Source organism: Synechococcus sp. KORDI-100 (assembly GCF_000737535.1).
Lineage (GTDB): Bacteria > Cyanobacteriota > Cyanobacteriia > PCC-6307 > Cyanobiaceae > Parasynechococcus.
The window spans coordinates 2,353,668-2,464,891 of the sequence record NZ_CP006269.1 but is presented as its reverse complement, the minus strand read 5'-3'; the positions used below and the strand labels follow the sequence as shown (position 1 = coordinate 2,464,891).

The window sequence follows — 111,224 nt, the reverse complement described above, 5'->3', positions numbered from 1 at the left end:
GGTCGGCGGACAGGCGCTGTGCCAAAGGGGTTCCGCACTCAAGACGTTCGCATTGAACCGCATCACCAGGGATCGTCGAGGCTGTCATCGAGGCTGTTGTCACGACTGTTGTTGAGGCCGTCGTTCAGGCTGTCGCTGCTGTTCTTCCGGACCTCGCGACGCGGTTCATCCCGCTGGCGTTGCATTGGCTCAACATCAAGGGGCTCGCCGGGTTGCTGGGCCGGACGACGGGAAGCAGGCACAACGCGTCCTGGTGGTGGCTCAGGCTCGTAGCGCTCCTCGTCGCGGGACCCGAAGCGATCAACGGGCTCGTTGCGAGGGCGGTAGCGATCGGCGGGTTCTTCGCGGGGGCGGTAGCGATCCTCCGGTTCGTCGAGATACAGCCTGCGTGAGGCCATCTCCTGACGGCGATCCTCAAGTTCGACGTACTCCAGCTCTTCATCCGCTTCGAAGCGTTCGCTTTCGGATGCTTTCAGCCGCCGTTGATCCTGCTCAACGGGCTGACCGGCGCCGAGCTGGTTCTCCACCGGCACCAGGTTGACGCGGTAGCGCTCCCGCTCCTGTTCCTCCCAGCTGGGGCCGCCGACACCCAGTTTTTCCAGCACGCCGCTGCTGAGTTGCTTGAGCTTGTCCTCAGCGCCCTCATAAACAATGATCCGATCCGGCCCGCTGCTGACAATTTCCTCAACGGGCATCTCCCAGGTGCTGAGAACGCCTTCACCTAGCAGCGGAACCCCCAGTGCTCCCATCACCAGAGTGGTGAGTTCGCCCGTTTCGATATCGAAGGCGAAGCCCAGCACCCTGCCCAGCTGACGACCGGACTCGGTGATCACCTGGCTGTTGATCACCCGGCTGTAGCGATCCGGATTGAATCCTTCGCTGAGGGAATCGGCGGAATCCACAAGAATCACATCGCCGACCTGGCGGATGCGATCCAGCGGCATCCAGCGGGGCAGACCGGGCAAGAAACGGGTCAGAGGGTTGTCCCGCAACCCGACGGCCACCACCTCGCGGCGGTCGATGTCCACGATCACTTCCCCCACCACGCCGAGGCGACGTCCTGAATCACGGGTGATCACCTGGGTACCCATCAACTCAGAGCGCAACCACAGGCGGTCGCTTGGTACGCCGACCAGGGCGTCGTTCGCAGAAGGGGTCTGACTCATCTGGCCATTTTGGCGCAAGCCTTCTCAGTCGCCAGCTCAGGCGGCATCCGGAAGACCGACCACCTGGGTGTGAGCGCCGCGGGCCTGGGTGACGCCGATGGTGCGCTGCGAGGCGGCGATCATGGGTCGTCGATGGCTGACCACCATGAATTGGGCCTGGTCGGCCTGGCGAGCGATCAGTGCTGCCAGTCGTTCCACATTCACCCCGTCCAGAAAGCTGTCCACTTCATCGAGGGCGTAGAAGGGGGATGGGCGGAAGCGCTGAAGAGCAAACAGGAAGCTGAGGGCTGTGAGGGATTTTTCCCCACCGGACATGGCCGCCAGCCGGCGCACCGCCTTGCCTTTGGGATGGGCCACCAGAGTCAGCCCGCCTTCGAGGGGATCCTCCGGATTTTCGAGTTGAAGGTGTCCGTCCCCATCGGAGAGGGAGGCGAAGATCTCGCGGAAATGGCCATCCACAGCCGTGAAGGCCTCCATGAAGGCCTCCTGTCGAAGGGTGGCGACGGTTTCAATGCGCAGCAGCAGTTCCTCCCGCTCCTTGTTGAGCACGCCCAGTCGTTCGTTGAGTTCCGCGAGGCGTTGCTCGAGCGCCTCAAGTTCCTCGAGGGCCAGCATGTTCACCGGTTCGAGGGCTTCCATCCGCTGCTGGATCGCCTGGAGATCAGCCTGGAGGACCTCGAGCCCCGCCAGCCGCATCGCTTCGGGAATCTCGGGGCGCGGATCAGGGAGGGCCTGCTCCATCTCCTGCAGGCGCAAGCTGCCACTGCGCTGCTGTTCGATCAGGCCCTCCCGTTCCTCCTTGAGACGCTCGAGGTTCCATTCGGCTTGCTGCAAGGCCTGGCGCTGACGGGACACCTCGGCTTCTGCTGCATCCCTGGCGCGGCGCTGTTCGCCGAATCGTTCCTGCAACTGTTTCTGATCGGTTTCGAGTCGGCTGCGCTGGTCCTGCAGCTCCTGTTGTTGCTGGCGCCAGGCTCCATGCGCTGTCGAGAGGGCCTGCACGGCGTCCTGAAGTCGCTGTTCTTCAGCGGCAAGCGCCTGCTGCTGATCGTGCAGCCGTTCCAGCGCCAGTTGTCGTTCGCGCCGGGCATTGAGCAGATCATCACGACGCTGTCGTGCCCGCTCAAGGTTGGCGTCGGCGGCTTCAAGGTCCTGCTGCAACTGTTGCCAGACCCCGGCGTCGTCGTTTCCGGTGCCATTGAGCTCTGCCTGGTTCAGCCGCGCGAGTTCCTCGAGCAGCGGCTCCAGTTGCGTGGCGATGGTCTGGAGGCGTCGTTGCTGTTCTGTCTGATCCGCCTGCAGGCGATTGAGCCGTTCCGAACGCTGCCGATGACGTTCGACGATGGGGCCGTGATTGCGCTGGGCGGCGTTGCGTTCGGCGACCAGCGCGGCCTGGCGTTGTTCCAACGTCCGCACCGAGGGCTTCTGCTGCTCGATGGCCTGGCTCAGCTTCGCTTCCTCACGGCGGCAGGCCACCATCGTTTCGCCCAGTTCCAGCAGCCGGCGCCGCAACGGTTCTGCTTCATCGCTGTCGCCGCTGCTGCCGAAGCTTAGGCCGCTGCTGCGATTGGAGAAGCTGCCCCCGGTCATGGCACCGCTCTTCTCCAGCAGCTCACCATCAAGGGTGACGGCGCGGGAGCGGCCGAGGCGCTGACGGGCCGCTGAGAGGTCCTGGAACACCAGCGTGTCTCCGAAGACGTAGGCGAACACCACGTCGTAGATCGGTTCGTAGCGCACCAGCTCCACGGCGCGACCGATCAGCCCCTGACCATGGTCGGCGTTCGGGCTGGTGCCACGGGCCATGGCTGCATGTCCGCCCCCTGATGCCCGGATCTTGTTGAGGGGCAGGAACGTGAGACGCCCGGCACGGCGGCTTTTGAGCAGTTCAATCGCCCGTGCGGCGATGCGGTCATCGTCGACGACCACCTGTCCGAGGCGCGCACCGGCTGCGACCTCGAGGGCCAGGCGGTGGCGTTCCTCCACCTCGCCAAGCTGCGCCACAGGACCATGAATGCCGTCGAGGCCCGCTTCCAGCAGCAGGCGCAGGGCACCGGTCCCGCGGCTTTCCTGGAGAGCGTCGCGGCGACTGTCCAGGCGGGCGATCTCGCGCTCCAGGCGGGTCTGTTCCTGTTCCAACCGGGCCCTCGTGCGCTGCTGAACCGCCAGCGACTCAGCTGTTTGCTGCAGGGACTGTTTGCCTTCGCTGAGGCTTTGCAGAACGGTTTGCCACTCGCTGTCGAGGGCGTCGAGTCGCTGCTTGACCGCCTCTTCTTCGCTGCCGTCCTGGAGCTGTTCGCGGCTGAGTTCGTCGAGTCGCTCTGCATCCTGCCGCAGGCGTTCCTGCAGTTGCTGCTGTTCCTGCTGAAGGGGGTCGACGCTGGCCTGAAGGTCCTGCCGCCGTTCGCTGCGTCGCTTCTGTTCGTCCAACCAGGCCCCCGATCTGCCAGCAACATCCGCCAGCCGCCGCCTCGAAACCTCAACAGCTGATTCAGCTCCCCGGCAATCGGTCTCAGCGCTGGCCAGAGCGGCCTCATTCGGATCCTGTTCAAGTTCGCGGCTGTGCTGTTGCCACTGCTGCCGGCGCCTGCCGAGGTCGTGGCGGAGGCCCTGCAGACGTTGGCCTTCCTCCTGGTGAAGCCCGGCCTGCCGCTCCAGTTCCCTGCCGCGGGTGTCGAGTCCGGCCAGTTCCGCCTGCACAGCCAGCAGCTGGTCCTCACCCAACGCCTTCACCTGCTCCTGCAGGGCCTGAAAGTGGGTGTCGGCTTTGCTGAGGCTCAGCTTGGCTTCAGCGATGGCCGCGGTGTCCCGTTGCTCCTGGGCTTCGATCGTCTGCTGGCGCTGGCCAAGATCCTTGAGAGCCTGCTGAGCGGCTTCAAACGCCAGCACCATCTCCTGGCGCTTACCAAGCTGCAGTTGCTCTCTCAGATCCTGGTACTGCCTGGCCTTGGCGCAGTCCCGCTCCAGCCGTTGACGGCTGCTCAGCAATTCCTGCTCGATCAGCCGACAGCGATCCTGCCGCTCCTGCACGTCGTCGAGCTTGCGACGGGTCTGTTCGATACGGGTGTCGAACAGCGCGACGCCGGCGAGTTCATCAATTAGGCCGCGGCGATCGCGGTTGCTCATCGAGACGATGCGGGTGACATCGCCCTGCATCACGACGTTGCTGCCCTCAGGGTCAATCCTCAGCCGCCGCAGCTGGGTCTGCAGTTGCTGCAGATTGCATGGGATCCCATCGGCGCTGTAACTGGAGCTGTAGGACCCTCCCGGCATCACGCGAAGCCGGCGGCTCACCGTCCATTCCCGCTGATCTGCGCGAATCCAGGGACCATCTTCTGGGGCTTCGAGCCCCTCATCGGCGGCATCAGGCGTCCAGTCGTTGAGATCAAACCGCACACTCACGGTGGTCTCTGCCGACTTGCCGGCTTTGAGAACACCGCTGTTCACCAGATCCGGCAGACGGTCTGCCCGCATTCCGCGGCTGGTCGCCAGCCCCAGGCAGAACAGCACACCATCGAGAATGTTGCTCTTGCCTGAGCCATTGGGCCCAGTCACCACCGTGAATCCCTCCTCAAGAGGGATCGTCATCGCCCCGCCAAAGGACTTGAAGTGCGTCAGCCCGACCTGATTGATGTGAACCAACAGGAACGGACGCTGAAGGCGGACCGAAAGTAGCGGAGCTGTTCAAAAGCTCAAGTCCGCAACAAACAGCAGTTCCCGTTGCTGATCAGGAGACGTCCCTGCAGATCCCCTTCAACCAGGTGAATCTCCACTGGGTGGGACGAATCCTCCGGAAGTTTCCCTTCGTAACAGCCCGCCATCACCCGTTCCGCCCAGCCGCGATTGCCGGACACCGCAGCGCTGCGCGGTTCCAGCCACGCCAGGCGATGGGCAGGCAGGGCATTCGCGTTCTGGCTGCTGCCATCATCTTTTGGGATCTCTCCAAGGCGCCAGGTGCGGCAGCTCTCTCCGTCTTCGAGCAGCAGGTCGTAGTGACAGCCGCTGGGATCGTTGGGTGCACCGGTGTGCCGCAGCAGGCTGTAGCGGGGCATGGTCAGCGCCTCAGCATCCAGCTGATCCTGCGGCTCTCCCAGGCCACCAGCCAGCGTTGGTGACGACGCAGCTCCCTTTGAGGTTCCGGCGATTCTTCGGGGAACACGGTTGCCCAATCCGCAGCTCCCCAAACCTCCTGGGCAAATGCGTCATTGCTGGCTCGGTAATGGGCGCGGATCTCGCGATAGAGCTCAGGTGTGAGTCCGCTGAAGCGTTGTTTCGGCCATCCGTAAAGGTTCGCCGTTGCCTTGAGCAGCCGGAAGGCCTGTCTGCGGTGCAATGGTTCGTTCACGGCCTGCCCTTTGGTCGCGAGACGGCGTTGCACGGCCAGAGCTGTCTCGATGGCCAGGCGTCCTGGCTGTTCATTGATCCTGGGCAGATCAATCCAGTCCGTTGCTGGGCCAGCACCGATTACGGCCAACAACTGCTCAAAGGGATCAAGCGCTCTGGAGCCGCCGTAAGGGATGAAGTGTGCTGATGTCGTCCCGTTGCGACGGATCCAGCCGAACAACCTCTGGGGATCGCATTCACCACGTTCCTGGGTGTGCCCCATGATTCGACGGGCGTAGGTGTCAAAACGGCAGTCCAGTCCAAATTTCTTGACGTGCTGGGTGTATTGGGAATTGAGGTAGCTGGGTTGATCGCGCAGGAAAGCGATCAAGGTCACCCTGCAGCCTTGCTTGTTAAAAGCGTCGATCAACCAGTCGCCGAGGCAGCCATCGGAATCGGATGGTTGGCGTGTCAGCAGGTGGGAGAGCACCTCACTCGACACAAGCAAGGTGTTGTTGTTATCGCGAGCCCGATCAAGCTTCGTCTGCCAGGGCCTGAAATCCCTTTTTTTAACGGCTGGTTTGAGTTGATTGTCGCTGTCGATGTCGAAGCTGATCCGGTGCTGATGCAACATCCGGCCGTTGGCCTCCAGCCGGTTCTGGATGGCTGTTGAGCCTGTTTTGTGCATGCCGATGTGCAACACAACCCGGGTCATCGCCCCCCAACCCCTCATCTGGCTTGACCGATTCTCGCAAGCCTTGCCGCAGAAAGGGCACAGGCTGCTGATTCACCGTTTTTGTCGGCAAGGGTGATGGTGAGTTTTCCGATTTTTTGTCATTAAAAATTTGTCTCTGTCCAGGGGGAATTGAAATTTGTTGTTCTTGAATGTTTTGATCGTTTCGTCAAAGATGTTTTTAATTGCTGTATTGAATCTGTGCCGTCAGTCCCTTCGGATTGGATAATTACCTGAAGATGTCCTTGATTTTTATGGCCATCGCAAGAAGGATTTCTTTTTTAAAGGTTAGGCCAGATGGCATGTGTCAATTGTCTGATTAAGGTTTGAAAGTGACTTGATTTCATCAGGCTGTTCATGGCCTCGTCTTCACCTCAGTCCAACGGAAGTTCCGATCACGTCTTCCGCGAACGGTTCGAATCTCTGCTGCCCACCATCCAGAAGCGCTGGCCGGAATTGGCACGCCACACCCTCGAAGCAACACGGGGAAGCATGGATGAGGTCGTTCGCTTGATCGAGGACAAAACAGGTCTGACCAGTCAGGGGGTCCGCGAACAGCTGGAGGAGTTGATGCAGAGCGCTGGCGCTCGCGGTCAGCACCTTGCTGACAGCCTGGAGCCGTTGGAGGAGCAATTGGAGCAACTGCTTGATGAGCTCAACAGCACCCTGCGGCCCAGGATCGAGAAGCCGGTGCGGCAGCGGCCGCTGTTGTCCGTTGGCGTGGCCCTTGGTGTTGGTGTCCTGCTTGGCATGGTGCTGAGTGGTGGTCGACGGTCCTGATGAGCAGCTCGGAACAACCACGCGGCCTCGGGGCAGCGGCACGGATCTCGGCTCTGGCGGCCTCCGTGATGGATCTCCACGTCCGGATTGCACTTCAGGAGGTTGATCGTGAAAAGCGACGCCTGATCAGTGGCGGCTTGTTTCTTGCGATCGGTGGCACATCGATGCTGCTGGCTTTGTTGATGGCGGAAGTGGCCTTGGTGCTTTGGATTCAGGTGACCTGGAACCTGACGCTTCAGTTGGCGTTGCTGGTGCTCGCTGCCGTCAATTTGGTTCTGGCTGGCATCAGCCTGCGACTGGGCGGTCAGGTCCTGAAAGGTCCGTTCCTGCCTCAGACTCTTGAGGGCATCAACAGGACGTTACGGGCGGTGATGGGTCGGTGAACGGCCCGTTGATCTCGTGCTCTCAAATGACGTCTGGGGGCTGTTGTCTTGCTCTCTGCCGGATCACTGAGTGAACCGTTCAGTGTTAATCGATCTGGGCTGTATGAACACAACGACAGATGATTGATCTGATCAAGCCATCATTGGCCTGGAAAACTTCCTCTGTGAAACCTGCCAAAAGATTTGGAATACTTGACCAGATCTGGCTTCACGAACCTCCGGAACGCCGCCTGACAACCCGCGGAGTCTTGCGGTCTGCGTCGTCTTCAGTCGCCTTGGCCTCTGGATTCGGTTCGTCTTTCACCGGCTCATCGTCGGGCTCGTTGGCATCGATCAAGCCCAGGACCATGGCGGCTTCAATCTGATCGTGAAGATCTCCAATCGTGATCAATGCCTTGAGGACCAGTTGGGCTCGTGCGCTTTTGGGCAAACCGGGGCGCAGCTTCTTGGTGGTGTTCCAAAGCTCAAGGGCAGCTTCCTTTAAAACTTCCTTCTCTGTGGACATGGCGCCTCTCTTGTTGACTGGTCAAAGCATGGACAGGGAGATGAACCTGTCCGAAAGCATGGCTTGCGACCATCCTCCAGCTGAGCACAGCGATGTTGTGCAGCGCAACCAATCCCTCATTGCCGCTTGTCTTGAAAGGGGTGAGCCGATCTGAAAGAGTCTTGTTGTCCTGTTGATCAGTGGATCGAGTAATGCAGCCAACGGCAGTCGATCCCGCCGTTGTTGATTGGAATTCGCCGCTCTGCTTTGAGGCGTAATGCCCGTGTGAGGCTGGCATTGCCGCTGAGCAGCCAGAGTTGCCAGCCTGAGGCCTGTTGTTTGGCGAAGTCACCGAGGCAGGCGTAGAGGTTGTCGAGGTCGTCGTCGGAGCCAATCCGCTCTCCATAGGGAGGGTTGCAGACCAGGACGCCCTGGCCTGATGGAAGTTCTTGTTGGTTGAAGTGGCCGGTGACGATGCTGATCACCCCTTTGAGGCCTGCGGCGGCGACGTTGGTCCGTGCCTGATCCGCGATGGCGGGATCCTGTTCAAAACCGATCAGGGGCGGGAGGTTCACATCGCGCCGCCGTCGTTGCCTGGCGCGGGCTTGCTCCTGCTGCCAGAGCTTGGGCTCGAAATCGACCCAGCCTTCCAAGGCAAAGCTGCGGTTGAGTCCCGGTGCCTGTTGAAGGGCGATCGCGGCTGCTTCGATCAACAGTGTGGCGGAACCGCAGCAAGGATCGACCAACGGAACCGATCCATCCCAGCCCGTGAGCCGGATCAGACCAGCCGCCAGGTTTTCCTTCATGGGTGCACGTCCCATCGCGGCTCGGTATCCCCGGCGATGCAGGCTGCTGCCGCTGCCATCAAAGCTGAGCAGCGCCTCCCCTCGACTCAGATGCAGGTGCAGCGCCAGATCGGGATCCTCCAGATCGATGGAGGATCGCTTTCCCCATCGATCACGCTGCTGGTCCACCAGGGCATTCTTCACCTGCAGAGCAGAGAAATGGCTGTGGTTCAGCCCGGGAGCTGAGCCGGTCACATCAACGCGGAACGTTTGAGAAGGGTGCAGCCATTGCTCCCAGTCCAGTGCGTTCTGGATTCCGTCGTACAGCTCATCTCGGCTGCGGCAATCGAAGCGAGCCATCTGCCGCAGCAATCGAAAGGGCAAACGTGCTTGCAGGTGCAGTCTGTAGAAGCAGGACCGATCAGCTCGAAAAGCCGCTGCTCGTTGGCGTGGTTGGACATCGTGAGCTCCAAGGGCTGTCAACTCCTGGCAGCCCTCCTGTTCCAATCCCTGGGGGAGCACGGCGATGGCAGGAAATCGGTTCTCACGACCCAATGGGGCAGTGCTCCGGATCACGACTGCTGCCAGAATGGCAAGGTTCGGTACCCCGGACTAGGTGATCCACACCAGTGTTTCGGACAGCGGTTCGATTCCGCTCAGCTCCATTTCCCCCACTTCGGGGCTGCAATGGTTTCGACGGGGCATGAGGAGGGTGACTGAAGCCTGCTCGGTAAGAGCAAACCCGTAACTGCGAACAACATCGTTCGTTTCTCCCGTCAAGCAGCCCCTGTTGCTGCCTGACCCATTAAGGGAGATGGGGTGAAGTCAGCCTTATCACCCAAATGACTCATGGGGCCTGGAAGGGCCCTTTTTAGTTGTCAGAGACTTGCTTTTCGGGCCCTGGCGCAGCGGCTTGAAGTTGATTGCACGCAAATTTGCACGCAAGTGACTTGTGGATGGTGAGGGGCATTCGGTAAGCCTGGGACTGGTCTGCTGCCCGAAGGCAGCCTCAATCCCCAGAAAGCCAGGGTGTTGTTGTTGTTGGCATCAATTGCAGGCTGGGATGCTGTGGGGTTGGCAGCATTGATGTTTCAACGCCAGCTCGCCCACTGATGCCAGCAGCCTCGCCTGGGATCTATCAAGCCCTGGGCTTGTATCTGGAGTCCACGTTGGTCTTGCCGGAGTTGATGTCCGTTGATTCAGTTGCCATCACAGGCAGTGAACCGTTGGTAGAGATCGTTGAGGCTGATCACCAGCAGTGGCCAACTCTTGAGGCCAGCCCTCACAGCACGCCAACGCTGCAATTAGCGCCGCAGGAATGGCGTCTGGAACTTGAAGGCATTGGCTGGTTTCGTGCCACTGGTGCTGAGCGGTTGGAATGGGAACGTTGGGACGACAGCGTCAGCGATCGCGATATCCGCACGTTTGTTGTCACCAGTGGGCTTGGAGCCTTAGCCATCCAGCGCGGTGCATTGGTTTTGCATGGAACAGCGCTGGAGCGCGATGGTGAGGCCATCCTTTTGTTGGGCCATCCAGCGGCTGGAAAGTCCACCCTGGCCTGGTGTTTGCTGCAAGACGGTTGGCGTTTACTCAGCAGTGAGTTGGTTGTCGTGAGCCCTGATGGGCTGGTTCTGCCAGGAATGCATCAACTCAAGCTCTGGCATGACGCCGCTGTGGCTTTGGAGCTGAATTGGGCGCAGCTACCACCTGTAAGGAAGGGTCTAAAGCGCTATGCATTGCTAGCTGAGGATTTAACTTGCGTGCCACAAGCAACACCATTGCGGCTGATTTATGGGTTAAACCGCGTCAAAGAGGATTCGGGTCAGGAGGATGGCGCTGAAGTAGAAGATGCAAAGGAGAAAATGTCTCTCAAGGCTTCACACAATTTCTCGCAAACCACTTCCTTAATGCGCCTGCGCAATAACGCCTTTCAGGCCAGGGTGTATCGAGGCATGGATGCAGAAGCAAAGCTGTTTATGCAAGCAGCGGCATTAGCTCGAACGGTGCCGGTGCATGCCTTGATCGTTCCCGATGGAGTCAAAGCAATGGCGGAAAGCCTGAAGAAGGTGGACCTCATGCAACCCGAATCGATGCAACAACGCATAGAGAATAAAGAAGAGGCCGCGAGCAATGACTGATGACCACAGCTACTGGTATCTGGCATCTTATCCTAAATCAGGCAACACCTGGTGCCGGGTATTTATCACTGAGTTATTGCGACTGGCCGGAGATGATCCTGGAGAAGACCTCAACCTCAATCAAGACATTGAAACGGGGGCAATTGCCTCATCCAGATTATGGTTGGATGACCAATTGGGGATTAATAGTTGTGATCTGAGTTTTAGTGAGCTTGACCCTTTGCGCGGCCGTGCTGGTGCCAGTGCATGGCTTTTTGCAGAAGGAGAGCGCTTCCATAAAGTGCATGATGCTTTCCAATCACCTGATTCCCGTGGCCGCCCGGTAGTGAGCACTGCCGGTTGCTGCGGTGTTGTTTATCTCCTCCGCCACCCAGAAGATGTGGCGGTATCCCTCAGTCACTTCTTCTCATGGCCGTTGGAGCGTTGTGTGGATCACCTGCTCGATCCCAACGCAGCGTTGGTGCCAGGGGAGCGCTTTGGCGGCCATCAGGTGCGGCAACACATGGGGCGCTGGGATCAGCATGTGCGCTCCTGGGCTAATCAAACTCAGCTACCAGTCTTGATCATGCGCTATGAAGATATGTTGGCAAACGGATTGGAAACATTTACAAAAGCGGCAAGCTTCTTGGGGCTTCCTACTGACTCAAAACTCATTCAACAGGCTTTAGACAACACCTCCATCGATCGACTGAAAAAGCTGGAAGAGGATGTGGATGGATTTGCTGAAAAACCTGCCGGTTGTGAGCGGTTCTTTCGCTCAGGGCGCACAGGTGAGGGTTCAGAAAAGCTGACGATTGAGCAGCGACAACGACTCGCTAACGGATTGTATGGAGTGATGAAACGCTTTCAGTATGAGGGACCAGAACTTGACTGAACCGCGCATCGAATTCGTGTTTGGACAGGTGAATGAACAGCTCGGAAGTGAATTGAATTCTTTCTGGATCGAGCAAGGGAAGTCCTTCCAAGACGAATTGAGATTGTTCAGGAATGCATCAAGTCATTCCCATGCACTAGAGCATGTCGATGCACCAAAAAAGCTCATATCGCGTCAGCCAGCCGCTATTTCACGTGATCAATCAGGCGCGATTAATGGCATTGTATTTGTCGTGTTACGCGAGCTAGAAGTGTCGCTAAATCTCGGAACCCATACCTACTTTCAACGCATGTACATAATCCCAGAATCCAGGAATCCACGTCTGGCAAATCAGCTTTTTAGAGCATTTCTTCAAGGGTTTGATCGTGCAGCAGAGCAGCGTGATCATCGAGCAAAAGTATTATTGGCTGAAAACATTAATCCTGGCCTGCAAAAAGCATCGATGCGGCGTTATTTTTCTCGTCTTGGCTTTCAGATGCTCGGAGGTAACCAGCTGGGCGGTGAGGTGTGGTGCAAAAAACTCGAAACGCGCTTTTGTTTTTAATGATCTAGTTGTTGATTGTAGAAACTACTTTCTTCTCTACGGCAGCTTCCAGCCAAGCTTCCACAGAGGACTGGCAAGCGCCTGGATCAACATCGTATTCCTCTTGTAGATGAGAGCAGATTTCAGCTAGTGATGGCTGAGTTTTGAGTGTATTCCAAATGGCTGAGCCTGTCTCGTTGAGAACAAGATAGTCGCAGGTGTCGCTTTGAAACAAAGCCACTTCGCCATCGAGTTCTGTGCAGACAGCTTGATGGTGCTGCTTGAAGCGACTGGCTCTATTTAACATCTAGATGTTTAAACGCATCATGGGATCTAATCAATCATGGCATAGATCAATGCTGAGGACATGGCACGTCAACCGCGCTATCTGCCAGCAGGCCACTCCTTTCACATCACGCTCAGGTGCAATAGCCGTCAGTTTTTGATTGCCAAAGGATTGAGGCGGGATGTGCTGCTAGCAGTGCTCGCCAAGGCACAAGCCAAGGTGCCCCATAGGTTATATGCCGTGTGCTTGATGGCAAATCACCTGCATTTGCTTCTACGTCCTGATGATGCAGGTGAATTGCCAAAGCTGATGCATTGGATTGGCTGGTATTCAGCGATGGCTTTGAATCGCCTTTCTGGTCGTTGCGGGCACTTCTGGGAGGCTCGGTATTTCGCCACTGCGATTTCGCCTAAAGACCACAGGCGCGTGCTGAATACGTTGCGCTACATCCACGCCAATCCAAAGGCAGCAGGAATCAGGAAAGGGTTTTATGACCCCTATTCCAATTCCGGGCATTACGGAAGGTTGGAATGTGATGGCATCAGTGAGTGGCACCCAAGCTTTCTGAAATTGGCATCAAACTTGAAGGGATGCTCCAGGCGATATGAGCGGTTTTGCCAGAAGTATTGCCATTACGCCAAGCGAGGAGCTAAGTGCCATTGGGGCTCAAGGATGCTGAAGCGATTGGTTCAGAGCAGTAGTAGCAGCAGAAATAAGAGAAATCGAATATCACCAGGTCAGCAGAAATTACCTTTTGCATTTGATGTTCGGCTCAATCAAATCCCAGAGGAGTGGCATCAAGTTGCGGTGAGATTTAGACGAGCGAATGGCATCCGTGATGGTGATTCACGTCAATTGCTGTGGTGATTCAAAGAAAATATGAACGTATCCTTAGAAGCAGTAAATAAAGACAGTGAGCTTGTATTGCCTGATTTTTTATATGAATTATTGAATACTGAACTCACTATGAAAGCTCCTTTAGAACTTTGATCGTGCCAGGTATTGAAGGGCGATATGGGCTGCTATTAGAGCGAATAAAGAAATAAAAATCTCCTGCAATTGGATGGGCTTGAGGGGTTAGGCTTCTTCAGTTGCGATGACACTACTCACCAACGGACATAGCGAGGGACCACGGACACATTTGTAGCTGCCAACAGTAGGTGCCATCGAATGGATTACGCAATTTATCGTGCACCCGCACATCCCTGTTCTTGGGTGATGCAGTGAGGGCATTAATTGTTGGGTTTTCCCACTTTTTCTTCTTGACTGCTGTTGTGCTTGGGCCGCCAAAACGAACGCTGAGATCAGCAGAAACGCGGGTTTCATAGGCCTCGTCGTAGGAGATGTTGATGCCAGTTGTTAACCCTTGGCTGATGTCATAAGCGAGTCGTCCGCGCACACCTGAACCATCGACGTCTTCTTGATCACGGTGCTGGTAGTAGTAACCAGCGGAGGCATGAAGTTGGGGGGTAATGAAATAGCCAACATCGAGGCCATAGGTGTTCAGCGCACCAGCGTCATAAAAGCTGTTGAGTTTCTGCTCCACATCCCCGAAGGGGATCAGCCCGTAGCCATTGAAGGTCCAGCTGTTGGAGACCGCTTCAGCGTTAACGGCGATCTGGTTGAAAAAGATCGTTTGTTTATCAAAAACTGGGATGTTGGTATCGGCGTTGCCCGATGCAATGGTGCGGCTGTCGTAGCCAGCATTCAGTCCGTACAACCAGCTGCGGTCGTCATTGAGCCAGCGGTACCCCAGGCGTGTGGAGCTGGAGAAGCCACCATCTACATCGGTGTTGAAGATGCTGCTGTAACCCTCACGATCAGCAAAGTTGACGTTGACGAGCGCATCAAGGAACCAAACGCTGTTATCGCCAACGGATAGCGGCAGGAACCCACCGATACCGGCTTGGTTGGGGGTGCCTGCGCCTTGCAGAGCCCCTTGAAAGCCGATGGTGGGTTTGACGACGTCTTTAAGGCTGATGCTCATCACGCCACCAAGATCTTCTGCGGTGTCTGCGTCTTGAGCAGCAACAGGTAAGAGAGGAGTGTTGGCGAGCGCAAGTGCAGCAGCACCACCGAGGGAGAGGGACAAGCTGATGGAGCGCTGCATTGAGAAGGATCTATCGAGCGCAAAATGCCACACTTTGATGGCTAAGGAGAGCTGCGGTAGGCAGTTTCAGCTTTGCTGTTATTCAGTAGGCAATAAAAAAACCCGCCATTGCTGACGGAGTTAAATGAAAAATAGTGCCAGGTATTGAAGGCTGATTTGTGGGATTAGTCAGACGATTGAAGCAATAAAAAGCCCCTGTCAATGCAGGGGCTTTGCAGAGTTAGCCTCGAGCGAGGAGCAAAACAGTTAGCGCCTAGACCCATTAAATTATTTAGTGCATTTACGAACCCATCACCATAAAGGAGCACCAAACATCGTGGCGTCGTGCACCCGCACATCCCTGTTCTTGGGTGATGCAGTGAGGGCATTAATTGTTGGGTTTTCCCACTTTTTCTTCTTGACTGCTGTTGTGCTTGGGCCGCCAAAACGAACGCTGAGATCAGCAGAAACGCGGGTTTCATAGGCCTCGTCGTAGGAGATGTTGATGCCAGTTGTTAACCCTTGGCTGATGTCATAAGCGAGTCGTCCGCGCACACCTGAACCATCGACGTCTTCTTGATCACGGTGCTGGTAGTAGTAACCAGCGGAGGCATGAAGTTGGGGGGTAATGAAATAGCCAACATCGAGGCCATAGGTGTTCAGCGCACCAGCGTCATAAAAGCTGTTGAGTTTCTGCTCCACATCACCGAAGGGGATCAGCCCGTAGCCATTGAAGGTCCAGCTGTTGGAGACCGCTTCAGCGTTAACGGCGATCTGGTTGAAAAAGATCGTTTGTTTATCAAAAACTGGGATGTTGGTATCGGCGTTGCCCGATGCAATGGTGCGGCTGTCGTAGCCAGCATTCAGTCCGTACAACCAGCTGCGGTCGTCATTGAGCCAGCGGTACCCCAGGCGTGTGGAGCTGGAGAAGCCACCATCTACATCGGTGTTGATGATGCTGCTGTAACCCTCACGATCAGCAAAGTTGACGTTGACGAGCGCATCAAGGAACCAAACGCTGTTATCGCCAACGGATAGCGGCAGGAACCCACCGATACCGGCTTGGTTGGGGGTGCCTGCGCCTTGCAGAGCCCCTTGAAAGCCGATGGTGGGTTTGACGACGTCTTTAAGGCTGATGCTCATCACGCCACCAAGGTCTTCTGCGGTGTCTGCGTCTTGAGCAGCAGCAGGCCAGACGGGAGTGGTGGAGAATGCCAGTGCAGCGGCACTACCCAGGGAGAACCTCAAGCTGATGGAGCGATGCATTTAACAACCATCATTCCTCAGATGTTGCCGTCGATGTGTGGGTCGTCAGGCAGGGTTGGTTCGCATCTTCAAGCGTCCAACCCACTTGCTTCTGCCTGAGGTTGCAGCCCACCACCGTGGTAGATGCGTGTGTGTGTCGCGAGTTATTGGTCAGGCGTGACTGCCTGAGTGTTCCCCTCGCTGCATCACTTGGGGCATGACGCAATTTCTGAATCAGCCCCGAAACTCATCCAAGAGCTGAGCCACGCCAAGAGCCGTCGCCTCGATATTCATGGCACCCTCCAAGGCTTTACAGGCGGTGGCCATAACTGCAGGAAGCTCACGCCCTTGAAGGACAGTTCTGGCTTCCATGTGATGCCTCACGCTGCGCTCGACCATCGCTAGTAGCTCTTCAGCACGATCTCCAACGGTGCGAGCTCGTACGAGCTGCTCTTGTCGGAAGGTCTCAAGCTGATGTTGGTAGCGCTCAAGGTCCTCCTTCGTTCGAGCTTCTGATGCCTGCTGGAGGATCCCCGAGTCGTAGTCAGCCAGCCGCTCGACCCAGTTCCACTGTTCTGCTCGTCGGCGAAGGGTCGATTCGGAACATCCGACAACATCTGCTGTCTGACTGAACTGGCGACTGGGACCAAAGTCGCGATGGAGCAGGAGCTGCTCGAAGGCATCTGCAGGCTCACCAGGGAGTTGTGGGAAGGAATTCATCGACTTGTGCGCTTTCCAACAGGCTTCCAACGGGCTTCAACAAGCCCCAATGTGTTGCAGGCCAGAAGCGCAAACACAGCGAAAGTGCTTCCGAGCCTTGTCCGTAGCCAATAACTCCAGAGTTCCAGTAGGAAAAGCCGGAGTTATTCGCTACCGATCCCCTGGTAACACCCATCGGTAAAGCTGCTGCTGCGCTCCCCTGGGCCCCACTCTCTTTGCATCGCTCACACCACCCAGGCTGCGCACCACAGTCCCGATCGTCCGCGCCGGTTTGGCACCTGTGCCTTTTAGGTCGACCTGTAGCCAGGTCGCATTACGCAGCATCCGGGCCGCCTCAGAAGTTTGCAGGGCCTCCGCAACAGACTTGACCAGCGCGTCGTCTCCCGCACGATGCTCTCCATCACACAACCGCCCCAGCCCAGCACTGAGCAGCAGCTCCTGCACCTCGCTCAGGTTTGCGGACACCAGGTCAGCTCCGGCACTTCCGACTTTCGTCTGGTTACAAACCGCCAGGGCTTCCGCCAGAACCTGCGCCACCTCGCGCTTGGCTCCAGCGGCCTGCAGCCGCAAGCTGCGCACCAACAGCTCACGCCACGGATCCAGCTCCCGGTAACTCAACGCCTCGGTGCGTTTCTCGCGCTGACCCCCAGCACCCTTCAGCCGAGGTAGCGGCTCAATAGCTGCCAGCTCTTCTGTGGCCCAGCCATCCACAGCTGCGTAGTGCAGCGCGTAGTCCCGGAACAGGGCCAGCTCTTCGATCTGGCGCTGGGCTGCCAACACGTAGACCCGTTCCAGCAGCTCGATCTCCCAGCCATCTGCAACGGCTAGATCAGCCGCTTGCTCACGCGCTTGGCGCAGTTCCTGGCGGATCGCCTCGACCTCCCGCCCCAACAGCGGCAACGACCGGTCCCATGCCGTTTTGGGCACGTAAGCCACGCAGGTGGTCGCGGTCCTCTCGCGCCGACCCGCCTGGCCGCCACAGATGTTCGGCGGCAGTGTTCGCCCGCCCGCAACAAACACCGTCTCGGCAAATGCCCCAATCCAGCTCACCCCGGACTGCGCCACCGGCGTGCAGATCACCACGTCCCAGTTCTCCACCTCACCCCGCAGTACACGGCGAGCTGCTTCGCTGTCTTTGCTGTCGGCATCGATGACAAGCACGCGTATGGCCGGCACCGCTTCCAGCAGCGCATCACGCAGCCCCCTGGCTGAAAGCCCGCGCAAACCTTGACCGTCCTTGCCTTTGGCCCCTGTAACAACAAGCAGGGGTTTGTCTTTTTCGGAGCGGGCCTTGGCCTGGCCCAGCAGGCAATCCCGCCATCGGTTCTGCTTTGAGGTCCAGCGCATCAAGCGCGTTGGCGCTGTAGGTGGGCACCCCAGCACCCGCTCAGCGTCCCCTCGGCCAACACCGCGCAACAACTCCTGCTCCGGCGCACCAGCCTGTGCGTCCATGGCCAGCACCACAGCGGCGTGATTCATGGAGCGCACCAGGGCAACCCCAGCCCGCCAACGCTCCGCTGGGGTCTCCCAAATCGTCCCCGGACCACTCGCTGGGAGCAGCAAGTCGGTGATCATCTGCCGCACCTCATCCAGGATCAGCACGATGGTCATCACTCCTTGTCCGGTGAGTACCGGCGGCCGGCCGGTGTCGCCGTAGGACCAGAACTCTCCCCACACATCAGGCCCGCCATTGCGCTTGGACGGGTTTCCCAGCGACTTCAGACAACAGACATAGCGATTGGGCTGGGTTCCCGGATGGGAGAAGGGATCGCCTCCGCCTGTTTTATGCCCCGAGACGTTGACGGCTCCCAGTTGTGGGGCCAATTGACTGTTGATCATTCGCCTCGGCGAGATCGCCACCACCGAGAACTTGCATCTGGCACCCACCCAGGCCTCCGCCAGACGATCCACATACGCGCAGGCCCCTTGGGTTTTGCCCGTGCCCGTCCGGCAGACCACCATTGCTCCACCCATCGTCCAGAGGGCTTCGCTGATTGCCGCAGGGGTCGGCTCCACCAGCTCGGTTGGCTCCAGAACACCCTGAAGCTGCAGTGTTGGCCGCTTCCAACCGAACTCCCGCTCTGCCCAAGCCGCCAGCCACGCCAGGTGATCCGCAGCCCCCTCAGGATCCGGCTCGAACGTTCCGCACCACTGCCGCAGGCCATCCAGTGACGACCGCCCCTCCTTGTCCAGATGACCGGCTCGGTGCAGGACCTCCGCTGCGGTCTCCGCTCCCAACGCCCTGCTGAAGGCACTCACCAATGTCAGCACTATTCGATAGGTCCCGGCTCCAGGTACTCGAACCGGCACCACACCGGCGAGGTCCACCAGAGCACCAATGCGCGCATCACCGCTGAGGCCCAGGAACTGCCTGCCCTCGCAACTGCGGACGAGCGCCTGTTGGGTCACGCTTCGCGGCACAGCTGTTCGCTTTGCCCATTCCTCGACTTCCGGCCAGGTCAGACCAAGTGTCTCCAACGCCACCGGGCCCGTGCCCCACTGGATCACTTTCGCCACCTTTCCGCTCTTGCGGTGCACCGCTCCTGGCAGCCGCATCACCTGGGTCGGTCGATGGCAGGCCACATCGAGTGCTCCTTCTGGCAGATCAAGCCCGGCCTCTTGTGCTGCCTCCTTGATCCGCGCGTGCCAGCGCTTCGAGGTCTCGCTGTATTGGTCAACCGGGATCGCTGTCGCTGAAGCGATCCAGGCGTGCAGAGACTTCCCGCCGGTATCCAGAAGCGTGAACTGGATGCCGTAGCGCTCTTCCACCGCCGCATAGACCTGCCGCTGCAGCGCGTGGCTATCCGGCAGGTCGATCTCGGCACGTAAGCCGTAGACGTGGGTGATCTGCGACTTCGTCGAGCCGCCTAACCCGGCGATAAACCCCAGTTGGCGCCCTTTCTCCAGCTCAATGAGCAACCTCTCCTCCACCTCCTGAGAGAGCGCCTCATCCCATATCACCGGTAGGGCGCCGCCGCCATCAGCGTCTGGACGCCATCTCAGGTGCCTGCTGCCATCACCTCCATAGAAGGTCACCACCACTGAGCAACCCTCTTGCAAACCAGCGGCTTGCTGGAGGAAGTACGGAACGGTCTCAAGCGCATCCCTCATGATTTCCATCTCTCAGCGCAGGGTGGGATGTGCTGCCCGCGAGAAGGTCTCAACCTTCACCGCAGGGGTTCGATGGAACTCGGTGAAGGCCTTCTCAGCTAACTCGCGGTTCCACTGCATTGGACCGCGTCCGGTGACTCCGGTCTGTCGATAGTGAATCCCTTGATGCCAGGGACTGTTCTTCAGCTTGCGCAGTGCACGAACAGTTTGTGGGTGAATACCCAACCATTCACTGAATGGAATCGTTCCGATCCATGGGGAACGACTTTCTTTGTTGATCATTGCTACGGGCGTATAGAACCCGTCAGTTCTTTCTTGATTTAATACGAGGCTTTTTCTTCCTCGCTAAACACTTGACCTTGCTGATTTGCCAGCAGTCAAGCGTCACTCTGTTATGGCAGTCAGGTCGTAGACGAGCGCCTGAGCGTTACCGACCACAGGGCAAATCTTGTGGGTTCTTCAATCTACCTGGGCTTGTTTGTTTGCTCCTTATCGCCCCAGAGCGTCGCGGAAGGCATTTCGGGTGAGCTGATCAGTGGACTGTCTGTAGCTGCGCAGGTTGGTGGCTTCTGTGTTGCCGAATGCCCTTGAGACCACGCCATCGGGGATGCCTAGAGCTTTTGCACGCGTGTTCCAGCTGTTGCGGAAGGAGTAGGGAACCACCTTCAGATCCATTTCTTCTGCATAGTCACGACGTAGCTCATTCCAGTAAGGCACTTTCTTGAGGTACTGCTCGATGTAGTGGGCAGTCACGATGCGGCGCCCTCCATCGCGGGTCTGCGGCCAGGCCATCGTCTTCCACTTTTCGGTGATATTCAGATCGACTCTGGAACCATCGCTTGCCGTCAGTGGAATCTCCTCAAGCCATCGTGGTCTTGTTTTTGATGCACCGCCCGATTTCCTGTACGTCGAGTACATCTGGGGCCGTCCATCTCCGTTGGTGCGGACTTCGATCATCTGCAATTCAAAGGGTCTGAGACCGAAGGACACCAGCGTGCTGATGACATTCCGCCAGCCTTCATCCCACCGCTTTTCGGTGGCGACGAGAAGCTTGAGAATTTCCTCGTCTGCCAGAGCTGCCGTTTCTTGTTTTTGAGGCTTCTCGCCTCTGATCGGCTTGGCGTCGTATTCATCGATCAGCCATGACTGCGGAGCGCGGAATCGGTTGTCTCGGACCGCGAACTCCATGAATCCCTTGAGGGTTGAGACGCACATGGCACGGCTTGAGTAGTGATCTGCCCACTGCTGGGCCGTTTTGCGCAACAGGGCTGCTCCATCGCTTGGCCGCTGTTTGCTGAGGATTTCCAGTGCTGCATCAATAAAGCGCTCGTAGTTGTCGGCCCATGTCTTGAGCCTGATCTTGTTGCCGCTCTGCATCAGCCGGATCCGATACGCCTCCTTGATCTCTTGCCAGCTGACTGCGTGCTCGTGACCCACGCGGTTACTGGTGGGCTTGACCCTCTCCAGTACAGCCTTCAGAGAAAGCTTCTCTCCCTCTGATTTGACGTAGAGAGCATCAAGCCACTTCGTGATCTCTCGTTCGTCGCCTTCGCACCAGCTCAGTTCCTTCGGCAGCATCACTGATTGCTTCAGTTCGCCAGGCCGGCGCAGCTCAATCAGCACCCTTCCGCGGTTGCCCCGTGCGCTCCAGCCTTGTCGCCCGTTACTCGCCGCATTCTTGATCCGTTGCTCCCAGAGAGGCATGTCTCCAAGGCGACGTCTGGGCATTTTTCACGCAAATCTGCACGCAAATATCATCACCCGGATTCGTCGAGTTTCAACAGGGCTAACCCTGACTCACTGCTATGACTGGGTTGTGCTTGAGATCTCGCCGGGCGAGGCTTATTGGTCACTTCTATCACCCAAATGACTCATGGGGGCTGGAAGGCCCCCTCAACCATTCCGGGACGGGCGATCTCGCAAACCTGAAATTGAGCTTCCTGCAAATCAGGACAAATTTCAGGACAAGTTCATGGGTACTTTGGCCGCGGCGGAACGGTCTGAGATCAGTGTTTTGGATTACGCGATTCAGCGACTGGATCAAAAGGATTTCCGTACTCGATTGAGGTCAGCCCTTGATGCGATGGACCTGGATTCACGTAGCTTCAAAGCTCTCAAGCGTGTCCTTTTTCAGCGGGGGCTTCTCTGATGCCGAAGAGGGTCGAGGTCCTTGATCGAGTTCAAGTCGCGCACTCCAAGCTCTTGGAGGGCTTCAGCTGTACTGCCGTCGTGGCGTACCTGGAGGAGACCAAGGGGGTGAGCCGCAGAACAGCACAACGAACTGTTCAAGAGGCTTATGCCCTGATCAGGGAGGACATCGACAAGGCGAACGTCCAACGCAGTGACCTTGTTGCTTAGCCAATCCATCTACTGATGGAGAGTGCGCGTCTTGGCTTGGCGCAGAACAACCCTGGTGCGGGTGTCGGTGCTGTTGCCCAATTCGACAAGCTCTGTGGTCTGTCACTCGCTCGCTGATAAGCCTTTAGTTCCTGTTGGGGATAGGGCGACAGGAAGATCTACCTGAACGGGTGATGGAAGCTGAGGCGATAACGGCGATGGTGAATGTACCGAGAGGACGACTCTCATAATTTCTATATTCATTACGCCAGGGATGTGACACTAGAGCTGCTACTGAAGCCGGTACAAAAAAAGATCCTGGCGAAGAGGAATTTAGAACTTGGCTAATTGAACAAAATCTAGGAATTGAAAATACTACTCGTTTGTCAGCTCCTTAGGCACAAGGGGAGCCAGGCGTGAATGGGCACCAAGTCAATTATCTGAAGACGAAAATGTACCCAACTAGAATGAAACGCATACTGCTGATCAAGGATCAGATTCTCAGGCAACACATACTCCTATGCAAGTAAATCCTGTTGTACCTGAAACTCAACCTTCAGTTCAACAGTCCACTAACTCAGTAGTCGAGCAACCTGCGCTAGATACTGCTGTCAATGAAACAGTCAATAACCAAACAACAAATATAACTACGATCAACAACTCTTCATCCACCGACAACAGTCAGAACTTTATTGGTACAAGCTCTACAGTTGCTATAACAAACGACAACAGCATCAACTCAACGTCAATCGTAGAAGGCAACAACATCAGTACAATAGACAAGTCAGTTCAAACCAACAATGTCGTTGACTTAAGCACCAACGCATTCAAACCTTTTCGATGAATAAATACCTTGCCGATATTGATGACATCATTTCAGGAGTATCGAAGAATTCCGACACCTTAATTGGCTCTTGAAAAGATGACATCATTGGTTTTGGAGCTGGTGTGGATCATCTAAGGGGTGATACAGGAGAGGACAAGTTTGTATTTAACGAGCCAGATCGCTTTGGCAAGAAAGGGGCAGATAGGATCATTGACTTTGATCCCATTGAGGATCGTCTACTGATTGGCAAGCGAGCACTGCGGGGATTGGATAAAAATCCTATATTCGCATCAGCTTTCAGCAAAAAAGATCTAAGGATGCTGCAGCGTGAAGACATGGAACTCGTCTACTTTGAACCCAAGGGTCAGCTGTATTACAACCAGAACGAAGGTGGTAAGGGCTTTGGCAAGAAAGGTGATCTGTTTGCAATCATTGAAGGTGCACCAGAGATCACTCAGGACAGCGTTGGATTGCTTGCTTAATACAATCAACGTCGGGAAGCCTGATGTCATAGCAGAGCGGCTAAAAGTTATACAAAACCCGCAAGTGAAAGACAGGGCAGTTTGATTGTGCTGATCGATCCCCCGACAAAACCTCACACACAATCCCCGTCAGTAATGGCGAAGGATTGACTGGTCAACGCAATAAAACAAGCAGCCAATACAGAATAAGCGGTGCAAAGCTGCTATAGAAAGGCTGTCGCCGTGCACTTCGAAGGATGCATTGCATCACCACATCCCCCAAAACAGGCGAAGTCCAAATGGAGACATTAACTCCAGCGCCGTTAAGGAAAGAGATGCCTTCAGTATGGTTTCAAATTAAACAAAAAGTTTGGTCAATGCCCTTAAAAGTATGGTTTCCGATTAGCAATTCAATATGACAACACCACTCGATATCCCAGCCATCCTGCTTGTCCTAGCAACCTTATTTGGAACGCTTAATTATTGGTTTGTAAAGCTTCCGCATACCATTGGGTTGATGCTTGTTGCACTAGTCGCCAGCCTGTCTGTCGTTGCACTTGATCTGATCTTTCCATCGCTGGGGATGAGCACATTAGTGTATGAATTTCTGGAAAATATTGATTTCAATGTAACACTGATGCAGGGCATGTTGTCGTTTCTTCTGTTTGCGGGTTCACTTCACGTTGATTTAGACCAATTGCGCAAGAACAAATGGACCATCTTGGCGTTTGCCAGCATTGGCGTCGTTCTATCTTCAGTCGTGATTGGAGGTGGTTTCTGGCTGTTGTCAGAAGTAATAGGTTTGTCTTTGCCGTTTTTGATCTGTTTGCTGCTGGGAGTCATGGTCTCCCCAACAGATCCAGTGGCCGTGCTGGGCGTCTTAAAGACGTTGAAGGTTCCAGCGCCTTTGAAAGCAAAAATCGCCGGCGAAAGTCTCTTTAATGATGGGGTCGCAGTGGTCCTTTTTTCGGTTCTGGCGTCATTGGCCTTTGGGAATACCGGCGGGGAAGGCACTGAAGCTGGCTTTCAGCTCACCTCGGCAATATGGCTACTAACCAAAGAAGCCGCGGGTGGGATTGTGCTTGGCTTGATCTCAGGCTTATCCGCTTTCTGGTTGCTCCGACAGATTGATGATTATGTTCTTGAAGTTTTGATCACACTTGCTCTCGTAACGGGTGCTTACTCGATTGCATTGCACCTGCATCTTTCAGGACCCATTGCCATGGTGATCGCAGGTCTGCTGATCGGCAATCAAGGGACATCCCTGGCCATGTCAGAGTCAACACGCTTGCATGTCGAAACCTTCTGGGAGTTGATCGACGAAATCCTCAACTCCATACTGTTTCTGCTGATTGGCCTAAAAATAATTTTCTTAGTGCAGCATTCCTCCTATGAAATCAGCTATCCAGTGTTGATCAGTTTGTTTATTGCCATTACTCTGCTTTCAATCATTGCTCGATATCTGGCCATTGCATTGCCTGTGAAGATCAGGTCACTCATGTCGGAGGTGAATCCGGGGACAGTACCAATTCTCACCTGGGCTGGAATCAGGGGAGGAGTGTCGGTTGCTCTTGCCCTATCACTTCCGAATAGTCCAGAGAGCGCAGTGCTCCTATTTATCACCTATTTGGTTGTGCTATTCTCGATCACAGTTCAGGGATTAACAATAGAAAACGTCATCAAATACTATTATCCGTAATCAAATATTGGCTGTCGAAACGCATACTATAAATATTGCATGTTAGAAATATAAAAACACTGATTCCCGGCCATAGAAATTGCGAACAGATTACAAAGAGTCCAATAAACGGCAAATTATCAGAGGGTTGTCACCTTGCCACGTATTGACAGCTATTAATCTATTGAGTGCCTGATACGCAGCGCACATCACTGTCACCCCGTTAGCAATGGCGGGGTTTCTTATTGCAGCGGAGTCAGCAAGCTTCGGGCAATCAAAGCTGCATCACCGCTTGGAATGAGAAAGACCGGCAGTGCCCCCACCACCGGCAGTGAGGTTGGATCCGTTGATGTCATGACCACGCCAGCGGGCATTGGTAAGCAGTTGATCCTCCACCTTGTCACGGCATTGATTTCGTCGTCGGTCTGCTGCCATCAGCAGATTGGCGGTACAGGTGGCAAGCCTCCACCGTCAGTGCGAGCATGATAATTTCAATCAAATTTTTCTTAGTCATGGAGCTCATAGCCGCACTTATTGTTTTTAGTTGTTCAGGATTTGGAACGCAGACAGATGTCTACAATCACGGCAAGAGAGAAACTACTGCAAGTGAAATAGCTAATAAGCGCATCACTGTTGAGAAGATCACAGACTCGGTGTTTATTGATGGGAATGCGTATGAAGCTGTTATTGGGAATGGAGACGTAAGAGTGGACTTCGAGGAAGATCATGGTGTGACGAGGGACTTCGATCTGTACATCCGCCTGGCCGATGGTTATTTTGAATGGAATGACTCTCTGCCTCTTTGGAACGACCCAAACAAAAGGAGAAGGTTGAACAATGTGACTGGAAAATGCAAAGTTGAAGAAGTTAATTAAAAAGAGCTAGACGTCGATCTTTCACCTCATCGATGTAACCGTCCTTGTCAGCAGATGGCATCGGGATTTCGCGGTTCCGGATTTGGCGACAGATGTCCTCGATGACCTGGAGCGACCGATTGCTGAACAGTGGCTGGACGCTGGTGACAATGCCGCTAATGTGTAACGATCGACATGTTGTCTAATGAAAATAAGGCCACTTTTAGTTGCATTAGCGAGTATTGTGTCAATCGTTACTTCTGCCTCGCCTGCTTGGAGTCAGGAATGGACCTGCGTTAATGAATCAAATAACAACTTCACGACTGTTTGGCGAGTAAAGTCACAGCCTAAAGTATCTGTGTATCACGTTTCATCGTACATTCCCGCCAACGGGAGAACTTTCAATGTCAATAAAAAATTAATAATAATAGGCAAGCAGAAAGAATTTATCTATGCGTACAAAGATTCGACAAATACGATGAACTTTTATGTATTTAACACGGCTAGAAAAACTTATACGCAAAGTGGGCATGAATTAGAAACCGAGCGAACCCCTTACGCACAATTTTTCGTTTGCAAATAAGGCAGGGTTGAACCGCCATCGTCTCAGAGGTATCGATGGGGTTGTGGCGAAGCATTCGCCGCCTCGTCTGCGGGATTTGGTAGACCTGTGGTCGCCAGTGAAACGTCCGCAGGACCACCCACTCCGCATGAGTCGTTGGGACGTCGGGCTTGAATTGAACCATCTTGTGCTGATCGGCATTCACCAGCCAACCCTCACACCCGGTACTCACAGGTTGATCGTCGTGATCGGCACGGTATAGAGGAATCGGTGAAATTGCCTTCCTCAACAACCTGCCCCGCATCGCCGACCTCCTAGCGGATGAGGTCAGCACCTGCCTTGTGCAGCAACGCGTCACCTTCAAGCAGCTTCAGCACGAGGAGCCGGACGTTGCGATCGACATCATCTTGGCCCTCCACCGCGACCTGGCACGCAAGGTGGATCGCGCCAATCAACAGCTCAGCCTTCTAAAGCAGCGATGAGCTTGGGCGGGCCAATGTCCAGGACTAACCCCATGACAGTTTCACCGTTAACGAAACCACTGCCTGGGGAGCCCCAGCAGCTTCCTCCAACCGGGCAGTTCCTGGATCACCACTTTCGGCTGCCAGATGAACAAGGCGGATTCCGAGCGGATAGAGGGGTTTTTTAGTACCTAAGCAGAGCGAGGAACAGTTCAGATAGTCGCATCTGAAGCATGACCCTTGAATTGCGAATCACGCTGTTCCTGAGGAATATTCGAGCAGTTTCTCAAGCGGCAAGAGGCCCGTCGTCATTTGGGATCTGTTGACAGCTAAAGAGTTGGTATTTGTTTGGTGCTGAGTGACCGGTTGGTATTTGCGAGTATCGGTGTTGAATGAATTGGCTCGGGTCACGATTGCCGCTTGATGCGGAGTGTCAACCCAACCAGTGTCAGAAGTCACTCGCGGAATAGAGCCTGAATGTCCGGTCATTATTGATTGAAAGCTTATAAGCGACTTATAACGAAACTGGACGGCCTCAGCAAGCCTTCACAGTAAACCACAGAGGTGTTGTTCACATAAACACTACTCAAACTGGACCCTCCTTCAAAGGCGTATCCCTTCATACATTTTTATTTTCCATGGGATGCGGGAGCCTCTAGTCCTCGGTAATCGACTAAAAAGCACACATGTACAAAGCAAATTGAACGGTCCTTTAGAGTTTGAAAACAGTTAAAGACCAATTCAAAAAGACTTGATCTCCTATGAAACTCCCCTTCGTACTCGGTGCACTAATCCTTTCAGTAGCTCAGGTCATGGTTTCAGCAGAACCTGTAGAAGTACTGGTGAATGAGGAGGAACATCATGAATATTGTTGGTCGAACAGAAACTGTGCCATGCGAATTATCGGTATGAATTCATTAAGTTGGGGATTCGGTTCGAATTTGAGCAATACTGCAAAGCATAATCTCAAGGCTGGTTGACGACAGAAGGAATATTTGAAGGAGCTGAAGATCTGTACAGGCATAACAAACCGAAAGACAAATGGGAAGCACCAAAGCTCACCAAAGAATATGAAAAGAAAATTGTTCATCTTGCGCAGCGCGATGAAAACGAGACTATCCAGATTGATTGGGTAAGGTTGACCAATTTCGATTTAGTGTGAAACGTCCATATCTCATTTGGCCGTCTTTCACTCCTCCTCTCAGGAGCCCAACCCTCTTAGTTCCTCCAGCAGCACTCGATTGAGTCGGTCACCACACCCAACGACCAGTTGGGGATAGATGGTTCCTTGTTGGTACGGGATATAAGCCGCAGCACAGACTTCTTTCGTTGCTGCTTCCCACCTCTCAAGCATCTCTGGTGAGAGTTTCTTCTCTAGCGCTGCCTTGGACTCTTGCAAACTCTCCGAGGCGCACCATCGCATCTCTATGGTGTTGTTTCCCGGGCACTTGATCTCTGGTTGCTCTGCATTCGCAGGCGTCAAGGGTGAAAGGAGTAGTGAAAGGAGGAATGCTCTCATTGCTCATTCAGTACAACGAACAGGGCATTATTTGGACAGAAGGAAAATTACGTCAACCACAAGAATGGGTAATACTCATGGCAGTCGCGTCTGAACCATGCCCCTCGAAACCCGGATCGCGCTGTTCCTGCTGAATTAACTCGTCTCAGCACTCATAGTCAATGACCCTGACAGCCTCAAGCGATGGCTATGTGGCGGGGTGCAGGACCTTGGAAAGCCAGCAGTGGAAGAATGGCTTGTTAACTGGCGTGCCCCATTTCTGACTGAAGACGAGAAGGAGAGGCTGATTGCTCGGCACCTGGGGGTGAGCCTCTGAACCCTTGACTTTGCAGTGCTTCTTATCTGTTGTGACCAACCTCACAGCCAGGGCTGACGCAGGTCATCAAGTGGACCTGTGATTCCGGAGATGGTGTGTGCATCGGAGGGGGATACCCTCGCCTTCATCCACATCAAAAATGAAAACCCGTACAACACGCGATTGGACTAATCGCATTAATTCTCTGTCCAAGAAAGAAACTCAAATTCTTCAAACTGCCGATGCCGTTGACTCTGAAGACAAACAAATGGATATGAATGTAGATCTACTACGGAATGTTGACACAACTGAGGTTGAACACATCGCTCTACTTGATAAGAGCTTGCTACAGGGAATCAGTGAAGGCAAAGACATGCTTGATTCCGCGAGAGAACTTGCAGGCTCTTTTGGCTTAACACGCGACAGCCGGCGAATGAATAATCTTATGCCAAAAACTGGGGGAAGCAGATCTCAGAAAACACTGGAATCTATGTTTGAAGTGAATGTCGATAATGGATTAGAAGAAAAAGCTCGTCAAGGTCAATCTGGCTCTAGATCGAACGCGGCCGAAGAAATCTTCAGCACTTTTAACGGCGTTAATACGGTCAGAGAAACCTATGAAAATGCACAAAAAGCTTTGAACGGTGATACTGACGCTATGGTGGATCTCACTGTAGATATGGTGCAGGCAGCCACCCCTTGGTTCATCGATCCAATCATCGAAGCAATTGGCGGGGCCATCAAAGGTGAAGATAATTGGCTGACTGATATCGTTGACTGGTTTGGTGATACAACCGGTTTATATCATGAAAACCCCGATGACATTACAGGCGGCGGAGGCCGTGACGATTTGCTTTTGAGTGGTGACCATCTTCTGAAGAGAAAGATTCTTCAAGGCCTTAATCCGCGCATCAACCCAAGCGAGGATGATGACAATAACTACGGAATTGTTTTTGTTGAAGATCCTACAGCATTTCTTTCAGGATCATACTTTGGGCGAAGTACTGGAAAATTCATTGAAGATAGTGGTGCAATAATTGCCACTGGGCAGTTTATCGACAAAATTTTTTCCAGCCATGGTGGTACGAGCACTGGAGACTCTGAAAATATCTAACCAACTACCGGGGAGCCTGATCATTGAGAAAAAGATCTCCTCTCAATTGAAAGCCATACAAGACCCATCGTTGGGAAAGGCAGGGCAGGATCTGTGGTTCCTGATGTAACCTCCTGCAGACCAAGTCAAACCAATAACCCCGTTTGCGATGGCGGGGTTTTCATTGTCCTGATCGGCGGCGCATATCTCTTGGGTTGCAGAGTCTCTGAGATTGCCGTTGTCCGTTGAAAAGCATTGAGTAGAAAGACATCGAGGCTCTTGATGACAGAGGCCAGATTCACCGCTTCGGCAAAGGATCGAGGCGACGCACTGTCCGCGTATCGGCAGCAACGCTCGACCTATTTCATGAGCTTGGCCGCGGTGATGCGGACGATTTCGTCTTCCCTAGTCCCCGCTGTGAAGGACACCTCACGCACCATGCAATGGGAGATGTTTGTCGAAAATGCGGACGAGCCGCCGGCTTCCACGTTCACCCGCACCAACTGAGGCACAGCCATGACACACAGGCGAGACGACGAGGAGTGGATGTATTCGCGCGCAAGACCACCCACTGCCATGCATCTGGCGCGACGACTGGTGATGACGTCGCTAGCAACCCTCGGGACAGTGCTTCTCATCGGCTTGGCTGATCAAGGGTCTCCTGCTGCCGGTGCGGCTGCACTGGGTCATGAACCCTTTGACCAAGATCACATCAGCGGCGCCTGTGTCGACAGAGCACGGATTCGGCTGGCCGGTTCACGAATTGGCTGCAATTGACACGCCAACGAGCAAACCAGCCTGGTTAGACCAGATCAATTGGTGGTCATCTCATGCGGATTCACACCGCAAACGCTCAACCAATCGGTTGTCTCATTTTTGACGGAAAGCACAAGCCGTTTCACGCTTTGGCTTGTCCATTGCAACGACCAGCGTCCTCTGGGAAAAGCAAGAAAGACTGAGTAAGGGGACCTGTGTTCGCTGCTGGTGTAGTTCGGCCCGGTGAGATGTCGCCTTTGTTTTGAGCGCCCCAGAAGTTAGTTGTGAACTGCGATCTGGTGGCCAGCGTCCATGCTGCCAGTGTGCTTTCTACCAAAGTCATAAGTCGTTACGAGAGATTTTCGGGATTCATCAAATGACCAAATGATCCGTTGCGGATCGCTTTGCTTCGACCCATATTTGTCTTACGCGGATATGGGGAGTTCTTCCACACGCGACGGCTTCGGGAGAGCGACCCGACGGTTGGCAGAATTCCTGTCTACTGCGTGAGCGATCGCGGGAAACATTATTTTGCGACAAACAATCAGTAGAAATCTGGTGGGTTTGCCAAAGATTTCCGCAAGGCAGCGAACGTAGTTATGCAGTAATCGCATCGCTCGGGACGAACATTGTTCTTCTCGCGATTCCTGTAGCTCCCTTCTCGCGAGTCGCTGACCGCAAAGAAGGTGCTGACTTGCTTGATCAGGTTTCAAGAAGCTCATGCTGGGATAGGACTGGCTCCCCGGGGCGCTGTGAGAGGGCTTACGCATGGGAGATTCAGAGCATCCCCAGCACGTCTTGATTTCGGTGCCCACTAGCCATTGCTTGGTTGCTGGGCTTCGCAACCCGTAGGACAAGCGCAATCCGTTGATGGGCCCATTGATTTCTGTCCTGACTGCATCGAATTCCATCGGCTTGCTGGTTGGCACCTGGGCCTGAACCTCTCAACAGCAGTCACTGCAGCGTTTCTACACTCAGTTAGTAAAATCACAGGCAGGTCTGACGCCGGTCATCGAGTGGTCCAGAGATTCGGGAGATGGTGTGGATATTCAAGGGAGCTTCGACTCATGACCTTCACACTTTCCGGCTTCGATCCTTGGACATTCCAGGTCGTCTTCTACGGCAGCCTGCTGGTCCTTGAAGCAATGCAAAATGACATGCGGCTCAGCGCAGTGCTGAATCCGATGGACGACACCCGCAGCTGTGCCCATCAATTGATTACCAGCCCAAGCTGTGCTCTGATCAACGGTGGTCGTTGAAACCTCTTATCCGCGATGATTGCTGGTGATACCGATCCAGCGTGTTGGCGACTCGCCAGAACCAGCTTCACAACCAATCCCACATATCGACCTTATGGGTGTTATGACGCATGCATGGAGAAAGGCTGATGCGGTTGTAGGGCTGCACGCGAGCTGATGGGCTTCTGAAAGCATCCCATATAAAAAGTGGATGTTCAGATACAAAAGATTCTTGAGAGTCTTCAAACTCTCAACATGCATAAAGATTTCTTCAGAAGATGATTGGGATCGTCTTCATCGTGTTTACAGCTAGGACGTTGATCATCACATTGGCCAAGATGATCTGTTTAAGCCTTTCACTCATCACTAAATCAGTAAAGAACGACGATATGCAGGCCAGTCATAATCCTGACAAAGGCGCGGCAAAAAAGGCTGCAGTTGATTCAGTTCTATCACAGGACATAGTCAAGAAATGCCCATCACGTGATGAGTGACTTACAGACCTATGAATCTGGTTTTCTATCATTGTCTTTTGTTCGATTGATGAGGTGTTCGTAAAGTTCGAAGACATCTTGATTGTTGTCGAAGCCGGAATCAACCCACTGGGCGTTACCTATATCGACAAGAAATTTCTTGATCTTGGAGGCATGCCACTGATTAGGGAAGGCAATCATCTTTGGAATAAAAATTTGAGACTTGTGTCTGACTATCGCCTTTTAAAACCCAAACAAACACTCATACTCTCAGAGATTTTGATGAGAATCGCCTGAATTCATCTATTTGGGGCGTCTTTCAGCTTCTCCAATCATTCGAATGGACTGGAGGCTCATCCCAAATGCCCAGCCAACAGCTTGTCTCCCAGTCGTCAGTGAGACTCGGGTCAGTCCATTGCATTGGATGTTCGCTCACCGTCGGCACAATCAAGTCTTGAACCCTGCCATTGAGCCAACATCAGGGTGCATAAGAGAATCGTTCTCCTGTCGAGCAATGCAGCGCGAATCTAGAAACGCTTGTTTCTGAAGCGATTGTCTGTTCTTTTCAGGAAACAAAAACCCCTCAATGGCTAACAGATCATACAATCGATATTTGGCGAGATGTTTAAACTATTTGATGGTTCTATTTCAATAGTTTCTAGATGGAAAGCTCGTCTAATTGCCCAAAAACCGACGTTGCAGAATCCAATTTTTCTGACCCAGTCGCTTTGCGTGTTAAAAGGCTGAACGGTTCTCTATGGCGAGGGGTGCAATGACTGTAACCCTATTCAATCTTTCCCGATGAGCGATTGAGCCGATCGTCAATGCCATCTCATGAGGCGGATGGAATGTTCATCTTTGGATGCCTATGGAGGTGGTGTTTGTATTCAGCACTGGTTTTTCACCCATGTAGCAGACGATTCGTGCCCAAGTTCCGATGCTTTTCTCCAATCGGAACAGGCACCTTCAAGATCGCCGATCTCTTCTTTAAGTAGACCGCGACTGCTGTAGTTGTATTGGTCTTGAGGCTCAAGCTCTATTGCCATGCTCATATCCGAAATGGCTCCTCTGAGATCGTTCAAGTATTTTTTTGCATAGGCACGACTGAAATAAGCGAAGCCATAGCTTGGGTTAAGCTCTATTGCTTGACTTAAATCTTTGATTGCACCTTGATAGTTTTCTAAATCTATTTTTGCACTCCCACGCCATGCATACGCACCGGAATCACGAGGATTCAGCTCAATGATGACTGTAAAGTCTTCGATCGCACCCTTGTAATCATCCAAGTTATCTCTCGAATATCCACGAAGGCGGTAGGCGTTTTCGTATTTGGGATTGAGTTCTATTGCCTTGCTGAAATCGTCTATCGCTTCTCGATAGTCGCCATTGTTATATTTCTTTTCGCCTGATTGGAACCAATCATCGGCGTTTTGAGCATACGCTGCTTGCCCTGATACAGCTTCCAGAGCAATCGCAACACCAGGGATCAGGACCGCCAGCCGCGGGGAGGCCAAAGGCAGTATCAGGGAGAAGACAGCGGCCAACCCAGAATTGAATCGCGACATCTTTGAGGATTGCGTTGCCACTCCCTGTTTAGCCATCCCTGAGGCGCATTGTCTATGTTTCATCTGCAAAAAAACATCGATGCTTAGAGGTGTAGTGCGTCCAAGATTTCTGAGCAGAAAGAGATTGTCTTCAGCATTCTTCCCTGAACCAGGTTGCAGCGTTGGTGTTGTTACCTAAAGCTGCTGCTTTTCTCCAGTCGGAGCAGGCGCCTTTCATATTGCCTTGAGACTTTCTGGTCAGGCCACGATTGCTGTAAGAAATTTCATCCTTTGGATTGATTTTTATTGCTTTGGTATAGTCAGCTATCGCGCCATTTGAATCCCCCAGTTTGTCTTTCGAATAACCGCGATTTCCATAGGCCTCAAAAAATTGCGGATCGATTTTTACCGCTTTCGTATAATCAGAAATTGCCCCTTGGTAGTCTTTTAATTCGTCTCTGATGTTGCCCCGGTTATAAAAAGCCCAGGCATAATTCGGATTGATTTCTACTGCTTTCGTGTAATCAGCGATTGCTTTTTGTAAATCTCCCAATTCCCGTCGTGCACGGCCACGATTGTAGTAAGCATAAGCATATTGAGGATACATCTCGATTGCCTTTGTCCAATCAGCAATGGCTTCTTGAAGATCTCCACGTTTTGCTTTTTCAAGGCCTGAATCGAACCAGTCCACAGCGCTTTCGCTTTGCGCATTGGCATCTCGGACTGAAAGAACATTGATTCCAATCAGAATCGCAGGAGTCAATCCAACCCATATTGGGGGAATGGCTGACGCCCACAGCGATAAGGCAGCAGCCAGGGTGGTGACGACGCGAGACATTCTCGTTGGTGCATATCTGCGTTCTCTTTAGCCACTGCTCGAGGATTGTTCTGCATCGGGTGTGTCAATCAAAAACTTCGCGATTGTTCTGAGGGGCGTGTTGAGGTTGTCGGTTGGGATTGATCGGTTCGAGCAAGAGGTTCGGACTGCCTGGATTGCGGCAATCAGCTGATGTCCTGCTCGTTGCCGTGACCAGGCTGATGCAGGCTTCGCTGATCTGCACTGTCTGATCAGTGCCCACCGTTGGATCGGATCAGGCTCACATCACGACTTCGGTGAAATGGCATGTGACGGGTGCTGCAGTCAGCAACCGGTTCTTCAACGACAGCAGCTAGGCTCAGATCGTTGAGATGAAGCAGGGTGCCATTCAATTTTATACTGGTTTCTCGCAATTTCAGTGGCCTGGATGGCAGTCAAGCCGGTCAGTGCTGTTCCGTTGTCTTGGCAATGCAGCACCGCAGATACTGATCAAACGTTGTTTGTGACCTTGGATGAGGCAACGGCGATGGTCAAATGGACATTCAAGCCAAGTGGAAATGGCCGGGAGTGGACAGAAACAGCCGCCTTCACCACGGATCTGGTTCAGTGGGCTTATCTGCTTCCAGCAACGACAGTCAGGATGCACCATCGCTTTGATCTAACGTCCGGGGAGTTGTTGGTTACGCAAGGCGATTCAGGAAAAGTAAGGCGCTGGCTTTGCGTTGTGGACCGGTAGCCAGAATGATGAAACGGTTGCTAGTGCTGAGCCTCATGGCTGTTGTTTCGACAGGCTGCAGCCAATCCAATTTTCGTTCGCTGAAATGCACGATGGAAGGCTATGAAGATTGGGTTGAAGACACTTCTTTCATCGATTTACCTATTATCTATACTTTTGATATCAAATCTGGCCAGGAATATCGATATAATGATGCAACACAGCAATACATCCCAAAGCCTGTTGTCGAGGAGTCGACTGGTTGGCATTGGGAGACACGCACCAGTGTTTCGAACAATATCTTTCGTGGTTCTTATTATTCCTTTCCGCTGGATGATCCCAGCGATGCTTTTAAAGACACAATCCAAATCGATCTAAAAACTCTGAATTACACCGCAGTGCAAGAATTACCAGCTAGGATGAAATCCTGGGGGACTTGCGCCTGGGTGGAGGTTGCCGAATAATCTTGTTCAACATAGGGTGTTGCCAGTTGTTGGTTGTGACATTCACGACGGGAGTAAAAGCTTGAATAGAAGAGCTCCAACTTCGTCGACGTTCATAACGTGGCGACTGTCTTGGCGTCTTCGGCCATAACAACTTCGAAGATTTGAGACTCCTGTTCCACCACCTCTTACTGTTTAGGTTGTGACTAAAACCTGACGTTGATTGATGACATCTTTCGCCGGCCTTCCCCCTGGCAACACTGCCCTTCCTGAATTATTCAGCAAGTTGTGGGGCTTTTTGCAGCTGCAGATTTGTGAGAACCTGTAGAAATCCCATCGCGATGTTCGGATCTCTGCTTCTCGGAATGGGGACTTGGATGGTCCCAAAGCTGTCAGCATGATGTTTCGCTTTGGGAGTTCCCACCGCAGTGACCTTTAGGACGGTCGTATGAAGCTCATTCAGATTCTCAGGATTGCCGTTGTCAGTGTCCTTGTCGTCCTGTTATGGGCCTGGGTTGATCCAGCCTGGGCGGTTGTGGCAGGGATCATCTCAGTCGCTGTTTTTTGTGTTGCCAGCCTTCGCTCCAAACCTCGATGGGTCAAGGCCTTCTGGTCTTTTTGCAAGGACGTCGGTCAGAACGAACGATGGCTCCCATAGAACAGCTGTGATTCAGTCGTTTTTGGGTGGCTTCATCAGCTCACCGGTCTGTAATGACACCACGGCGAAACTACCGATGAACATCAAAGCGACAATGAGGAGAAACACCGCTGTGAGATTGCTGATCTCCAGCTGTCCCAGCATGAACCCGAATGGAACTGACATTAAAAACAACTGCGGAGCACAAAACTAGCTTGATTCAGCCATCTCTCACTGAGCTGTTGCTTCTGGTCCTGGTGCCTGGGTGCTCGACTGTCCTCGTGCTTCTCAACGTAAGGCAGGCTCTCACTTCAGTGTTCTCGAAAAAGCGACAGCGATTTTCTCTGACAGATCATGCTGTCTGAAACAGGCTCCAATCGAGGGATGTAGAGAAATCCACGTTGTCGTGCTTTCTCAATGCGACGACATGTGCTCCCGTTTTGGTTTGTGGATGTCTGGAATTTCTTTGAAGGAGGATCAGCCAGTGCTTCTGCCAATCCATTCGTTTGGCTCAAGCGCTGAAGCAACAGCTCGCTGCTCTCAGCAGATCGCACTGGCGCCGTTGGCTCGAGGGCCGCTGTGTCCTATGTGGTCAGGCAGCAGCCTGCTCAGTTGTGTTGCGCAGGGCTTTCTCCTGCAGTTGCTGAACAGCGCAGAGAGCTTCATGGGCGGGCCATCCATGGGTGTTCATCAGCTCTTCCACCAGGTAGTCGGGCGAGTTGGAGATGCGCGCGTTCAGTTCTGCGACAGCCCTGTCATCACGGGCCAGCGCCTCAAGCCTTAGTGAACGAAGTCTCCGGGCAGTGGGCTGTTTCATCCACCCACTTTGCACGGCTGCCGATCCGGACCTGTTCAATCGCGGTGGGAGCCCATCGTTTGGGACAGGAACAGGTGCTTTTTGACCACCAGCCTCACGATCGAATTTTCGCAGGATTTTCCCTTGATGTGCGGATGATGCCTGGGTGATCAAGCTGTATTCGGGCTGGCGCGTCTTTGCGATGACATTGATGGTTTAAGTGAGTTTGATCCAATTCAACGTTGGCAACACCCGTTCAAGATTCTCAACTGGCTACCAAGGAAATTCTTTTGCACGCCATTGGTGTGATCGTTCATTGATGTGATCATTTGATTGCTCAGAGCTGTAACACTCTGGGATTGATCTGGCATTGTCTTGCCAATGTTTGCACTAGTGATGATATTTATGATCTGCTTATTTTGTTCTTTCCGCGCGAATTGCCGATTGTTTTTCGAGTGTCTTATGTTGATAGCGACCAATTATGTGCGCTCGAAAGTCTGAACTTTTAGATGGTTCTTGATTCGGGCGGGTTTTGCTGAGAATCTGGACCATGTGACCATAGTATTCATAAGATTTGCCAGACTTTTCTTCTCATTGAAACGAACATGCGATCCAATGAGTATCCGGCCAGTAATGTTGCCACCACGCCGGAAATGAATTCAACAATCGAGACGGTCGTAAAAGCTGCAATGAATGAGCCAGTGCTGAGTTGAGTGACGGCTCGATCCAGGCCAAGATCGACAATTTCAATGATAGCGGCTGAAATCATGAAGAATGAGATAAATAAAAATTGTTCTGCCAACTCAGAATCCTCCATACTAAGAAGCAAGCGGCTTAGACCAATCTGAACGTTGGCAAGCAAGAAAAAGATGGCGGACATGGCAATATGGCTGACATCTTTTGCAAGGAAGAGCTCAATACCCTCAATGGCGATGTTGATGCTGATGGCCATCCAAAGTAACCATCGCAACACCGTAAGAATGATGATCAGTGCACGATTGAATCGTTTGGTGATGAGACTGACCATATGGGTTTGATAACTATCTACTTGAGTTTCTATCTTAGCTCCAGGCAGCAACAAATTGAACCAGGAAGATTCAGAAAAGACTAAAAACCTCCCCAGTACAGGTCTATCTATTGTTTGGCGTCCTGCAATGTTCGAACAATTCTCCTTCTTAAAAAGCCCTGATTCATCCGTCAATGTGCTTTTTAAAAGTCAGTATTTTCAACCTCCCTTCCTGGTGTTTTGTCATAATCGTGTCGTCTGTGATGCGTGGATCACCGACCTTTTCAGCAGAGGTCGTCAGCACAGCCGATGTTGCGGCTGTACTGACGATTCACCGTCCGATCAGGCCGCGATCGTGACGCCAGCCTTGGTGACGATCTCAACAACCTTGGCCATGTCCCCCAGTTGTTCTTCGTTGCTCTTCAGAGCTTTGAAGACTTCTTCGACACCACCTGGCAGGCCGACCATGACATAACGGCAAAAATCGCCACTTGGTGTCGGGGCATGCACGGTCCCTGCTTTGACCTGGTGGCAGCTCCCTGGGCTGATCACGGTGGATTCCCCGTTCAGATTCAGGTCCAGGGCCCCCTCGAGCACCAGATAGGTTTCATCCCAGGCATGGGTGTGGGGCGGTTGGCCCACACCACCGGGTGTTGCGAACTCGACAACGCTGTACTGACCTGCGGTCTGCTCAGCTGTGAGCTGAAGTGTGATCGAGTCACCGAGAACATTGCAGACCTCAGGTTGATGGGCGGACATGGACTGATGCTTGATGGGATGCGGTGCCACTATCCACCGTCGGATTGCCCCATGCGGTGTCCATCCAGACCATGCCTCGGATCCTGACAACAACAGCTGAGATTGCGTTGTCTTGTGAGTCGATGCGCGAGTGACTCTGTCGTGTGCGGCTCGCAAGCCGGCGTGGTCGAGATTGCTTTGTACGGTGAGGTCGCTCTTGCCATCAAGCGTGGGTTTGCACAGCAAGCTTTGGTTTGCGAGCCAGCCTTGATCGCGCAGCTGAGCAAAAAGACTTGTTTACAGTCCTTCACATTTGCACTAAGTTATGCAAAGTTGAATCTAGTTTTTCATGTCGGACTACACCGCAGCCCTTGCGGCCGTTGCCGTTGTGACCGTTGCCCTCTCAGCAGCAGTGCTCTACGTGCTTGCACAGCCAACCGATCTCCCGGTTCTCAAAAAGGCTCAATCCGATCAGTGATTTCCGTCCTGGTGAGTGCGCTGGGTCAATTCGCCTGCAGAAATCAAATTTTCATGAAGATTATGTATTACATTGTCGATTTAGTTTTTAAAATTTAATTTTCCATATATTTACTAATTACGTAAATATATTTATATTTTCAATCCAATTGATATCAAATTCCATTCCAAGCGGTCCTAATTTTATTTGTCCGAAACTGTGGCACAGCATTCATAGTCGATCAAAACTTTCTGGGATAAGGAGTGTTTCCAGCTAAATCAACGTTGATTTCTCGGCAGATATTCATCATAGCGTTAAGTCCGAAGTTGACACCCATTGGTCCATCGATGAAGGACTGAAAGTCCTCAACGCTGTTGTCTTCTCGAACTTCCCAAATGCAAAAGGCTGGACCCTCCGGCCCGATCGGGCAAAACGCATGGTTGTAAAACCCTGCTTCAAGATTTTTGGCGACCGCCTCGTCCCAGCCTCCGCCTGGTGCCATTGCTGCTTGAGCTGTTTTCCACCATGTCTGAGAGGTCCCGGCGCGGAACTCGTGTTGCACGTGGAAAAACTTGGAAGCCATCAGGTGATGTCATCAATGCCCTGATCCTTGCTGATGGTGTTCACGATTCTGGTATCCAAAGATTCATTCCTTGATGATGCCTGCGCCGGCAGCCCCGCCGCCTGGTTGCATCACTCTCGGTATTGGTCTCTCAGGTCCAGCTGCTCTTGTTCTGAGGTGTTGTTTGCTCTGAGCCTCCCTTGCATGATTGGTGATGACTTTGATGCGGTCAGTCTCATCGTCCGCGCCCGCTGTTACAGAGGCTCCCGACAACCACGGCTTTTGATGTTTGACTCGCGCCGCAGTTTTTTGAACCCATGGAAACCACGGTCTGGACATTCAGCCTGAGCGTTCCCTTCGCTGAGTGGGCTGCGATTTATGACAGCGACGATGTGGCCAAGATGCACGCAGATGCTGGTGTGCAATCACTGTTTCGAGGCGTCAGTAAAGAGGATCCTGCCAAGGTCTGCGCTGTCCAAACAGCTCCTGTTGGTGTTGCTCAAAAGCTCTTTGAAGACAACAAGGAGATGATCGCCGGAGCTGGACACGTGATTGAGACCACGGTGATCCATGCCTATGTCGATGCCTGATGGATGGTTCTTGTTTGGCGAGGGGGGTGCGACCGATTGATCTGAGTCGCGACCCCACGGGTGAGTTGTGCTTTTGGATGGCGCAGCCGAAGCACTGGTGTTCAGCGTGCAGGACTTTCAATCTCAACGCTTTCGTGCATGACAAAGTCCATCAGCTCTGTCCTCCCCATTCATGAGTGCTGACGTTCATGTCCGAACCGTTGGATTTTCTGCAAGCGTATGCATCATCTGCGCAATTCTCCTTTGAGGAATCGTGATCGATGCGCCATCCTTTTCGTGCTTCTGAGCACTGTTGGCCAGGTTGCTTCAGCAAACACTGAAAGCAACCAAAAAGCCATGCCCCTTAAGTGGCAGCCCTGTCAATCCGGAGCTCCCGCCAAACTCGGTTTTGAATGCTCCCGCTTGCCGCGCCCGTTGCGCAACGACAAGGGCGACGGTCCGCAGATTGAACTCGCGGTGTACCGGCTGCCGGCCAGTGGATCTGCTGATCAGAGGCTGGGGTCATTGTTTTTCAACCCAGGCGGCCCAGGACAGCCGGGGGGGGCGAGTGCCAGTAATGCTTTTTTGATCCCCCAAGAGTTACGGAAGGCATTTGATTTTGTGACCTGGGATCCCCGCGGACTTGGTGCCTCCTCGCCGGCCCTCAGCGGTTGCAATGCGGGTCCGGTGCAGCGACCAGCGACAGGGCCAGTCGACTGGCAGCAGGTGCTGGATCAACGGAGAAAGGAACTTGGAGAGGTCAATCGTGCCTGTATCGAGTCCAATCGCGATCTCGTGACAGCAATGGGAACGGTCGAGACCGTCCATGACCTGGATGCACTCCGTGGAGCACTCGGAGACAGCAAGCTCAACTACTGGGGCGTCTCTTATGGAACAGTGATCGGTTCGACGTATGCAGCCCTGTATCCGGACAAGATTCGGGCTCTCGTGCTGGATGGAAGTGTCGATCCCTGGATCGATCTGTTCGGTTTGAGTGATTCATCAGTGGCTCCAGATGATGCCGCCCGCTTTTTTCTTGCTCTCTATCCCGATCTGGCACCAAAACTTGCCCGTGCCCTCGATCGTCTGGCGTTGAGCCCAATCATCTTGAAGGATGGGTCTGCTTACACCCGTTGGGATCTTCTGGATCCTCTGCAGAACTTCGTGAGTCTTCCCGACATGATTTCGGGTCCCTTTGCACGCACGCTGATCGAAACCGTTGATCATGCGTTGTTCGGCACACCAGCGGAGCAATCAGCTGCCATTGATCAGCTTGAACATCCGTTGTTGCGTTCCCCGGAGATCGACAAAAATGCTGCCGCAGGATTTGCGGCCGTGATCTGTCAAGACTTCCCGCAGCGACCTTCGATCGTGCGTCAGCAGCAGCAGCTCGAGCGAATCGTTTCTCAGGCTCCGGTTTTTGGAGGTTCTTTAGGGGCCAACTTCCTGGCACTGTGCAGCGGCTATGACAACGTGCCAGCCCAGGATCCCGTCCCCAGGGCTCCCTTCCCAAACGTGCGTGTTTCAGGTTTGGTGGTTGGTTCCAGTTGGGACGGATCAACCCCTTGGGTCTGGTCGATGGCCATGGCGAGAGCCTTCCCCTCCATGCGGACTGTTCAAACCGTCGGCTCACAACACGGCACAGTGATTGGTGTGCAGTCCAGCTGTGTTCGCTCCGTGGTGGAGGACTACTTGCTCAGCGCAGAGGTCCCCAGCTTTGATGTGGTTTGTCCTTATGAGGCCCCAAAGGTTGAGCAGGATTTTCAATGAATCAACCACGAATCTGATCTGGCTGACGTCAGCAAGTTTGTCATGAATCGAATGAAACGGCTCCATGCAATCGGTGGCATGCCTTGATTCGCTGAACTGACCATTGATCAGGTTTTGCTGCAGCTATAAGCAGGAAAACAGCATGGTCATGCAGCATTACCTCATTGTCTGGACCTTTCCCACGGTTGAAGGCTCATGGGCATCATGTCCTGGGTTTGCCGACTACATCAACGCCGGTTGCCCCGGAGACCAATTCGATGGTTTTGAATTGGTTTATCGGGTCTGTGAACCCATCAGCGGCAGTGGAGTCGCGATTGCCAAGGCCAGTGATATCGGCAAGGTTTGGGCACATCTTGGTCCTTGGATTCAGGGATTCGGTATTCAGTTCGAAGTGAATGCTGTTGTTTCAGATGCTGAATTCGCAGCATTATGGCCATCTGTTCAGGCCGCTGCCGCCGTTGAATGATTCTTGTCTGCATTCAGGTTAACGGTCGTCATCAAGCTGCATTGGTTAAAAAAACTTCCAGCACAAGGCACCGTCCTGTATGGCTTGAACAGCGATCATCATGTGATGCAGAGACTTTCTAGGCTCGAAAGCTTCACTGAACAAAAGATTGAGCCTGTTATTCTTCCTTGCCCTTTAATCCAATTGTTTAACGCCCTTTTCTTGAATCTTGTTATGATTGTCATGCATTGATATGACGACGAAAATGCATATCGTTTGGGTCGTTCTTCAGATCCTTCCCTTGTTCATGCACGGCACGGATTCTGCATTATCAGCTGATATGAAGCGACCTGGATGGAAAACATTTGAACGGTCAGCTGATTGTCAAGGAGAGGTTGTTTGGCGAACGCATCGTGTCATCTCACCGGATGCTCGCCTCCGAGAGGCGGCGTGGCAAAGTCCGTGTCCTGTGATGCAGCTTGGCCGGATTCAATTTGACTGCAGCACAGGTCGATTTCGTAAACAATTGCCGGGCTGGAGGCTGGGCCCGTGGAAGTCGCCGGCCCCTGGATCCAAGGAGCAACAGGATCTAGAATTGTCATGCACTCGTGATCATTAATCACGAGTGAAGAAGTTATTATCTTGGACCCTGCTCGGGAACTATTGCATGTCAGTCAATTGGTTTCTGGCAATCTTCAGGTATGTTGACTCTGATTTGGTTTAACTGCTTTCGAATTCGTGATAATGGATTCGAATCGTGATGTTTTCATGGTTTGTAGCGATCAGCTCAATCGCATCTTCGTCATTTGCGCTTTTCCCATCTTTGACGCATTTTTCCAGAAGTTTTACAGCATGAATGACGTCATGAAACGTGGCAATGATGTCGGTGTGACTGTCGAGAAAATGGTGCTTTAAAACGAAGTCCATGGTTATTGCGCCAATCCTTTCACTTTAAAAGACGCAGCCCGCTACAGATGGTTCAATTGGCGGGTAGAGCGGTAAAGGTTCGCCTGAAATTAATTGCTGCACGTCGCTTTTTGAATAAAAAGTCGAAATATCATCGCCATAGCGCTCGATCACCAAGTGGACAAGGCCAGGGTCTGAGAAAAGTTCACGCAGGTCATCCCGTTTGTCGCCTCGCCTTACATTTTTGCTTGGAATTGCACCCAGGTTTGGAAGTCTTTCGCGGCGAAGTCGTCGTTGTAGTGACATCCAGTGGCTTTGCATCTGTTCCATCTGTCCGACAAACGAGGGAATCAGCTTGCCATCAACACAAAGAATGCTGGTTTGAGGCAACAGATGAACATCCATCTGCTCATCTGGGGTTTCCACAACGCGATGTAGAAACTCTCCAAATGGCATGTCATGCCGTAAGCCCATTGCATGCATCGGGCCAGTCACATCGTCGAGTTCAAGGACCTTGTTGTTGTAAGCAGAGACCAAGCGGTCGAAGGGATTGCGGACGAAACTGAAGCTGAAGTGAGAGCCACGCAGCGATCGTGCTTCTCGAGGTGAAATCAAACGTGTTTCACCGTGGGTGCTTTTGCTCCAGAAGGCGTCGGTGGTGGAGCGTGCTCCTTTCTCCGGTGCTTGTTGAAGAAGCCGATGAAGAGCTGCTTTAATCGAGGTATTCGCAACTTTGGGGACACGGCCATAAATCAGCGGTAGCTGATTGAACAGGATGAAATGGTGCTGGCTGCTCATGGTTTTGGCATGGGTATGGCTAAAGCGACCAATCCCAGGTGTCCAAGGGTCGACCCATATGATGCAACATCAATTCAGCATCAGGTCGAACGATGTCGAGCAGTTCCTGCTTGAGTCGAGGTGACCAGACGGGAGGATCAACCAGTACCCGACCCTTTGTGCCTGCCATATTCTTTGTTGGAATCTTGCCTTTTCGTAAAACTTTCCCGAGCTTTGCCTTCACACCAAGAAAGGAAAACATTGCTGAAAGTGTTTTTCTGGGTTGGCTGATCAGCTCTTCGTATGTCATGCAGTGGATGATATCGCTTGGAAACACATGAAGATAGCGTTTGAGTTGTTGATGATAGAGAGAAGTCTCTACAACTCGTTTTCGCATGGATTTATTGCACAAAATATCCTGGAACTCAGGGCAGTTAGGATACCTTCCGCGATAATGCCGCCAATGGGAGGCAATTCTCTTCATTGGATGGCGCACAACATAGATCAACTTAATTAAACCAAGATGGTGAGCGATGAGTTGGGGTGTGTACTGAAATTCGCGGCTGCTGGACGAATACATTGTGCTTGCTTCCCCGCGAAGCAGTTGGTCGCGACCACGTTCAAAAAAGTGTGCATACCAATCCCAGCCTCTGAGATAATTTCGCCCAAAAAATTTTGGTTCCTTGGCGCTGCTGAAGTGGATGTCTGGGTGCCTTGAAAGAACCTTCGCAAGGCTCGTTGTTGCTGATTTTGCCGCGCCAATCACGATGAAATTTGGCAGGCAGTTTTGGTATCTTTTTGCCAGGTGATCATGTTTGCCTGCCAGGCTTTCTCTGAGCTTTTTTTGGAGCTCGAGTGATCTCATCTGAGAGCTAATTGGTTGCAATAGCTCCATACTCAGGCCTGAAGGATATTCTCGGAATTAGCCTCTTTGGGTTTCAACGGACGAATCGTTGGTAAGGATGAGTTGGCAATGAGAGTGTCAATGGAGACGTCGGAATAGAACAATTGCACGTCTTTGCCGTAGATTTCAAGAAATTGATCGATCAACCTTGAGTGGCTGAAATAGGCATGCAAGTTACGATCACCACTGCGTCTCACATTCTTCTCCGGCAAGGCTTTGGCAAGGCGTATGCCCCGTCGAAGCAGTCGTTTACGAAGAATTCTCCAGTGATCATTCATTTGTTCCATTCTGCCAATGAATTTCGGGACCAGTCGCTCATTGGATTGCAGAATCTGATACTGGGGCATCAGGTGAACGTCGTATTTGTCCGTTGAGGTTTCCGCCAGGATGTTCAGAAAGTCTTGGAAGGGCATGTTGTGAACAACGCCCATGCGTCGCATCGGCAATGGTGGTTCGTCGATCTCGATCACTTTGTTGTTGTAAGCAGCGACCAGCCGATCAAAAGGGTTGCGCACGAAGCTGAAACTGTAATGACTGCTTCTCAGCTTTCGTGCTTGATTGGGTGTGAGAAGTTCCGTCTCTTCGTGAGTGCAATCACGCCAGAAACGATCCGATGTTGTTTTAATGGATTTGATTGGTTTCTGGTTGAGCAGCCTGCAGAGCACGGCTTTGATCGATGAATTGGCTACTTTGGGGACTCTTCCATACAACAGATTGTGTTCTTTGATGCGTATGAAATGACGTGATCTGGACATGTCTACTTATTTCTGGATAATGCGTTTTGAAGGGATACCGTATCGACCCTTGTGTGGGTTAAGTGTTGATTGAAGCAAAAGTCTTTCAACGCTGCATCTGATTGGTGCGCTGAGAGTCGCATGGCATCCTCAATGAGCCAATGGAACAGCTTGCGATTGGCGTGCGCTTTCTTCGAGGCGCTCGAGGGCCAGCCAGGCGCCTTCGCCCGCATTCTTGTGACCTTGCCAGATTTCAGGAATAAATGATGCTCTCGGACAGTGACGTTGCACCAGTTCAAACAGCTGAACCCAATCGATTTCGCCATCATGAATTTGCAGCCCTTCACCGTCGACGTCCTTGGCGTCGGCGAGGTGAAGATGTGCTGTGTAGGGAAGGATCGCCCGAAGAAATTCGCGGAACGGACTGTGCAGATGATTGCAAGCGAGTTTGGAATGGGATGCATCGAGGCAAACCCTCATGTTCTGTTCCTTGCAGAAGTCGGCAATGAACTCGCTGTCAACGAAGAGATTGTGAAATCGTTGTCCCCCGAAATGCCATGGGAAGGGTGGCATGGTTTGAGGGATGATTTCCACTTCACCCTGTGTGCTCAGTTGTTTCAGGCTTTCGAGCAGGCGTTCGCGGAGTGGTATGCGCTCAGCTCGGTCGAGATGACGATGTTCGGAAAAACCACCCACGTTGGTGACGAGCAGGACTGGTTCTGAACAACGGAATCGTTCCCGCAGATCCCTTGAAATGTCGATGACTCGCTGCAACTCCGCCACGGAGTGCGTTCTGTAGCTCTGGTCAGCCGTACAAAGATCGAGGGTATGGTCCCCGGCAAACAATTCTGGAGCATGGATCACCAGACCAATGTCCTGTGGCTCCGGCAGAACCTGTTCGAGATCCACGTCCAGATCCTTGTAGCTGAGATGGATCTCGACCAGATCCAGATTGCTGGATTGTGAAAAGGTTTTGATGTCGTGATATCGAACGGGTAAACCGAAGGGTTGTTCAAATTGGTAGCGACGTGGAGAAGCGGCAGGTGTCTTGAGATCTGAGGGGAAAAACACATCGCCCTGAGCTTTATCAACCGGTAAACGACGACCGAGGAGCTCCGGAAGTCGGTTGGGCTGCAGTCCCTGGCCAGGACTCTGGATCCTGATCATGGATGCCGTGATCTCTGTGCCGGCGGGTATGTCGCAGGCGGCGACCAGACTTTTGGCCAGAACTTCGCGATTCATCATTTCGCCCTGGCTGATGCTTCGTTCGCCGCCCTGGCCCATGGATTCCTCGACGCGGCGGATTCCCTGCATCATCTGAGCGAACTCATCGGGAAGCAGGCTCACCTTGTGGTCGTTGCCCTCCATGTTGCGATCGATGGTGATGTGCTTCTCCACGACCGAAGCACCGAGGGCAACCGCCGCAATCGGAACTTCGATGCCTCGTTCGTGACCTGAGTAGCCAACGGGCGCCTCAGCGAGTTCGCGCAGTCGATCGAGGTAGCGAAGGTTGACGTCCTTGAACGGAGTTGGATAGGTGGAATTGCAATGGAGAAGCACGTAGGACGCCCCCTCCTGCTGGAGATGCTTGATGCCTGAACGGATCTCAAGCTCATTGGCCATTCCGGTCGAGCAGATCAGCGGTTTCCCGGTCGCCGCCAGCTGGCTGATCAGGGCGTGATTGGTGAAGTCTGCGGAAGCGACTTTGAAGGCTTCCATTCCCCAGCGATTGAGTTTGTCGAGACTGGTCTCATCCCAGGGAGTGCACAGTGGGATCAAGCCACGGTCGGCTGCGTGGTCGAAGCACCGGAACAATTCGTCGTCCGTGAGCTGGAATCGCTCCAGCAGATCCAGGGTGTATTGCGTTCCGAGATCGGAGGCCAGATCGTCACTTTTCCCCGCGTTGCCATAAAGACGGCTCATGTCCCTCATCTGGAACTTGGCGCAATCGGCGCCTGCCGCCTGAGCAGCGTCGATCAGTTGCAGGGCGATGCCGATGTCGCCGTTGTGGTTGTTGCCGATCTCGGCGATCACGAAGCTGGGTTCTCCCTGCCCGATCTTGCGATTGCCGATCTGCAGGCCATCGGTGGCAGGCAAGGCGACTGCCACAATCCGCCCGTGGCTGTCAAGAAGGGGCAGGGCGATGATTCTTGAGGTCAGGACGCTTGCCAGTTCAGCGGCCGATGTTCCTTCCGGTGCGCTTCGACAATCCGGATTCATCGCAGCGGTCACTGGACGATTCAGGTCGATGTCCCCGCATGTGGCGATCCATCGCCTGAAATCCCCGTCTGTCAGAACACCCTGCAGGATGCCCGCTTCCGAGACGACGAAAATCAGCCGTGACTGATTGGCCGTGATCTTGCTTAATGCCGAAAGAATGCTGTCTTCAGCGAAAACGACGAACTGGGTGAAGTTTCGCTCGATCTGAATGCCCTTCACAGTTCGTGCTGCAGCAGCTCCGCCATCAACCTGCAGACATTACCCCACATCTCTAAAGGTGATGAGCAGAAGCAGGCCCTTCAACACGGGGTTGCCGATGCGAACGGCGGCCAGCCGTCGGGCGACATTCCTATGGGTTGGACGCAACAGTGTGCCAAGCATCAGCAAGCTCTCGGCCTCGTCCCAGTTGCGGGCCTGAATCGCTGTCTCAGCGTTGCGTCTCAACTGGGTGAAACTGAGATTGGCATTGGTCACGTAACCAGGTCTGTTCTTCAGACGCTGAGCGGGTTCGGCCTTGAGGTCGATCAAGGCTTCGATCAGATCCTCGGGCTGAAAATTCTCGCCATACCCCATCCACTGGAGCCATTTTGGATCTGGCTCCGGAAGCTGCTGATCGAGGGCATCGAGATCTTCAGCGTCCCTCAGTGAGGACCAGACACCGCTGCCAGCGAACACATGACTGCCATTGGCTGGGTTGACCCCGAAATCTGCCATCACAAGTGGTCTGCACCCGAAGTCGAGGGCATCAAAGAATGCAGTCGATGAAATCGTGGCCATGATCTTTGATGTCCGGAGCAGTTCCGGCATCGGCCGGTAATCGAGTTTTAGATTCTCCGGTGGTTGTCCGATGCTCTGGCGCAGGGTTTCGCTGATGTGGAGGTCCAGGACATGGAATGTCGACTCTCCTGGCGCGATGCGTGGTTTGATCAACACCTGCCAATCCGGCGAGCGTCGGGCCAGATCCGCAAGGATCCTGACCATCTCGGCACGGTCTTCTGGGCTGGATGGCATCACCACCTGTTCGGCAAACAGAAACTGCTTGGGACGTTCGTCCTGAGATGACCTTGCGTGCTGCTTTGTTTCGTTGCGGCGCAGACCAACCATCACGCTGCGCTGTTGAGCGAACGGTGTGTGCTGGATCATGCGCTCCAATGCGTCCCGATCTCGGGGGCCGCTGAGGCTGATCAGGTCGTAGCCGAGGCGCCAGCTCATGCCTTCGAGAAATTTCTCGAGCACGACTCCATTGAATCCGCAGAACAGCAAGGGACGCTTGCCTTCGGGAAGCAGGTCGAGGGCCAGCCGAAAGTCGCTGATCTTGCTCCCAGTCAGGTAGACACCGATCGCATCAAAGCCACGCAGCTGCGGATGGGTCAGCAGCCTTCCCATGTCGTGCCGCCAGAGCCTGCCGAGCCTGCCGATGCGGGTGAGGATCACATCTGGAGTGCCCTCTCGCGGGATGGCGTTGATGGTGACGTCAACGCTGCGGAAGGACGGTGACTGGCACAGCGCCTCGCAGGCCAGCAACTGGCTGTCGCTGTCTCCAATGAGCAGAATCCTGAAGTCGCTCATCGGCGGCGCTCCCTCATCCCCTCAAGACATCGCATGAGTCGATCGAGGCCATCGTGATGGCGCCATCCGATCGCCTCGAGCCAGTGTTGGTTGACGGCCGGCAGCTCCATCAGGTCATCGAGCTGGCGTACGGCCGAAAGTCGATGCATCAGTCCGCTGCCGAAAAACGCCGTTGTGCCCTGATCGGTGTGGATGCCGAAGTCGCCGATGACCAGATTGCGTCTCCCCCAACAAATGGGTGCCAGAGCCCATGGGGAGCTGACCGTGATGCAGGCAGCGCAGTTCGCCAGCAGCGGCAGCATCTGACCTGGTGCTGCAAAGGTTGCATTGGCAGGGAAGGTCCAGTCCTCAGGGTTGAATTTCTTGATCCAGGGCTGTTGCCCAATCGATGGGTGATCGCGCGTCACGACCACGTTCCAGTGGGGCGACTGTTCGGCCCAGCTCAACAGTTGCCGGAGCAACTGGGTTTTGCCACCCACCTGGGTTGGAATCATTTTCTGGACGAGGGCGACAAGTGTCCTGGGCATTCCCCTGCCGTCGCCGCCGAGACTTCCAGGCGGTGGTCGCTCCGGCATGAACCAGAGTCCGGCAGCGAGAACCAGCGGAGGCTTGAGACTCTCCGGCCATAGGCGTGTCATCACCTCGGCTTCGGCAAGGTGCCGGTCTCCTGGGACAAGCACCAGGTCGAGATGCTTGCGTTCCGACAGCCCCGAAATCAGCAGATCGCCCACATCAATGCTGATCGCGCCTCCGAACAACGGAGCGGGTTGCTGCTTCCGGTTCCGGCAGATAGCTCGATAGTTTTTGGCAAAACTCTGTTCCTCGAGGGTGTTCTGGAGAAATAATCCGATAGCTTCGGCGTTCTCCAGCAAGGATGTCCCAAGCAGCTCGCTGGCGCTGAATTCGAGGTCAGTGTCAGGAATCGGGAGGTGGCTGCAGACATCGACAAGGCTCTGCCCGGTCATGCCGACCGTCAGACAGCGGCGCCCAATCCCTCTGAGTTGCTTGGCGAGGTGATGACAGGCGAACTGTTGGTCGATGCCATCGCTGATCAAGAGGACCGTCATCGACCTCGCAGAACTTTGGACAGCCAGCCGAAGCCCACCAGACCATCCCGAATCCGACGAAACAGACTACGGGTCTGGTGGCGTTTGAGCTGGCTGGATCGTGCCCCACCGCTGCTCAGCATGCGACGGCCTCCCTGGCGGATCGCGAAGCTCTGCCAGGACATGCTCCCCCAGGCGGCTGGACCGGTGCTGTCGTCCTGGAGTGGTCCGACCCCTCGCGCCAGACAGGTCAAGATTGCTGACAGGAAGGATTCCATGCCCTGTGGCTGCAAGCCATTCGACATCAGCCAGCCTTTGTCATGGGTTGGGGTGAAGGGGTCCTGGACAATTTCATCAAAACTGGCGATGCATCCGGATTCGGCGAAAAAATGATTGCCCAGGGTTTCGGTGACACCGAGATCTGAAACGATTCTCGTGCTCACGCCCATGGTCATCGATTCCAACGCTGCTGTTGAAGACACCGTGATGGCGCAACCGCAGTGGCGGAGCAGACGCGTGGCCGGTTTGAAGCTCAGCTGGAGATTGGGGACGCTCCTGGACATGCGATCAATCACCCCTGACATTTCGCCGTGGCTGCGGTGCAAGGTTCGTTCCAGACTCGAGGTCCGTGGTTTGAAGATCACGGGGTGCCTGGGATGGGCCTGAGCCAGCTCCTTGAGTTGTCTGCAGAGAAAGCGCCGCTGCAGGGGATGCACCGGGATCGATGGTTGTTCGAAAAACACGATGGTTGGCACGTCGGGCTCTTTTCTGCGCTTCTCCACCCGCCAGAGAATGGGGAGACCCGTCAGCACAGCATTGCTGCTGTCCATACCGAGAGCGGCGCATCCCCGCTGGTAGGTCTCAAGGTCGTGCTGGCTGTTCAGACAGAGCAGGTCGACGCCGGACCGGTCCAGCATTCCCTCAAGAGCGAAGCGGAACAGGATTCCCGGGTAGGCACTGACAAGGACAGGACGTTCCGGTGTCGCTCCCCAGACTGCTTTGAGCTGAAGCAAGGCGTCGCGACTTCGCTGGCCATCCAGCCCCAGATACAGAACGTCAAGCGTTCCGGCCATCCCGGCAGCCAGCTTTCGGAAGCCATCCCAGCGCCCATGCTCGATTCTTGTGCGTGGATCGATCCGCCTGATTTCCAGGCGTTGCCGACGAGACAGGGAGCGATTCGGAATCTCGAGCAGATGCAGTGTCGTCTCAGCTCCCTCTTTGCGGCATGCAGCCAAGAGGGTTATCGCCGTTTTGGCGAAGGAGTCAAAACAGGCGACAGCTGCGACGTGTCGACCGGCCAGCCGCTTCTTGTCTGCTGGCGCCATCGACCTGATCGGGATCCAGCAAAACTAGCCGGGTCCCATCCCAGCGAGATTCCGGCAGAGCACAAGGTCGTCAATCGTGTCGATCTCCGGGCCACTGTCTTCAATCACCACCGGACGCCAGGGTGCGCAAAAGCGAGTGCCGCTGCGGCGGAATTCAGCTGTTTTCATCGCATAGATCGCGCCGGTTTCAAGGAAGGAGGGCTCCAGGTCCTGCCGGCGCTGCCTGGCCTGTTGCGGGTCATGGTTGATCCCTCGTCCGTCTTCACGCCAGAGAAATCCATGCCAGGGGGCCACGGCGAAGGCGCTGTTGACGCTCTCCGGCTGCAATGCCGTCAACACGCGATCAATCTGTTCACCCGTTGTGAAGGGAGAGGTGCATTGCAGAAACACGATCGATGCCGGCAGGGGACCCTCGTCTGCGAAGAGATCCAGTGCGTGCAGCAAAGCTGATTCCGAACTGGCGGTGTCATCGGCAAGGGCGGCTGGGCGTCTCACCACGTCGGCTCCATATTCCAGAGAGACCGACGCGATGGCGTCATCGTCGGTGCTGACCACAACGCGCGTCACCAGGGCACTGGCCTGGGCAGCCAGAATGCTGCGGGCCACGAGGGGCGTGCCGCCAACCTCCTTGAGATTTTTGCCAGGGATCCCCTTGGACCCCCCTCGGGCTGGAATCAAGGCCAGGACCGAGTCGTCAGACTGGTGCATCGGAGCCGATCGCTGTGATCGGAGAGGATTCGATGGGCTCTGTCCTACTCCCGCAGCGATCGATGACCATCCCTGACGCCCGAAAGCTGGGTGTGCCGATGACAGGGATGTTGACCCATCGCTCTCTGCCGTCCCTGCTGGCTCCTTCAGCCCTGGTTGTCGGTCGGAGGGCTTGTCGGCGTGACCATCCCGACGCGCTGCTTGCCTGGGGACGCAGGCCCAGTGCTGCACGTGTGCAGCGGCTTGGGCAACGTTGGAACGTGCCGGTTTGGCATCTCGAGGACGGCTTTCTTCGCTCGATCGGCAAAGGCGCGGAGCAGCCTCCTCTCTGCCTGCTGGTGGACGACATCGGTGTGCATCTGGATGCGAATGCCCCCAGCCGCCTTGAGACCCGGATCGGGGCCCCGCTCAGCCCGGTCCAGATGCAGCGGGCAGTGGCGGTTCGCGCCCTCTGGCGTGAGCAACGCCTCAGCAAATTGAATCCTCCACGGGAGTCGAAGCCGCCTGCCGGCCCCTTCGTGTTGGTCGTGGACCAGTCAGCAGGAGACCGTTCCATCGATCTCGGCCAGGCGTCTGCGACATCCTTCAGGACGATGCTCGCATCGGCAGTTGAGGAGAACCCGGATTGCACCGTGGTTGTGAAAGTGCATCCCGACGTGATCCACGGCCGCGCACAAGGGCATTTCAGGCGGCGCGATCTGGAGCATCCCCGCGTGAAGCTCTGCGCGGACGGAGGTCATCCGGCGGCTCTTCTGGAACAGGCCAGCGCTGTGTACGTCGTCACCTCCCAGATGGGGTTTGAGGCGCTGATCTGGGGGCGGACGGTGCACTGCTTCGGGATGCCGTTCTATGCCGGCTGGGGTCTGACGCGGGATCGCCTGCCACCGCCAGCACGACGCGAGGCAGGGGCTTCCCTGATGCAACTTGTTCACGCCTGTCTGATCGAACACCCCCGATGCATTGATCCCCACAGCTGGGATCTTTGCCCGGTAGAGGATCTGATGCGGGCGATCGGCCTCCAGCGGCGGCTTCAGGCCGCTGGGCCAGCCCGCGCCCAGGCGTTCGGCTTCACCCCCTGGAAGCAGCGCAACCTCAGGCGTTTCCTCGCAGGCACGCGGCTGCAGTTTCCCTGGCCCTGGCAACGACGGGGATGCAGAACCGATGCCCTGGTGGTCTGGGGCCGTCGGGACACGCCCCATCTGCTTCAGATGGCACGACAGCATGAGTTCCCATTGCTGAGGGTTGAGGACGGTTTTCTGCGCTCGGTCGGCCTCGGAGCGGATCTGATCGACCCGATTTCCTGGGTGGTGGATCAATCGGGGATGTATTACGACGCCACCCAGTCCAGTGATCTGGAAGATCAACTGGCATTCGGAAGCTGGACGGACCTGCAATTGCAACGGGCCGCCCGGTTGAGGGGGCGACTGGTGCAGGACGCCATCACCAAATACAACCTGAGGGCGCCCGACTGGCAGCGCCCTGCGCATGGGAAGCGGGTCGTTCTGGTGGTGGGACAGGTGGAGAGCGACGCCTCCATCCGCTTCGGCGCACCTGGCATCCGCACGAACCTGGAGCTGCTCAGAGCCGTGAGAGCTGCCGAGCCAGAAGCCTATCTGGTGTACAAACCCCATCCGGATGTCGTGGCGGGTCTTTGCCGCCAGGGCGACGGAGAGTCCAGCGCGGCCGAGCTTTGCGATGAGCTGCTCACAGCTGGTTCGATCCATCAGCTTTTCGAACAGGTGGATGCCCTGCACGTGCTGACCTCCCTGGCTGGATTTGAGGGGCTGCTGCGGGGTCTTGAGGTGCACTGTTGGGGTCTTCCCTTCTATGCCGGCTGGGGCCTGACCAACGACCGGCAACGATCAGAACGCCGTGGCCGCAGCCTCAGCCTCGATGCCCTCGTCCATGCCGCGTTGATCGATTACCCCCGCTATGTCAGCCGTCGCAGTGGTTGGTTCGTCGAGCCCGAGCAGGCGATCGAGGAACTGGTGCTCTGGCGCCAGGCACCACCGGGACGTCGCACCCTCATTCAATTGTTGTTCCGCAACTGGGGACGACTGCGGCGTCGATAAGCCGTGCCAAACTTCAAAAACTTCGGTCTGGGTTGTCAGCGCTTTGGGTAGAGGGCGGGCACCGGCATTGGTGCAGGTGCGCATCGATGGGCCTGTGCTGCTGCTGATGGGGCCGATCGGTCTGTTTTTCGCGAGATTCTGTCGCTATCTGCAGGGGTGCGGCATTCCTGTGAGCAAGGTCAGCTTTCCACTCCACGAATTCGGTTTCCCAGCCGACGTGCGGATTCCATACCGCGGTTCAATGCATGACTGGCGGCCGTTTCTGCGCCAGCTGCTCCTGGAGAGAGGAATCCGCCACATCTTCATGTATGGCGATTTCATCATTCCTCACCGCATTGCGATCGAGGAAGCCCGTGCGCTCGGCATCGAAGCCTGGGTGTTTGAACTCGGTTATCTGCGACCCAACTACGTGACTCTGGAGCGGGATCGCGTCAACGCCCGTTCCAATCTCAATCAACCAGTGGAAACCTACCGAGACCTTCCCCCCGTTGACGCCCTGCCAAGCGACATCGTTCTCGATCCCGGCTGGCGCTGGCGCAAAGCGTGGAAGGCCCCCACGTTCATCCAACACGCCTTCACGCGCTACCCCATCATCGAGGGCGAACACAAGCTGCAACCCTCACCCTGGTTTCTGTGGTGTCAGCTGAGGGGGAGCTGGCGCTTCCTGCTTTATCGCTGGCAGGAACGAACTCTCAAACGCCGGCTTCTCGAGCATGCGTCCTACTTCCTGGCAGTCCTTCAGGTCTCCAGTGACAGCCAGATCCAGATGGGATCGCCTTACCGCGGCATGCATGACTTCATCGAGGACGTGATTCGATCGTTCGCCGGGCATGCTCACGCTTCAGACCATCTGGCCTTCAAGCACCATCCCCGCGATCGGGGATACAACAACTACGCGAGCCTGATCGACCTGCTGGCACGTCGCTATGCCGTTAGTGGCCGTGTGCACTACTTCCACGACGGTGCGCTCAGCCGCTTCCTGCGGACGTGTCGCGGTGTGATCACCGTCAACAGCACTGTGGGCCTTCAGGCCTTGTTTCATGCCGTGCCCACCAAAACGATGGGCAGCACCTTCTACAACCTGCCCGGGCTCACGGATCAGAAGCCATTGGATGAGTTCTGGAGAGATCCTCAACCCAGCGAGAGGCCGCTTTTCTACCGCTTTTACAACCACCTGGTGAAGACGACCCAGGTGAACGGCAATTTCGATGGAGATTTCCCCTTCCGCATCACCTTCCCGATTGGTCAGGAGGCCCGCCAGCTTGCTCCTGCATCGCAGCTGTCCCGCTACAGCGGCGCTCGGGGTGGCAACCCCATCCTGATCGTCGGTCGCGTGATGGCTCGCCTGGGCTGGGCGGTGATCGGTTTTCTTCTTTACGGTCTACAGCTGCCTGCAATGTTGCTGAGGCGGCCGGACTGGGCTGCCCAGCTGATGACCATGGCCTGTGCGGTTGCCTTGCGTGCGCTTGGGGTCCAGGTGGTGGTGGACGACAGCCAGCGGAGTGAGGAACCGGACGTGCCGCTGGTTCACATCTTCAACCACCGCAGTCCCTGCGACGGGCTTGTGATTCAGGGTGTCCTCCAATTGCCAGGCCTGACAACGGCCCAACTCCATCTCAAATGGGTTCTGCCCGGGTATGCCGCCGCGGCACGCAATGCCGGGGCCGCTGTTCTGGATCACCGTCAGCCCCAATCCCGGCTTGAGGGAATGATGGGGGCCTCGGCACTCCTGCGGGAACACGGCGAAATCATGATCGCCCCCAACGGCTCGCTGGTCACGCCCATTGAACAGAGGGTCTCATCCAGTGCCTGGCTTCTGGCTCGACACCACGGCGGTCGGCTGGTGCCCTGGGTGTTCCGTTACGACGGCATGGATGAGGCTCTCGGGGCCCGCTACAAACCCTGGCTGCTGCTGCTGAGTCGTCTGTCGGCACCGTTGGGAACCATTCACTGCCGCCGTGGTCGCTCCATCGATCTGAACCTGCCGGAGGATCATCTCGATCGCGATGGCTTCACGCGCGCCGTTCAGGAGTACTACCGGCAGGCGCTGACAACAGGACGCTGATGTTGTGACCGCCGAAACCGAAGGCGTTCTTCAGCAGCAAGGGATCACTGCCGCGTTTCGGGACTGGTTGACTTCCATCGATGGTGATGGCGAGGTCCACCTCAGGATCGAGGGGACCTGCATTGACGCTCCTGGGGATCAGCCCGGCGTTCAGGGACTGCAACGCGATGATTGCCTCAACGGCACCGGCACCGCCGAGCAGGTGGCCGAGCTGGCCTTTCGGTGCGCAGACGGGAACGTGATCCGCTGCTGATCCAAGACTGCGCCGCAGAGCCCTTGCCTCTGCCATGTCTCCCAGGCTGGTCCCTGTGGCATGGGCCTGGACGGCAGAGAGATCAGCGGGGCTGATGTCTGCTCTGCGAAGGGCGTCATCGATCGCCCGGCTCGCCTGCAGGCCTTGCGGCTCCGGAGCCACGATGTGATGGGCGTCACTGCTGCTGCCGCAGGCCAGGATCCAACCCAGTCGTGGTTTGGAACCGACGTCGCGATCGCGCATCAACGCCAGCATGCCTGCACCCTCTGAAAGAACAAAGCCATCCCGTTCCAGGCCATAGGGCCGAGACGCCTGATCCGGTTCCTCGTTGCGGCAGGACAGGGCACGCATCGCTGAAAAACCCACCAGGCCAAGACGGTTCACAGGCGCTTCCGCGCCACCGGCAAGAACAAGATCCGCTCGGTCGTCCTGCAGCAGCATCTGGGCCAGCATCAAGGCTTCGGCACCGGAGGCACAGGCGGAGACGGGCGTGTGGGCCCCCCCATGCAGCCCCAGATCAATGGCGACCTGGCCAGCCGGACCATCCGGGATCAGCATCGGGACTGTCAGTGGATTGACCCGCGATGGCCCTCCGGCGCTGAGCTGCTGGTGCTGGATGTGCATGGTCCCCAGTCCGCCGATGCCGGTTCCCACCACGACAGCCACCCGTTGCTGGTCAACACCGGCGCGGTGGTCTGCGGCCATGGTCCAGGTCTGGCGAGCGGCCATCACGGCCAGCTGAGCGCAGCGGTCGGAACGCCGGCGGAGAAGCGGTTCCAGGTCCGACAACGCGCTTTCGTCAACACAACCCGCGATACGGCTTGGTAGGTCAGCAGCCCAGTCCTGCGTCAGGGACGCAATGCCTGAGGCTCCCGACAGCACGGCTCTCCAGGTGACATCCGCGCTGGTGCCAAGGGGCGACAACGATCCCCATCCGACAACGGCGATGCGTTCAGGTGGTTTCGGCATGGGTTGGCTGGATGTCCAGAGACTCCAGGTGGCTCTGGATATCCGCGACTGTTCTGAACTTCAGCAGATCCTCTTCCTTGATCCGGATTCCGAAGCTGGTGTCGGCTTCGATCAGGATTTCGTAGAACCCAAGTGAATCGATGCCGATGTCCTCCATGAGGAGAGACTCCGGCTTGATCGTCGACGGATCAGCTCCGGAGATGCGATGCAGGATCTCGATCAGGCGATCTTGCAACTCCTGCTTGTCAGGGAGTGATTCTCCCAACCCGCAACTCCTCAGATTTGATAGTTCAAGGTATCAGCGCTGCTCAGTTGATCCTTCTCCTCGGTACCAGCTGAATTGCTGGTAGATGGGATTGTGGACCACATCGATGAAGAAACGCAGACGTTCTTCTGGCAACCGGCTGAGATCTGCGGACATCAGGATTTCTGTAATCTGATTGAAGTCCCTGGCGAGGGAGAGACCGCAGACGCGGGCCTCCATCAGATTGAAGTACTGACGCAGGAGAACGGGCAGTCGAAACGTGTCGGCATGGTGGCTGCGGATCTCAACTTCCAATGCCTGGACATTGGGAATGTCGCTGGGAGCGTCACTGGCTCGGATGGTCTCAACGGGATGACGAGGTGCCGGCAGTGTCGGTTCGCTCTGCCGATAGGGCGGCTGCATCAGGTTGCTGAGAAAGACCTCGTTGACCGCATCGGCGTAGGCGAAGTGGTTGTAGGACACCAGTCCGTGCAGGGTTGTGTACCCGGAGCGCACAGCAATCAGCAATCCTCCTCGGAACAGGGCCATCAGCGAATGGGGCTGCCGCTGAAAGCGATTCGCGAGAGCGACCCGGCCGATTTCCAGATGATTGCCCAGATCCGTCAGGGTTTTTTTGATGCCTGGATAGACGTGTTCCAGGTAGGAGCTGTTTCCGTCTGGAAGATCGTCTCCTCGGCTGCCTGCGGGAAGAAACTGAAGCCGGGCTGAGCCGGCGAGAACTCCACTGTTGGTTTCCACCAGCAGGAGATGGTCATAGGCCTGGTCGCGCCCATCGAGATCCAAGGTCTCTCCCGAGCCGGACAGCTGTTCGCGATAGGTGGACTCCCGCAGTCGTCCGACCGCTTCGGCCACGGCAGGGAACTGATCTCCGCGGATCAGGTACAGATCAAGCCCCTCGACATCGAAGAGTCGGCCATCACAACGGAGCGATTCGATCAGCTCGCTCGACAGGGTCTGCTCCGACGGAATGGACGAACCAGACAGTGTCATTGAAGTCCCATTCCGTCTCAATCTGAGGGAAGATTAGATCCCTCTTCCGTCAGTTCCAGACCCTCGTTCAGACGCTGTATGTCTTTTCTCCGCCGTCCAGGATCCTCTCAGCAGCAGTGTGTCGCCGCAGTCCTGGCCGGCGGTTTGCTTTGTCTTCCCTTTGCAGCCGTTGCCCAGGCCGCACCCCAGGGTTCCACGGCGCTCGCCATGAACGATTCGATGGGGTCTGTTCTTGAGGGAAAGTCTTACCGCTATCGCCTGGGTCCTGGTGATCAGCTTTCAATGACGGTCTTCAAGATGGAGGGCTATGAAGCCAAGGTTGAAGTCCTCAGTGATGGCACCATCAACCTCCCCCGTATCGGCACGATTGAGGTCTGGGGTTTGACGCTGGAGGAGGCGAAGCAATCCATTACCAGTAGTTACGCCAAGATTCTGCGCAGGCCTCTGGTTCATCTCGATCTTGTCGCCCCTCGCCCGATCAAGGTCACCGTTACGGGAGATGTGGAAACACCAGGTGTGTTTTCGCTTCCAGCCAGAGGGGACGGGGGTTGGCCCACCCTTGTGGACGTTGTGAGGAAAGCCGGGGGCATCGGGGCTACTGGTGATCTCTCGCGGCTGGAATTGATTCGTCCCTCACAGACTCCAGGTGTTGAGCCAACCCGTTACAGCTTCGACTATCTCTCCATTCTCAGGGATGGGGGCCATGCTCCTATTCCGTTGATCTATGACGGAGACAGCATTCGGGTTTACAAAGCAGAAAATCTCAGCAATTCAGACATGATTACGGCCGCGGCATCCAACTTTGCTCCGGACACCATCAAAGTGAATGTGATTGGTGAAGTCGCGAAGCCAGGTGTGGTGGAAGTGCCGTCAAATTCTCCAGTCTCAAGGGCGATTTTGGCGACAGGTGGCATCACACGTCGAGGTAGTGACAACACCGTTGAGCTCATTCGTGTTGATGGAGAGGGGAAACCCTCTGTGAAGCGTCTCGGGTTCAACCCCAAAGCCACCCTCAGCAGCCCGACCAACCCACCCCTGCGTCAGGGGGATGTGCTGGTGGTGAATCGCAATCAACTCGCCAAGGTAACGGATTCCATGTCGGATGCGTTGGAGCCGTTCAATCCCATCATCAAGGCAACATCTATTTTTCGTCTGCTCGGCCTTCCTGTTGGAGGGTTGTTGGGTTTCTGATCTAAATCGCCAGACGATCCCAGATCACCCCGAGATTGGCCTGATGCACATCGGTGGCGAAGCAGTCGGCAAGCTGATCGTCTGAAAGACGTCCAGTGACATCCGCGTCACCCTCCAGATTGGCCCGGAAATTACCGCCATCGGTATTCCAGGCGGTATGGGCGTTGCGTTGCACCACCCGGTAAGCCTCCTCCCGGCTCATGCCGCTGCCCACCAGAGCCAGCAGGACCCGCTGGCTGAACACCACGCCGCCGTAGACGTTCATGTTCCGCCGCATGTTCTCGGGGTAGATACCCAGACTATTCACCACGGCGGTCATCTCCCTCAGCATGAAGTGGAGGGTGACCGAGCAGTCCGGCAGCATCATGCGCTCTGTGGAGCTGTGGCTGATGTCCCGTTCATGCCAAAGCGCCACGTTTTCCAGGGCGGCGATGGTGTAGCTGCGCAGAACACGGGCGAGTCCGCCGATTCGTTCGCTGCGGATCGGGTTGCGCTTGTGCGGCATGGCTGAACTGCCTTTCTGGCCTTTCGCGAAGTTCTCCTCCACTTCCAGCACATCGGTCCGTTGCAGATTGCGGATCTCGGTGGAGAAGCGTTCTAGGGAGGCGCCTACCAGGGCCAGGGTTTGCACATAGTCGGCATGGCGATCACGGGAGATCACCTGGGTACTGGCCGTGTCCGGCACCAGGCCAAGAATGTCGCAGCTGATGGCTTCAACCTGAGGATCGGTGTTTGCGTAGGTCCCCATGGCACCACTGATTTGGCCAACGGCCACATCCCGTTCCAGACGTTGAAGCCGCTGGCGATTGCGTTCTGTCTCCGCCAACCAACCGGCCACCTTGAATCCGAAGGTGATCGGTTCCCCGTGAATGGCATGGGAACGACCGATCATCTCCGTGTCTTTATGAGCCCTTGCCAAGGTCCTCAACGCGTCTGCCAGTGCGTCCAATTCCTGACGGAGCAAGACAATGGACTGTTTCAGCTGCAGCGCCAGGCCTGTATCCAGAACATCGGAGCTTGTCATGCCGACGTGGATGTAACGCCCGGCATCGCCGACGTGTTCATTCACATTGGTGAGGAAGGCGATGACGTCATGACGCACCTCAGCTTCAATTTCGAGGATGCGTTCCACCTCAAAGCTCGCCTTGGCCTTGATGGTGTCCAGGGCCTCCTGAGGGACGCGGCCGAGGCGGCAATTGGCTTCCGTGGCGGCGATCTCAACATCCAGCCAGCTCTGGAATTTGGCCTGCTCATTCCAGACAGCACCCATCTCGGGCAGGGTGTAGCGCTCGATCAACGGCCTGCGCGGTTGAACAACGTCTGAATCTATGATATCGGCATATATTTATTGAATAGTAGCATTAATTCCTTAATGCTGCCGAATTATTTTATTCCTTTGCCTCGTAACTAAAGAACTCATAACTTCATTTCACGCTGATGGCTCTTAAGATTCAATTGCTTGCAGATTTTGAGATTTTGAATGGTTTTGATTATTTTAAATGTTTATAACGATATCTGGAAATAAATTACTTTTAGAGTGCTTGTTTTACGCTAGACGCTTTGCCGCAGTAACCCATTCGTAAATCCTTTCCTTGCCTGTGCTCAGCGCTTAAAACTTTGTTATTACATGGATCCAGTTATTAATTTATTGTTCTGGCTTTCTTCTTCTTGAGTCGTTAGATGAACAATTTTCGATTAATTTCGGCTCGTGCTTATGAGGTTGAATCATTTCTTTGAAAACCTTGCTACATTTTTATTTTTTTTGCTAGTGTTGGTTTATCGGTCGAATTTGATGCATATTGAGTTCAGTCATATTTAAGAAGATGGCTTAACTTTTGCTGGTATATTAAACTATTAATTCAAAATCAGTTACAAGCAGGTTTTTACTTTGTTTTACAAATTGCTTATGGCAGTATTGACTCGAAATTGAATTAGGATGTAGGTGCAATAAGATAAATTGGAAAGACTTGTTGCTATACCCACAAGCTTTCGAAGGATTCGTTTCTTTGAGTTTTGCGATTACAGGGCTGATGCATCTCGTTCACCTGTCCTGATCCGTACAACTGATTGAACAGGTGAGATGAAGATTTTCCCGTCACCAATTTCTCCGGTTCGTGCCGCATCGCCAATTGCTGTGACAACTGCTTCAACAAGTGATTCTTCTACAACAACCTCGATTTTCAGCTTTTGCAGGAACTCAACGGTGAACTCTGAACCTCGGTAACGCTCAACCTGGCCCTTCTGGCGGCCAAAGCCTCGGACCTCTGTCACCGTCATGCCGATAATTCCAGCTTCAACCAAGGCCACCTTGACATCTTCCAGCTTGAACGGACGGATGATCGCTTCGATTTTTTGCATGAGCGGTACTCTTTATCCAAAGAATGACGCGTCAACTGCCCTTGGTTGTGATGGCTGTAACAGAACGGTGAAATCCCTGCCCTTTTAGGTTCGTAACGAGTGTTCCCCTCTGAGCTGGTGACTGCTGCTTCCGCTGCCGATCGGACGTTGACGCCTCATTACGGCGAGCGTGCCATCGCTCAAGCCGAGTTGATCTGTTTCGAAAATCCGCGCCCTGGCAGGCCCTATGAGGTCTCCATCGAGCTACCGGAATTCACCTGCAAGTGCCCGTTTTCGGGTTATCCGGATTTCGCTGTCCTGCGTTTGGTTTATCAACCCGGTCCTCGGGTCGTTGAATTGAAGGCGATCAAGCTTTACGTGAACAGTTTCCGGGATCGATCCATTTCCCATGAGGAAGTCACCAATCGCATCCTTGATGATTTGGTGGCTGCAACGGACCCGGTGTGGATGCAGCTGGAAGCCGACTTCAATCCCCGCGGCAATGTCCACACCATTGTTCGGGTCAGCCATGGAACGCGTCAGCCCTGTTGAACCTCCTGCAGGATCAATGGCAGCTCCACTGCGAATGCAGTGAGATTGCGGTTGCAGAGTCCTCCCACATGCAGCTGTCTGTCGTTGGCGATGGCCCAGACCTGACGTGTCGCTATCAGGCTGAGCCCACCTCCCAGGAGCGTCACGGCAAATCCGAGGTAGACGAGCGGCACCCCAGGATCACGTTTCAGCAACAGGCCACTCGCCGGCAGAACGGACGCCACCCTCAGAGGTAATCCCTTCACGTCGCCTGGCTCTCCTCCAGGACGTAACAGGGCCAGGCGCTCGCCATTGCCATCAAAGATCTGCACGGGGCCTTCTTCCGTCTCCAGGCTCAGCAGCACGGGCTCCGAACCGTCTGGCCGAGTCGGCAGAACCAAGCCCCAGACCTGCTCCCCCAGCTGCGGGAAGGTCTGCAGGGGCAGCTCCAGTTCCGGGCTTTTGCCGATCTGAAGGGTGATCGTCGCCAACGACCAGTCCGCCTGGTAAATCGTGATGCCGCGATATCTGAGGGGGTGGTTGACGCTGATTTCCGAGACCTGGGATTGCTGGCGCCCCTCCAATTCAAGGGCGGAGCGGAACTGTTCAGGCCGCCCAGCCGCATCCCGCTCGATCTGGAAATCCTTCAGCGTGATCGTGACTTGGTTGTCGCCGAGGCGGTTGAGCAGATCCAAACTGCGGCCAGGGGCCAGGAACCGTTCGAGGCGATGTCCCGCCAACGCCCCCCAGACAGCTCCCAGCATCAACAGCACCAGCCCTGTATGCACCAAGAGGGGACCAACGCGACCCGCAAGTCCCTTGCGTGCGGCCAGCCTCCCGTCCTGGCTGTTCAGCTGCCAGCCCCTGGACCGCAGCAACGACGACAGACGCTGAAGGCTGTCGTCGGCGTTTTCACAAGCCACCGTTTCAGCGATGGAGAGTTTGCTGAGTTGTCGTGGCGTCTTGTAGTCGATCCACTGGCAGGCTGCCTGGAGTGCAGGCCATTGACGGCGCCAGCTGCACAGGATCAGGGCGAGCCCCAGCCAGGCGAGCAGTGCCAGAAACCAGCCACTGGAATACACATGATCCAGCTGCAGTTGAAGAACCTGATCGCCGCTCAGCAGCCCCAGCCAGGGGGTCTCTGTGTAGGCGTCGATGTAACTGGCGGGAGGATCACCCTGGGGAATGGCTGTGCCGATGGCGCTGGCCAGAGCGACCAACAGCAGCAACACAATGGCAAGCCGCAGATCGGAGAGCAGGCCCGCCAGGCGACGCATCAGCAGCCCCATGGCTCCTCCTAGCTCCAGCGCGCCAGCAGCGTCAGCATGCCGCTGGCCAGCAGGACAACGCCGCTGATCGGTGGGACCCAACGCCCGATCGAACGCAGGGACAGCAGCCGTGGAACCGAGGCCGCGAACGTGCCTGCCAGCAGCAGAGGCAGAACCTGGCCAATGCCGAAACTGGTGAGCAGCACCATGCCCACAAGGGGCCTCCCACTCTGGGCGATCCAACCAAGAAGAACGGCCAACACCGGTGTGGTGCATGGAGAGGCGGCCAGACCGAAGGCCAGGCCTGCCGCCACAGGGGCCAGGGAGGCAGGCACCCGTTTGCGCCAAAGCTCTGGATCAGGGCCGGACGGCAGAGGAATGCGGAGTAGACCCAGCAGGTTGAGGCCCATCACCACGGCCAGGATGGCCACCAGCGTTGGCACCAGAGTTGGGACCTGTCCGTAGATGCGGCCCAGCAAACCACTCAGGCTTCCCAGCAGCACCAGCGCCCCGACGATGCCACTGCAGAAGGCAAGGCTGCGCTGCCAGGGGCTTTGTCCATCCTCAAACCCTGCGAGATAAGCGAGGGTGACGGGAAGAAGCGACAGAGAGCATGGCCCAAGGCTCGTGAGGGCACCCCCAGAGAACACCAACGCCAGGGTCAAGGGTCCCGGGTTGGAAAGGGCCTGGTTCAGCAGCTGTTCACTGCGTTGCGCCAGATCCGAAAGCAGAAGCAGATCCAGGACCAGGCTCGAAACTCGTTGTTCAGCCTATCGAGGCTGGCGGGGCATCCTCTCCCTCGCAGCTGTGCGTCCACCGATCAGCCCTGTGGATTCAAGGGAACAACGGATCAACAGCCCCAGAATCACGAGACTGGACATCAGGGAATTGCCTCCGTAGCTGATCAGGGGCAAGGGCAGCCCCGTGGTCGGCATGGCACCGGAGGCGACGGCGATGTTGAGGATCGACTGACCAACCAGAATCGTGCAGCAGCCGATCGCCACAAGGCGCGCCTGGTTGCTTCGGCAGCGCAAGGCAACTCTGAGACCGGCCCAGGCCATCAGCATCAGGAACAGCAGCAGCATTATTGAGCCGACGAAGCCGAACTCCTCTGCAAACACGGCGTAGATGAAATCAGTGTTCTGAATCGGCAGGTATTGCAGCTTCTGTGTGGAGAGCCCATATCCCTGGCCGGCCAGGCCTCCTGAGCCGATGGCCAGCAGGCTTTGAACAAGCTGATAGCCGTCACCCATGGGATCCTGCCAGGGGTCAAGGAACGAGACCACGCGCAGTCGTTGGTACTCATTCAGCAGGATGCTGGTGACTCCCATGCCGGCTCCCACCAATGCCGTGCCAAGGAGACTTCTCAGCCGCAGCCCCGCTGCCAGGGCCACCATCCAGAGCGTCAGGCCCATGAGAGCAGCCGTGGAGAGATTGGGCTGCTTGAGAATCAGCAGCAGCAGCCCTCCGAAGCTGCCAAGCCAGAGCAGCTTTTGATCAAGCCCAACCCGGTTCCAGGGGGCGAACAGATTGGCGGCCTGAAGCACCACGAAGGGTTTTACCAGCTCCGAGGGCTGGACCTGGAGCGGGCCCACCACGAGCCAACGGCTGGCCCCGTTGACCGTGGTGCCCATCACCAAGGTGGCGGCAATCATCAAACAGCCGATCCAGAGGGCTGGTCCAGACCATTTGAGCCAGCGGCGCAGGCTGGTGCTAAGCGTGAGCCCGAGCAGGCTCCAGCTGGCGATCAACCAGATCGCCTGCCGTTTGACGTAGAATGCACCATCTCCGATTTCACGCAGGGCAACCCACCAGCTCGCCGACCCCAGCACGATCAGACCCGCCAGGCTCCACAGGGCGGTCAGGCCGATGAGCAACCGTGCTTCCGCCGGCCATAACGCCCAGGGAAGAGGCAGTAATCGCTGCATCAGATTTGGACGTTCTCTGATGCGTTCCCGCGCTGAACGTCGTTGGGAGACCGAGACGCTGGTCAATGGGGCGTATTGAATGTCTTTGTGCACCTATTGAGCCGCGTCAGAGTCGCTTTGCCAAGGGATTGATCAAAGAGAAAGAAGTGTCGATTCGTCAGCTCTGGCCTTGGATCATGCAGCCCGCAGACGCTTATGTTCCACTTCCCAGTGCACATACTGCCCCCAGGCCTGCTGACGGACCCAGCAACGCCCGCCGCGGCATTGAATCAGCTGGAATGGCGGAAGATCCGTTGGCTGATTCTCCAGCATCACAAAGGTGCCAGGCCTCAGCAGGGGAACCACCTTGGCGGATTTCGGAAGGTGGTTTGACACGCGTTGAACTGCGGTTGAAATGATCTTCTTGGCAGTTGGGGAATCGCCGGACGGATCCCCGTTTTTCTTCGGGATCACGTCTGCTTTTATGACGGAATGGCTTCAAAACGGCGACTTGATCTGCAGCTGCTGACCTTGGGCCTGGCCTCGTCCCGCCAACAGGCCCAGCAACTGATCCGCGCTGGCAAGGTGCGCGATGCCTCTGGTCAGCTGCTCGACAAACCGGGATTGGAAGTCGCGAATGATCGTGCTCTGGTGGTGGAGAAACCGCCGCGATTCGTCTCCCGGGGAGGAGAAAAACTGCTTGCGGGCCTGGAATCCTTTGCGATTGCAGTGAAAGGGAAGGTCTGCCTTGACGGCGGAATCTCAACCGGCGGCTTCACCGACTGCCTGCTTCAGCACGGGGCCACCAAGGTGTATGGCGTAGATGTGGGTTACGGCCAAACGGCATGGAGCCTTCGCACCGATGAGCGGGTTGTTCTGCGCGAGCGCACCAACCTCCGGTATCTTCAGCCGCAGGATCTTTACGGTGCGGAGGACCCCAGGCCCAGCCTGGCGGTCACGGATGTGTCGTTTATCTCGCTCAGCCTGATTCTTCCTGCCTTGCATCGCTTGACCATCGGAACGGCTGCGGATGTGCTGGTCCTGGTGAAACCACAGTTTGAGGTCGGTCGTGAACGGGTCGGCAAGGGAGGAGTGGTTCGTGAACCATCAGCCCATCTCGATGCGATACGACAGGTGATCGATGCGGCAGCCGAGCTCGGGTGGATCGCGCAGGGGATCGTGGCTTCCCCCATCACGGGTCCCGCCGGCAACCATGAGTATGTGCTCTGGTTATCAGGTCAGTCACCCGCCACGGCTTTACCAGACCTTGATGGTCTGGTGGCGTCAACTCTGGGCTGATCCCACTCTGGCCTCACAGGGAAAAGTCAAAAAAAATCCCGAACAAATGTCCGGGAAAAGCAGGATCTTGTTGTGACGTTCGCTCAGTTACCGACGTTCACCTGTCGACCGCCGGTGCAGAGTTCGACCTTGATGATGCGGCCTCCCTGCTTCTGAATTCGCTGCTGCTCCGCGAACCAGCTGTCGTATGGCACCCACTTGGTGAAGAAGGTGTTTTGGAGTTCGCGCTGCGTCCGAACCTTTTCAGGACTGGGAATACAGGCGGTGACTTTGAACAACCGCATGAGCCTCAGTTGCCGAGGCCGGAGCAGATGTAGTCGAAGTACACACCCATCTCTTTGCCTGCATCAGGCCCAACCAGCCCTGCGGTGACTTCCTTCATGGCTTGGATGGCCTGAACTGTGGCTCCGATGGGCACACCCAGAGAGTTGTAGGTCTCCTTCAGTCCGTTCAGAACGCGTTCATCGAGGATGGAGGTGTCACCCGCGAGCATCGCGTAAGTGGAGTAACGCAGGTAGTAGTCCAGATCGCGAATGCACGCGGCATAGCGGCGGGTGGTGTACATGTTGCCGCCAGGACGGGTGATGTCCGAGTAGAGCAGCGCTTTGGCGACGGCGTCCCGGATGATGGCCGAGGCGTTGGCACTGATCGTGGCGGCGGCACGAACCCGGAGTTCGCCACTGGAGAAATACGACTCGAGATTGCTCATCGAGGCCGTGTCCAGGTACAGGCCCTGAACGTCCGACTTGTTGATGACGTTGGTGATGGCGTCTTGCATGGATCCTTGGGAGCGTGAAGGGAATCAGCGGTGTGTTCAGGCGAGTGCGCCCACCACGTAATCGAAGTAGGTACCAGCTTCTTCGGCATCGGCGCCGGTGAGAAGGCCCATCGCGACCGTCTTCATCTCACGCACGGCTTCAGCCATCGCTTCCAGGGGTGTGCCCAGGGAGCGGTAGAGCTCTTTCGCTCCGATGACGCCGATTTCCTCGATTGGAGTGACGTCGCCGGCAACGATGCCGTACGTCACGAGTCGGAGGTAGTAGTCCATGTCGCGCAGACATGTCGCCGTCATTTCCTCTCCGTAGGCATTGCCTCCGGGGGAGATGACGTCGGGACGCTTCTGGAACAGCTGACCACCAGCCTGTTTGACGATGCGCTCACGGCTTTCGCATAGAACCTGGGCGACGCGGAGACGGCGTTGACCGCCGGTCACGAAAGCCTTGATCTGGTCGAGTTCGCCAGGGCTGAGGTAGCGGGCTTCGGCGTCCGCGTTGATGATCGAGTTGGAGACGATGCTCATGCAGTTCTGCCTCGAAACAAGCGGCCGCCCGTAGGAGACCGGTATCCGGTGAATGTGGGTGATCCCTTTCAGGATCGCGTCTCAGACTAAGGGCTGAGAGCCTTGGCCGAGCCGACCATTCAGGAGGTTGTTTACAACGTTCAACACTGAACCTTGTTTGCCCCTTGTTTGTCGACCCGACAGTGCTGATAAAATCAGCAATCGCAGCATTCTGCGTTAATCATCTGGAGCCCCCCTGGTGGAGTTAACAGTTCTTCACTGCATCTTGGCGACGCTGAAAAGCGTTGTCCCACAAGCCATCCCGCAGAGAACCTGCTGAAACTTCAGGGATGGCTGAAGTTATCCAATGTTCCTCTGATCACCGTGAAGTTCAGAGGTTCAATATTAAAAATCTGGAGCCGATTGTTTTACTTCTGATCAATCAGATCGCTGAATCCATGGTCGGATTCAGGCCCGCATTGCCTCGATAAAGAGCAGCTGTGCGCTGTTGGGTCGCCTGGGTGACGTCCCCCCTTGTATTCATGCCGTCCATGCGCGGAACCTGATCTGTTTCAACGATGCGATCAAGGACTTCACGCACGGCGACGGGTTGTCCGGATTCGGCCCGCACGCGCAGGAAGCGGCTGACTTCGGCTGGTGAAGCCACCCGTCCGAGCAGCGCCAGGCTGGCCGCAGAGGCTGCACGCAATGGTGCCATCGCATACAGGCGCGACTGGAAAGCGTCAGCCATGGCCACATCGGCGATGAAACCGGCAAGGTCGGAATCCTGATTGCGGAGGCGGGATTCAGCTTCAAAAAGTCGTTCGTTTTCCAGTGGAATGCGATTCAGCAACTGCTTGTACGTGGCATCAATGATGGTTCGCAGTTCGCTTTCGTCGCAGGGACGCTTCAGGACCAGGCGCTGTGGAAGGGATGAACGCAGCTTGTAGCCCTCGGCCCCTTTGGTTTCGAGGGCTCTCGACATCGGCGTGACTGGTGCCTGTCTGGAGCTTCGTCTCCGTTGGATCGGCTCACCGAGGCGAATCTGGCGAAGGCTCTTCTGCAGGTCATCCCCGCCCAAGTTTCTGGCCATACCCGTCCAGTCGGCTCTCGAGCCGCCCCCGCGACCAGGGAAATTGCGGGGCGTGACCTCGCCAGTACCGCGATAGGACATCGGAGCGATCGGTTCGGGACGGCTGCTGAGAACCAGCCCGGAGTTGTCGTACCCGAATTGGGCGACCTCCCGTTTGAGGGTCGGAGCGCGGCGCACGTTGAGGTCGCCAGGAGTGATGAAGCGCTCAAAGGGAACGGTGTCGTCTCCAAAGCAGTCCTGGTAGTCCTTGCTGTCGATCAAGGCGTCAACGACTCCGTAGAAGCCTTTTCGAGCTGCCGTGTCGAACAGGGCATCGATTTCCCAACGGCCGAAGGTCGGTCGTCCGAGCAGCCGCCGATGCATCACTTCGATGGCCTTCACGATGTAGAGACCACTCCAGTAGCGACGGCGGAAGGCATCGGAGCGCGCCACGCTGCGCACAAAATCCTTGAGACAGATATCACCGTTCTCAAGTCGTGCTTCTTCAGAACTGAGCCGCTCACCGGCATAGCCGGAGTTTCCGAGGACCTGGACGTAGACGGCATTGATCACCGACTGGGTGCTGGATTCGGTGTTCCGAACACTGGGTTGGCCACCGCGGCTTGGACGAGCTGCCCCACCCGTGGAGATCTGCTGCAGGCGAACGACGCGCGGTCCGACTTTGCGAGGACGGCTCGATCGGGACTGGGCGCTGGCGATCTGGCCGGGACTGTTCAGGCCGTTACTCACCAACAGGCGCCGGCTGTCATAGCCATAGGGTGCCGGTCGCGTGGACACGGACGCAGTGCCACTGGGGAAGATGGCGCCGTACTGGTTGGCAACAGGATCGTTGCCACCGCCGTAGACATGCTGGTCAGCAAACGGCTGCCGGTAGGACGCGTACAACGTGACGTACTGCGGAGCTCCCTCGAAGGGAGCGCTGAAGTTGTACAGCTTGCGGTTGGATCCCCAACCCGCGCTCTCCTGGGCTTCCTCCCCGAGATCACGGATGTAGGGAACTGTCTCCTCACCGAAGCAGCGGGCGTATTCCTTGGAATTCACCAGCACATCAACCAGTCCGTTCAATCCCTGGTCGCTGAGGATGGAGAACGACTTGCGGAATTCCTCAAGGGAGCTGATGCCTCGTCCGAGGAAGTGGCGGTAGGCCAACTCAACAACGCGGCTGTTCACGAAACGGTCGTGGAACTGCTGGCGATATTCCTTGCTGCGACCTAAGGCACGGATGAACTCACGTGTTGAAATCTGTCCCTGGCTCACCTGACTGGCTTCTGAGCGGCAGGGGAACTGGGAATACCCCTTGGCGATGTCGCGTTCGAACACCTGGCGGTAAGCCGCGCGGATCACCTCGGCCTTTTCAGCGCCGGAGAGACCAGGCCTCATCTCAAAACGCTGGGACCCTTCCGAGGCCAGGGCGTAGATGGCGGGCAGCTGCAGTCCCTGCTGTACATCGCTGCCCTGCCGTTGTCTGGTGCTGGGGGTGGCGATGGCCAACTCCTGCAGCAGCACGTTGAAACAGTCGATGGCGAGCTGCCTCGATTCAGGCCTGTCGCGCAGCAACTGGGCTGAAGCGGCTCGCATTTCCTGCAACGCCACATTCGTGGCGGCGAGGGAGCAGTTGGCCAGAAGAATGTCTCGCAGTCCGCGTGTGTTCACCGAGAGGATGCTGGGGTCTCCGGCCACAACCGCGTAACCCACGTAGCGCAGGAACCAGCCCATGTCCCGAACGGACTTGCGCATGAACGCCGGCCCGTATTTCGCCACACTGATGGCATTGAACCCAGTTGGCAGAACCACTCTGACATCGGCGTCGCCACCTGCCCCCTCCAGCAGGCGCGTCAGAAAATTACCCCGTTTGGTGTCCCCACTGCTGCCGGTGAAGGTTCGAACGGATTGCTCGAAGGCCGCCTGATCCGCTGCCAGTGGAGTGCCGTCCTGACTGCCTGGGAGTTTCGTTTCACCGGTACTGAGGGGGGCTTCGAGAAATGAGAGTGGGGTGCCACCCACAAAAATGCGATTGGCAGCCCTGGCCACGATCGATTCAGCGTTGGCCGCGATGATGCGAGCGGCCTCCAGCCGGTCCTGACCACTCCTGAAGAACGTGATCAGGGTGTCGAGTTCTCCGCCATCCGGGAACCGGTCCTGCTGTTCCGCCTGACGAACGCTCGACAGCGGCAGGGTGTCGAAGAGTTGGGGAGACACCCGTGGGCTGCCACTGCTGGCGGTCACTGTCATCGACGGAGTCTTGCCGGATCGGGACACGTTACGGCTGGCCGGCAGGTGCTCCCGAGTGGCATGAACAAATGTTTGCAGGCCTTGCACAGCATGCGATCCAGTGAGCTGTTGCCATGAAAAGCTCGCCTGATCCCTGGCTTGCCTCGATGGTCGATCCCTTGCCAACTGATGCCGCGACCCCCAAGGTGAGCGCTTTCTACGACCGCTTTCCTTACCCGGGAGACCCGGTTCAGGAGGGCCCGCCGCCTGGATACAACTGGCGTTGGTGTCATGCCAGCGTCCTCGCCGCCGTCCGTGGTGAGCTCCCCTTAACCGATCGGTCTCCGCGGATTCTGGACGCAGGCTGTGGCACTGGGGTCAGCACCGACTACCTCTGCCATCTCAATCCGGGAGCTGAAATCCTTGCGGTGGACATCAGCGAAGGGGCGTTGGCCGTGGCGCGCGAGAGACTGCGGCGATCTGGTGCTCAACAGCTGGTGTCAAGGCTTCGCCAGGAGCAGCGCAGCCTGCTCGATCTCGCAGGGGAGGGTCCGTTCGATTACATCAACTCGGTCGGGGTCCTGCATCACCTCGATGAGCCGGAGTCCGGACTCAGGGCCTTGGCTGACCTGATGGCCGATGACGGCTTGATGCATTTGTTTCTGTACGCCGAATCCGGACGCTGGGAAATCCATCGCACACAACAGGCCCTGACGATGTTGGATGCGGGAGACGGTGCCGATGGCCTGCGTCTTGGTCGCCTGCTGCTGGATTCACTCCCGGATGGGAATCGATTGGCGCGTCATCACCGAGAACGCTGGGCCATCGACTGCGCAGCGGACGCCAATTTCGCAGATATGTACCTGCACCCCCAGGAAACCTGTTACAGCCTGGAGAGTTTGTTCCAGTTCATTCGGTCAGCCGGGCTCCACTTCGCTGGATTTTCAAATCCAGAGGTCTGGGATCCTGCCCGGCTACTCGAAGGGGAGCTGCTTGAGCGCGCCAGAGCGCTGGAACCCCATCAGCAGTGGTTGCTGGTGGAACAACTTGATCCGGACATCAGTCACTTCGAGTTTTTCCTGTCTGCTCAGCCGATCCCCAAACCCTGTTGGTCGGATGCCGCGCTGCAGAGGGCTTCAGCGATTCGACAGCCATGTCTTTGGGGCGAGCCCGATCCCATTCTCGATCGCAACATGCAACCGATCCAGCTCGATGGGGCGGCGGCGGCCTTGCTGCGCGCCGTTGAAAACCAGCCAGGAGTCCCACTCGGCTCGCTGGCTGAACCTGGTCTGGTCCGCGATCTTGTCGATCGGCACCTGCTTCTGCTGCGGAGATAACAACATAAGACGCGTGATAGATTCCGCGCGCCAATTCAGGCGTCGCTTGGAGGATTTCTACCGTCTTCAGCGTCGTCTGCTGCTGGCCACCGGCTTGGTGGCAATCGTCACGGTACCCATCGTGGCTGTCGCCTTCAACGCTTCGGTAGCCGGCAGTGTGTTCGTGGGTGCCTGCGCCGGACTTCTGTACGTGCGCCTGCTCGCCCGCAGCGTGGCCAACCTCAGTGAACAGTCTCGCGGACTGGGTCGCTTTCAGCTTGTCGTCCCAACCCTGCTTGTGGTCGGTGCCGCCAAGTGGCCCCAGCTCGATCTACTGCCTGCCTTCCTGGGATTTCTCCTCTACAAGCCCGCTCTGATTCTTCAGCACGTCTTCGATCGCTGAAGCAGAGCATTTCTCTCTGCACCCATGGCTTTGCTGCCCTTCCCACTGCCGTTCGCCGAACTGGAGGTCGGTCACCATCTGTATTGGCAGATCGGTGACCTGTACCTCCACGGCCAGGTGTTTTTGAGCTCCTGGATCCTGATCGGTGTCTTGCTCGCTCTGGTGCTTGTCGGCACCAGGGGCATGCAGCGCGATCCGATCGGTCTGCAGAATCTTCTGGAATTTCTCTGGGGATTCATTCGCGATCTGGCCCGTGACCAGATCGGAGAGAAGCATTATCGGGATTGGCTCCCATTCATCGGGACTCTGTTCCTGTTCATCTTCGTGAGCAACTGGGGCGGTGCACTGATCCCCTGGAAGCTCATCGAGCTGCCTGAAGGTGAACTCGGTGCACCAACTGCAGATATCAACACCACGGTGGCGATGGCTCTGCTGGTGTCACTGGTGTATTTCTACGCCGGTTTGAGCCGCAAGGGACTGCGTTTCTTCGAGCTGTATGTGGAGCCGACGCCGATCATGCTCCCGTTCAAGATCATTGAGGAATTCACCAAGCCCCTGTCGCTTTCCTTCCGTTTGTTCGGAAACATCCTGGCGGACGAACTGGCTGTGGGGGTTCTGGTTTATCTGGTGCCCTTGATTGTTCCCTTGCCCGTGATGCTTCTGGGGCTTTTCACCAGTGCGATCCAGGCATTGATTTTTGCCACCCTCGCTGCTTTTTACATCGGAGAAGGCCTCCACGAGGTCCACTGATTCTCAAAACTCTTTCGTCTTTTAAGGCGATCTGCTAAACACATCCGCGCGTAGGTCCGACATTCGATCGGGCCCACTCCCTCAGAGAGTGTCCCAGCGCGGGGGGAACCGATCCCCAACCCAATTCAGTTCAGCGCTCAGCGCGCTTCCCCTAACACCACCCAACATGGATTCCATCACCTCCGCTGCTTCCGTCGTGGCCGCAGGCCTGGCAGTCGGCCTGGCCGCTATCGGTCCTGGTATCGGACAGGGCACCGCGTCCGGCGGCGCTGTTGAAGGCATCGCCCGTCAGCCCGAAGCCGAAGGCAAGATCCGCGGAACCCTGCTGCTGTCCCTGGCATTCATGGAATCGCTGACCATCTACGGCCTGGTGGTGGCTTTGGTGCTTCTGTTCGCCAACCCCTTCGCCGGCTGATCAGGGCAGGGGGGCTTCACCACCCCCCCTCTGACCGTTTTCCGATCCCTTCCCAGCGCACTCCTCCATGACCTGGCTTCTGCTTGCTGAAGCAGGTGTCCCTGAGGGAGGTCTTTTTGACCTCGACGCCACCCTTCCGCTGATGGCGGTTCAGGTGGTTCTCCTCACCTACCTGCTCAATGTTCTCTTCTTCCGTCCGGTCGGCAAGGTCGTGGAGGATCGAGAGGGCTATATCTCCACCAGCCGAGCTGATGCCAAGGAGAAGCTCGCTCAGATTCAACGTCTGGAAGCTGATCTCGCTGAGCAGTTGAAAGAAGCCCGTCAGGCAGCCCAGGCTGCAGTGGTGGAAGCCGAGCAGGAAGTGGACGGTCTGTACCGCGCCGCCGTTACCCAGGCCGAGCTCGAAGCGAACAGCACCAAGGAAGCGGCCCGTCGTGAAATGGACAACGAGCGCGATCAAGCTCGTTCCCAGCTCCAGAGCCGGGTCGACCAGCTCAGCGATCAGATCATCAACCGACTGCTCACCGCCTGATGACCTTCCCTCCCCTGCTGGCATCCGAAGGCTTCGGACTCAACTTCAACATCTTCGAGACGAATCTGGTCAACCTGGCCATCGTCATCGTTCTTCTGGTCAAGTTCCTGAGTGGATTCCTGGGCGGCATTCTCGAGAGGCGCCGCGCGGCCATTCTTCAGGATCTTCAGGACGCTGAAAAGCGCCTGAAAACGGCTACTGAGGAGCTCGCCAAAGCCCAGGCCGATCTGGCTGAAGCCAACAAAAAGGCTGAAAAGATCCGTCTGGATGGTCAATCACGCGCGGCTTCCATCCGTGCGGAAGGCGAGCAACGCACCATTGCTGTGATGGCCAACATCAAGCAGGGAGCATCTGCAGATGCCGAGGCCGAGGCCATTCGGATCAACGATGCTCTCCGTCGCGAAGCCGCCACTGCGGCGATCAGCAAGGTCCTCAGGGATCTGCCCGGTCGTCTTGATGAAAAGGCCCAGAACAAGCTCCTTGATGCCTCCATCGCCAATCTGAGGGACGCCTAATGCCGATTCTCAATTCTCTGGCTACGCCCTACGCCGAAGCCCTGCTTCAGATCACCAATGGACGCAAGGAGTCCGACACGGTGGCCGAGCAATGCAAGGACCTGCTCGAGTTGTGGCAGAGCTCGGCTGATTTCCGTGACGCCATGGTTTCGCCGGTGCTCGAGCCAGCCGGTAAAAAACAGGCTCTAGATGCCTTGCTGTCTGATCAGGTCACCCCATCGCTGATGAATCTGCTCAAGGTGCTGGCTGATCGTCAGCGCCTGCAGGCTCTCGACGCGGTGATGCTTCGCTACCTCGAGCTCTATCGCCAGCAGCAGGGCATCACATTGGCCCACGTGCGTTCAGCACAACCTCTCACCGAAGAGCAGCAGGCTGCCTTGTCCACCAGGGTGCAGGCCATGGCCGGTACCAAGAAGGTCGATATCGACCTCAGTGTTGATCCAGGTCTGATCGGCGGTTTCGTCGTGAGCCTCGGTTCACAGGTGATCGATGCCAGCCTGTCAGGTCAGGTTCGCCGCCTCGGTCTGGCGCTCGCCAAAGCGAGCTGAGTCCACTTCCTTTTTTTCGCTCCTTCCTCACCTCTTCCCCACCTGGGGCAAACGCCATGGTTTCCATCCGTCCCGACGAGATCAGCGCCATCCTCAAAAAGCAGATTGAGGATTACGACAAGTCAGTTTCCGTCAGCAATGTTGGCTCCGTTCTCCAGGTCGGAGACGGCATCGCCCGTGTCTATGGCCTGCAGGAGGCCATGGCCGGTGAACTGCTCGAGTTCGAGGACGGCACCGAAGCCATCGCACTCAACCTTGAGGATGACAACGTCGGCGCCGTGCTGATGGGCGAAGGCCTTGGCGTTCAGGAAGGCAGCACCGTCAAGGCCACCGGCAAGATCGCTTCCGTTCCCGTGGGAGAGGCGACCCTCGGACGGGTGGTCAATTCACTGGGACAGCCCATCGACGGCAAGGGTGATATCGCCGCCACCGAGATGCGCCTGATCGAGTCGATGGCTCCCGGCATCATCCAGCGCAAGTCGGTGCACGAGCCGATGCAGACCGGCATCACCGCCATCGACGCCATGATTCCCGTCGGTCGTGGTCAGCGGGAGCTGATCATCGGAGACCGACAGACCGGCAAGACCGCCATCGCGATTGACACGATCCTGAACCAGAAGGATCAGGACATGATCTGCGTCTATGTCGCGGTGGGTCAGAAGGCCGCATCGGTGGCCAACGTCGTAGAAGTTCTCCGCGAACGGGGTGCCCTCGATTACACCGTCGTGGTGGCTGCAAACGCCTCTGAGCCTGCTGCTCTGCAGTACCTGGCTCCTTACACAGGAGCTTCGATCGCCGAGTACTTCATGTACAAGGGCAAGGCCACCCTTGTGATCTACGACGACCTGTCCAAGCAGGCGGCTGCCTATCGCCAGATGTCCCTGCTGCTGCGCCGTCCACCCGGTCGTGAGGCCTATCCCGGAGACGTCTTCTATCTCCACAGCCGTTTGCTTGAGCGTGCTGCCAAGTTGTCCGATGCCATGGGCAAGGGATCGATGACCGCCCTCCCCATCATCGAAACGCAAGCCGGCGACGTGTCGGCTTACATCCCGACCAACGTGATTTCGATCACCGATGGTCAGATCTTCCTCAGTTCCGACCTGTTCAACTCCGGCCTGCGCCCTGCCATCAACGTGGGTGTGTCCGTCAGTCGGGTGGGTGGTGCTGCCCAGACCAAGGCCATCAAGAAGATTGCTGGAACCCTGAAGCTGGAACTGGCTCAGTTCGATGAACTTGCTGCGTTCTCTCAGTTCGCGTCCGATCTGGATGCGGCCACCCAGAAGCAGCTCGGACGCGGCAAGCGTTTGCGTGAGCTTCTCAAGCAGCCCCAGTTCAGCCCCCTGATCCTGGCTGAGCAGGTCGCCATCGTTTATGCCGGCGTCAAGGGCCTCATTGATGAGGTCCCGGTTGAAAGTGTTGTGGATTTCTCCCGTGAGCTGCGTGAGTACCTGAAGTCCAACAAGCCTGAATTCATCAACGAAATCCAGGAGAAGAAGGTGATGAGTCCTGAGGCTGAGGCCATCCTCAAGGACGCCATCAACGAAGTTGTGTCCAACCTTGTGGCTTCGGCCAGCTGAAGTCGCCGACATGGCAAATCTCAAAGAGATCCGCGACCGCATCAAATCGGTCAAGAACACGCGAAAAATCACCGAGGCCATGCGTCTTGTTGCCGCCGCCAAAGTGCGTCGTGCTCAGGAGCAGGTGCTTCGCAGTCGTCCCTTCGCCGATCGGTTAGCGCGCGTGCTGGAAAATCTGCAGTCGCGTATGCAGTTGGAGGATGCCGCTGCTCCTCTGATGGAGCAACGGCCAGTTGAGAGTGTCACCCTGGTGGCCTGTACCGGTGATCGTGGCCTCTGCGGTGGCTACAACTCCAACATCATCCGGCGTACTGAGCAGCGCTTTGCTGAGCTCAAGGGGAAGGGTTTCGATGTGAAATTAGTGCTGATCGGCCGCAAGGCAGGCAGTTACTTCTCCAACCGGAATTATCCGATTCAAGCCACATTTGCTGGCTTGGAGCAGGTGCCCACGGCTGATGAAGCCAATACGATTGCAACCGATCTTTTGGCTGAATTCATTGCCCAGAGCAGTGATCGTGTTGAAATCATTTTCACCAAGTTCATCAATTTGGTGAGTTGCAAGCCTGTGGTTCAGACCTTGCTGCCTCTTGATCCCCAGGACATTGCGGACCCCGAAGATGAGATCTTCCGCCTCACCACCAGAGATGGTCGATTGACGGTTGAACCAGGGGCCGGGCCTGCAAACACGGAACCGAAGATTCCTTCTGACATCGTGTTTGAACAAAGCCCGGAGCAGTTGTTGAATGCTCTTCTGCCGCTGTATCTGCAGAATCAGCTGTTGCGTTCACTCCAGGAGTCTGCAGCATCTGAGTTGGCCAGCCGGATGACGGCGATGAACAATGCGAGCGACAATGCCAAGGAGCTCGCCAAGACGTTGACCTTGGATTACAACAAGGCGCGTCAGGCTGCCATCACTCAGGAAATTCTTGAAGTTGTTGGTGGTTCAGCAGCTGCTGGTTGATCCTTTTATGTAAGCTGAAATTAGCCCTAAGGCCGGCCCATTGGGCCGGCTTTTTGATGAATCGGTATCGCTCAAACGACAATGGCGTTGTTCATGAGAGCAATTTGAATGTAGTCACCGCTTTCCAGAACATTTGTGTCGGGGAAACCAGTCAGATTCAGCACGCCAGTGTCACCTAAGTCTGAAAAAGTGGCTGTATCGAAATAATAGAACTCTGGTAGTTCTTCAGCGTATTTCTGGAGGCTCTTGTAGAACTTTTTAAACGGATATTTCTTCTTGCCAAATTTAACTTTTTCGAGCCTGTTCTCGGGGGCTAAAGTTCCGAAAGGGTCAGAGAATATCACTCCAAAATCTCTGACGCCATTGTCGAAATTTCTGGTGGTGACCATCAAATCGCGATCATTGATGAGGATGGTACTGATATCGGTATACAAGTATTTGGACTTGGGATTGAGATAGCTGGATTTTAAAAATCGAATGGTATCTTTGCCGCCGCCCGCGTCAGCAATGAATCCCCACTCTTGATCGGTCAGGAGTTCATAAGTGTCGTTCCCTAGACCTCCTGATAGAACGGAAGGGATGGTTGATATGCCTCCCGAAGCTGATTCGCTTTCAATCTGATAGCTGCCATTGGTCAGCACATCTTTTCCTGCTCCCGCATAAAAGCCATTTCCTCCCTCAACGAACTGCTTGTCCTTTTAGGGGTGCCTAATGTGGATTTATAGGGTCCAAAGTCGAGAGCTTTCATTTTAGAATTGCGGGGATGTTACTGATCCATAGCTAAAACCTCCTCTGGTGACAAGTCACTGTCTTGTTTTGGACGTGATGTCTTATGGCTTAGTCGCGGAAGTATTTCCGTGAGCTTCGAAACACTGTTGTTCCAGATCGTACGAATCCTTGGATCTCGACAACTGAATGGACCTGATCATTATGGCAAATACTGAGCGAGCGGCCAGTGTGATGGATCGGCTGTTTGTTGATATCGTTTTCGTAGACTGTAGTTGGCTTAAACTATTTTGAGGTCGTGTGATTTTGCAAGGATGGTGATTGAGTTACCAGGTATAATGGTTTTGAATTTTAAGTTGAGAACGTAGTCGGTATCGAGTTTTGTATGCGCTCACTTGGTAGAGATTCCGAAGGTTTGCTTGTCAGGGCTGTCTTTTTTAACCGACAACTGTCCTTGTGAATTCCCTTGTTGGAACAGTCTTTTGTGATGCCATCACCTTTGATGTTTGTAAAATGTCGTCCGCTCCATGGGGCTGGATGATGCGGTCTGATACTTAAAAGGCTTTTCCTGCATCTTGGAGTCCTCGTTGAGATTGGCTCAAAATTATTTGGACAATGCAGGCTTTTTGATATTGAATTCTCCCGACTATGATTTTGAACAATGTCTGCCGGGATGGTTTGTTTCAGGCGTTTGCTGTCTTGGTTCTTGAATCGTGCTCAGCCTGGGTTCGCGAGTTTTTTGCAAGTTATCCGTAAGTGTCATCTCAATGGCTAGCACGCATCGTTGCTTTGCTCGCAAAGTGTTTGCAGGATGGCACGCGTTGCCACAGCTTTAATGATCGCTCTTGATTCAAAGATCTCTATCGTGTGCTGCTGACGCCTCTTGTTTTCCTGATCGATCAAAGAGGTGAAATCGGAATGGGTTCCCGTGAGAGATGTGTCTCCCGAAGAAAAAAACTCCTCAAAATTGATCTTCATTTGATCACAATATGCCTGGTTCGAAGCCTTGAATAGTGCTAAGTAGTGTCCCTCGAGGGTTGTAGTGAAGTCTGGATTGGTTTGGGGAGTGCGTCTTGGTAAGTGGGCGCTGATGCGTTTCAGGAGACCGTTTTGTTGATGAGGACTGATTGGAAATTGATCATCTTCGCCAAGCAGAATTGATTCTGCAATCGTTTCAGTAATGTATTCAGAAAAAGATATATTTTTTGATGATCTGCAGGTCTTCAGGAACGCCGCGCTGAGCCCAAGTTTGCAGGTTTGGTTGAAGTGCTGAAGAAGGTATTCGGGTTTTTTGGACTTGCTAAGAGGACTTGAAGTGATGGAGCATGGAATCTGTATCGAGTCGCAGTTTAAATGAAGTTGTTTGATCTGATCGTTCCAATCAGGTCCTTCCTTGCTGATCAGTCCTGTGATGAGCCAGCGCTCATAGGCACTGAACAATCGCCATTGCCAACCTTCTCTTTGGAGGACTTCAGCGGCTCGTTTTAGTTGTTTGGTGTTTCTGAAATTCCACTGGTTGAAGTTTGAACGTCGCCAGTCGTCCTGTCTTCTGGTGTAACCAATGATGAGAATCGACTGATATCCCACTTGTTCGGCAATGCGGCAAATGTTGTAGACGGCGACGTCGTTTTTCTCGAGATATTCATGACTCACCACTGCGATATCGGCCTTCGCAAGCTCCTTCAGGATTGATTTGCATGTTTGCAGGGCGTTCCTGTCGGATCGATTCAATCGTGTGATCAGGTCGGTGGGCTTCAGCCGGATGAAGCTGATCGTCGGTTCAGTTGATGTTCGGCATGCTTTTCTCAGCATGGCCTGAACACTGCTCGATCCACATTTCGCGGCACCGATGTGAATGATCAGGTCGCTCACATCGAACGGCGGGCTCTCTGGGAAAATACATCCGATCAGCGATGGGACCGAGATGACTGAAACCGCAGCGGCAGTGGCAACCCACACGATCCATGCGGAGTTGGATGGCGAGATGCACAGCTTCAGCTGCCGTTCGGATCAGACGGTGCTCAACGCCGCTGAAGCCGCAGGTGTGACCTTGCCCAGCTCCTGCTGCTCGGGTGTCTGCACCACCTGTGCGGCTGTCGTCACGGAGGGCAGTGTTGAACAGCCCGACGCCATGGGGGTTAAATCTGATCTCCAGGAGCAGGGCTACACCCTGCTTTGCGTTGCCTACCCACGTGCTGATCTCAAGCTCAGGGCCGGTCAGGAGGACGCGCTCTATGAAGCGCAATTCGGCCAGTACCAAAAATGATCCTCCGGCGCCGTCGAGTGCAGCTGCATTGGCCGGAGAACATTCCCGTTTCAGGCCTGAGATCCTTGATCAAGCATCAGGTGCCTGATCAGGAACAGTGGCTTCGCTGGGCACTGACAGCTGTGAGTCTGGATGAGAACGGACGGAGGATCCTGCAGCTGGAAGCGGTGACGACTGAATGAGTCCAGCTGTGATGCCGACCGTGATGGTCGTGCCAACGGGAATCGGTTGTGAGATTGGCGGTTACGCCGGCGATGCCATTCCCAGCGCCAGGCTCCTGGCCTCGGCCAGTGGTTGTCTGATCACCCACCCCAACGTGATGAATGGTGCCTCCCTGTATTGGGTTGACCCCAGGATTCACTACGTCGAAGGCTTTGGACTCGACCGTTTCGCCTCCGGAGATTGGCATCTCCGCCCTGTCAGGAGGCAACGCATCGGTCTGCTGCTTGATGCCGGAATCGAAGCGGAGCTGGCCCAGCGCCAGATCCAGGTGGCCGAGGGCTGCCGGGCCTCCCTGGGTTTGGACATTGGCCCGGTGATCACATCGGATGCCCCGCTTGAGGTGTCGCTGGAGCGGGGAGAGAGCGGTGTCAGCTGGGGATGCCTGGGACGACCCGATGCTCTCTTGCGCGCTGGTGAATCCCTCAAACAGGCTGGTGCAACAGCGATTGCCGTTGTCGCTCGCTTCCCTGATGACGTCGACAGTGAGCAACTTGCTGCTTACCGCCAGGGCAGTGGCGTTGACGCCCTGGCGGGAGCCGAAGCCGTCATCAGTCATCTGCTGGTTCGTCATCTGCAGATCCCCTGTGCCCATGCGCCAGCCCTGGCGCCCCTGCCCCTGGATCCCCAGCTGGATCCCCGCGCTGCTGGAGAAGAGCTTGGCTACACCTTCCTCGCCTGCGTTCTGGTGGGTCTAAGCCGGGCTCCAGGGCTTGTCAGCACTGGTGCCTGCCGTCCTGGCGATCTCACGGCGGATCAGATTGGGGCCATCGTTGTCCCTCAGGGCGCCCTCGGTGGTGAAGCGGTGCTGGCCTGTCTGGAGCGTCAGGTGCCTCTGATCACGGTGGACAATCCATCTGTTCTCTCCGTCACATCCGATGCTCTGGCGTTGGGGCCCGATGGTTTGAGAGCACGCAGCTACTCTGAGGCTGCCGGGCTGCTCCTGGCGCTTCGGGAGGGGCTGGCACCGGAATCTCTTGTGCGTCCTTTTCAGCGCAGGCAGGCCATGGGATGACGGGGTGGTAGCCCCAGCGCTTTGGCGACGCCGGGGTGACAAACGCACCCCTGCACGGTGTTGAGTCCGGAGAGAAGCTCCGGCTTGTCCGTCACGGCCTCCTCCAAACCCCGTCCAGCGATGCCGATGATGTAGGGCAGGGTCACGCTCACCAGGGCTTCCGTGGAGGTGAAGGGCACAGCGCCCGGCATGTTGCCGACGGCGTAGTGCTGCACCCCGTGCACCGAAACCGTCGGGGAGGTGTGCGTGGTTTCCTGGCTCGTGGCCACGCAGCCGCCCTGGTCAATGGCCACATCCACGATCACCGAGCCCGGTCGCATCTGCTCGACCAGGGTTTCGTCAACCAGGGTGGGAGCTCGCCCCCCTGGCGTCAGAACGGCACCGATCACCAGAACAGCGGACGGAACCAGGCGTTCCAGCAGGCCACGGCTGCTCACCACACTCATCAGACGGCCGCGGCGATCAGCCTCAAGGCTGCGCAGGCGTTCGGGTGATCGATCCAGCAGCAACACCTCTGCGTCCATGGCCGCCGCGAGGCGGGCCGCATTCCAGCCGACCGTGCCCGCTCCGAGAACCACCACCCTGGCCGGTTGCACCCCGGTGCAACCGCCCATGAGAACGCCACGCCCGCCGTGGGGTCGCTCGAGCAGGTGGGCACCGACCTGGGCGGCCAGACGTCCTGCGATTTCACTCATCGGGGCCAGCAACGGCAAGCTGCCGCTCTCGAGCTGGACCGTTTCATAGGCGATTCCCGTTGTCCCTGCGTTCAGCAGGGCTTCCCCCACGCTCGGGTAAGCCGCTAGGTGCAGGTAGGTGAACAGCACCATGTCGTCTCTCAGGAACCTCAGCTCCTCCTGCTGTGGTTCCTTCACCTTCACCACCAGATGGGCGCCCCAGGCGTCGTCTCGGGACACCACCTGAGCACCGGCCGCTGCAAAGGCCTCATCACCGATTCCAGCGCCATCACCAGCCCGGCTTTCGATGCGCACCTCCAACCCCTGGCTGACGAGTTCACGAACAGCGTCCGGAGTCAGCGCCACCCGTTGTTCGTCGGCCTTGACTTCCTTGGGTACTCCGATGCTGGCCATCGGGGCCGTCAGAACGGACGCTGCCATGGGCCGGTGACCCTCATCGGGGGATCTCTTCAATCTGGCGCCACGGCGCCATCGCCGCCAGAAAGATCACGCTGCTGCAATCGGCAGTCGCCATCCTGTGCCGAACGCCTGTGGACTCACCTTCAGCAGCGGTGGAGATTGGCGGCGCTTGAACTCGGCCCGTCGCAGCATCGTTTCCACCCGTTCCACCAGCTCCGGTGCAAAGCCCGCAGCAACCAGTGCTTCACCAGTGCGCCGTTCCTCGATCAGCAGACGCAGCAATGCATCAAGCTCGCCATAGTCCGGCAGAGAGTCGCTGTCCTTCTGGTCAGGCCTCAGTTCGGCGCTGGGTGGTTTGGTTCGGATCGCTTCACCAACCAGTTCACCCTGGTGCAGCAGTCCGAAATCGGCGCGACAGCAACTGGAATCATCACTGTCCAGCCAGTCGCAGAGGGCAAAGACTGTGGTTTTGTAGAGGTCGCCGATCACGGCCAGTCCGCCATTCATGTCGCCGTAGAGCGTGCAGTAGCCAACAGCCAGTTCTGATTTATTTCCCGTGGTAAGGAGGAGCTGTCCTTGTTGATTCGCCACGGCCATCAGCAGGGTGCCGCGGATCCGCGATTGCAGGTTTTCCGCCGTGACACCCTGTGGTTCCCCGTCCAGAGCCGGTGCCAGAGAGCTTCCGAAGCTCTGCATCAACGAAGCGATTGGCACGGTTTGGCTGGCGATGCCCAGGCGGTTGGCCAGGGAAGTTGCGTCCTCGATGGATCCATTGGAGCTCCATGGCGATGGCATCAGCAGTGTTGTGATGGCATCCGGCCCAAGCGCTGCTGTTGCAATCACGGCGACAAGGGCTGAATCAATCCCTCCGCTGAGGCCGAGCAGAGCCTTCTGAAAACCGCATTTGGAGCTGTAGTCCCGAACGCCCAACACGAGGGTCCGAAACAGAAGGTCTCTGGTATCCGGAGGCGGCATGGACAACGCCGGTTGATGTGATGGCTTGCTGTCCCAGATCTCAAACCACTCCTGGCAGTACGGCATCTGAAGCAGACAATCACCCTTGTGATCAAGCAGAAAGCTGCCCCCGTCAAAGATCAGTTCGTCGTTTCCCCCCACCTGATTCAGGTAAACGATCGGGCAGTTCAGACGCAGGGCGGCTCGCGCTGCCAGTTGTCGGCGCAGCGATGGCTTGGATGCATCAAAGGGTGAGGCGGCCAGATTGATCAGCAGGTCTGGCACGTCATCGATCAGTGCGGCCACCGGGTCCGGCCCGCTGAGTCGTTCTCTCTGGAGCTCGGTGTCCACCCAGAGGTCTTCACAGATGGTGAGCCCGAGTCGCAGGCCGTTGCTCAGCACCAGGCTGGAACTTCCGTCGCCCGGTCTGAAGTAACGCCGTTCGTCAAAGACGTCGTAGTTGGGCAGCAGTTGCTTGTGGGCAACGGGCTGCCATCCGCTTCGGGTGACTTGAACGATCGTGTTGTGAAGACCCGGTTGACGATCGTCCTCAATCGCGATGGCCGCACCGACGAGCACGGTCAGATCGGAATGCAGCGAATCCAGCTCTCTGCAGATCTGATCCAGGACGGATTGTTGCTGGTGCAGGCGTTCCGGCTGCAGCAGCAGATCGCGGGGTGGATACCCCCAGAGCGACAGTTCCGGGGTGAGCAGCAGATCCGCCTTGCCAGCCTCGGCGTGTTCACACGCCTTGAGGATGCTCCGGGTGTTTCCCGAAAGATCACCCACGAGCGGATTGAGCTGGGCCAGGGCGAGACGCATCAGCAGTGATGGGGTCTGAGGCCGTAAAGCCGGTGTTCCAGCAGTAAAGGCCAAACCTGGTCTGGGATCTGGCTCGGCACCGGTTCACGACGCAGTTCGGAGCTGGCAGAGGCTGGAACCTCCAGATCGAGAATCTCCAGACTGCTGCCCAGCTGTTGCAGCTCGTCCATGGTTGTGGAGGACAGGGGCCAGCCCTGCCTGGGTGCGATGGCGAGATGACAGGCGGTCAGAAACAAGCTTGCCTGCTTCCAGCGAGGGACCTGTGCAGCCAGATCACTGCCGACAACGAACACCAGATCCCAGTCCTGCCAGCGCTCGGCTGCCCGTTGCAGCGTGGTGATTGCCCATGGACTGCTGAGGGACTGAACCAGTTCCAGGCGAGGACTGGCGATCTGCCTGACGAGGGCCTGCAGCAAGTTCGCGCGCAGCTCAAGGGGGGCACCGTGGGACTTCATCGGGTTGTCACTGGCCCAGGTGACGACCCTGTCGAAGCGAGTCAGCAATCCCTCCAACAGGCATTGGTGCCCCCGCGTGGGGGGGTCTGAGCTGGTGCCGAGCATTGCGAGGGTCGAGACCATGCCGCTCAGGGAAGCAGGGGCTGCAGCGTCTGCAGGCGCTGTCCACCCCAGCGCTCCATCCAGCAACGGACAACCGGATCGCTCTGACTCAGGCGCGTCAGCAGGGCGCCTGGCTGCCCTCCGCAGCGATTCAGGCCCCGCATCAGCTCCTCGGCCACCAGCTGACCGGTCCGTTTGGTTGTGTGCACCGCCAGGGCTGCCTGTGCCACAGCGACAGGCGCAGCAGGGGCAAGCGTCACACCACCACTGATGGGCGCCATCAGGATCAGCGCCTGTTTCAGGGCTGTCAGTCCCAGTTGGATGCCAGCTAGGAGCGCGTTGTCCTGCGAAAGGCGGCGGATCAGCTGACGTGCGGATGAGGGTGCCAACGGCAGGTCATAGAGCTGACACAACTGCATGACCAAAGCTGTGTCGCAGGCCATCCCCGCAGCAAGGTCGAGAGCCATCACCGGATTGGCGGCCACACCTGTCGCCTTGGCTGCGGCAAATCGGCCGATCAGCCCCTGGGCTCGACGCCGATGCTGCTGCAGACGCAGCTGCTGACGCCCATGCTGGAACCGGTCTGCCTGACTCAGGGACTGAAGCGCCAGCAGAAGAGCTCCCTCCCTTTCGAGCGTTTCGTGGAGACGAACACGCAGGTCCTCAATCCTGGCGGCAATCGGCTCGCTGCGGACGCGGCCTTCGGCGTCGATGACGGGCCGTCGCGGAGCTGCAGCGACGGCCGTGATCGGGATCTCAGAGCTCAGGCGTGAGCGGATGCTGCTCAGCACTTCTGCGATCTCATCAGCTTGCCAGCGGTCGCTTCCGTTGAGGACCAGATGGAGTGGCTTGCCGGCCTGCTGCAGCACATCGAGGGCGTCCTGGTCGGTGCGGCTCAGGTCGCTGTCGATCACCAGCAGCACCAGGTCCGCTTCCATGGCGATGCGACGGGCCAGCCGGGCGCGGGCAGCGGCCTGGATTTCGTCGATGCCAGGGGTGTCGATCAGCTCGATCTGCGTCAGTCCAGGGATCGAGATCGGCCAGCTCACAGCCTGTTGTCGCCTGGTGTTTCCGTGGGCGACATCCGTTTCCATGACAGCCGTCCCGATCAAGGCATTGATCAGGCTGGATTTGCCAACACCAACACGGCCGAAGACGGCAATGCGCAGACGACGTTGCTTCAGGCGTTCCAACTGCCGGTCCAGCACGACCAGGGATCCCGCCAGTACCCCTTGCTCGCGGCGCGTGAGCTTCAATTCACTGCGCCAACGCTGCAGCAGCTGCCAGCAACGATCGATGCTGGCTGGGGGTGGGATCGAAACCTGATGCATGGCTCTCATGCTGCCGGCTTGCGCCACCAGCCCGCCAGCACGGCGAGAACGGATTCCGCACCGATCACACCAACGAAGCCTCCGAATTCATCCACCACCACGCGGACTCCGCTGCTGTCCCGCCGAAACCCTGTCAGCAATCGATCAGCACGAATCATTTCAGGGACATAGTCCACCGATTCACTGAGATCCGCAGGGGTCAGCAGTCCACGGTTCTCAAGCAATGCCGTGAGCAGACGTTCGCGACTGGCCACCCCCAGCACCTTGTCCACCTGATCCCCCAGCACCACCCACCAGGCGGCGTTGTTGTCCAGAAGCAGCTGACGCTGAGCCTCCAGGCTGAGGGCTCCGTCCAGGGTCGGTGCAGCCACTCTTGGCGTCATCAGGTCGCGTGCGGTGAGGTCATTCAGTTGAAAAACCTTGCCGATCATCGCGGCCTCGTCGGCTTCAATCTGACCTTTTTGGGAGCCGAGTCTCGCCAGCAGGCGGATCTCATCCTCATTGGTGGAAAGTTCGGCCTCCGCGGTGATGGCCGGTAGGAGGCGCTCCAGCAGCAGAACCAGTGGCTTCAACAGCAGGCCGAGCCAGTGCAGGAACGGGGCGCTCGCCAGGGATACCGACAGGGCCAGACGGCTGCCCAGCGCTTTGGGAAGGATCTCGCCCAGCAGCATCACCAGCACGGTGAGTCCAATTGAGAACAGCGGCAGGGCAACACCGCCAATGCCCCGTTGCTCAAAGACCCAGGCGGCATAGCCACCGAGCATCAGGCTGCCGAAAATGTTGAATCCGTTGTTCGCAATGACCAGCACGGACAGGGTTCTTCCCAGGCGCTGCCGCAGCTGAGCCAGACGTCGTGCCCCTGCCACCGGCTGACGGCGGGCAGCCAACTCATGCACACGGATCGGATTGACCGTCAGCATGGCGGCCTCCACTCCCGAGCACAGCGCTGAACCCAGCAGCACAACGACCACCAGCAGCAGCAGCACCAACAGGTCCGAGCCCATTGCTGATATCCGTGAAGCTCATGTTATCGACGTCAGGCAATCAGGAGCTTCGAGCTGCCATCCTGATCAACTGATGCGAGCGTGACGGTGATGGACCCAGCTCTCTACAAACGCCGCCGTGAACGTTTCATGGCGGAGCTGGGCTCAGCCGCTGCCGTGATCCCCGCGGCTCCCTTGGCCACCCATCACGCTGATTGTGAGTGGCCCTTTCGTCAGAACAGTGATTTCTTCTATCTCACTGGCTTCGATGAACCGGATGCGGTGGCCTTACTGCTCCCCCATCTTCCGGAAGGGGAGCGTTTCGTGCTGTTCGTGCATCCCAAGGATCCGGCTGCTGAGGTCTGGACCGGGTTCCGGTGGGGGACCGAAGGTGCGGTGGAGCGCTTCGGGGCCGACATCGCATATCCGCTGGATCAGCTTCAGGGAAGGCTGGCCGATCACCTTGAGGGTGCGGAAGCGATCGCATTCCGTGTCGGCCGTCATCCGCAGGTGGAGCCGCTGGTCTTGCAGGCCTGGGGACGTCAACTGGATCGGGCCTCCCGATCCGGGAGTGCGGCCCTCGGTCTGGTGGCTCCCTGTCCGATCCTGCATCGCCTGAGGTTGTGCAAGGAACCTCACGAGCTTGATCGCATGCGGGAGGCCTGTCGCCTTTCGGCCGAGGCCCATGAACTGGCCCGCTCGATGACCAGACCGGGGATGAATGAATCCCAGATTCAGTCCGCGATCGAAGCCCACTTCCGCAGCAGCGGCGCCCGCGGTCCGGCCTATGGATCGATCGTTGCCGGCGGAGACAATGCCTGCGTTCTTCATTACACGGCCAATTCCGCCGAGCTGCGCGATGGCGATCTGTTGTTGATCGATGCCGGCTGCTCCGTTTCGGACTACTACAACGGCGACATCACCCGTACGTTTCCGATCAACGGCCGCTTCAGCGCCGAGCAGCGTGATCTGTACAGCCTTGTGCTGTCAGCCCAGTTGGCGGCGATCGATGCGGTACATCCAGGTGGAACGGCCGAGGAGGTCCACCTCACGGCACTGACGGCTCTGGTGGAGGGTCTCATCGACCTGGGTCTGCTCTGTGGCGATGCCGACGGCGTGATCGAACGAGGCGATTATCGCCATCTCTACATGCACCGAACCGGCCACTGGCTGGGACTGGATGTTCACGATGTCGGGGCCTATCGGCTTGGCGAAAAACCCGCCAATCTCAGCGAGGGGATGGTTCTCACCGTTGAGCCTGGCCTTTATGTGAGTGATCGCCTGGCCGTGCCCGAGGGGCAGCCGATGATCGATGACCGCTGGAAAGGCATCGGCATTCGCATCGAGGACGATGTGGCTGTGACCGATGGAGGTTGTGAGGTGATGACAGCTGGTGCCCTGAAGAGTGTTGAAGCCATGGAGCGGCTTTAAGCCACCTGCAGCAGGATCCAGAACAGAAAGATCACAAGCTTCATCAACCCCTCGATGCCGGTAAGGCGGGCGTGGGGGTAGCTGAGGATCAGGGTGAGGGCCAGCAACACCATTTCGAAGGGTTCCAGTCCCAGGATCACGTCGGTGTTGGTGATCACTCCCAGCACCAGCACTGCAGGCACCGTGAGGCTCACGGTGGCCACCACGGATCCGTAGAGGGTGTTGATCGAGCGCTGCACCTCTCCCTGCGAAGCGGCCTGAACGGCGTTGAGCGCTTCCGGCGCCAGGATCAGCATCGCCACCAGAACACCGGCCAGGGAGCTGGGGAGTCCAAGGTCGGTGATGCCGGTTTCAATCAGCTGGCCCATCGATTCGGCGATCAGGCACACCACCAGCAGGCCCACCACAAGAAGCGTGGCTGCCTTCCACAACGGCAGACCCTGCTCCTCGGCCTCGTCGCTGGCATCGTCTTGGATCACGAGGCTTTCGCGTTCGGTGTAGAGGTTTCTGTAACGCCCCATCTGGGCGGTGAGGAACACGGCGTAGACCCCCAGGGCCACCACCGATAACACCACGTTCACCGACGTGCTGAAGTTCGCTTCCGTGGTGCTGCGGCTGAAGTTGGGAATCACGAGGGCCAGCACGCACATCGTGCTGATCAGATCGAAGTAGGTGAGGGCACCCAGCAGGTTGGGGCCCACCATCATGCTGGTGTCGATTTTTCCGTCGGCGCAGAGGGTGCCGCGGCGAACCGCTGCCAGAACGTTGCAGAGACCCGTGACCCCGGTGAGGGCGATCATCACCACGGAGAACATCGAATCACGGGCCAGGGTCGGGTTGCTTTCGCCGGTGAGCATCGTGCTGGCGACCAGGGCCAGTTCGATCGTCATCACCGCCGCCGTCAGCACCAGGGTTCCGTAGGGCTGTCCGATCAGCTCGGCTACTCTGTCCGCCTGGTTGGCCACGCTGCGGGACAGCAGCAGCACCACCCCACTGAGGAGGATCAGTCCGCCAAGCACGATAACGGTGGGTTGCACAAGCAGCCAACCCATCACGCCGCTGAATTCGATCGAGGCCAGGGCAACAAGGCCCACCAGGATCGGTAACAGCAGTGGAATCAATTCCCTGTTGCGTTGAGCGGCTGCGTTCGTCATGGCGTAAGTCCGTCCAGAAGCACGGGGATCAGCTCCCGGGTTGCGCCCACAATGCAATCGGCTCCGGCCTCCTGCAGCTGCCGGTGATACGCCGACACATCAGTGATGTGTGGTGGGGCCACAGCAAGGCTGCGCCAGGGAAGCTCTGGCCGCCGTTCACGGGCATTGAGCACCGTCTGCACATCGGCCACGGTGTCTCCGATGTAGGCGATCCAGCGGGGGGCCTCGCCGGCTGTCAGCCGCTCGGCCAAGCGAATCAGGCCGGAGGGATCGGGCTTGTCCGGTGCATCGCCCATTGCGATCAGAGGGGGATCACTCAGGCCAAGCCGCTGCTGCAGCACATAGCGGGCGGAAGTGGGTTCAGCTCCGCTGACGAAGCCCCAGCGGATGTGGTGCCGGGTCAGTTCCTCGAAGAAAGTCTGGTCCACCAGCAACGGCTCATCGCCGATGAAACCCATCCAGCTGGCGGGATCACCTTCGGGGTCGCCGCCGAAGTAGTGGCTGCTGAACACATCAACGAGGTCGTTGCGTGCTGGCAACGTGGCTCCTCGACGCCGCAGCAGCTCGAGGCTGGCATCCCAGTCGTTGTTCCAAAGTCCTTCAGACTTGAGGGCGTCGATGTCGCTTGGAGTCGGTCTCCAGCCGCAGTAATGCTGAACGGTTTCCTGTAGCGCCCGTCGGTAGCTGCCAGCGACATCCCGGATGACACCATCGATGTCGAACAACAGGACGGAGGGTTTCAGAGGGAAGATCGGCTGGAGCGGCTGGTAGGTTAGTTGTTTGTTCTGATTCCTCGAGCGCACATAACATGACGGTCTCCGAAGGCGCAGCAACCACAGAACAGGAGGGCGCAGGCGCGGCCGTCGAGGCCAGCCCAGCTGTGGCTAACGAGGCTGACAAGACACCGGCTGAGGCGGACAAGTCACCGGCCGGCGATGGTGCCGCGGAGGGGGACGCCCGCCCTGTTCTGCGCGGAGGAGCGGCGGCGCTGGCCTCGGCAACGATCGACGCCGATGGCGTTCCCTCCGGTTACACCCCCAAGGCCGATGAGGGACGTTTCCTGCTCAAGATCCTCTGGCTGCCGGACAATGTGGCTCTTGCGGTTGATCAGATCGTTGGCGGTGGTCCCAGCCCGCTGACGGCTTATTTCTTCTGGCCTCGTGAAGATGCCTGGGAGACGTTGAAAACGGAATTGGAGGGCAAAAGCTGGATCACCGACAACGAGCGCGTCGAAGTGCTCAACAAAGCAACGGAAGTGATCAACTACTGGCAGGAAGAGGGCAAGGGCAAGACCCTTGATGAAGCCAAACTGAAGTTCCCCGATGTCACCTTCTGCGGAACCGCCTGAGCACGTCCATCATTTCGGTTTCCTTACGACGGCCTGCTCAGCAGGTCTTTTTTTTGTCTGCTCTTCTTAAGTGCTGTCAGGTTGAAGCCGCTCGGCTGCGATGTCTGAGCTGTGCCATGGATGGATGATCCTGTGCTGGCCCGCAACGGTCATGCCTGGTGCACCCATCGCCTGGAGGTTCATGCTCTCAAGGCTGGGCGGCACTGCGTCCGAACCTCCCCAATCATCGGCCCCTGCTGCTGATCAGCGCGGGGACTGGTCTCACCCTGATGGTCTGGCAGATCGCCTGGGATAGGGCCCGTCAGGGCGCTGATTCCATTCCTGGTCTGGCTGACGATTCCGCTGATCGCCATTCCGATCGTTGCCCTCACCCTGCGAGCGGTGATCTTGATCGTCGAACGGGTCGTTTCTGGGATGGTGTTCACCAGGACGGTGATCCCATGACCGACCTGAAGATGGAGGTCCTGCGTCGACAGATGTTCTGACAGCAAAAAACCAGAGCCATTGGCTCTGGTTAGAGGTTCTTGAACGGATTGTCGCTGGATCAGTCGCTGATCTTGCTGGCCTGGACACGCGCTTTGGCCAGGTTCAGCTGCTGCTGTGCCTTCACCTTCTCTGGAGAAGCCGGTTGACCTTCAAGACCTGCAACGGCCGTTGAAGCCGCCTGGAGATCACTTTCAGCAGTGGTGGGATCAATGCTGCTGCCGAGTTCTGCATTGTTCACAAGAACCGTCACCTCGTCGGCGTCAACCTCGGCGAATCCGCCCATCAGGGCAATGGAGTTCCAGCCACCGTCGGCTCGCACCCTGAGAACGCCCACATCGATGGCCGTCAGGAGTGAGATGTGGCCGGGGAGAATTCCCAACTGCCCAGTGGTGCTGGGCAGAATGACTTCTTCAGCGCTGCCGTCAAAAACGTTCTTGTCAGGTGAAAGAACCCGAAGGGTGAGGGAGCCGCTCATCAATTGGCCTCTGCTGCAATCTTCTCAGCCTTGGCTTTCACCTCATCGATGTTGCCGACGAGGTAGAAAGCCTGCTCGGGCAGATGATCCAGCTCACCGGCAAGGATCTGGGTGAAACCGGCGATGGTTTCTTCCAGCTTCACGTATTTGCCAGACATTCCGGTGAAGATCTCCGCCACGAAGAACGGTTGAGAGAGGAATTTCTCCACCTTGCGGGCGCGATCAACGGTCTGACGATCTTCCTCAGAGAGTTCGTCAAGACCAAGGATGGCAATGATGTCCTGAAGTTCCTTATAACGCTGCAGGGTGGACTGAACGGAGCGGGCCACCTTGTAGTGCTCATCCCCAACCACGGATGGCTGAAGCATCGTGCTGGTGGAGTCCAGGGGGTCCACGGCGGGGTAGATGCCCTTGGAAGCGAGAGCACGGTTGAGCACCGTGGTGGCGTCCAGGTGAGCGAAGGTGGTGGCAGGGGCCGGGTCGGTCAGATCGTCAGCAGGAACGTAGACGGCCTGGATTGACGTGATCGAACCCTCCAGGGTCGATGCGACGCGCTCCTGAAGTGTGCCGACGTCAGTACCCAGGGTCGGCTGATAGCCAACGGCGGACGGCATGCGTCCAAGCAGAGCAGATACCTCGGAGCCGGCCTGCACGAATCGGAAAATGTTGTCGACAAACAGCAGAACGTCCTGCTTGTTGACGTCCCTGAAGTGCTCGGCCATGGTCAATGCCGAGAGACCGACGCGCATCCGGGCGCCGGGGGGCTCGTTCATCTGGCCGTAGCAGAGAGCCACCTTGGATTTGGAGAGATCCTCGGAATTGATCACTCCGGATTCCTTGAATTCCTCGTACAGGTCATTGCCTTCACGGGTGCGCTCACCCACGCCGCCGAAGACCGAGACACCACCGTGCTCTTTGGCGATGTTGTTGATCAGTTCCTGGATCAGCACGGTTTTGCCCACTCCGGCACCACCGAACAGGCCAACTTTGCCTCCCTGGCGATAGGGCGCCAGGAGGTCAATCACCTTGATCCCAGTTTCAAAAACCTTGGGCTTCGTCTCAAGCTCGGTCAGCTTTGGTGCGTCCCGGTGAATCGGCGCCGTTGATGTGGCATTGACGGGGCCCTGTTCATCAACGGGCTCTCCGAGAACATTGAAGATCCGGCCGAGGGTGGCTTCACCCACGGGAACTGAAATCGCCGCTCCGGTGTCAACGGCCTCCATGCCACGCACCAGGCCATCAGTACTGCTCATCGAGACGGCACGGACGCGGTGGTCTCCCAGGAGCTGCTGGACCTCTGCCGTCAGGGCGACATCCTGACCGCTGGCGTTTTTGGCCTCAATCCTGAGGGCGTTGTAGATCTTCGGCAGTTTCCCAGCTGGGAATTCCACGTCCAGAACCGGGCCAATCACCTGGCGAACAACGCCCTTGGTGCCGGCGGATGCAGGAGCAGAAGCGACCATAAGAATGAAAAATTGAGTTGAGGCGCAGCGCGCTCGTGGTCTTGAGAGCGGCGCAAACATACCACCGGCTCCGTTGCAGAGTTGTCTGGAGTATCAGGACCGTCCGGTTCGGTCAACCGCACAGATGATCGCTGGTCTCGGGGGCCCACGCCTTCATACGTTGGCACTCGTCGGCTTTGAGTGCTAGCTCGTGTCGATGTAAGCGCTATTGCGCTCAACCCCTGCTTCTGAAAGAACTCATGGCAGCTGTTTCACTCAGTGTCTCCACCGTGAAGCCTCTCGGTGACCGCGTTTTCGTCAAAGTCTCCGAATCCGAGGAGAAAACCGCGGGTGGCATCCTTCTTCCTGACACCGCCAAGGAAAAGCCCCAGGTGGGTGAGGTGGTGCAGATCGGCCCCGGCAAGCGCAATGACGACGGCAGCCGTCAGGCTCCTGAAGTCGGTGTCGGCGACAAGGTCCTCTACAGCAAGTACGCCGGCACCGACATCAAGCTCGGCGGCGACGAGTACGTGCTGCTCACCGAAAAAGACATCCTGGCTGTCGTCAACTGATTGACCGTCACTGACTGATCAACCGATCAGGGGCGCTCAAACGCTGTGGTCAGCGCACCGGATGCCTGAGCTGAATCGTTGAAGTACGGCTCTGCTCCGTCGCTGATCACAGAGGACCAGCTTTCACAAACACTTTTTTTCACTAAGGACACTTTCCATGGCAAAGCGCATCATCTACAACGAGAACGCCCGTCGCGCTCTCGAAAAGGGGATCGACATTCTGGCTGAATCGGTTGCTGTCACCCTTGGTCCCAAGGGCCGCAACGTGGTGCTCGAGAAGAAGTTCGGTGCACCCCAGATCATCAATGACGGCGTCACCATCGCCAAGGAGATCGAGCTCGAAGACCACATCGAGAACACAGGTGTTGCTCTGATCCGTCAGGCAGCATCAAAGACCAACGACGCCGCCGGTGACGGCACCACCACAGCCACAGTTCTGGCCCACGCCATGGTCAAGGCTGGACTGCGCAACGTGGCGGCCGGCGCGAACGCGATCACTCTGAAGAAGGGCATCGACAAAGCCTCCGATTTCTTGGTCAGCAAGATCAAGGAACAGGCCAAGCCCATCGCTGACAGCAATGCCATTGCTCAGGTCGGCACCATTTCCGCCGGTAATGATGAGGAAGTGGGCGCCATGATCGCCAGTGCCATGGACAAGGTTGGCAAAGAGGGCGTGATCTCCCTCGAAGAGGGCAAGTCCATGGAGACCGAACTCGAGGTCACCGAGGGCATGCGTTTCGACAAGGGCTACATCTCCCCCTATTTCGCCACCGACACCGAGCGGATGGAAGCCGTCCTCGACGAGCCCTACATCCTGCTCACCGACAAGAAGATCGGTCTGGTGCAGGATCTGGTGCCTGTGCTGGAGCAAATCGCCCGCACCGGCAAACCTCTGCTGATCATTGCCGAGGACATCGAGAAAGAAGCTCTTGCCACCCTGGTGGTGAATCGTCTGCGTGGTGTGCTCAACGTGGCCGCCGTGAAGGCCCCTGGTTTCGGCGATCGCCGTAAGGCCATGTTGGAAGACATGGCGGTCCTGACCAACGGTCAGCTGATCACCGAGGACGCTGGTCTCAAGCTGGAGAACGCCAAGCTCGAGATGCTGGGCACCGCCCGTCGCGTCACCATCAACAAGGACACCACCACGATCGTTGCCGAGGGCAACGAGGCGGCTGTCGGCGCCCGCTGCGAACAGATCAAGAAGCAGATGGACGAGACCGACTCCACCTATGACAAGGAGAAGCTGCAGGAGCGTCTGGCCAAACTGGCCGGTGGCGTCGCTGTGGTGAAGGTTGGTGCGGCCACAGAAACCGAGATGAAGGACAAGAAACTCCGTCTCGAGGACGCCATCAATGCCACCAAGGCGGCTGTTGAGGAAGGCATTGTTCCTGGTGGTGGCACCACCCTGGCTCACCTGGCTCCGTCCCTGGAAGAGTGGGCCAACGGCAACCTCTCAGGTGAAGAACTCATCGGTGCCAACATCGTGGCCGCGGCTCTGACCGCTCCCCTGATGCGCATTGCTGAGAACGCTGGAGCCAACGGTGCTGTCGTGGCAGAGAACGTCAAGTCCCGTGCCATCAATGAGGGCTACAACGCCGCGACTGGCGACTACGTCGACATGCTCGGCGCTGGCATCGTTGACCCCGCCAAGGTGACGCGTTCTGGTCTGCAGAATGCCGCTTCCATCGCCGGCATGGTGCTGACCACCGAATGCATTGTGGCCGATCTGCCTGAGAAGAAGGAAGCAGCTCCTGCCGGTGGCGGCATGGGTGGCGGTGACTTCGACTATTGATCAACATCTGATGATCAACCCCTGATCTGTTCAGCCCCCTGCTTCGGCAGGGGGTCTTTTTTTGCCAAAGCAAAAGCCCGCTTCAGAACCGGTTGATGACAACAGCCCTTGGATCAGGTTTCAGGCACCCCAGGCGTCAGGCACCGCATCTCCGAAGCGATCGCGAGCCCATGCGTAGGTCGGTGCATAGAACCCACGAATCTCGAACAGCAGTTCGTTTAACCCGGTGGCTTCGGAATTGGATTTTGGGGAAGCATGAACGACCTCAGAAAAATCAGGGCTGATTGTTGGAGATTCCAGGAAGTTGGTCAGTCGGTTGATTTCGGGTTGGCTGAAAAGTGTTTCGTAAAAGCCGTAAAAAATTTCATTTGGTTTGAAGACGCTTTCAAGCTTTTGGGAAATTATGTCGTATCGAGTTCTCTTGATACACGACTTTCCTTTGTAAAATTTCCTGAGTTGTTTCAATTCTTGTTGAGGTGATGTATTCCTCTTCTTCTTTTCGAGTGCGAAGCGGTTGTTCATTCTGAGTTGAGACCAGGCCCGCTCGGCAGGATCTCGCATCAGAAAAATAACTTTTGGCTGAAAATTTTTGCTTAAAAGTCCCTCGCGTATCAAAGAGAATTTTGTTATGCCCAGAGTTGAATATGCGGGGGTGATATCTCCAACGTGAGATACATCTTGCTGCCTGAGGTAAAGGTAATCAAAAAAGTCAAAATAAACTGAAGGAGACAGTCTCATCAGCATTCGTGGGCTGATCAGAACCTCCTGTTCTTGCTTGAGGCGTTGCTTGATATGACGATTGATATTGGCTCTCTTGATCAACTTGTATTGATTGTTGGTTCGTTTGTTCTTGGTAAATAATTTATTGAATACATGAAACTCTTTAACGCCTCCGTTACTGAAAAAATTTGCTTTGTCAAGCTGGCTTGCCAGCCAGGTCGTTCCTGCCTTTTGAGCTCCAACTCCAAGAATGAAAAATTTGCCGTTATCCAAAATCAATTGACTTGATCTCTTTGGTCCGCCTCCGAAATTAACTCAGTTCAGCCAGCCGGCACTGAGAATCACGGCGAGGCTCAGAAACACGGCCAGGCAAGTCCAGGTCACACGGTTCAAGGTTGCTTCAGCACTGCTGGCACTGCTGAACATGGAACTGCCGCTGGCAGCGAGGCCGCCCATGCCATCACCCTTGGGGCTGTGCAGCAGCACCAGGAGAATGAGGATGAGGCCAGTTGCAATCCAGACCCAAGAGAGAACGGTCGAGAGCATCGGATCAGACGGAGAGGGGAAGGCGTGCGGACAGTGGAGTGTTGTCGACGCTAGGCATCGGTTCGATCAGGCTGGACCCCGTCATGGCATCCGGTTTTTCAAGATCGAGGATTTCAAGAAGGGTCGGGGCGATATCGGCCAGCCCCCCATTGCTTCGCAGTGAAATCGCATTGCCGTGGTTCGGCAGTTTGCGTCGTTCCCCCTCGATCAGAATCACCGGAACGGGATTGGTGGTGTGTGCCGTCCAGGCCTGTCCATCAGAGCCTTGCATCAGTTCGGCGTTGCCGTGGTCGGCTGTGATCAGAAGGGTTCCGCCCTGGCGTCCGACGGCATCCAGAAGCCGTCCCAGGCAAGCATCAACCGTGCTGATGGCCTCCGTTGCTGCATCCATCACGCCGGTGTGTCCCACCATGTCGGGGTTGGCGTAGTTGATCACGATCAGGGAATAGATGCCCTTCCTGATCGCTTCGATGCAGCTGTCGGTGAGCTGATTGGCCGACATGGCCGGGGACAGGTCGTAGGTGGCAACCCGCGGCGACGGCACCAGATGACGCTCTTCTCCGGCCAGAGGCTGCTCGATTCCGCCGTTGAGGAAGTAGGTCACATGGGGGTACTTCTCCGTTTCGGCTGTGCGGTACTGACGCAGCCCTGCCTCAGCCACCACCTGGCCGAGTAGGTGATCAAGCGGTTCAGGAGGGAAGGCCACCTGGACAGGTAGGTCCTGTTCCACCTGGGTGAAGGTGACCACGTCGAGATCCGGGGTGTGGCGTCTTGGGAACCCCTCGAAATGCTTCAGGCAGAGCGACTGAACCATCTGACGCGCTCGATCCGGCCGGAAGTTGAACATCAGCACACCATCCCCGTCCTGCATCACCGCCGAGCTGAAGCGGACCGGCTCGAGAAATTCGTCGGTCACCCCGTTGTCGTAGCTGGCGGCAAGGGCTTCCTCAGGGCTGAGATCACTGATCGGAGTCTGAGGATCCGTATAGAGGTCGTAGGCCTTTTCGACCCGATCCCAGCGCTGATCACGATCCATGGCCCAGTAGCGACCGCAAAGACTCGCGATTTCGCCAAGGCCGGCTTCTGCGATGGCGACCTGCACCTGGTTCAGAAAACCTGAAGCGCTCTGGGTCGGGGTGTCGCGTCCGTCAGTGATCGCATGGATGGACAAACGCTCGAGTTCAAGATGCTTGGCCCACTGAATCAGGCCACAGAGATGGTTCACGTGGCTGTGGACACCACCATCGGAGCAAAGCCCCAGCAGGTGCAGTCGGCCACCGCGGGCGTTCACTCGCTCAACAAGCGCAGTCAGGGCCGGCGTCTGGACCAGCTGGTCGTTGGCGACGGCATCACTGATCCTCACAAGCTCCTGACGGATGATCCGACCGGCGCCGATCGTCAGGTGTCCGACCTCGGAGTTGCCCATCTGCTGATCAGGCAGACCAACGTCAGCGCCGCTGGCTTCGATCAGGGTGTGGGGATAGGCATGCCAGAGCGCATCCATCACCGGCGTTTGAGCCTGAAGGATGGCGTTGTGCTCAGTCGCATCACGGTGGCCCCAGCCGTCGAGGATGGTGAGAACGACGGGCGCTGTCGATCCTGAATGACTGGAACCGTTGGAAGTGCTGCTGTCTACGTTCACCGCAACCTTCGGTTCATAAGCACTTATGCAGAATCAACTTACCGCTCCATCTGCCCTGGAACCTTTCTTTCCGGAGATCACCACAACCGCGCGGAATCATGAGTGCCCCGTCTGAGGACGACCGCATCGAGATCCTGTCCGATCGCGAACTGGGGCGAACCCTCGTTCGACTGGCCACACAGGTGCTTGAAACGGTCGATGACAGCCGCAACCTGATGCTTCTGGGGATTCCAACGCGTGGGGTTCAGCTGTCTCGTGTCTTGGCTCTGGAGCTCGAACGGCTCAGCGGCCATGCCATTGCCCAGGGATCGATCGATCCCACCTTTCATCGCGATGATCTGGAGCGCATCGGAACACGCCTGCCCCAGTTGACCACCCTTCCCAACAGTGTTGAGGAACGGCAGGTGGTGCTGGTGGATGACGTGATTTTCACCGGTCGAACCGTTCGCGCCGCTCTGGAGGCGCTGCAGAGCTGGGGGCGGGCTGAACGGGTGATGTTGTTGGCGTTGGTCGATCGCGGTCATCGTGAGCTGCCTATCCAGCCGGATTTCTGTGGCCGGGTTGTTCCGACCAGGCGCAGCGAAACGATCGAGCTGCGTCTGCGTGATGTTGATGGTGAGGAGGGCGTCTTCCTGAACCGGCTCAACCGGCGGGGGTGAGCTCGTCAGCACGGAAGTGAGCTTTGTAGCGACCGAAGGCCACGATCACTGGGAGCGTGGGACTGATCGGTCGTCCCTTCCAGTCATCAAGCACCTTGAACACTTCACCGGACGTCCCCTTCATGTCGAAGGCCTGACCTCGATGTTCGGGGTGGTTGAAGACCACGACCGACGACGCGACCGTCACCTTGTCACCCGCCTGCATGAAAATCTGTTGAGCCGTGCAGGCATTTTGTCACGGGCTGCCGTCACTGATGCGACGGCAGAAACTCTCAGGTCCGTCTTCGATCACAAGTCCTCCCAGCTCGTCACAGGCTGAGAGGAAGGCGTCCCATGGGTCGTTGCCGGCATCCAGCGATGTCTGAACAGCCGCGTCGAGTTTGGGGCCAGAGATGACGTCCGGACCCGATTCACCGTGCTGCTGATGCTCCTCCGTGGCACGGAGTTCAGCGATGGCGGTCTCAACGATCTGACGTTGGGTCTGGGCTTGTTCCTGCCACCAAGGATGGTCCAGGCGATTGAGATGATCGAGGGCTTCCCACCAACGTTCTGCCTCGACGAGCTCCTTGATCCGCTCGTGGTTCAGGCGGTTGCGGTTCCAGGTTTCCTTGAGCGTGTCGCTGAGGGCGCTGCTGCCCGGAGCGCTGGCCGGTGTCAACGGCGCCAGTGTTTCAAGCGCTTTCCCCAGTTCACCATCGCGGAACAGCACCAGAGCGCGGTTGCGCAGTTGGTCCTGCCAGAGCGCCAGCCTGTCGCGATCCCGACGCTGACTCTCAGCATTCCCAAGTGCAGATTCGACCAGTTGAGTCTGCAGTTTGAGCGCTGCTGAGACCTGGCCGTCGTTCCAGAGCTTTTCGGCCTGTCGGCGTCGGCAAAACGCCTGCTCCTCAGGCGCTCCTGACCCCAGCCAGCGCAGCGCCGCCAGTTGTTCTCCGTATTTCAGACAGGCTTCCAGGTCCCCCTCCTGGACGGCTTGCTGAAGCTTTCCTGGAAGCTGTTTCTCCCACCACCAGGCCGTACCGGCGATCGCCGCGACGATGCTGATCGTCGCCACGACCCAGAGGCGAAGAAGCAGAAGCCGACGCGTCGCCAAATGGCGTGAATCAAATCTCAGACAGTTCTATGGATCCAGATGCGAATGCCCCACCTCCGGTGGACGGCCTTCGCAGCGGATGTCAGTCAGCGAACCGTGCCGAGAGGGCGCGAGCTGAGGCTGTCGCCGCTGCGGAGATCCGAGATCTCGGCAACCAACTGGGCCTGCTCATTGATGTGCAGCAACAGGCGCAGACAGTCCTCTCCAGGCTGACCAGGAGGATTCAGGGGCAGGATCACGACGGAATCGGTCCAGGCTTGATGCGTCACTTCACCGGCATCGAGGCGACGCAGGGTTGGTAATCCATCGATGTACACCACATCGTGACGGCCCTCTGTCGAAGGTTCGCCCAGCATCAGTTCAAGCTCATGCTGATCCGCACGGCTCGCCGCCATCCGCAGCTCGAGTGGCTCTGAGCTGGGCCAGGGCTGTCCTGCCACAAACAGGGGATGCCAGCGATGACACTGCCCCCGCTGATCCCAGACACGCAGGGAGACCCCGTGATGGAGAACATCCTTGACCGTGACGCCTGGAGTCAGTTTCAGAGCGCCGAGAGCCACGGCTTCCACGGGCGGTGGAGTCAGCAGAACGGCCGGTGCGGTGTGCTGCTTCAGCCATCGCCGCAGCCAGGGCATTTGCGCTCCACCGCCCACCATCACGATGCCTTTGAGGTCCGTCAGGTCACAGTTGTGACGCCGTCCGCCGGCCAGAGTGGTTTCCAGAAGCCGGTTCAGGGCATCAGCCAGTCCCTGTTCGTCCAGCAGATCATCCAGGTCGGAGCGGGTCAGCTCCAGGGCCTGCTGGCTGCCGTCCTCTGGGTTGATCCACAGCTCCCGGACAAGGTCTGTGTCCGCCAGGGCTGGATCACTCAACCGGCACTTGAGTCGTTCCGCGGCGTCCAACAGTGCAGGAGAGGCCGGCAGATGGGGACGACAGCGCTTGGCGATCCAGCGATCGATATCGCGTCCTCCGATTCGGATCCCTGCCTTGCCCAGGACGTTGGCCGTTCGCAATTTCTGGCGACTCGTTTCCGCCAGGGATCGTCCCCCGAGGCGCAAGAGCTGGGCAATCGGAGCGGCTCGGCCTTCGCCGCCTTCGAGGGCAACAAGAGCCAGGTCCAGGGTGCTGCCTCCCAGATCGACAACCAGTAACCGCGATCCGGCGGGAAGACCGGCCCCCAGCGCGGCTGCCGTGGGTTCGTCCACCAACGCGATGTCGTTGACCGGTAAGTCGGAGCAGGCCTGCAGCAGCCACTCTCGGTAGCGGCGATAGCGCTCCACAGGCGCTGTGAGCACCAGCCGGGTCACGCAGAGATCCTCTGGCAGACGCGACCAGATCTGTTTGAGAAGCTGTTCACCAGCGTTCTGCGCCCTCTGATCATCAGAGGACGCTCCGATGTCTCGTTTGAAATCCCTGGCTAGGCGCTGATCCTCCTGATCGGCCAGGCCGGCCTCGAGAACCTGACGGCCAACGAGCGGTAGCCCAGCCGCCGACCAGATCAGACTCGGGATTTCTCCGGGACGCCGGCTGATCGGCGGTAGATCAAGAAGCTCTGGTGAGGTTTGCCGTTCGTTCTGAAACGCCACCACGGTTGTCGTGCTGCCCAGATCGATCGCCAGGGTGCCTTGTGAGACGCAAAGTTGAAGCTTTTCTTCTCCCACGCGGATGCAGCCCCTGCCTGTGGGCACGTTGAAGTCAGATTGAGATTATGGGGACTGGCTCGGATGGATCGTCTGCAGCAACTGATTTTCTCGTTCTATCGGGAAGATCCTCGTCTTGAGGAGTTGCTGGAACCGTTGCGGGACTGTCGCATGCGTCGCAGCTGGGGCAGCATCCGGATCGAGTGCCTGGATATGGCGCACCTTGAAGAGGTGAGTGATCTGCTGGCCTACCTGCGCCTGCCCCTGGCAGCCCTGGGCCTCGGTCGCCAGATCGTTCTCAGAGTCCCTGGAGAACGACAGAGGACGTATCCGATGCATGTCCCCTTCCGCAGTGATCAGTTGGCTTGAGGAGGGGGCTTTAGGATGTTGGATTGTCACTTGAAAGTTCAGCCATGAACTCGGCCGGCATTGATTGCAAGGATCTGGCCAAGCGTGGTGAGAGCCTGATCCGACAGTCCAGCAATCGATATCTCACCACCGTTCGGATCGCCTTCCGGGCCAAGCAGCGACGGTTTGACGACTTTGATGGACTGCTCGAGGAGTCCAGCGTCAAGCCGGTGCAGCGAGCCATCGTTGAGCTGAGCGATGAACAGGATCAGCCCGATTTGCTTCCTGGGTGATTCAGCAGGAGGGTCCGGGATGGCGCTTCGCCCGTGACCCAAGCCGAGGTCAGTACCAGGTTTTGATCGGCGGGCAGACCTGGGCCTTTGAGCTGACAGCCGCTGAGTGGAAGGAACTTGTGGCTCTTATCGGTGCTCTGGAGGATCAGCATCGTTCTCTGTCAGAGCAACTGATGAAGGAGGAGTCCATTGGCCTGGAGATGGAGCGTGGCGATTGGTGGGCGTCACTGGAAGGTGATCGGACTCAGTGGCAACTTTCTCTTGTCCTGACAGGCAACCAGGGGCGTGGTGTCGAAGGACACTGGCCAGCGTCTGCTGCCATGGCCGTCGTCGCAGCCATGAGATCGGCGCTCGATTTGTGGGATTGATCAGGGAACCTGATCGTTTTCGGTCAGTCGATTGTTCCGCAGAGAAATCAATGGCTTTGCACAGTCTTTCCACAGGCCTCGGCCTCGCAGCCGTCGTCGTGCTGGGCAGCTGTGGAAAACGGGTCGGATGTGTTGTGACCCCTTGACGCCGATGCAGCGCCCTGGACTTTTTCGACATCAGCTCATATCCGTTCTGCTGCAGGCTTGCTGCGACTGCGATCTCAGTCGGAGAAGGTCGGGAACCCGTTGATTTGGGGGGCTCTTGACGTTGTCTCTCTCATGTGGAGAACTGGTGTGCGTTCCGGAGCGAGGAGATGCAGAACAATTTGGATTCAAGCGGCCATCCAGAGGATGGAGTGATCAGTTTTCAGGCAGAGATGCCAGCTTCCCTGCAGGAGGCCATGAAGCGTTTCATTGAGTGCCATCCCAACTGGGATCAATACAGACTGGTTCAGGCAGCACTTGCAGGGTTCCTCGTCCAGAACGGCATCGAGTCCCGGGAAATCACCCGCGTTTACGTCGGCAACATGTTCCGGCGTGAGTCACTCCTCCATGGTGTTTGAGTGCGGCAGCAGGCCATCAGGACAAGCGCGCTGAAGGGAAGGCTGAGCAGAAGCCCGAGGCTTGCACCGATCAGTCCCAGAAGATTGAGCCCTGTGATCAGTCCGAGCAGAGCCAGCACCTTGAGGGCGTTTCCTCCGACCAGCTGGCGGCTGTGATCCATCGCCTGCAGGGCACGGTGGCGGTGATGAATCAGCAGAGGCAGAGCCAGGACCTGGCTGAACATCCAACTCAGCAACAGCACGCCACTCACGATCACAGCGAGACCAGCCAGGGTTGTGCTGATCTGACCAATGATCCAGCTGAGGCTCTGGATGACCGCAATCCCCCCCAGCATCACCAAGCCTTCCAGCATCAGCAGGGCCAGGCTCTGACGCAGGATCCAGGTCCATGGCACCGCCAGTCGGGAGCTGTCACCGGCAGGCAGCAGGCTGTCGGCTAGCTCAAGCAGGGCCAGCATCGGCAGCACGGGGAGCAGCAGGCTGAGCAGAACCGCCAGATCACCAAGACGCTCAAGCCAGGGGCTGTCGAGCTGACGCAGGTCCTGCCCGATCACGGCCAGGCCGGCGCCACTGATCAGGACGAGGGCGGCCAACCCCACGCATCGCCATGGTGCCCGTCCAAAGGCCATCCATGCCCTTGGCAGCAGGGTCAGCAGCGGCAGTTGTTCACGTCCGCGTCTGGGTTCGGTGTCAGTGGAGTGCACCAAGCCGTGTCAACAGGTCGCGAGCGGTGTCTTCAGGGACAGGCAGGATCGAGAGTCGGTTGCCGCGCTTGATCACCGGTAGCTGCTCCATGCTGTAGATCTCCCTGAGCTGCTCAAGGCTGAGCATGGTGCTGAACTCGCCGATGAACCGCAATCGAGCGCAATCCCAGCGTGGTGCGTCCCGCTGGGATTTGGCGTCGAAGTATTTCGCATTCGGGTCGAATTGTGTGGGATCGACCAGGCCTGTTTCGATCACTTCCATGAGGCCGACAATGCCGGGCGGTTTGCAATTGGAGTGGTAGAAAAAAGCCTGATCACCGGGCTGCATGCTGCGCATGAAGTTGCGAGCCTGGTAGTTGCGAATTCCGTCCCAGAGAGTGGTTCCCTCAGTCCTCAGCTGATCGATCCCGTAAGCGTCGGGCTCGCTTTTCATCAGCCAGAAGGCCATACCTGCTGTGTTGTTGACACCATCATCGGCCTCAAGACATCGATTCGCAGAAAGCCCGCTCGATCTGTCCCACCGGTGTCAGATCGCGTGCTGAATCAGGGTTCTGAAGTGATCCCCACGGGCTTCAAAATCCTTGTACTGGTCAAAGCTGGCGCAGGCCGGAGACAGCAGAAGGCTGACGGCCTTGAGACGATCCGCCTCCTTCAGGGCCAGCGTGACCGCCTGAATCAGATCCGGGCAGCGATGCAGCGAGCCGCTGTATCCGCTTGATGAGATCAGACCATGAAGCTCGTCTGCCCCGCTTCCGAAGAGCACAACGGAGCAGGCTTTGTCGTGGAGTTGTTTCAGCCAGCCGCGGGCATCTCCGCGCTTGGTCTGGCCACCTGCCAGAACGACCACAGGAGCAGCCATGGCTTTAAGGCCGACTTCAGCGGCGTCGTAGTTGGTGGCCTTGCTGTCATTGAACATCGAGCATCCATTCCGCGATGCAATCCGTTCAAGGCGATGGGGCACCCCAGGAAAGCTGGTCAGCCCTGAGGCGATCTGATCGCCGCTGAGACCGATCGTCCGAGCTGCAGCGGTGACCATCAGCAGGTTCTGGCGGTTGTGCGTTCCGGGCATCGCCAGGGACTCAGCTGGAAACAGGGGACCTTCCGGCTCGCAGACCCGTCCCTCGGCATCGATCCAGAGATCAGCAGGGCATCCATCCGGATCGGGCCCATCGGCGCTCACCCAGATCCCGCGGTCCCAGCTGTGGCGATGTCGGCGAAGATCCGGATCATCGGCATTGAAAATGGCCTGTTCGGAGCGCTCCAGCAGCCCACGCTTGATCGCCCGGTAGTTGTCCACCGTTCCGTGACGTTCGAGATGGTCCGGCGTCAGGGTGGTCCAGAGGCCGACGCGAGGTCCGATCTCGGTGGCCGCTTCAATCTGATAGCTGCTCAGCTCCATCACAAGCCAGTCGGGGGTGATGGCATTGGGTTGTCGGAGCTGCAGCGCCAGCTCAGCCGCTGAGATGCCCATGTTTCCGCCCATGGGAGTGCTGAGACCCGCCGACTGCAGCACGTGGCTGAGCAGATGGGTCACGGTGGTTTTGCCGTTGGTGCCGGTGATTCCGATCCAGGGGATGTGGTTCAGGGCTCGCCAGGCAATGGCCATCTCCCCGAGCACCTGAATTCCTTCATGCCTCAGAGCTCCAAGGGTTGGATGATCCCAGGCGATTCCCGGGCTGATCACCACCATCTGCAGAGCACCTCTCCAGCGCTGGAAGCTCTCTGGAAGCAGCGGCAGACCCAGGACCACCTCGATGCCCCGTTGACGCAGCGGTTCGGCCTGCTTTTCGAGGGCTGGACCGACTCCGCGTTCGATCACGCTGACGGGCAGGCCCTGTGAGTGCAGAAGTCTGGCTGCGCCCATGCCGGAGCGCCCGAGCCCAACAACAACTGCGCGATCCGCCAAAAACCGATCCCTGATTGGGAAGTGGGCGATACTGGATTTGAACCAGTGACTCCTACAATGTCAATGTAGTGCTCTACCCCTGAGCTAATCGCCCGATCAGATCAGTCTTCGCTCCTGTTCGGTGCGACCTCTGACCGGTTAAGGAGATTAGCAGTCAGTGGTCGTGGACATTGCTTGTCAGGAGCGTCGCATCTCCACGCGCCAGCGATCTTTTTTGGTGCGCGCCAGAGAGAGAACTTCGACGGTTCCGCGATCCTGCAGCTGAAGGCAATCTCCAACGACCAGCTCGCGGCTGGCTTGCCGGATGGCCCCCCAGTTCATTCGCAGCCGCCCGGACTTGATCTGAGCCACCACTTTGGCTCGCGAGATCCCGAATCCTGCGGAGGCGATGGCATCCAGCCGACAGGAGGCTTCAACACTTGCAAACACCCTGGGGACGCGTTGTGCCGGCAGTTGCAGTTGCTCGATCGCCACGGTTTCACATCGGATGGCCACATCCCGCACGGCGCCGGCACCGCCGTTGAGCAGTTCGGCACATTCAGGGGTGCACAACCCCTGTCCGCCGCGGTCGCCGCGCACCCAGAGATCGCCGAGCCCGCCTGGCGATGCCCCCATCTCCTGCAGAGCCTGACGCAGGTCCTCCGGACGGAGTGGGTCGAACAGAAAATTCCCCTCCACAAGAAGCCCTCGTACCGGAACGGAGAGTGATTCCGGATCAACGCCCATCTGATCGGTTCGTTGGCAGAACAATCGGCACCGCTCGGCGCCGGGGTGCCCTCCATGACGGTTCCAACGCAGTTCGCTCAGGCCACCAAGCCGGTTGAAGATCTCCTCCTGCATCGGCGCATCGAGAAAGTCCGTCCAACCCGGTTGCCAGGTGCGCAGCACCTGTTCAGCAAGATCAACCGCAGCTCCAAAGCGCAGGGGATCATGGCTCCCCCTTAAGAGCTCGTCGCGGGGGAGTATCACAGCTCGCTGAGACGAACCACCTGCAATGGCCGACTGCGCTGCACGGTTTGCCAGGGAAGATCGATGCCGCTTGGTGTCTCCATCAGGAGCAGCCAGCGACCTTCCTCGCGACGGTTGCGAAGGATGCGAACGCCGTCTTCGTTTTCGGAATTGACGCTGGCCGCGGCGGCGTAGCTGCCCATCAGGCCGGATCCCATGCCCAGGAGTCCCCCGATCACCGGCTGGCCCCATGGGCCGAAGCTGTCGAAGGTTGTGAGCGTGGTGATTTTGGTGAAGGTGAGTCCGGCGAGAAATCCGAAGGGCATCAGCCAGCGAGCCATCGCTTTCTGACGTCGCTGCCGGGTCAGATTGGGACTCAGCAGTTCCACCTGGTCGATTGCATCGCTATCGGGCGGAATGGTGAGGCACTGCATCAGGGGTAGATCACTGTTCTTCAGCCCTTGCGTCAAACGCTCCGCCGCCTCGGCATCAGGAAGAACCACCACGCAGATCGCCATCCGCTCATATCCAGTCCTTTGAATTCTGAACTCTGTCCTCTGAATTGGCGGGGGGGGGGGGGTGAGGGCTGCTCCCTGGAGTTCGGCGCGGCAGTGCTGCGCCCTTTCTCATCGAACTGTCACATGACCGTCTGGCTGGCCAGCTGCAGGCAGAAATGGACCCCCCACCTGGCTAAGTGTTGGTGTTAGCAGAGAAAAATAATATTTATACCCAGATCCCTGACAGAATCTCAGGAGAATCATTGGGGGCTACGGGGTGTTTTGGTCCCTGTGCATACGATAATTGTCTTCACAAAATCATGTCATTTTTCATGAGGTCATTACTTATAACTGTTCCATTGCTAGGTGCACTTCTCCTTTCAGTAGCACCTGTTCAGGCTTATGAAACATACGATGAATATGTCAACGCTTGCATTTCTTCAGGAGAAAACACAAAGCTATGTGATAGATCTGCTGAGTGGCATTCTTCTGTGTTTGTCACAAACACACTTTGTAAATTAGAGTGGAGAGGCTTCCTTACAGCAGAAGAAGTAACTGGATATTGGGAAGAGGTTGAACTGAGTCCTCAGCCCGATAATCTGCGCAAAGAAGGAGTGAATTTCGTGCTGAGAACTCATCCGAAATGTTCAATTAAACCTATTCCCTAGTTGTCATCACAGTTCTTTCAGGTTAATCCTATGAAACTCCTTCCACTCATTGGTGCACTTCTCCTTTCAACAGCGCCAGTTCAGGCTATTGAAACATTTGAGGATTTAAATAATGAAGAGTTAGGAAAGATGCTCGAAGTTTATATAATTGGATACGTCTCAGGGATCTTCATTACTCATGCGGGCTGAAGCAGCAAGAAAAAATTAGTCAACAAGAATTTGAGGAAGTGTTGTCTGTAGCGAAGGGACAGTTTAGCCAAAAATACGAGTATATAGCTAATGCTTTGCTTGAGGGAATGTGGGCAGATGTAAAGAGAGGTTGTGCGTATGAACAAAT

At 56.7% G+C, this 111,224-nt stretch carries 119 protein-coding genes and 1 tRNA gene (1 of these 120 only partly in view); 53 read left to right on the top strand and 67 right to left on the bottom strand.

The genetic code is table 11. The features are described 5' to 3' along the window. The 5 genes in view from KR100_RS16200 to KR100_RS12720 are tightly spaced (at most 50 nt apart) and all read right to left on the bottom strand, a layout consistent with a single transcriptional unit that may run on beyond the window. Positions 1–38 carry the 5' end (the start) of a hypothetical protein gene (locus KR100_RS16200; protein WP_156098114.1) on the bottom strand. It extends 268 nt beyond the left edge of the window, so only the first 38 of its 306 coding nucleotides appear in the window; it begins with the start codon at positions 36–38; its stop codon lies off the left edge, out of view. Between the two features lie 24 nt (positions 39–62). Continuing rightward, positions 63–1,166 (bottom strand): PRC-barrel domain-containing protein, encoded by a 1,104-nt coding sequence (locus KR100_RS12735; protein ID WP_071839939.1) that lies wholly within the window; start codon positions 1,164–1,166, stop codon positions 63–65. A 36-nt stretch (positions 1,167–1,202) separates the two neighbouring features. After that, on the bottom strand, positions 1,203–4,805 hold the full coding sequence (gene smc / locus KR100_RS12730; RefSeq protein WP_038546716.1) for a chromosome segregation protein SMC: 3,603 nt from the start codon (positions 4,803–4,805) through the stop codon (positions 1,203–1,205). Positions 4,806–4,855: 50 nt separating this feature from the next. Continuing rightward, complete coding sequence (locus tag KR100_RS12725; RefSeq protein WP_038546714.1) at positions 4,856–5,215, bottom strand: hypothetical protein; 360 nt, start codon at positions 5,213–5,215, stop codon at positions 4,856–4,858. A gap of 2 nt (positions 5,216–5,217) precedes the next feature. Further along, positions 5,218–6,201 (bottom strand): hypothetical protein, encoded by a 984-nt coding sequence (locus KR100_RS12720; RefSeq protein ID WP_038546712.1) that lies wholly within the window; start codon positions 6,199–6,201, stop codon positions 5,218–5,220. A gap of 375 nt (positions 6,202–6,576) precedes the next feature. On the opposite strand from KR100_RS12720, the gene KR100_RS12715 reads away from it, so the two are divergent. Both KR100_RS12715 and KR100_RS12710 read left to right on the top strand, forming a co-directional pair. Beyond that, a complete protein-coding gene (locus KR100_RS12715) occupies positions 6,577–6,999 on the top strand; it encodes a YqjD family protein (RefSeq protein ID WP_038546708.1) in 423 nt (140 codons plus the stop codon). Beyond that, positions 6,999–7,382, top strand: coding sequence for a phage holin family protein (locus KR100_RS12710; RefSeq protein ID WP_038546705.1), 384 nt, complete (start codon positions 6,999–7,001; stop codon positions 7,380–7,382). Before KR100_RS12715 ends, KR100_RS12710 begins: the two co-directional genes overlap by 1 nt. Before the next feature lie 208 nt (positions 7,383–7,590). Here the strand turns inward: KR100_RS12710 and KR100_RS12705 are convergent, their stop codons facing one another. Both KR100_RS12705 and KR100_RS12700 read right to left on the bottom strand, forming a co-directional pair. Further along, positions 7,591–7,887, bottom strand: a complete 297-nt coding sequence (locus tag KR100_RS12705; protein ID WP_038546702.1) for a TIGR03894 family protein — start codon at positions 7,885–7,887, stop codon at positions 7,591–7,593. Positions 7,888–8,063: 176 nt separating this feature from the next. After that, positions 8,064–9,206 carry a class I SAM-dependent RNA methyltransferase gene (locus KR100_RS12700; protein WP_038546699.1) on the bottom strand — a complete coding sequence of 381 codons (1,143 nt, stop codon included), beginning with the start codon at positions 9,204–9,206 and terminating at the stop codon, positions 8,064–8,066. A gap of 632 nt (positions 9,207–9,838) precedes the next feature. On the opposite strand from KR100_RS12700, the gene KR100_RS12695 reads away from it, so the two are divergent. Genes KR100_RS12695 through KR100_RS12685 form a run of 3 tightly spaced genes read left to right on the top strand, consistent with a single transcriptional unit; the run spans position 9,839 to position 12,207 of the window. Then, a complete protein-coding gene (locus tag KR100_RS12695) occupies positions 9,839–10,789 on the top strand; it encodes a hypothetical protein (protein WP_239420341.1) in 951 nt (316 codons plus the stop codon). Continuing rightward, positions 10,782–11,663, top strand: a complete 882-nt coding sequence (locus KR100_RS12690) for a sulfotransferase domain-containing protein (RefSeq protein ID WP_071839936.1) — start codon at positions 10,782–10,784, stop codon at positions 11,661–11,663. The genes KR100_RS12695 and KR100_RS12690 overlap by 8 nt, the downstream gene beginning before the upstream one ends. Continuing rightward, a complete protein-coding gene (locus KR100_RS12685; protein ID WP_239420340.1) occupies positions 11,656–12,207 on the top strand; it encodes a hypothetical protein in 552 nt (183 codons plus the stop codon). The genes KR100_RS12690 and KR100_RS12685 overlap by 8 nt, the downstream gene beginning before the upstream one ends. Positions 12,208–12,211: 4 nt before the next feature. Here KR100_RS12685 and KR100_RS15160 read toward each other — a convergent pair whose 3' ends face one another. Continuing rightward, on the bottom strand, positions 12,212–12,493 hold the full coding sequence (locus KR100_RS15160) for a PqqD family protein (RefSeq protein WP_071839933.1): 282 nt from the start codon (positions 12,491–12,493) through the stop codon (positions 12,212–12,214). A gap of 60 nt (positions 12,494–12,553) precedes the next feature. Here KR100_RS15160 and KR100_RS15155 point away from each other — a divergent pair, with 60 nt between their 5' ends. Continuing rightward, positions 12,554–13,339, top strand: a complete 786-nt coding sequence (locus KR100_RS15155) for a transposase (protein WP_071839930.1) — start codon at positions 12,554–12,556, stop codon at positions 13,337–13,339. A gap of 235 nt (positions 13,340–13,574) precedes the next feature. On the opposite strand, the gene KR100_RS12680 is transcribed toward KR100_RS15155, so the two are convergent. The 6 genes from KR100_RS12680 to KR100_RS12655 form a co-directional block, all read right to left on the bottom strand. Continuing rightward, the gene (locus KR100_RS12680; protein ID WP_239420339.1) at positions 13,575–14,582 is read right to left on the bottom strand and encodes an inverse autotransporter beta domain-containing protein; all 1,008 of its coding nucleotides are present in this window, start codon (positions 14,580–14,582) and stop codon (positions 13,575–13,577) included. A 291-nt stretch (positions 14,583–14,873) separates the two neighbouring features. Continuing rightward, positions 14,874–15,827, bottom strand: a complete 954-nt coding sequence (locus KR100_RS12675; protein ID WP_038546690.1) for a carbamoyl-phosphate synthase — start codon at positions 15,825–15,827, stop codon at positions 14,874–14,876. A gap of 213 nt (positions 15,828–16,040) precedes the next feature. Beyond that, complete coding sequence (locus tag KR100_RS12670; protein WP_038546688.1) at positions 16,041–16,526, bottom strand: hypothetical protein; 486 nt, start codon at positions 16,524–16,526, stop codon at positions 16,041–16,043. Between the two features lie 150 nt (positions 16,527–16,676). Continuing rightward, a complete protein-coding gene (locus KR100_RS12665; protein ID WP_156098113.1) occupies positions 16,677–19,637 on the bottom strand; it encodes a hypothetical protein in 2,961 nt (986 codons plus the stop codon). Between the two features lie 12 nt (positions 19,638–19,649). Next, positions 19,650–19,862, bottom strand: coding sequence for a hypothetical protein (locus KR100_RS12660; RefSeq protein ID WP_162176541.1), 213 nt, complete (start codon positions 19,860–19,862; stop codon positions 19,650–19,652). Positions 19,863–20,126: 264 nt separating this feature from the next. Beyond that, positions 20,127–21,365 (bottom strand): hypothetical protein, encoded by a 1,239-nt coding sequence (locus KR100_RS12655; RefSeq protein WP_156098112.1) that lies wholly within the window; start codon positions 21,363–21,365, stop codon positions 20,127–20,129. A 1,129-nt stretch (positions 21,366–22,494) separates the two neighbouring features. Between KR100_RS12655 and KR100_RS16630 the strand changes: the two genes are divergently transcribed. The 3 genes from KR100_RS16630 to KR100_RS12635 all read left to right on the top strand — a co-directional run bounded on the left by KR100_RS16630 (position 22,495) and on the right by KR100_RS12635 (position 24,960). Beyond that, positions 22,495–22,818, top strand: a complete 324-nt coding sequence (locus KR100_RS16630; protein WP_156098111.1) for a hypothetical protein — start codon at positions 22,495–22,497, stop codon at positions 22,816–22,818. Between the two features lie 104 nt (positions 22,819–22,922). Beyond that, positions 22,923–23,282, top strand: coding sequence for a hypothetical protein (locus tag KR100_RS12640; protein WP_038546674.1), 360 nt, complete (start codon positions 22,923–22,925; stop codon positions 23,280–23,282). 394 nt (positions 23,283–23,676) lie between these two features. Next, a complete protein-coding gene (locus KR100_RS12635) occupies positions 23,677–24,960 on the top strand; it encodes a sodium:proton antiporter (RefSeq protein ID WP_038546671.1) in 1,284 nt (427 codons plus the stop codon). A gap of 264 nt (positions 24,961–25,224) precedes the next feature. Here KR100_RS12635 and KR100_RS16190 read toward each other — a convergent pair whose 3' ends face one another. Further along, positions 25,225–25,374 carry a hypothetical protein gene (locus tag KR100_RS16190; RefSeq protein ID WP_156098110.1) on the bottom strand — a complete coding sequence of 50 codons (150 nt, stop codon included), beginning with the start codon at positions 25,372–25,374 and terminating at the stop codon, positions 25,225–25,227. A 77-nt stretch (positions 25,375–25,451) separates the two neighbouring features. On the opposite strand from KR100_RS16190, the gene KR100_RS12630 reads away from it, so the two are divergent. The 9 genes from KR100_RS12630 to KR100_RS12590 all read left to right on the top strand — a co-directional run bounded on the left by KR100_RS12630 (position 25,452) and on the right by KR100_RS12590 (position 32,487). Then, on the top strand, positions 25,452–25,814 hold the full coding sequence (locus KR100_RS12630; RefSeq protein ID WP_156098109.1) for a hypothetical protein: 363 nt from the start codon (positions 25,452–25,454) through the stop codon (positions 25,812–25,814). An 882-nt stretch (positions 25,815–26,696) separates the two neighbouring features. Next, positions 26,697–26,837 carry a hypothetical protein gene (locus KR100_RS16185; protein ID WP_156098108.1) on the top strand — a complete coding sequence of 47 codons (141 nt, stop codon included), beginning with the start codon at positions 26,697–26,699 and terminating at the stop codon, positions 26,835–26,837. A 740-nt stretch (positions 26,838–27,577) separates the two neighbouring features. Continuing rightward, positions 27,578–27,796: a hypothetical protein gene (locus KR100_RS16180; protein ID WP_156098107.1), complete on the top strand. Its 219-nt coding sequence runs from the start codon at positions 27,578–27,580 to the stop codon at positions 27,794–27,796. Further along, positions 27,793–27,978 carry a hypothetical protein gene (locus KR100_RS12620; RefSeq protein WP_038546665.1) on the top strand — a complete coding sequence of 62 codons (186 nt, stop codon included), beginning with the start codon at positions 27,793–27,795 and terminating at the stop codon, positions 27,976–27,978. Before KR100_RS16180 ends, KR100_RS12620 begins: the two co-directional genes overlap by 4 nt. Positions 27,979–28,790: 812 nt before the next feature. Next, on the top strand, positions 28,791–29,744 hold the full coding sequence (locus KR100_RS12610; RefSeq protein ID WP_038546659.1) for a hypothetical protein: 954 nt from the start codon (positions 28,791–28,793) through the stop codon (positions 29,742–29,744). Positions 29,745–29,992: 248 nt separating this feature from the next. Further along, positions 29,993–30,373 carry a tyrosine-type recombinase/integrase gene (locus tag KR100_RS17075; protein ID WP_081858921.1) on the top strand — a complete coding sequence of 127 codons (381 nt, stop codon included), beginning with the start codon at positions 29,993–29,995 and terminating at the stop codon, positions 30,371–30,373. A gap of 1,173 nt (positions 30,374–31,546) precedes the next feature. Next, positions 31,547–31,738: a hypothetical protein gene (locus KR100_RS12600; protein WP_038546653.1), complete on the top strand. Its 192-nt coding sequence runs from the start codon at positions 31,547–31,549 to the stop codon at positions 31,736–31,738. A 257-nt stretch (positions 31,739–31,995) separates the two neighbouring features. Then, entirely contained in the window at positions 31,996–32,211 is a 216-nt protein-coding gene (locus tag KR100_RS12595) for a hypothetical protein (protein ID WP_038546650.1), read from the top strand. A gap of 54 nt (positions 32,212–32,265) precedes the next feature. Next, positions 32,266–32,487, top strand: a complete 222-nt coding sequence (locus KR100_RS12590) for a hypothetical protein (RefSeq protein ID WP_038546647.1) — start codon at positions 32,266–32,268, stop codon at positions 32,485–32,487. A 590-nt stretch (positions 32,488–33,077) separates the two neighbouring features. On the opposite strand, the gene KR100_RS12585 is transcribed toward KR100_RS12590, so the two are convergent. Together KR100_RS12585 and KR100_RS12580 are read right to left on the bottom strand one after the other, a co-directional pair. After that, positions 33,078–33,734: a tetratricopeptide repeat protein gene (locus KR100_RS12585; RefSeq protein ID WP_162176540.1), complete on the bottom strand. Its 657-nt coding sequence runs from the start codon at positions 33,732–33,734 to the stop codon at positions 33,078–33,080. Between the two features lie 151 nt (positions 33,735–33,885). Further along, positions 33,886–34,572 (bottom strand): tetratricopeptide repeat protein, encoded by a 687-nt coding sequence (locus KR100_RS12580; RefSeq protein ID WP_081858919.1) that lies wholly within the window; start codon positions 34,570–34,572, stop codon positions 33,886–33,888. Positions 34,573–34,978: 406 nt separating this feature from the next. Here KR100_RS12580 and KR100_RS16175 point away from each other — a divergent pair, with 406 nt between their 5' ends. Continuing rightward, entirely contained in the window at positions 34,979–35,287 is a 309-nt protein-coding gene (locus KR100_RS16175; protein ID WP_156098106.1) for a hypothetical protein, read from the top strand. A 35-nt stretch (positions 35,288–35,322) separates the two neighbouring features. Further along, the gene (locus tag KR100_RS12575; protein WP_156098105.1) at positions 35,323–35,730 is read left to right on the top strand and encodes a hypothetical protein; all 408 of its coding nucleotides are present in this window, start codon (positions 35,323–35,325) and stop codon (positions 35,728–35,730) included. A 649-nt stretch (positions 35,731–36,379) separates the two neighbouring features. Here KR100_RS12575 and KR100_RS16625 read toward each other — a convergent pair. From KR100_RS16625 to KR100_RS12550, 4 genes are all read right to left on the bottom strand, one after another. Further along, positions 36,380–36,532, bottom strand: a complete 153-nt coding sequence (locus KR100_RS16625) for a hypothetical protein (protein ID WP_204207725.1) — start codon at positions 36,530–36,532, stop codon at positions 36,380–36,382. Between the two features lie 406 nt (positions 36,533–36,938). Next, complete coding sequence (locus tag KR100_RS12565; RefSeq protein ID WP_051847693.1) at positions 36,939–37,163, bottom strand: hypothetical protein; 225 nt, start codon at positions 37,161–37,163, stop codon at positions 36,939–36,941. Between the two features lie 544 nt (positions 37,164–37,707). Then, positions 37,708–38,343: a hypothetical protein gene (locus KR100_RS12555; protein ID WP_156098104.1), complete on the bottom strand. Its 636-nt coding sequence runs from the start codon at positions 38,341–38,343 to the stop codon at positions 37,708–37,710. Positions 38,344–38,490: 147 nt separating this feature from the next. Further along, positions 38,491–38,907 (bottom strand): cupin domain-containing protein, encoded by a 417-nt coding sequence (locus KR100_RS12550; RefSeq protein WP_038546633.1) that lies wholly within the window; start codon positions 38,905–38,907, stop codon positions 38,491–38,493. A gap of 328 nt (positions 38,908–39,235) precedes the next feature. Between KR100_RS12550 and KR100_RS16965 the strand changes: the two genes are divergently transcribed. After that, on the top strand, positions 39,236–39,364 hold the full coding sequence (locus KR100_RS16965) for a hypothetical protein (RefSeq protein ID WP_255347482.1): 129 nt from the start codon (positions 39,236–39,238) through the stop codon (positions 39,362–39,364). A 220-nt stretch (positions 39,365–39,584) separates the two neighbouring features. On the opposite strand, the gene KR100_RS12545 is transcribed toward KR100_RS16965, so the two are convergent. Beyond that, positions 39,585–39,926 (bottom strand): hypothetical protein, encoded by a 342-nt coding sequence (locus tag KR100_RS12545; protein WP_038546630.1) that lies wholly within the window; start codon positions 39,924–39,926, stop codon positions 39,585–39,587. Between the two features lie 296 nt (positions 39,927–40,222). On the opposite strand from KR100_RS12545, the gene KR100_RS12540 reads away from it, so the two are divergent. From KR100_RS12540 to KR100_RS12530, 3 genes are all read left to right on the top strand, one after another. Next, the gene (locus KR100_RS12540) at positions 40,223–40,495 is read left to right on the top strand and encodes a DUF3764 family protein (RefSeq protein ID WP_038546627.1); all 273 of its coding nucleotides are present in this window, start codon (positions 40,223–40,225) and stop codon (positions 40,493–40,495) included. 336 nt (positions 40,496–40,831) lie between these two features. After that, positions 40,832–42,244 carry an alpha/beta fold hydrolase gene (locus tag KR100_RS12535; protein WP_239420337.1) on the top strand — a complete coding sequence of 471 codons (1,413 nt, stop codon included), beginning with the start codon at positions 40,832–40,834 and terminating at the stop codon, positions 42,242–42,244. Positions 42,245–42,392: 148 nt separating this feature from the next. Further along, positions 42,393–42,710, top strand: a complete 318-nt coding sequence (locus tag KR100_RS12530; RefSeq protein ID WP_038548847.1) for a DUF3303 domain-containing protein — start codon at positions 42,393–42,395, stop codon at positions 42,708–42,710. A 699-nt stretch (positions 42,711–43,409) separates the two neighbouring features. On the opposite strand, the gene KR100_RS12520 is transcribed toward KR100_RS12530, so the two are convergent. From KR100_RS12520 to KR100_RS12480, 9 genes are all read right to left on the bottom strand, one after another. After that, positions 43,410–43,616, bottom strand: coding sequence for a hypothetical protein (locus tag KR100_RS12520; protein WP_038546620.1), 207 nt, complete (start codon positions 43,614–43,616; stop codon positions 43,410–43,412). Positions 43,617–43,640: 24 nt separating this feature from the next. Next, positions 43,641–44,393 (bottom strand): sulfotransferase family protein, encoded by a 753-nt coding sequence (locus KR100_RS12515; RefSeq protein ID WP_038546617.1) that lies wholly within the window; start codon positions 44,391–44,393, stop codon positions 43,641–43,643. A gap of 19 nt (positions 44,394–44,412) precedes the next feature. After that, positions 44,413–45,237, bottom strand: coding sequence for a sulfotransferase domain-containing protein (locus tag KR100_RS14550; protein WP_239420336.1), 825 nt, complete (start codon positions 45,235–45,237; stop codon positions 44,413–44,415). 32 nt (positions 45,238–45,269) lie between these two features. Beyond that, positions 45,270–46,031: a sulfotransferase family protein gene (locus KR100_RS12505; RefSeq protein WP_038546614.1), complete on the bottom strand. Its 762-nt coding sequence runs from the start codon at positions 46,029–46,031 to the stop codon at positions 45,270–45,272. A gap of 129 nt (positions 46,032–46,160) precedes the next feature. Continuing rightward, the gene (locus tag KR100_RS12500) at positions 46,161–48,449 is read right to left on the bottom strand and encodes an N-acetylneuraminate synthase family protein (protein ID WP_204207724.1); all 2,289 of its coding nucleotides are present in this window, start codon (positions 48,447–48,449) and stop codon (positions 46,161–46,163) included. Between the two features lie 39 nt (positions 48,450–48,488). Next, complete coding sequence (locus KR100_RS12495) at positions 48,489–49,799, bottom strand: DUF6716 putative glycosyltransferase (RefSeq protein ID WP_038546612.1); 1,311 nt, start codon at positions 49,797–49,799, stop codon at positions 48,489–48,491. Further along, positions 49,796–50,866 (bottom strand): DUF6716 putative glycosyltransferase, encoded by a 1,071-nt coding sequence (locus KR100_RS12490; RefSeq protein ID WP_038546609.1) that lies wholly within the window; start codon positions 50,864–50,866, stop codon positions 49,796–49,798. Before KR100_RS12490 ends, KR100_RS12495 begins: the two co-directional genes overlap by 4 nt. Continuing rightward, positions 50,863–52,170, bottom strand: coding sequence for a DUF6716 putative glycosyltransferase (locus KR100_RS12485; RefSeq protein WP_038546606.1), 1,308 nt, complete (start codon positions 52,168–52,170; stop codon positions 50,863–50,865). Before KR100_RS12485 ends, KR100_RS12490 begins: the two co-directional genes overlap by 4 nt. 24 nt (positions 52,171–52,194) lie before the next feature. After that, positions 52,195–52,878, bottom strand: coding sequence for a cytidylyltransferase domain-containing protein (locus tag KR100_RS12480; RefSeq protein WP_038546603.1), 684 nt, complete (start codon positions 52,876–52,878; stop codon positions 52,195–52,197). 62 nt (positions 52,879–52,940) lie between these two features. On the opposite strand from KR100_RS12480, the gene KR100_RS12475 reads away from it, so the two are divergent. Together KR100_RS12475 and KR100_RS12470 are read left to right on the top strand one after the other, a co-directional pair. Then, positions 52,941–54,950, top strand: a complete 2,010-nt coding sequence (locus KR100_RS12475) for a capsular polysaccharide biosynthesis protein (protein WP_038546601.1) — start codon at positions 52,941–52,943, stop codon at positions 54,948–54,950. A gap of 43 nt (positions 54,951–54,993) precedes the next feature. Next, on the top strand, positions 54,994–57,015 hold the full coding sequence (locus tag KR100_RS12470; protein ID WP_038546598.1) for a capsular biosynthesis protein: 2,022 nt from the start codon (positions 54,994–54,996) through the stop codon (positions 57,013–57,015). On the opposite strand, the gene KR100_RS12465 is transcribed toward KR100_RS12470, so the two are convergent. From KR100_RS12465 to KR100_RS12455, 3 genes are all read right to left on the bottom strand, one after another. After that, on the bottom strand, positions 56,963–58,237 hold the full coding sequence (locus KR100_RS12465; protein WP_038546594.1) for a beta-ketoacyl-[acyl-carrier-protein] synthase family protein: 1,275 nt from the start codon (positions 58,235–58,237) through the stop codon (positions 56,963–56,965). The genes KR100_RS12470 and KR100_RS12465 overlap by 53 nt on opposite strands. Beyond that, positions 58,221–58,472 carry an acyl carrier protein gene (locus KR100_RS12460; protein WP_239420335.1) on the bottom strand — a complete coding sequence of 84 codons (252 nt, stop codon included), beginning with the start codon at positions 58,470–58,472 and terminating at the stop codon, positions 58,221–58,223. Before KR100_RS12460 ends, KR100_RS12465 begins: the two co-directional genes overlap by 17 nt. A 63-nt stretch (positions 58,473–58,535) precedes the next feature. Then, positions 58,536–59,492 (bottom strand): GNAT family N-acyltransferase, encoded by a 957-nt coding sequence (locus tag KR100_RS12455; protein WP_038546588.1) that lies wholly within the window; start codon positions 59,490–59,492, stop codon positions 58,536–58,538. Between the two features lie 78 nt (positions 59,493–59,570). Between KR100_RS12455 and KR100_RS12450 the strand changes: the two genes are divergently transcribed. Further along, positions 59,571–60,683, top strand: a complete 1,113-nt coding sequence (locus tag KR100_RS12450; protein WP_051847539.1) for a polysaccharide biosynthesis/export family protein — start codon at positions 59,571–59,573, stop codon at positions 60,681–60,683. A gap of 1 nt (position 60,684) precedes the next feature. Here the strand turns inward: KR100_RS12450 and purB are convergent, their stop codons facing one another. Both purB and KR100_RS12440 read right to left on the bottom strand, forming a co-directional pair. Continuing rightward, complete coding sequence (gene purB, locus KR100_RS12445) at positions 60,685–61,980, bottom strand: adenylosuccinate lyase (RefSeq protein ID WP_038546586.1); 1,296 nt, start codon at positions 61,978–61,980, stop codon at positions 60,685–60,687. 722 nt (positions 61,981–62,702) lie between these two features. After that, positions 62,703–63,041 (bottom strand): P-II family nitrogen regulator, encoded by a 339-nt coding sequence (locus KR100_RS12440; RefSeq protein WP_038546584.1) that lies wholly within the window; start codon positions 63,039–63,041, stop codon positions 62,703–62,705. A 117-nt stretch (positions 63,042–63,158) separates the two neighbouring features. Between KR100_RS12440 and queF the strand changes: the two genes are divergently transcribed. Then, positions 63,159–63,572 (top strand): preQ(1) synthase, encoded by a 414-nt coding sequence (gene queF / locus KR100_RS12435; RefSeq protein ID WP_038548837.1) that lies wholly within the window; start codon positions 63,159–63,161, stop codon positions 63,570–63,572. On the opposite strand, the gene KR100_RS12430 is transcribed toward queF, so the two are convergent. From KR100_RS12430 to KR100_RS12415, 4 genes are all read right to left on the bottom strand, one after another. Beyond that, entirely contained in the window at positions 63,560–64,828 is a 1,269-nt protein-coding gene (locus KR100_RS12430; protein WP_038548834.1) for a cytochrome c biogenesis protein ResB, read from the bottom strand. The genes queF and KR100_RS12430 overlap by 13 nt on opposite strands. A 20-nt stretch (positions 64,829–64,848) precedes the next feature. Then, on the bottom strand, positions 64,849–65,517 hold the full coding sequence (locus KR100_RS12425) for a cytochrome c biogenesis CcdA family protein (RefSeq protein WP_369793847.1): 669 nt from the start codon (positions 65,515–65,517) through the stop codon (positions 64,849–64,851). 72 nt (positions 65,518–65,589) lie between these two features. Next, positions 65,590–66,747 (bottom strand): FtsW/RodA/SpoVE family cell cycle protein, encoded by a 1,158-nt coding sequence (locus tag KR100_RS12420; protein WP_204207718.1) that lies wholly within the window; start codon positions 66,745–66,747, stop codon positions 65,590–65,592. Between the two features lie 174 nt (positions 66,748–66,921). After that, the gene (locus KR100_RS12415) at positions 66,922–67,122 is read right to left on the bottom strand and encodes a hypothetical protein (RefSeq protein WP_038548832.1); all 201 of its coding nucleotides are present in this window, start codon (positions 67,120–67,122) and stop codon (positions 66,922–66,924) included. A 96-nt stretch (positions 67,123–67,218) separates the two neighbouring features. On the opposite strand from KR100_RS12415, the gene KR100_RS12410 reads away from it, so the two are divergent. Beyond that, positions 67,219–68,025, top strand: coding sequence for a TlyA family RNA methyltransferase (locus tag KR100_RS12410; protein WP_038546578.1), 807 nt, complete (start codon positions 67,219–67,221; stop codon positions 68,023–68,025). An 83-nt stretch (positions 68,026–68,108) separates the two neighbouring features. Here KR100_RS12410 and KR100_RS12405 read toward each other — a convergent pair whose 3' ends face one another. The 4 genes from KR100_RS12405 to KR100_RS12390 all read right to left on the bottom strand — a co-directional run bounded on the left by KR100_RS12405 (position 68,109) and on the right by KR100_RS12390 (position 72,629). Next, on the bottom strand, positions 68,109–68,309 hold the full coding sequence (locus KR100_RS12405; RefSeq protein WP_007098856.1) for a phycobilisome linker polypeptide: 201 nt from the start codon (positions 68,307–68,309) through the stop codon (positions 68,109–68,111). Positions 68,310–68,314: 5 nt separating this feature from the next. Continuing rightward, entirely contained in the window at positions 68,315–68,803 is a 489-nt protein-coding gene (gene apcB, locus KR100_RS12400) for an allophycocyanin subunit beta (RefSeq protein ID WP_038546575.1), read from the bottom strand. A 36-nt stretch (positions 68,804–68,839) separates the two neighbouring features. After that, the gene (locus KR100_RS12395) at positions 68,840–69,325 is read right to left on the bottom strand and encodes an allophycocyanin (RefSeq protein WP_038546571.1); all 486 of its coding nucleotides are present in this window, start codon (positions 69,323–69,325) and stop codon (positions 68,840–68,842) included. 421 nt (positions 69,326–69,746) lie between these two features. Continuing rightward, a complete protein-coding gene (locus tag KR100_RS12390; RefSeq protein WP_038546567.1) occupies positions 69,747–72,629 on the bottom strand; it encodes a phycobilisome rod-core linker polypeptide in 2,883 nt (960 codons plus the stop codon). Between the two features lie 113 nt (positions 72,630–72,742). Between KR100_RS12390 and KR100_RS12385 the strand changes: the two genes are divergently transcribed. The 9 genes from KR100_RS12385 (at position 72,743) to KR100_RS12345 (ending at position 79,625) form a co-directional block, all read left to right on the top strand. Then, the gene (locus KR100_RS12385) at positions 72,743–73,945 is read left to right on the top strand and encodes a class I SAM-dependent methyltransferase (RefSeq protein ID WP_239420334.1); all 1,203 of its coding nucleotides are present in this window, start codon (positions 72,743–72,745) and stop codon (positions 73,943–73,945) included. A 46-nt stretch (positions 73,946–73,991) separates the two neighbouring features. After that, positions 73,992–74,327, top strand: a complete 336-nt coding sequence (locus KR100_RS12380) for an ATP synthase (protein ID WP_038546564.1) — start codon at positions 73,992–73,994, stop codon at positions 74,325–74,327. 24 nt (positions 74,328–74,351) lie between these two features. Beyond that, positions 74,352–75,077, top strand: a complete 726-nt coding sequence (gene atpB / locus KR100_RS12375; RefSeq protein WP_038546561.1) for a F0F1 ATP synthase subunit A — start codon at positions 74,352–74,354, stop codon at positions 75,075–75,077. Between the two features lie 166 nt (positions 75,078–75,243). Further along, a complete protein-coding gene (gene atpE, locus KR100_RS12370) occupies positions 75,244–75,492 on the top strand; it encodes an ATP synthase F0 subunit C (protein ID WP_006851467.1) in 249 nt (82 codons plus the stop codon). 67 nt (positions 75,493–75,559) lie between these two features. Next, positions 75,560–76,024 carry a F0F1 ATP synthase subunit B' gene (locus KR100_RS12365; protein WP_038546557.1) on the top strand — a complete coding sequence of 155 codons (465 nt, stop codon included), beginning with the start codon at positions 75,560–75,562 and terminating at the stop codon, positions 76,022–76,024. After that, entirely contained in the window at positions 76,024–76,539 is a 516-nt protein-coding gene (locus KR100_RS12360) for a F0F1 ATP synthase subunit B (RefSeq protein ID WP_038546554.1), read from the top strand. The genes KR100_RS12365 and KR100_RS12360 overlap by 1 nt, the downstream gene beginning before the upstream one ends. Further along, complete coding sequence (gene atpH / locus KR100_RS12355; RefSeq protein WP_038546551.1) at positions 76,539–77,087, top strand: ATP synthase F1 subunit delta; 549 nt, start codon at positions 76,539–76,541, stop codon at positions 77,085–77,087. Before KR100_RS12360 ends, atpH begins: the two co-directional genes overlap by 1 nt. Positions 77,088–77,143: 56 nt before the next feature. Next, positions 77,144–78,664, top strand: coding sequence for a F0F1 ATP synthase subunit alpha (gene atpA / locus KR100_RS12350; protein ID WP_038546539.1), 1,521 nt, complete (start codon positions 77,144–77,146; stop codon positions 78,662–78,664). A 10-nt stretch (positions 78,665–78,674) separates the two neighbouring features. Next, the gene (locus KR100_RS12345) at positions 78,675–79,625 is read left to right on the top strand and encodes a F0F1 ATP synthase subunit gamma (protein ID WP_038548826.1); all 951 of its coding nucleotides are present in this window, start codon (positions 78,675–78,677) and stop codon (positions 79,623–79,625) included. A gap of 71 nt (positions 79,626–79,696) precedes the next feature. Here KR100_RS12345 and KR100_RS12340 read toward each other — a convergent pair whose 3' ends face one another. Together KR100_RS12340 and KR100_RS12335 are read right to left on the bottom strand one after the other, a co-directional pair. Next, the gene (locus tag KR100_RS12340; protein ID WP_038546536.1) at positions 79,697–80,266 is read right to left on the bottom strand and encodes a hypothetical protein; all 570 of its coding nucleotides are present in this window, start codon (positions 80,264–80,266) and stop codon (positions 79,697–79,699) included. Positions 80,267–81,122: 856 nt separating this feature from the next. Next, positions 81,123–82,223 carry a hypothetical protein gene (locus KR100_RS12335; protein ID WP_038546533.1) on the bottom strand — a complete coding sequence of 367 codons (1,101 nt, stop codon included), beginning with the start codon at positions 82,221–82,223 and terminating at the stop codon, positions 81,123–81,125. Between the two features lie 52 nt (positions 82,224–82,275). On the opposite strand from KR100_RS12335, the gene KR100_RS12330 reads away from it, so the two are divergent. From KR100_RS12330 to KR100_RS12320, 3 genes are read left to right on the top strand one after another with little or no spacing between them, the layout of a single operon-like run. Continuing rightward, positions 82,276–82,617 carry a 2Fe-2S iron-sulfur cluster-binding protein gene (locus KR100_RS12330; RefSeq protein ID WP_038546530.1) on the top strand — a complete coding sequence of 114 codons (342 nt, stop codon included), beginning with the start codon at positions 82,276–82,278 and terminating at the stop codon, positions 82,615–82,617. Continuing rightward, on the top strand, positions 82,614–82,799 hold the full coding sequence (locus KR100_RS12325; RefSeq protein WP_038546507.1) for a hypothetical protein: 186 nt from the start codon (positions 82,614–82,616) through the stop codon (positions 82,797–82,799). Before KR100_RS12330 ends, KR100_RS12325 begins: the two co-directional genes overlap by 4 nt. Then, a complete protein-coding gene (locus tag KR100_RS12320; RefSeq protein WP_038546488.1) occupies positions 82,796–83,851 on the top strand; it encodes a DUF3326 domain-containing protein in 1,056 nt (351 codons plus the stop codon). The genes KR100_RS12325 and KR100_RS12320 overlap by 4 nt, the downstream gene beginning before the upstream one ends. Here the strand turns inward: KR100_RS12320 and ald are convergent. From ald to KR100_RS12295, 5 genes are all read right to left on the bottom strand, one after another. Then, the gene (ald, locus tag KR100_RS12315) at positions 83,827–84,966 is read right to left on the bottom strand and encodes an alanine dehydrogenase (protein ID WP_038546467.1); all 1,140 of its coding nucleotides are present in this window, start codon (positions 84,964–84,966) and stop codon (positions 83,827–83,829) included. The genes KR100_RS12320 and ald overlap by 25 nt on opposite strands. Positions 84,967–85,032: 66 nt before the next feature. After that, positions 85,033–86,721, bottom strand: coding sequence for an NAD+ synthase (locus tag KR100_RS12310; RefSeq protein ID WP_038546463.1), 1,689 nt, complete (start codon positions 86,719–86,721; stop codon positions 85,033–85,035). Then, on the bottom strand, positions 86,721–87,299 hold the full coding sequence (locus KR100_RS12305) for a nicotinate-nucleotide adenylyltransferase (RefSeq protein ID WP_038546460.1): 579 nt from the start codon (positions 87,297–87,299) through the stop codon (positions 86,721–86,723). The genes KR100_RS12310 and KR100_RS12305 overlap by 1 nt, the downstream gene beginning before the upstream one ends. 5 nt (positions 87,300–87,304) lie before the next feature. Further along, the gene (locus KR100_RS12300) at positions 87,305–88,609 is read right to left on the bottom strand and encodes a GTP-binding protein (protein WP_038548824.1); all 1,305 of its coding nucleotides are present in this window, start codon (positions 88,607–88,609) and stop codon (positions 87,305–87,307) included. A 5-nt stretch (positions 88,610–88,614) separates the two neighbouring features. After that, a complete protein-coding gene (locus KR100_RS12295) occupies positions 88,615–89,613 on the bottom strand; it encodes a CNNM domain-containing protein (protein WP_038546456.1) in 999 nt (332 codons plus the stop codon). 90 nt (positions 89,614–89,703) lie between these two features. Between KR100_RS12295 and KR100_RS12290 the strand changes: the two genes are divergently transcribed. Further along, positions 89,704–91,023, top strand: a complete 1,320-nt coding sequence (locus tag KR100_RS12290; protein ID WP_038546452.1) for an aminopeptidase P N-terminal domain-containing protein — start codon at positions 89,704–89,706, stop codon at positions 91,021–91,023. Here KR100_RS12290 and KR100_RS12285 read toward each other — a convergent pair. Together KR100_RS12285 and KR100_RS12280 are read right to left on the bottom strand one after the other, a co-directional pair. Next, complete coding sequence (locus KR100_RS12285) at positions 91,020–92,177, bottom strand: calcium:proton antiporter (protein ID WP_051847537.1); 1,158 nt, start codon at positions 92,175–92,177, stop codon at positions 91,020–91,022. The genes KR100_RS12290 and KR100_RS12285 overlap by 4 nt on opposite strands. Then, complete coding sequence (locus KR100_RS12280) at positions 92,174–92,929, bottom strand: TIGR01548 family HAD-type hydrolase (RefSeq protein ID WP_369793846.1); 756 nt, start codon at positions 92,927–92,929, stop codon at positions 92,174–92,176. The genes KR100_RS12285 and KR100_RS12280 overlap by 4 nt, the downstream gene beginning before the upstream one ends. Positions 92,930–92,985: 56 nt before the next feature. Between KR100_RS12280 and KR100_RS12275 the strand changes: the two genes are divergently transcribed. Together KR100_RS12275 and KR100_RS12270 are read left to right on the top strand one after the other, a co-directional pair. Beyond that, positions 92,986–93,525 carry a 30S ribosomal protein PSRP-3 gene (locus KR100_RS12275; protein WP_038546449.1) on the top strand — a complete coding sequence of 180 codons (540 nt, stop codon included), beginning with the start codon at positions 92,986–92,988 and terminating at the stop codon, positions 93,523–93,525. Between the two features lie 158 nt (positions 93,526–93,683). Then, on the top strand, positions 93,684–94,010 hold the full coding sequence (locus KR100_RS12270; RefSeq protein ID WP_038546446.1) for a hypothetical protein: 327 nt from the start codon (positions 93,684–93,686) through the stop codon (positions 94,008–94,010). A gap of 59 nt (positions 94,011–94,069) precedes the next feature. Here KR100_RS12270 and atpC read toward each other — a convergent pair whose 3' ends face one another. Both atpC and atpD read right to left on the bottom strand, forming a co-directional pair. Beyond that, positions 94,070–94,486, bottom strand: a complete 417-nt coding sequence (gene atpC / locus KR100_RS12265) for an ATP synthase F1 subunit epsilon (protein ID WP_038546444.1) — start codon at positions 94,484–94,486, stop codon at positions 94,070–94,072. After that, positions 94,486–95,949 (bottom strand): F0F1 ATP synthase subunit beta, encoded by a 1,464-nt coding sequence (gene atpD / locus KR100_RS12260; protein WP_038546441.1) that lies wholly within the window; start codon positions 95,947–95,949, stop codon positions 94,486–94,488. Before atpD ends, atpC begins: the two co-directional genes overlap by 1 nt. Positions 95,950–96,188: 239 nt before the next feature. Between atpD and groES the strand changes: the two genes are divergently transcribed. Beyond that, a complete protein-coding gene (gene groES, locus KR100_RS12255) occupies positions 96,189–96,500 on the top strand; it encodes a co-chaperone GroES (protein ID WP_038546438.1) in 312 nt (103 codons plus the stop codon). A 157-nt stretch (positions 96,501–96,657) separates the two neighbouring features. After that, positions 96,658–98,292 (top strand): chaperonin GroEL, encoded by a 1,635-nt coding sequence (gene groL, locus KR100_RS12250; protein WP_038546435.1) that lies wholly within the window; start codon positions 96,658–96,660, stop codon positions 98,290–98,292. Positions 98,293–98,412: 120 nt separating this feature from the next. Here groL and KR100_RS12245 read toward each other — a convergent pair whose 3' ends face one another. Genes KR100_RS12245 through gpmI form a run of 3 tightly spaced genes read right to left on the bottom strand, consistent with a single transcriptional unit; the run spans position 98,413 to position 101,200 of the window. Beyond that, on the bottom strand, positions 98,413–99,285 hold the full coding sequence (locus KR100_RS12245) for a sulfotransferase domain-containing protein (protein ID WP_162176539.1): 873 nt from the start codon (positions 99,283–99,285) through the stop codon (positions 98,413–98,415). Positions 99,286–99,327: 42 nt separating this feature from the next. After that, positions 99,328–99,558 carry a preprotein translocase subunit SecG gene (gene secG, locus KR100_RS12240; protein WP_038546431.1) on the bottom strand — a complete coding sequence of 77 codons (231 nt, stop codon included), beginning with the start codon at positions 99,556–99,558 and terminating at the stop codon, positions 99,328–99,330. A 4-nt stretch (positions 99,559–99,562) separates the two neighbouring features. After that, complete coding sequence (gene gpmI / locus KR100_RS12235) at positions 99,563–101,200, bottom strand: 2,3-bisphosphoglycerate-independent phosphoglycerate mutase (RefSeq protein WP_038546427.1); 1,638 nt, start codon at positions 101,198–101,200, stop codon at positions 99,563–99,565. Positions 101,201–101,298: 98 nt separating this feature from the next. On the opposite strand from gpmI, the gene pyrR reads away from it, so the two are divergent. Beyond that, positions 101,299–101,859, top strand: coding sequence for a bifunctional pyr operon transcriptional regulator/uracil phosphoribosyltransferase PyrR (pyrR, locus tag KR100_RS12230; protein WP_038546424.1), 561 nt, complete (start codon positions 101,299–101,301; stop codon positions 101,857–101,859). Here the strand turns inward: pyrR and KR100_RS12225 are convergent. From KR100_RS12225 to KR100_RS12215, 3 genes are all read right to left on the bottom strand, one after another. Continuing rightward, positions 101,843–102,064, bottom strand: coding sequence for a ferredoxin-thioredoxin reductase variable chain (locus KR100_RS12225; protein ID WP_038546421.1), 222 nt, complete (start codon positions 102,062–102,064; stop codon positions 101,843–101,845). The genes pyrR and KR100_RS12225 overlap by 17 nt on opposite strands. A gap of 30 nt (positions 102,065–102,094) precedes the next feature. Then, positions 102,095–102,952: a hypothetical protein gene (locus KR100_RS12220; RefSeq protein ID WP_038546419.1), complete on the bottom strand. Its 858-nt coding sequence runs from the start codon at positions 102,950–102,952 to the stop codon at positions 102,095–102,097. A gap of 86 nt (positions 102,953–103,038) precedes the next feature. Continuing rightward, positions 103,039–104,613 carry an Hsp70 family protein gene (locus tag KR100_RS12215; RefSeq protein WP_038546416.1) on the bottom strand — a complete coding sequence of 525 codons (1,575 nt, stop codon included), beginning with the start codon at positions 104,611–104,613 and terminating at the stop codon, positions 103,039–103,041. Between the two features lie 63 nt (positions 104,614–104,676). Between KR100_RS12215 and KR100_RS12210 the strand changes: the two genes are divergently transcribed. The 4 genes from KR100_RS12210 (at position 104,677) to KR100_RS12195 (ending at position 106,164) form a co-directional block, all read left to right on the top strand. Then, positions 104,677–104,961, top strand: a complete 285-nt coding sequence (locus KR100_RS12210; RefSeq protein ID WP_038546412.1) for a hypothetical protein — start codon at positions 104,677–104,679, stop codon at positions 104,959–104,961. A gap of 44 nt (positions 104,962–105,005) precedes the next feature. Further along, positions 105,006–105,233, top strand: a complete 228-nt coding sequence (locus tag KR100_RS12205) for a DNA-directed RNA polymerase subunit omega (RefSeq protein WP_038546409.1) — start codon at positions 105,006–105,008, stop codon at positions 105,231–105,233. After that, positions 105,230–105,601, top strand: coding sequence for a DUF1818 family protein (locus tag KR100_RS12200; RefSeq protein WP_038546407.1), 372 nt, complete (start codon positions 105,230–105,232; stop codon positions 105,599–105,601). The genes KR100_RS12205 and KR100_RS12200 overlap by 4 nt, the downstream gene beginning before the upstream one ends. Before the next feature lie 314 nt (positions 105,602–105,915). Beyond that, positions 105,916–106,164 carry a DUF2811 domain-containing protein gene (locus tag KR100_RS12195; RefSeq protein WP_038546404.1) on the top strand — a complete coding sequence of 83 codons (249 nt, stop codon included), beginning with the start codon at positions 105,916–105,918 and terminating at the stop codon, positions 106,162–106,164. Here KR100_RS12195 and KR100_RS12190 read toward each other — a convergent pair. The 6 genes from KR100_RS12190 to KR100_RS12165 form a co-directional block, all read right to left on the bottom strand. Beyond that, the gene (locus KR100_RS12190) at positions 106,116–106,871 is read right to left on the bottom strand and encodes a hypothetical protein (RefSeq protein WP_369793800.1); all 756 of its coding nucleotides are present in this window, start codon (positions 106,869–106,871) and stop codon (positions 106,116–106,118) included. The two genes, KR100_RS12195 and KR100_RS12190, sit on opposite strands and share 49 nt — an antisense overlap. Then, positions 106,855–107,316 (bottom strand): EVE domain-containing protein, encoded by a 462-nt coding sequence (locus KR100_RS12185; RefSeq protein ID WP_038546402.1) that lies wholly within the window; start codon positions 107,314–107,316, stop codon positions 106,855–106,857. Before KR100_RS12185 ends, KR100_RS12190 begins: the two co-directional genes overlap by 17 nt. Positions 107,317–107,394: 78 nt before the next feature. Beyond that, on the bottom strand, positions 107,395–108,774 hold the full coding sequence (gene murD / locus KR100_RS12180) for a UDP-N-acetylmuramoyl-L-alanine--D-glutamate ligase (protein ID WP_038548814.1): 1,380 nt from the start codon (positions 108,772–108,774) through the stop codon (positions 107,395–107,397). Positions 108,775–108,796: 22 nt separating this feature from the next. After that, positions 108,797–108,868 (bottom strand) — tRNA-Val (locus KR100_RS12175). Between the two features lie 83 nt (positions 108,869–108,951). After that, positions 108,952–109,743 carry a photosystem II S4 domain protein gene (locus tag KR100_RS12170; RefSeq protein WP_038546399.1) on the bottom strand — a complete coding sequence of 264 codons (792 nt, stop codon included), beginning with the start codon at positions 109,741–109,743 and terminating at the stop codon, positions 108,952–108,954. Continuing rightward, the gene (locus KR100_RS12165; protein ID WP_038546396.1) at positions 109,740–110,240 is read right to left on the bottom strand and encodes a hypothetical protein; all 501 of its coding nucleotides are present in this window, start codon (positions 110,238–110,240) and stop codon (positions 109,740–109,742) included. The genes KR100_RS12170 and KR100_RS12165 overlap by 4 nt, the downstream gene beginning before the upstream one ends. 182 nt (positions 110,241–110,422) lie before the next feature. Here KR100_RS12165 and KR100_RS16170 point away from each other — a divergent pair, with 182 nt between their 5' ends. Beyond that, on the top strand, positions 110,423–110,887 hold the full coding sequence (locus tag KR100_RS16170) for a hypothetical protein (protein WP_156098101.1): 465 nt from the start codon (positions 110,423–110,425) through the stop codon (positions 110,885–110,887). 30 nt (positions 110,888–110,917) lie between these two features. Next, positions 110,918–111,076 carry a hypothetical protein gene (locus tag KR100_RS16165; protein WP_156098100.1) on the top strand — a complete coding sequence of 53 codons (159 nt, stop codon included), beginning with the start codon at positions 110,918–110,920 and terminating at the stop codon, positions 111,074–111,076. Positions 111,077–111,224 lie beyond the last annotated feature (148 nt).

Excerpts from the sequence above, each read along its gene's own strand:
- KR100_RS12475 (WP_038546601.1), top strand. The coding sequence starts at position 52,941 with ATGACCATCCCTGACGCCCGAAAGCTGGGTGTGCCGATGACAGGGATG.
- KR100_RS12395 (WP_038546571.1), bottom strand. The coding sequence starts at position 69,325 with ATGAGCATCGTCTCCAACTCGATCATCAACGCGGACGCCGAAGCCCGC.
- KR100_RS12295 (WP_038546456.1), bottom strand. The coding sequence starts at position 89,613 with ATGGGCTCGGACCTGTTGGTGCTGCTGCTGCTGGTGGTCGTTGTGCTG.
- KR100_RS12545 (WP_038546630.1), bottom strand. The coding sequence starts at position 39,926 with ATGGCTTCCAAGTTTTTCCACGTGCAACACGAGTTCCGCGCCGGGACC.
- KR100_RS12485 (WP_038546606.1), bottom strand. The coding sequence starts at position 52,170 with ATGGCGCCAGCAGACAAGAAGCGGCTGGCCGGTCGACACGTCGCAGCT.
- KR100_RS12285 (WP_051847537.1), bottom strand. The coding sequence starts at position 92,177 with ATGACGAACGCAGCCGCTCAACGCAACAGGGAATTGATTCCACTGCTG.
- KR100_RS16625 (WP_204207725.1), bottom strand. The coding sequence starts at position 36,532 with ATGTCAGTTCCATTCGGGTTCATGCTGGGACAGCTGGAGATCAGCAAT.
- KR100_RS12165 (WP_038546396.1), bottom strand. The coding sequence starts at position 110,240 with ATGGCGATCTGCGTGGTGGTTCTTCCTGATGCCGAGGCGGCGGAGCGT.
- KR100_RS12405 (WP_007098856.1), bottom strand. The coding sequence starts at position 68,309 with ATGCGGTTGTTCAAAGTCACCGCCTGTATTCCCAGTCCTGAAAAGGTT.
- KR100_RS16175 (WP_156098106.1), top strand. The coding sequence starts at position 34,979 with ATGGCAGTCAAGCCGGTCAGTGCTGTTCCGTTGTCTTGGCAATGCAGC.
- KR100_RS12430 (WP_038548834.1), bottom strand. The coding sequence starts at position 64,828 with ATGCGTCGCCTGGCGGGCCTGCTCTCCGATCTGCGGCTTGCCATTGTG.
- KR100_RS12705 (WP_038546702.1), bottom strand. The coding sequence starts at position 7,887 with ATGTCCACAGAGAAGGAAGTTTTAAAGGAAGCTGCCCTTGAGCTTTGG.
- KR100_RS12540 (WP_038546627.1), top strand. The coding sequence starts at position 40,223 with ATGGAAACCACGGTCTGGACATTCAGCCTGAGCGTTCCCTTCGCTGAG.
- KR100_RS12410 (WP_038546578.1), top strand. The coding sequence starts at position 67,219 with ATGGCTTCAAAACGGCGACTTGATCTGCAGCTGCTGACCTTGGGCCTG.
- apcB (WP_038546575.1), bottom strand. The coding sequence starts at position 68,803 with ATGCAAGACGCCATCACCAACGTCATCAACAAGTCGGACGTTCAGGGC.
- KR100_RS12225 (WP_038546421.1), bottom strand. The coding sequence starts at position 102,064 with ATGCAGGCGGGTGACAAGGTGACGGTCGCGTCGTCGGTCGTGGTCTTC.
- KR100_RS16165 (WP_156098100.1), top strand. The coding sequence starts at position 110,918 with ATGAAACTCCTTCCACTCATTGGTGCACTTCTCCTTTCAACAGCGCCA.
- KR100_RS12575 (WP_156098105.1), top strand. The coding sequence starts at position 35,323 with ATGGCTGTTGTTTCGACAGGCTGCAGCCAATCCAATTTTCGTTCGCTG.
- KR100_RS12655 (WP_156098112.1), bottom strand. The coding sequence starts at position 21,365 with ATGCCCAGACGTCGCCTTGGAGACATGCCTCTCTGGGAGCAACGGATC.
- KR100_RS12610 (WP_038546659.1), top strand. The coding sequence starts at position 28,791 with ATGAAAACCCGTACAACACGCGATTGGACTAATCGCATTAATTCTCTG.
- KR100_RS12440 (WP_038546584.1), bottom strand. The coding sequence starts at position 63,041 with ATGCAAAAAATCGAAGCGATCATCCGTCCGTTCAAGCTGGAAGATGTC.
- KR100_RS12205 (WP_038546409.1), top strand. The coding sequence starts at position 105,006 with ATGAACTCGGCCGGCATTGATTGCAAGGATCTGGCCAAGCGTGGTGAG.
- KR100_RS12185 (WP_038546402.1), bottom strand. The coding sequence starts at position 107,316 with ATGGCCTTCTGGCTGATGAAAAGCGAGCCCGACGCTTACGGGATCGAT.
- KR100_RS12455 (WP_038546588.1), bottom strand. The coding sequence starts at position 59,492 with ATGACACTGTCTGGTTCGTCCATTCCGTCGGAGCAGACCCTGTCGAGC.
- KR100_RS12465 (WP_038546594.1), bottom strand. The coding sequence starts at position 58,237 with ATGCCGAAACCACCTGAACGCATCGCCGTTGTCGGATGGGGATCGTTG.
- KR100_RS15160 (WP_071839933.1), bottom strand. The coding sequence starts at position 12,493 with ATGTTAAATAGAGCCAGTCGCTTCAAGCAGCACCATCAAGCTGTCTGC.
- KR100_RS12580 (WP_081858919.1), bottom strand. The coding sequence starts at position 34,572 with ATGTCTCGCGTCGTCACCACCCTGGCTGCTGCCTTATCGCTGTGGGCG.
- atpE (WP_006851467.1), top strand. The coding sequence starts at position 75,244 with ATGGATTCCATCACCTCCGCTGCTTCCGTCGTGGCCGCAGGCCTGGCA.
- KR100_RS12330 (WP_038546530.1), top strand. The coding sequence starts at position 82,276 with ATGACTGAAACCGCAGCGGCAGTGGCAACCCACACGATCCATGCGGAG.
- KR100_RS12665 (WP_156098113.1), bottom strand. The coding sequence starts at position 19,637 with ATGAGGGATGCGCTTGAGACCGTTCCGTACTTCCTCCAGCAAGCCGCT.
- KR100_RS12675 (WP_038546690.1), bottom strand. The coding sequence starts at position 15,827 with ATGCATCGCTCCATCAGCTTGAGGTTCTCCCTGGGTAGTGCCGCTGCA.
- KR100_RS12695 (WP_239420341.1), top strand. The coding sequence starts at position 9,839 with ATGTCCGTTGATTCAGTTGCCATCACAGGCAGTGAACCGTTGGTAGAG.
- KR100_RS12710 (WP_038546705.1), top strand. The coding sequence starts at position 6,999 with ATGAGCAGCTCGGAACAACCACGCGGCCTCGGGGCAGCGGCACGGATC.
- KR100_RS12550 (WP_038546633.1), bottom strand. The coding sequence starts at position 38,907 with ATGTCCGCCCATCAACCTGAGGTCTGCAATGTTCTCGGTGACTCGATC.
- KR100_RS15155 (WP_071839930.1), top strand. The coding sequence starts at position 12,554 with ATGGCACGTCAACCGCGCTATCTGCCAGCAGGCCACTCCTTTCACATC.
- KR100_RS12195 (WP_038546404.1), top strand. The coding sequence starts at position 105,916 with ATGCAGAACAATTTGGATTCAAGCGGCCATCCAGAGGATGGAGTGATC.
- KR100_RS12305 (WP_038546460.1), bottom strand. The coding sequence starts at position 87,299 with ATGGTCTCGACCCTCGCAATGCTCGGCACCAGCTCAGACCCCCCCACG.
- KR100_RS12690 (WP_071839936.1), top strand. The coding sequence starts at position 10,782 with ATGACTGATGACCACAGCTACTGGTATCTGGCATCTTATCCTAAATCA.
- KR100_RS12515 (WP_038546617.1), bottom strand. The coding sequence starts at position 44,393 with ATGAGCAGCCAGCACCATTTCATCCTGTTCAATCAGCTACCGCTGATT.
- KR100_RS12495 (WP_038546612.1), bottom strand. The coding sequence starts at position 49,799 with ATGAGCGACTTCAGGATTCTGCTCATTGGAGACAGCGACAGCCAGTTG.
- KR100_RS12210 (WP_038546412.1), top strand. The coding sequence starts at position 104,677 with ATGGATCGTCTGCAGCAACTGATTTTCTCGTTCTATCGGGAAGATCCT.
- KR100_RS16180 (WP_156098107.1), top strand. The coding sequence starts at position 27,578 with ATGAAACTCCCCTTCGTACTCGGTGCACTAATCCTTTCAGTAGCTCAG.
- groL (WP_038546435.1), top strand. The coding sequence starts at position 96,658 with ATGGCAAAGCGCATCATCTACAACGAGAACGCCCGTCGCGCTCTCGAA.
- KR100_RS12535 (WP_239420337.1), top strand. The coding sequence starts at position 40,832 with ATGCCCCTTAAGTGGCAGCCCTGTCAATCCGGAGCTCCCGCCAAACTC.
- KR100_RS12520 (WP_038546620.1), bottom strand. The coding sequence starts at position 43,616 with ATGGACTTCGTTTTAAAGCACCATTTTCTCGACAGTCACACCGACATC.
- KR100_RS12735 (WP_071839939.1), bottom strand. The coding sequence starts at position 1,166 with ATGAGTCAGACCCCTTCTGCGAACGACGCCCTGGTCGGCGTACCAAGC.
- KR100_RS12310 (WP_038546463.1), bottom strand. The coding sequence starts at position 86,721 with ATGCGTCTCGCCCTGGCCCAGCTCAATCCGCTCGTGGGTGATCTTTCG.
- KR100_RS12530 (WP_038548847.1), top strand. The coding sequence starts at position 42,393 with ATGCAGCATTACCTCATTGTCTGGACCTTTCCCACGGTTGAAGGCTCA.
- KR100_RS12630 (WP_156098109.1), top strand. The coding sequence starts at position 25,452 with ATGGAGCTCATAGCCGCACTTATTGTTTTTAGTTGTTCAGGATTTGGA.
- KR100_RS12320 (WP_038546488.1), top strand. The coding sequence starts at position 82,796 with ATGAGTCCAGCTGTGATGCCGACCGTGATGGTCGTGCCAACGGGAATC.
- KR100_RS12595 (WP_038546650.1), top strand. The coding sequence starts at position 31,996 with ATGATTGGGATCGTCTTCATCGTGTTTACAGCTAGGACGTTGATCATC.
- KR100_RS12275 (WP_038546449.1), top strand. The coding sequence starts at position 92,986 with ATGACGGTCTCCGAAGGCGCAGCAACCACAGAACAGGAGGGCGCAGGC.
- KR100_RS16190 (WP_156098110.1), bottom strand. The coding sequence starts at position 25,374 with ATGGCAGCAGACCGACGACGAAATCAATGCCGTGACAAGGTGGAGGAT.
- groES (WP_038546438.1), top strand. The coding sequence starts at position 96,189 with ATGGCAGCTGTTTCACTCAGTGTCTCCACCGTGAAGCCTCTCGGTGAC.
- KR100_RS12450 (WP_051847539.1), top strand. The coding sequence starts at position 59,571 with ATGTCTTTTCTCCGCCGTCCAGGATCCTCTCAGCAGCAGTGTGTCGCC.
- KR100_RS12390 (WP_038546567.1), bottom strand. The coding sequence starts at position 72,629 with ATGACAGTGACCGCCAGCAGTGGCAGCCCACGGGTGTCTCCCCAACTC.
- KR100_RS12715 (WP_038546708.1), top strand. The coding sequence starts at position 6,577 with ATGGCCTCGTCTTCACCTCAGTCCAACGGAAGTTCCGATCACGTCTTC.
- KR100_RS12505 (WP_038546614.1), bottom strand. The coding sequence starts at position 46,031 with ATGTCCAGATCACGTCATTTCATACGCATCAAAGAACACAATCTGTTG.
- KR100_RS12635 (WP_038546671.1), top strand. The coding sequence starts at position 23,677 with ATGACAACACCACTCGATATCCCAGCCATCCTGCTTGTCCTAGCAACC.
- atpD (WP_038546441.1), bottom strand. The coding sequence starts at position 95,949 with ATGGTCGCTTCTGCTCCTGCATCCGCCGGCACCAAGGGCGTTGTTCGC.
- KR100_RS12300 (WP_038548824.1), bottom strand. The coding sequence starts at position 88,609 with ATGCATCAGGTTTCGATCCCACCCCCAGCCAGCATCGATCGTTGCTGG.
- KR100_RS12480 (WP_038546603.1), bottom strand. The coding sequence starts at position 52,878 with ATGCACCAGTCTGACGACTCGGTCCTGGCCTTGATTCCAGCCCGAGGG.
- KR100_RS14550 (WP_239420336.1), bottom strand. The coding sequence starts at position 45,237 with ATGAGATCACTCGAGCTCCAAAAAAAGCTCAGAGAAAGCCTGGCAGGC.
- atpC (WP_038546444.1), bottom strand. The coding sequence starts at position 94,486 with ATGAGCGGCTCCCTCACCCTTCGGGTTCTTTCACCTGACAAGAACGTT.
- KR100_RS12720 (WP_038546712.1), bottom strand. The coding sequence starts at position 6,201 with ATGACCCGGGTTGTGTTGCACATCGGCATGCACAAAACAGGCTCAACA.
- KR100_RS12670 (WP_038546688.1), bottom strand. The coding sequence starts at position 16,526 with ATGAATTCCTTCCCACAACTCCCTGGTGAGCCTGCAGATGCCTTCGAG.
- pyrR (WP_038546424.1), top strand. The coding sequence starts at position 101,299 with ATGAGTGCCCCGTCTGAGGACGACCGCATCGAGATCCTGTCCGATCGC.
- KR100_RS16965 (WP_255347482.1), top strand. The coding sequence starts at position 39,236 with ATGTCGGACTACACCGCAGCCCTTGCGGCCGTTGCCGTTGTGACCGTT.
- KR100_RS12360 (WP_038546554.1), top strand. The coding sequence starts at position 76,024 with ATGACCTTCCCTCCCCTGCTGGCATCCGAAGGCTTCGGACTCAACTTC.
- KR100_RS12565 (WP_051847693.1), bottom strand. The coding sequence starts at position 37,163 with ATGAAACAGCCCACTGCCCGGAGACTTCGTTCACTAAGGCTTGAGGCG.
- KR100_RS12420 (WP_204207718.1), bottom strand. The coding sequence starts at position 66,747 with ATGCAGCGATTACTGCCTCTTCCCTGGGCGTTATGGCCGGCGGAAGCA.
- KR100_RS12290 (WP_038546452.1), top strand. The coding sequence starts at position 89,704 with ATGGACCCAGCTCTCTACAAACGCCGCCGTGAACGTTTCATGGCGGAG.
- KR100_RS12385 (WP_239420334.1), top strand. The coding sequence starts at position 72,743 with ATGAAAAGCTCGCCTGATCCCTGGCTTGCCTCGATGGTCGATCCCTTG.
- KR100_RS12600 (WP_038546653.1), top strand. The coding sequence starts at position 31,547 with ATGACCTTCACACTTTCCGGCTTCGATCCTTGGACATTCCAGGTCGTC.
- atpB (WP_038546561.1), top strand. The coding sequence starts at position 74,352 with ATGGCTTTGCTGCCCTTCCCACTGCCGTTCGCCGAACTGGAGGTCGGT.
- KR100_RS12345 (WP_038548826.1), top strand. The coding sequence starts at position 78,675 with ATGGCAAATCTCAAAGAGATCCGCGACCGCATCAAATCGGTCAAGAAC.
- KR100_RS16630 (WP_156098111.1), top strand. The coding sequence starts at position 22,495 with ATGCAAGTAAATCCTGTTGTACCTGAAACTCAACCTTCAGTTCAACAG.
- KR100_RS12680 (WP_239420339.1), bottom strand. The coding sequence starts at position 14,582 with ATGCAGCGCTCCATCAGCTTGTCCCTCTCCCTCGGTGGTGCTGCTGCA.
- KR100_RS12725 (WP_038546714.1), bottom strand. The coding sequence starts at position 5,215 with ATGCCCCGCTACAGCCTGCTGCGGCACACCGGTGCACCCAACGATCCC.
- KR100_RS12325 (WP_038546507.1), top strand. The coding sequence starts at position 82,614 with ATGATCCTCCGGCGCCGTCGAGTGCAGCTGCATTGGCCGGAGAACATT.
- KR100_RS12365 (WP_038546557.1), top strand. The coding sequence starts at position 75,560 with ATGACCTGGCTTCTGCTTGCTGAAGCAGGTGTCCCTGAGGGAGGTCTT.
- ald (WP_038546467.1), bottom strand. The coding sequence starts at position 84,966 with ATGGCAGCGTCCGTTCTGACGGCCCCGATGGCCAGCATCGGAGTACCC.
- secG (WP_038546431.1), bottom strand. The coding sequence starts at position 99,558 with ATGCTCTCGACCGTTCTCTCTTGGGTCTGGATTGCAACTGGCCTCATC.
- atpH (WP_038546551.1), top strand. The coding sequence starts at position 76,539 with ATGCCGATTCTCAATTCTCTGGCTACGCCCTACGCCGAAGCCCTGCTT.
- atpA (WP_038546539.1), top strand. The coding sequence starts at position 77,144 with ATGGTTTCCATCCGTCCCGACGAGATCAGCGCCATCCTCAAAAAGCAG.
- KR100_RS12490 (WP_038546609.1), bottom strand. The coding sequence starts at position 50,866 with ATGACGGTCCTCTTGATCAGCGATGGCATCGACCAACAGTTCGCCTGT.